Origin of the sequence: Geodermatophilus pulveris (assembly GCF_900188375.1) — a bacterium.
Taxonomy (GTDB): Bacteria; Actinomycetota; Actinomycetes; order Mycobacteriales; family Geodermatophilaceae; genus Geodermatophilus; species Geodermatophilus pulveris.
This window is the reverse complement of record NZ_FZOO01000004.1, coordinates 111,580-224,812: the sequence shown is the minus strand read 5'-3', so window position 1 is coordinate 224,812 and position 113,233 is coordinate 111,580. Positions and strand designations below refer to the sequence as shown.

Here is a 113,233-nt window from a genome sequence, read left to right as displayed (position 1 = left end):
CAGGCGGCGCTGCGCTGCCGTGGGCCGGTAGCCGCGGGTCGGCGGCGGGGGCCGCAGGCCTGGTCCCTCGTCGGACCGGTCGGCCTCCGACCCGGGGGCGGAGCGGACGCCGGCACCCGGCCGACCCCGGCGGCGGATGCGGCGGCCACGGCCGGCGGCGCGGCGGAGTTCGGCCCGGGTGGCCACGGCGACGGTCGCCCCGCCGGCCGGGTCGTCGATGGCGACGCGGACCGACCCACCTGCCGGAACCGACCCGAGGTCGAGCACGTCCAGCGAGGCCAGCAGCTCGCGGCACTGGGCAGCGGAGATCCACTGCCCGGCCAGCTGCGCCGGGGGCGCGCCCGCGGGCGCGTCGCGGCGCAGTGCGGGCAGTGCGGCGTGGACGTGCAGCTGCGCGGTCACCAGTGGGCGGCGGGTGTCCCAGGGCCGCAGGACGAGATCCAGGGCCGCCGCGGAGCGCAGCACCCCCAGGGGGCGCTCGTCGCCGTCGGCGCGCATCCACCGCGCGTACTGGTCGATCGCGTCGCGGGCGGCGTGCACGGTGGGCAACGGGCCCTCGACGACCAGCCGGCCGAGGTCGTCGGCGGTGCGCTCCACGTGCACGTCGGCCCGGCGCTCGGCCTCCCTGCGGCGACGGTCCCTGGCCTCGGCGTCCAGCCGGTACAGGTGGTAGCGGACCCGGTCGCCGAGCCGGCCCGGCGGGCACTGCCCGGCACCAGGCAGCACCCGCGCCTGCACCGCGGCCGCGACGGCGTCGTCGGCGTCGCCGAGCAGGTCGAGCAGGACCCGGGCCTCACGCACGGTCAGCCGGCCCGCGTACAGCTCCGACCAGGTGGCGGCGAGCTTGGTGGTGAGCAGCGACTCGGCCGCCAGCCGCGATGCCTCCGCCTCCGAGCAGTGCCGGATGAGCGCGAGCTCGGAGACGAAGTCGTCGGACACGTCGGCCAGCGCCGCCGGGCGCACCGCCCGCGCGTCCGGCCCCGGCCCGCCCCGGGCTCCGAAGGCGGTGTCGCGCTCGACCGAGCGGCGGCGTGCCAGCTCCGCGACCACCGCCGCCTGGCGGGCGTGCTCGCGGGCCACGTGCGCGTCGGCCGACCAGATGTCGCAGACCAGCTCCAGCTCACCGCACTCGGGCAAGACCACCTCCGACGGCAGGACGGGGACCGGCACGCCCTCCTCCGGCGGCCGCGGCACCCCTCCGTCCCACATGCCCGCACCGCAGCGACGGACACTGACAGTTCCCGCGGGTCAGCGGCTCGCGAGGGCCTCCCCCGCCGGTCGCGCCGCCTCCCGCAGGCCGCGGAAGAAGGTGCGCACGTCCGCCACGACCAGCTCGGGCACCTCCCACTCCAGGAAGTGCCCGCCGCCGGGCAGCTCGGTCCAGGAGGTCACCGCGTACGAGCGCTCGACCCACTCCCGCGGGGTGGGGAACATGTCGGCCCGGGCGGCGCTCGTGCTGCGCGCGGTCTCGGCGTACAGCCGGATGGACGAGCCGATCGTGCCGGTCACCCAGTGGACGGTGAGGTCGGTCAGCAGGTCGTCGAGCGCGTAGACCTGCTCCAGGTCGCCGTCGGTCCAGCGGTGGGACTTCTCCAGCACCCAGGCGGCCATGCCGGCTCCCGGCCGGGGTCATCGAGCAGCCGCGGGCCCGCCGCACGACCAGCAGGGCGCCGAGCCGGCGCTCCAGCGCGGCGACCGACCGGGACAGCGCCTGCTGGGACACCCAGCAGCGGGCCGCGGCCCGGGTGGAAGAGCCCTCGTCGGCGAGCGCGACCAGGTACTCCGGCTCACGCAGCTGCACCGCACCTCCGCCCGCCGGTGTACCGCCCGCCCGCCGTAGGGTCCCCGCCCCGCCGCCGCGGTACCAGGGGGTGCCGCCCGGGCGGGGGCGGCCGAGTGCCGCACGGAGTGGGAGGATGCCGTCGTGGACGCCCCGCAGCACCCCCGGGTCGCCGCCATCTCCGCGCTCCTGGCCGAGGCCGGCGCCGCGGGGCGGGTGCGCGAGCTCCCCGGCAGCGCCCGCACCGCCGCCGAGGCGGCCCAGGGGCTCGGCGTGCCGCGCGGGGCCATCGCCAACAGCCTGGTGTTCGACGTCGACGGCGCGCCGCTGCTGGTCCTCACCAGCGGCGCCCACCGGGTCGACGTCGGCCGGGTCACCGCGCTGCTCGGCGTCCGCGAGGTGCGCCGGGCGTCCGCCGACTTCGTGCGCCGGCACACCGGCCAGCCGATCGGCGGGGTGGCTCCCGTGGGGCACCCCGCGCCGATCGGCACGCTGGTCGACGTCGAGCTGGCCCGGTACGACCGGGTGTGGGCCGCCGCCGGCCACCCGCACGCGGTGTTCCCCACCACGTACGACGAGCTGCTGCGGCTGACCGCCGGCACCGCGGCCGAGGTCGGGGACGGCGCCGAGTCGGACCAGGCTGTGGTCCGGTCCGAGACGCTGGAGGCCCGATGACGGGGACGACGCCGGCCGCGCGGATCGCCGAGCTGCCCGCCGGGTGGCTGCGCGACCACATGCACGAGGCGCTGGCCATCTACGGCGAGGCGATGGGCTACAGCCCCTCGGTGGTCGCCGGCCGCTACGGCTACGCCGTCCAGCACACCGAGCGCCCCGGCTTCCGCGCGGTCGGCGCCTTCACGCAGACCCGCGACGGCGAGGTCCTCGTCGGGTTCGGCTACGGCTACGTGATCGCCCCCGGCCAGTGGTGGCACGACCAGGTGCGCGCGGCCCTGGACCGGCGGACGGCCAAGCGCTGGCTGCCCGGCGCCTTCGAGGTGTGCGAGCTGCACGTGCACCCCGACCACCAGAGCCGGGGGCTGGGCCGCCGGCTGCTGCACGCCCTGGTGGCCGACCTGCCGCACCCGACGGCGCTGCTGTCCACCCCGGACAACGACACCAAGGCCTTCCGGCTCTACCACGCCGACGGCTTCGTCGACCTCGCCCGCAACCACCGCTTCCCCGGCGACTCGCGCCCGTTCGCCATCCTCGGCGCCCGCCTGCCGCTGCCGACGCCGGCGCCGTCCCCCCGGTGACGGCGCCGGACGCCACCGCCGACGCCGTCGTCGTCGGCGCCGGGCACAACGGGCTGGTCGCCGCCTGCTACCTGGCCCGCGCCGGGCTGCGGGTGGAGGTCGTGGAACGCGACGAGGTGCTCGGCGGCGCGGTCTCCACCGTGGAGCGCTGGCCCGGCGTCCGCGTCGACCGGGGGTCCAGCGCGCACGTCATCGTCCGGTCGAGCGGCATCGTCGAGGAGCTCGACCTCGCCGCCCACGGCCTGCGCTACGTCGACTGCGACCCGTGGGGCTTCGCGCCCGCCCCCTCCCCCGGCGACGCCGGCCCGGACGGGCGGCCGCTGGTCTTCTCCGTCGACCTGGACGCCACCTGCGCCTCGATCGCGGCCGCCTGCGGGCAGGCCGACGCCGCGGCCTACCGGGAGTTCGTCGCGGTGTGGGGCCCGCGCAGCCGGGCGGTCGTCGACTCCTTCGGCCGCCGTCCCACGGTGGGCGGGCTGGCCCGCTCCTTCTGGCCGATCGGCGCGCCGGTCGACGGCCGGCCGCGCACCCCCGGCGGCGACATCGCCGTCGACTTCCTCGGCTCCGGCGACGCGCTGCTGGACCGCTGGTTCACCAGCGAGCGGCTCAAGGCGGCGCTGGCCTGGTTCGGCGCGCAGTCCGGCCCGCCGATGTCCGAGCCCGGCACCGCGGCGATGGTCGCCTGGGTCACCCTGCTGCACGAGACCCCCCCGGGCCACCCGGTGGGCGGCTCCGGCGGGCTCACCGAGGCGCTGCGCCGCCGGCTGGAGGCCGACGGCGGCCGGGTCACCCTGGGGGACGGCGCGGCCCGGCTGCTGGTCGACGGCGGCCGGGTGACCGGCGTGCAGGCGGTGTCCGGACGGCGGGTCGAGGCCCCCGTGGTCGTCGCCGCCTGCCACGTGCTGGCCACCCGCGACCTCGCCGGGGAGCACGCGCCGCCGGCGCTGGCCGACGCCGCGCCCCCGGTGGGCAACGGCTTCGGCCTCGTCGTCCGCGCCCTCACCGACGCCCCGCCGGCCTACCCCGGCGTGGACCCCGCGCTGGCACTCGGCGGCCTGCAGCTGCTGTGCACCGACCGGGCGGTGCTGGCCGCCGCGCACGGCGACTGGCTGGGCGGGCGGCTGCCGCGCGAGCCGGTGCCGCTGGCGATGTGCTTCTCCGCCACCGACGACACGCTCGCCCCGCCCGGGCAGCACGTGGTGACCGTCTGGGGTCAGTGGTACCCGTACGCGCTGGCCGACGGCGGGGACTGGGACGCGCTCGCCCAGCGCGAGGCCGACCGGCTGGTCGCCGCCGTCGACCGGTTCGCGCCCGGGTTCGCCGCCTCGGTGCTGCGCACGTACGTGCAGACCCCACTGCTGCTGGAGCGGGAGCTGGCCCTGCTGCGGGGCAACGTCATGCACGTGGAGATGGGCCTGGCCAGCATGTTCGGCTTCCGGCCGACGCCGGCGCTGTCCGGCATGCGGGTGCCCGGCCTGGCCGGGCTGTACCTGGCCGGCGCCTCCACCCACCCCGGCGGCGGGGTGTCGGGCAACTCCGGGCGGACGGCGGCGCGCACCGTGCTCGCCGACCGGGGGCTGCCCGCCCGTGCCCGGGAGACGCTGGCCCGCGGGCTGGCCCGGGTGCGCCGGTGAGCGGTCTGCTCGAGGCGCGGGCGGTCCGCCGGCCGGCCGCCGCGCCGTGGGTGCCGGCGGTGCTGCTCGTGCTCACCGCGATCGCCTACCCGCTGCTGGACCCCGGCCCGGCCCGCGACGCGGTCAGCTGGGCCATCGTGCTGCTCGGCTCGGCGGTGTCGGTGGCGCACGCCGCGGTCAGCCGGGGAGCCCGCGCCGGGGCCGGCGTGCTGCTGGCCACCGCGGCCACCGCGGTGGTCTTCGAGTCCGTCGGGCTGGCCACCGGCTTCCCCTACGGGCAGTACTCCTACAGCGACGACCTCGGGCCCACGCTGCTCGGCGTCCCGTTCCTCGTGCCGCTGGCCTGGCTGATGATGGCCTGGCCCAGCTGGCTGCTGGCCCGCCGGCTCACCGCCGGCGCCCGGCCCGCCCGGCAGCGGCCGGCCCGGGTCGCGGTGGCCGCCGCGGTGTTCGCCGGGTGGGACGTCGTCCTCGACCCGCAGATGGTGCAGGCCGGCTACTGGACGTGGGCGCACCCGCAGCCGTCGCTGCCGGGCATCGACACGGTGCCGCTGACCAACCTGGCCGGCTGGCTGCTGGCCGGCGCCGTGCTCATGACGCTGCTGGACCTGCTCGCCGCCGGGGCGGTCCCGCGCACCGGCGACGGCGCCCCGCTGCTGGTCCTCGGCTGGATGACCCTCGGCGGCGCGCTCGCCCACGCCGCGTGGCTGGGGCTGCCCGGGTCGGCGGCGTGGGGCGTGCTGCTCGCCGTCCCGGTGCTGGCCGCCCTGGCCGTGCAGGCCCGCAGGTCGTGAGGGGGCGGCTGCTGCGCGGGCTGTCCGGCGTGGCGGTGGCCGGTGCGCTGCACGCGGCGGTGAACGTGGCGCTGCTGCGCCGTCCCCCGGCGGGCCCGGCGCCGGTGCGCCGGGCGGTCACCGTCGTGCTGCCGGTGCGCGACGAGGAGGCGCAGGCCGGCGGCTGCCTGGCCGCGGTGCTGGCCCAGCAGGGCGTGCCCGACCTGCGGGTCGTCGTGGTGGACGACGGCTCGACCGACGGCACGGCCGACGTGGTGCGCGCGGTCGCCGACCCGCGGGTGCGGCTGGTCCGTGCCGCCGAGCCGCCCGCCGGGTGGCTGGGCAAGCCGCACGCCTGCGCGACCGGCGCCGAGGCGGGCGACCCGGGCGAGGACGGGGTGCTGGTGTTCCTGGACGCCGACGTCCGGCTGTTCCCCGACGCGGTCGTCGGCGCGGTCGCCGTGCTGGACGCGCACGGCCTGGACCTGGTCTCCCCCTGGCCGCGGCCGGTGACCGCCACCGCGGCCGAGCGGCTGGTGCAGCCGCTGGGCCCGTGGCTGTGGGTGACCACGCTGCCGGTGCGGCTGGCCGAGCGGTCGGCGCGGCCGTCGCTGACCGCGGCCAACGGCCAGTTCCTCGTGCTGCGGCGCTCGGCGTACGCGCGGGCCGGCGGGCACGCCGCGGTGCGCGGCGAGGTGATCGAGGACGTCGCGCTGGCGCGGGCGGTGAAGCGCGCCGGCGGCCGGGCGGTGCCGGTGGACGGGTCGCGGCTGGCCGCCTGCCGGATGTACGACGGCTGGCCGGCGCTGCGGGCCGGCTACGCCAAGTCGCTGTGGGCCTCGGTCGGCGGGTCGCCGGCCGCGAGCGTCGCGGTGGCCGCCGGGCTGACCGCCGTCTGGGTGCTGCCGGCCGTGGCCGCGCTGCGCGGGTCCCGGGCGGGGCTGGCCGGCTACGCGGCCGGGGTCGCCGGGCGGGCGGTGTCGGCCGCGGCGACCGGCAGCCGGGTGTGGCCGGACTCGCTGGCGCACCCGCTGTCGGTGCTGCTGTTCGACGTCCTGCTGGCCGGGTCGGTGGCCGGGCGGCGGCGGGGCACGCTGTCCTGGCGCGGCCGCCCGGTCGGCGGGGTGCCGGCGTTCCGGGAGACGATGGCCCGGTGAGCAGCCCCAGCGCGCGCGTGCACTTCGACCCGGCGGCCATGGACGGCGGCGCCTTCTACCGGGTGCTCAACTCCGTCGTGGTGCCCCGCCCGATCGCCTGGGTGGCCACCCGCTCCGCGCAGGGCGTGGTGAACCTGGCGCCGCACTCCTTCTACACCGTGGCCTGCGTGTCGCCGCCGGTCGTGCAGTTCACCTCGGTCGGCCGCAAGGACACCCTGGACAACGTGGAGGCCACCGGCGAGTTCACCGTGAGCCTCACCCCCGAGTCGCTCTTCGAGCAGGTCAACGCCACCGGCACCGACTTCCCGCACGGCGTCAGCGAGGCCGAGGAGTGCGGCGTCGTCCTGGAGCCGGCCGAGCGGGTCGGCGTCCCCCGGGTCGCGGAGTCACCGGTGTCGATCGAGTGCACGCTGCACTCGACGGTGCGGCTGGGCGACAGCACCGTGGTGTTCGGCCGGGTCGAGCTGGTCAGCGTGTCCGAGGCCGCCGTCGAGGACGGCCGGCCGCGCATCGAGCGGCTGCGGCCGCTGGCGCGCCTGGGCGGCAACGAGTGGACGGCGCTCGGCGAGATCCGGGAGATCCGGCGCATCCCCTACCGGAAGTGGGCCGAGGACCCCTCCATCGGCGAGCAGCTGCGCCAGCAGTAGCACCCCCGGCACGGTGGGGGGACCGCGATGTCACGGCAGGTGGGCGGCGACCTCGCCGGCGGCGTCCGTGCCGAAGGCGTCGGCGAAGCGGGCGAGGAAGGGCTCGCGGTGCAGCTCGTACTCCTGGGTGCCGATGACCTCGACGGCCTCGGTGGCCACCGCGGACCCCAGCTGGGTGGCCCGCTCCAGGCCCAGGCCCCACATCCGCCCGGCGATGAACCCGGCGCGCAGGGCGTCGCCCCCGCCGGTGGGCTCGACCGGCTTGGTCTCCGGGACGGCGATCACCTCGATCGGCGCGGCGCCGGCCTGGCGGACCAGCACGCCGTCGGCCGCGCGCGTGGTCACCCAGGTGCCGACCCGGTCGAGCACCTCGGCCTCGCTCCAGCCGGTCTTCTGCAGCAGCAGGGCGGCCTCGTACTCGTTGGTGAACAGCAGCTCGGCGCCGTCGACCAGCTCGCGGATCATCCCGCCGTCGGCCCAGGCCAGCTGCTGGCTGGGGTCGGCGACGAAGGCGTAGCCGCGGGTCCGGCACTCCTGGGTGTGCCGCACCATCGCCCGCGGGTCGTTGGGGCCGACGACGACCAGGTCCAGGCCGCCGACCCGCTCGGCGACGGGGGTCAGCTCGATGGACGCCGCCTCGCTCATCGCCCCCGAGTAGAAGGAGGCGATCTGGTTGTTCACCGCGTCGGTGGTGCAGACGAACCGGGCGGTGTGCTTGAGCTGCGACCAGTGCACGCTCGCGGTGTCCACGCCGTGGCGGGTGAGCCAGGAGTCGTAGTCGGCGAAGTCCGACCCCACGGCGCCGATGAGCACCGGGGCCAGGCCGAGCAGGCCCAGCCCGTAGGCCATGTTGGCGCCGGCCCCCCCGCGGTGCTGCACCAGGTCGTCGACGAGGAAGGACAGGGACACGTTCTCCATCTGTCCCTCGACGAACTGCTCGGTGAACTTGCCCGGGAAGGTCATCAGGTGGTCGGTGGCGATGGAGCCGGTGACGGCGACGGGCACGGGGCGCTCCCTGGATGACGTGCGCGGGGACGCCCGGTGGACGCCGGACGACGAGGGTCCCACCTTAGGAGCAGCCGGCACGCCCCGCCTCAGTCGGCCAGCGCCCGGCGCAGCGACGCGCCGAGCTGGGCGACGCCGACCACCCCGAGCAGGCAGCCGACCGCCGTCCCGGTGGTGACGACCGCCCCCGCGAGGTCCAAGCCGGACACCACGCCCGCCCCGCCGAGTGTCAACCCGGTCATCGCCACCCTGGTGGGGCGCTCCCACACCGAGATCTGGCCGGTCTCGGCCACCCCGGCCTGCCCGGCGCGGGCGCGCAGGTAGTCCGGCAGCCAGCACAGCCCGCCGAAGGCCGCGGCCAGCCAGCCGGGGGCGCCGGCCACCCACAGCGCGGCGGCGAAGGCGGCTTCGCTGAGCCGGTCGACGGCCGAGTCGAGGACGAAGCCCCGCCGCGAGGCCCGGCCGGTGGCGATGGCGAGGGCGCCGTCGAGGCCGTCGAGGACCGCGGACAGCCCGACGAGCAGCCCGGCGGGCACCAGCCACAGGCCACCGGCGGCGGCCGGGACGACGGCGGCCGCGGCGACGAGCAGGCCGGCGGCGGTCACCGCGACCGGCGGCAGCCCCCGGGTGGGGCGGGCGAGGGCGTACACCATGGACAGCCAGCCGCGCACCAGCCGGCTGCCGGTCGGGTCGGCGCCGCCGTGCCAGGTCGACCAGGCGGCGAGGTACTCCTCGCGGCTCAGCACGGCGCCCGCTCCACCAGCGCAGTCCACCAGGCGGCGCGCAGCGGGGACAGTGGTGGGGTGCTCGCCGGTCTGTCCCCCGCCCGCCGCCGCCTGGTCGCCGCCCTGCTCGCCCTCGTCGCCGCCGCCGTCCTGGCGGGCGGGGCGGCGTGGCTGCTGGGGCGCCCGGCCGTGGGCGCCGGCGCCCCGGTGGCCCAGGAGCGGCCCGGGCCGGTGCTGCTGGTGCCCGGCTACGGCGGGTCGACCGCGGCGCTGCGGCCGCTGGCCGACCGGCTGGCCGCGCTGGGCCGGGACACCGCGGTCGTCGAGGTCCCGGGCAACGGCACCGGCGACCTGGCGGCCGCGGCCGACGCGCTGGCCGAGGCGGCCGAGGCGGCGCTGGAGCGCACCGGCGCCGGCAGCGTGGACGTCGTCGGCTACTCCGCCGGCGGGGTGGTCGCCCGGCTGTGGGCCGCGGACGGCGGCGCGGACGTCGCCCGGCGGATCGTCACCCTGGGCTCGCCGCACCACGGCACCGCGCTGGCCGACCTGGCCGGCCGGCTGGCCCCCGAGCAGTGCGCGGACGCCTGCCGGCAGCTGGCCACCGGCAGCCCGCTGCTCGCCGAGCTCAACGCCGGCGACGAGACGCCGGAGGGCCCGGCCTGGGTGTCCATCTGGACCGCGCAGGACCAGACGGTGACCCCGCCGGAGTCCGCGCGGCTCGACGGGGCGCTGGAGCTGCCGGTGCAGTCGGTGTGCGCGCAGGCCCGGGTGGGCCACGGCGAGCTCCCCCGCGACCCGCTGGTGCAGGCGATGGTGCTCGAGCAGCTCGGCGCCGCGCCGCCGGCCGCCCTGGGCCCCGACGACTGCGCCCGCCTCAGCAGCGGCTGAAGCGACGTGCTGGAACGGCTCTCCTGCAGGGGCCCGCCGCGAGCCTGCGAGCGGCGGGGGGCAGGAGGGTCCTCTGTCAGCTCGTGACGTCCTTGGTGGTGAAGTTGGCCCACGCCGCGGCGAGCAGCACCCCGACGTAGACGCCCTGCAGGGCCAGCCCGCGGACGACGTCCCGCCACAGCACCGGGTCGCGGAACAGGTCGACGAACGCCAGCCAGTAGCGGGTGGGCAGGTACGGGGCGATCGGCGAGGCGGCGTCCAGGGTGAACAGCAGCGAGGAGGTCACCAGCACCGCGAGCGCGCCGAGCGCGGCGGCCAGCGGGGAGTCGGTGAGGGTGGAGAAGAACAACCCGAACGCCGCGACGCCGAGCATGGACACCGTCACGTAGCCGATCGCCATGGCGCTGCGGCCGGCCAGCTCGGTCTGGGTCAGCGAGGTGCCCGACACCGACGTCGTCCCGCCGGTCGGCTGGGCCTCGAACAGCGTCGTCCCGACGACGTAGCCCACCGCCGCCACCACCAGCACGGTGACCAGGACGAACGCCATGAGCGCCACCAGCTTGGCCAGGAGCAGCCGGGTGCGCCCGGCCGGGCGGGCCAGCAGGTAGCGCAGCGTGCCGGCCTGCGCCTCGCCGGCGACCGCGTCCCCGGCGACGACGGCGACCGCGATCGGCAGGAACAGCGGCAGCACGATGGCCAGCGCGGCCAGCGGGAACAGCGCGCCGTTGGTGAGCACGGCGGACAGGAACGGCGGCCCCTCCCCCGGCCGGGGCGCCAGGTCGGTCAGCTGCAGCAGGACGGCGACCAGCACCGGGAGCGCGTTGAGGACGGCGATGGTCACCCAGGTGCGCGGCCGGCGGAACAGCTTGCGCAGCTCGACACCGATCACCGCGGCCCCTCGACCCGGTCGGCGCTGGTGCCGGCCGCGGCCAGCACCACCTCCTCCAGCGTCGGCCGCTGCAGCGCCAGCCCGGTGACCGGCACCCCGGCGGAGACCAGCCGGGCGTTGACCTCGGCCGGGTCGGCCCCGCGCACCACGACCCGCCCGCCGTCGGCGCCCAGCACCCGACCGTCGAGCACCGCGCGCACCCGCGTCACCTCCGGGGTGTGCACCACGGTCGCGCCGGTGGGCGCGGTCAGCCGGGCCAGCTCGTCCTGCAGCACCAGCCGGCCGCGGCCGAGCACGCCGACGCGGGTGCACAGCTGCTCGACCTCGGCCAGCAGGTGGCTGGAGAGGAACACCGTCGTCCCGCCGCGGTTGAGCTCGAGCAGCAGCTCGCGGATCTCGGTGATGCCCTGCGGGTCCAGGCCGTTGGTGGGCTCGTCGAGCACCAGCAGCTCGGGGCGGCGCAGCAGCGCGGCGGCCAGGCCCAGCCGCTGGCGCATGCCCAGGGAGTAGGCGCGCACCGGGCGCCGGTCGATGCCGCCCAGGCCCACCTGCTCCAGCACCTGCTCGATCCGCGCGCGGCGGGTGCGCCGGGAGCCGCCGGGCCCGGCGGCGTCGATGAGGGACAGGTTGGTGCGGCCGGACAGGTGCCCGTGGTGCGCCGGCCCCTCGACCAGCGCGCCCACCCGGGGCAGCACCCGGCGCCCGGCGCGGGGCATCCGCTCGCCGAGCAGCTCCACCTCGCCGGCGGTGGGCAGCACCAGGCCGAGCAGCATCCGCACCGTGGTGGTCTTGCCCGAGCCGTTGGCGCCGAGGAAGCCGTAGACGTCGCCGGCGCGGACGTCGAGGTCGATGCCGTCGACCGCGCGCAGCCGGCCGTAGCGCTTGACCAGCCCGCGGGTCCGGATGACCGGGGTCACGAGGCGGCCCCGGGCAGCTGCCGGGCGGCCTCCGCGAGCGCGTCCAGGGTGACCGTACCGGTGAGCACGTAGGCCGGCCCGCCGGCGCGCTCCACCAGCATCAGCCCGAGCGGCCCGGCGGCGACCCGCGTGCCGAGGGCGTCGGTGACGGCCTCGGGGCTGGCGGTCAGCGCCTCGCGCAGCCCGCCGGCCAGCCGCTGCGGCACCGGCACGGCCGCCAGCAGGGTCACCCCCCGGCCGTACACGCCGACCGCGCCGGGCACCCCGGTGAACGACCGCCGGGGCAGGCCGGCCAGCTCGGCGGGCAGTGACACGTCCGGTGCGCGCTCGCCGGCCTCGGCGATGAGCCCCTCGGTGTCGGGGGCGGTGAGCACGGTGGCGTCCGGCGGCGGGGTGAAGGCGACCACGTCCGCCGGGGGGACGGCGAGGTCGAGGTCCAGGAAGCGGGTGTCCAGGGCGGGCAGGGCGGCGTCCTCGCCGTACACCTCCACCTGCAGCGGCAGCCCGCTCGCCGGGTCGACCCACACGTCGACCCGAGCCACCGAGGAGGCGGGCTCGGCCGGCGCCACCCGCAGGCCGAGCGCGTCGCGACCGGCGACCCGGCGGGCGCCGGCGCGGGTGACCTCGTCGTCGGTGGCCTCCGACAGCAGCCGCCGGCCGAGGGCCGCGGGCAGCAGGTCCGGCGGGGCGGGCAGCGCCAGGGACGCCGGCAGCCCGCGGGTGGCGGTGCCCGCCTCGAAGTCCCAGGTCCAGGTGCCGCCGGGGTCGCGGTGCACGCCGGTCTCCCCGGCGGCGGCGACGACGTCGACCCGGTGCTCGTCGGGGCCGCGCCACCACACCCGCATGAGCGTGCGGTCGCTGAACAGGTCGGCGGCGGCGGTGAGCCGGTCGGACACCGGCAGGGCCAGCCCGCCGGCCGACACCGCGTACCCGGAGAAGCCGACGTCGGCGCCGTCGAGGACGGCGGCGCGCAGGTCGGCCGCGGGCACGTCCGCGTCGTCGGCGGGCAGCGCGGCGACGACCGAGGGCAGCGCCACCAGCACCGCCACGAGCAGGGCGACCGCCGCCCAGCGCGCGAGCCTCCCCCGTGCGGCCATGCGGTCCACGGTACGTGCGGGGCCCGTGCCCCGACCGGGCTCTAGTGGGAGCCGGCGCGGGACCTGCGCCGGTGGATGGTGAGGGTCACGACGGCGACGATCACGGCGCCGACGGCGAGCCCGACGAGCGCGCTGGCCAGCGTGTCGACGAACCAGGCGAGCACCCCGCCGAGGGCCCCGGTCGCGTCGTGGACGACCTCCTCCAGGTGGTGCAGGGCGTCGTAGAGCAGGTGGAAGCCGAGCTCGTCGGTGCCCACCAGCAGGATGTGGCCGCCGACCCACAGCATCGCGGCCATGCCCAGCACGGTGAGGGTGGCGAGCAGCTTGGGCATCGCCTTGACCAGCCCGCGGCCGAACCGGGCCACGCTCCTGCCGGGCCGCTGGGACAGCTTCAGCCCGACGTCGTCCATCTTCACGATGAGGCCGACGAAGCCGTAGACCAGCACGGTGATGGCGACCGCCACGACCGCGAGGATCGCCGCCCGCGACCAGAAGCCCTCGTCGACCACCTCGTTGAGCGAGATGACCATGATCTCGGCCGACAGGATGAAGTCGGTGCGCACGGCGCCGGTCACGATGGTGTCCTCGTCCGGCGGCGCCTGGTCCTCCGCGGCGGCGTCGTGGTGGCCGCCGCCGACCTTCTCCCAGATCTTCTCCGCCCCCTCGTAGCAGAGGTAGGCCCCGCCGATCATGAGGATCGGGGTGAGCAGCCAGGGCAGGAACTGGCTGAGCAGCAGCACCGCGGGGAGGATGACCAGCAGCTTGTTGCGCAGCGACCCGAGGGCGATCCGCCGCACGATCGGGATCTCCCGCTCGGCGGCCAGGCCACGGACGTACTGCGGCGTGACGGCGGCGTCGTCGACGACGACGCCGGTGGCCTTCATGCTCGCCCGCCCGGCGGCGGCGCCGATGTCGTCGACCGAGGCGGCGGCGGCACGGGCCAGCACCGCCACGTCGTCGAGCAGGGCTGCGAGTCCAGCGGCCACGGCACGTCCTCCCGATCGGTCCGCACGGGTGTGCGGCTCCGGTGATGGTCCCTGGTCCCGCCGCAGCGCGCGCGTCCGGCACCTCCCCGTCCGGACGGCGGTACCCACCCCGGCCGGCTCCCGCACCATGATCCCGGACGCGCGGGCCGCTGACCCCGGCCGGGTGGCGGCCGTCTGCGGGCTCCTCCCCGCTCTGCCGGCGGGATCGCGCCCGCAGTGGCCGGGAGGTGGCGGCAGAGCACCCGGACGGGGCCCCGCGCATGGCCGGCCCGCGAGCGGGGGTAGACCGCCGGCATGGCCCCTCCCATCAGCGACGCGGTCGTCGTCGACGTGCTGCGCCGGGTCGACCGGCTGACCGCCCCGCTGGTCCGCCGGCTCGGCCGCCCGCCGGCGCTGCCGCAGGCCGAGCGGGACCGCTGGTGGGCCCACCGGGTGGGCAGCGTCGCCGCCGGGGCGAGCGCCGTCCCCCGCCTGGCCGGCAAGGTCGCCGACCTGCTGCCGCTGCAGAACACCGTCGGCTCCGCGGTGCAGGCGCTGGTCGTCGGCGGGGTGGCGGCCGAGCACGGCGTCACCGACGAGGCCGAGCGGGTGTCGCTGCTGGCGCGGGTGCTGCTCGGCCGCGACCTGCCCGCCGAGCGGGTGCGGCCGCTGCTGGCGCGGGCCCGCGGCGCGTACGCCGACGAGGTGCTCGGCGAGCGCGAGGACCGCGGCGCCCTGCGCACGCTGTGGCGGGTGGCCCGGCTCCTCGGCCGGATCGACGACACCCTCGACGCCCGCCCCAAGGGCCGGCTGCACCACCGGGCGCTGTCGAACCTGCCGGTGGTGGGCGTGGTGGGCGGCTACGCGGCCGAGCGGGAGGGGCTGCGCCGGGCCGCGGCCGCGACGGCGGCCCTGCTGGCCGGCCGCGACCCCGCCCGCTGAGCCCTGCTCAGTGCGGGGAACCGACCGCGGCCAGGTTGGCGTGGACCTCCCGCGTCGCCGTCGAGCGGTTCATGGTGATGAAGTGGATGCCCGGCACGCCCTCGTCCAGCAGGGTGCGGCACAGCTCGGTGGCCACCTCGACGCCCAGGGCGCGCACCGCGGCCCGCGCCTCCGGGGTGTCGCCGTCCAGCTCGGCGAACCGGGCGGCCAGCTGCTCGGGGAAGGCCTGCCCGGACAGCTGCACGATCCGGCTGATCTGCCGGGCGCTGGTGACCGGCATGACGCCGGCGATGATCGGCACCCCGCAGCCGGTGGCGGCGACGCGGTCGCGCAGCCGCAGGTAGTCCTCGGGGCGGAAGAACATCTGGGTGATCGCGAAGTCCGCGCCGGCCCGGCACTTGCGCACGAACATCTCCACGTCGGTGTCGAAGTCCGGCGAGCGCGGGTGCCGCTCGGGGAAGGCGGCCACGCCGACGCAGAAGTCGCCCATCGAGCGGATCAGCTCCACCAGCTGGGCGGCGTACTGCAACCCCTCGGGGTGGGCCACCCACTCCGCCTGCGGGTCGGCACCCGGCGGGTCGCCGCGCAGGGCCAGCAGGTTGCGCACCCCGGCGGCGGCCAGCCGGCTGACCACGTGCCGCAGCTCGGCGACGCTGTGGTCGACGGCGGTCAGGTGGGCCAGCGGGGTCATCGTGGTCTCGGTCGCGATCCGCTCGGTGACCGAGACGGTGCCCTCGCGGGTCGACCCGCCGGCGCCGTAGGTGACCGAGACGAACGACGGGTGCAGCCGCTCCAGCTCCCGCAGCGCCGTCCACAGCTGGCCGGCGCCCTCGGGGCTCTTGGGTGGGAAGAACTCGAAGGACCACGTCGGCCGGCCCCCGGCGAGCAGCTCGCGCACGGTCGGGGTCATGGACGGCGAGGATACGGACTCCACGCCCCGTGGCGCCGCGGCGCATCCGGACGGCGGCGTTCCGGCGAAGGGCGAGGCACGGCTCCCCACCCGCCCCAGGAGGCTGATCCCATGGCTCTGACCCGGGTACCGGCCGCGCCCGGTCCGATCGCGCGCGATACTCGTCCCGTGATCGCCGGGGCGCAGCAGCGCGAGTCCATCGCCCTCCCCCCGGCCGGCCCGTCGGCCGCGGCCGAGCTCGACCGCGTCCGGGCCGCCGTCTCCGCCGCGCTCTCGGACTTCCTGGCCGTCCAGCGGCAGACCCTCGCGGCGATGGACGAGTCGCTGGTCCCGATCATCGACGAGGTCTGCGCGATCGCCGACGGCGGCAAGCGGCTGCGCCCGCTGTTCGCCTACTGGGGCTGGCGCGGCGTGCGCCGGGAGAGCGCCGGCGAGCGCGACGCGGCCGTGCTGCGGGCGGTCGCCGCGCTGGAGTTCGTGCACGCCAGCGCCCTGGTCCACGACGACGTCATGGACGGCGCGCTGACCCGGCGGGGCCGGCCGTCCACCCACGTCGGCTTCGCCGCCCGGCACGGCGACGGCGCCCTGGCCGGGGACGGCGAGGCGTTCGGCGTCGGCGCGGCCATCCTCGTCGGCGACCTGGCGCTGGTCTGGTCCGACGAGCTGCTGCGCTGCTCGGGCATCTCCTCCGCCGCGCTGTCCCGGGCCCGGGTGGTCTGGGACACCATGCGCACCGAGGTGACCGCCGGGCAGTACCTGGACCTGCTGCGCGCCGCCGGCGGGCTGCCCGGCGTCCAGGGCGCGCTGACCGTGGCCCGCTACAAGAGCGCCGGCTACACCGTGCAGCGGCCGCTGCAGCTGGGCGCGGCCATCGCCGGCGCCGGCGAGGGCGCCGCGGAGGTGTACACCGCGATCGGGCTGCCGCTGGGCGAGGCGTTCCAGCTGCGCGACGACGTCCTCGGGGTGTTCGGCGACCCGGCGGTGACCGGCAAGTCCGCCGACGACGACCTGCGCGAGGGCAAGCAGACCCTGCTGGTCGCCCTGGCGCAGGAGGCCGCCGACGCCGACGGCCGGCGGCTGCTGGCCGCCACGCTGGGCGACCCGGCCGCCGGGCCGGCCGAGCTCGACGCGGTGCGGGCGCTCATGGAGTCCACCGGCGCCCGGGCGCAGGTCGAGCAGCGGATCGCCGAGCGCACCGCGCTGGCCCGCAGCGCCATCGCCGAGGCCCCGCTCGCCGAGGACGCCCGGGCCGCGCTGGACGCGCTGGCCGTCGCCGCGACCACCCGGACCGCGTGATGGTGCGCACCGTCCCCGGCCGCACCGACCGGGTCGTCGTCGTCGGCGCGGGCCTGGCCGGGCTGTCGGCCGCGCTGCGGCTGCGCGGCGCCGGCCGCGAGGTCACCGTCGTCGAGCGCGCCGCCGGGCCGGGCGGGCGCGCCGGGCGGATCGAGGAGCGCGGTTACGCCCTCGACACCGGCCCGTCGGTGTTCACCGCCCCCGAACTGGTCGCCGACACCCTGGCCGCGGTCGGCGAGAAGCTCGAGGACCGGCTGACGATGGTCCCGCTGGAGACCACCTACCGGGCCCAGTTCGCCGACGGGTCGCACCTGGACGTGCACGCCGACCCCGACGCCTTCGCCGCCGAGGTGGCCGCGCTGTGCGGACCGGCCGAGGCCGCGGCCCTGCGCCGGTACCTGGCCGACCTCGCCGAGCTCTACCGGCTGCAGCTCGGCACGTTCATCGACCGCAACCTGGACACCCCGCTGGACCTGCTCGGCCCCGAGCTGGTCCAGCTGGCCCGCCGCGGCGGGTTCGGCCGGCTGTCCCGGCACGTGGAGCGGCACTTCGCCGACGACCGGCTGCGCCGGCTGTTCAGCTTCCAGGCGCTCTACGCGGGCGTCTCGCCCTACCGGGCGATCGCGGCCTACGCGGTCATCGCCCAGCTGGACATCGGCGCCGGCGTCTGGCACCCGGTGGGCGGCATCGGCGCCGTCCCCCGGGCCATGGCCGCCGCGGCGGCCGACGCCGGCGTGACCCTGCGCTACGCCACGGGGGTGCGCGAGCTGGAGTGCACCGGGCGGCGGGTCACCGGCGTGCTGCTGGACGACGGCGAACGGCTGCCCGCCGACGCCGTCGTCGTCACCGTCGACCGGCCGGAGACGCTGGTGCCCGGCTTCCGCCGGCTGCGCCGCCCGGTGTACTCGCCGTCCTGCGTGGCCGTGCACGTCGGCGTGCGCGACGAGCTGGCCGGCCAGGCGCACCACACGATCAGCTTCGGCGCCGCCTGGCGCGAGGTCTTCGACGAGCTCACCCGCGACGGGCGGCCGATGACCGACCCCAGCCTGCTGGTGAGCATGCCCTCGCTGACCGACCGCAGCCTCGCCCCCGCGGGCGGGCAGGTGCTCAGCATCGTGGCCCCGACCCCGAACCTCGACCCGCGCAGCGGCGGCAACCCCGGGCTGGACTGGCCGGCGCTGGGCCCGCGCTACCGCGACGAGGTGCTGGCCACCCTGGAGGCCCGCGGCTGGACCGGGCTGACCGGCGCCATCGAGGTCGAACACGTGGACACGCCGCTCACCTGGGCGCAGCAGGGCATGGCCGCCGGGACGCCGTTCGCGCTGGCGCACACCTTCGGTCAGACCGGCCCGTTCCGGACGCCGACGCTGCCCCGCCGCGGCCCGGAGAACGTCGTCCTGGCCGGCTCGTCGGTGCAGCCGGGGGTGGGCGTGCCGATGGTCGTCATCAGCGGCCGGCTGGCCGCGGAGCGGATCACCGGGGTGCCGGCCCGGTGACCGCCGTGCAGCCGCCGCGCACCCGGGCGGAGCAGCAGGCCCGGCTGGACGCCGCCTACCGGTACTGCGCGGCGGTCAACGCCGAGCACGGCAAGAGCTACCACCTGGCCACCCGGCTGCTCACCCCCGACCGCCGGCCGGCGATCCACGCCCTCTACGCCGCCGCGCGCACCGCCGACGACCTGGTCGACCACCCCGGCGCCGACCCGGCCGGCGACCTCGCCGACTGGTCGCGGGCGCTGCTGGCCGAGCTCTCGGCCGGCTGGTCCGACGACCCGGTGCGCCTGGCCACGGTGCACACCTACCGCCGGTACCGCATCCCGGTGGAGCACCTCGTCGACTTCCTCGCCGCGATGACCAGCGACCTCACCGTCACCGGCTACGCCGACCTGGCCGCCCTGGAGCGCTACACGTGGGGCTCGGCGGCGGTCATCGGGCTGCAGGTGCTGCCGGTGCTGGGCACCGCCCCCGGGGTGGCCCCCGAGGAGGCCGCGCCGCACGCCATCGCGCTCGGCGAGGCGTTCCAGCTGACCAACTTCCTGCGCGACGTCGGGGAGGACGCCGACCGCGGCCGGGTCTACCTGCCGGCGGACCTCATGGCCGCGCACGGGGTGACCCGCGAGCAGCTGGCGGCCAAGCGGTACGACGCGGCGTTCCGCGAGCTGATGCGGGAGATGGTCGCCATCGTCCGGCGGCGCTACGACGACGCAGCCCCCGGGACGGCGATGCTCGCCCCCGAGTCCCGCGACTGCGTGCGCGCGGCCACCGACCTCTACGGCGGCATCCTCACCGAGATCGAGCGCGCCGGGTACCAGGTGCTCGACCGGCGGGTGCGGGTGCCGAAGCCCCGCCGCCTGGCGGTGTTCGCCCGCCGGCTCGCCGCTGCACAGGCGGTACGGCTCGGGACGCGAGTCAGAAGGCGAGCGCCTGCGCCCGCCGGGTGACCTCGGTGTGCCGGTCGTGGCGGAGCGCCTCCACCGGGGTGCCGGGCAGCGTGTCGTCCTCCCGGAACAGCCAGGCGAACACCTCCTCGTCGCTGAACCCGCCGTCCTTGAGGACGGTGATCAGCCCGGGCAGGTGCTTGAGGACGGCGCCGTCGAGCAGGAAGTCGGCCGGGATCCGGCTGTTCCCGCTGCCGGGGACGGCCATGAGCCGGTGCTCGCGCAGCAGCTGGCGGACCCGGTTCGGGGAGACCCCCAGGACGGCGGCGACCTCCGCAGGGGTGAGCGTCTCCATGTCACCCGAGCCTAGGACCCCCTCCGCCCGGATACGATGACGCGGGGCCGTGACTGGCGCTGCACAGGTGGACCACCACCGGGGAGCGGCCCGCACCACCCCGCCGGGCGCCTGGGCACCCACCCGTCGTCCCCTCGCGCTGGAGCCCGCCATGACCGACACCGTCACGACCCACCCCGCGTCGACCGATGCCACCGCCACCTTCGACGCCCCCGCGGCATCGGCCGCCTACCGCAGCGCGCTGCAGGTCATCGGGGCCGTCGAGCCCCGGGTGGCCGAGGCGATCGGCGCCGAGCTCGCCGACCAGCGCGCCTCGCTGAAGCTGATCGCCAGCGAGAACTACGCCAGCCCCGCGGTGCTGCTCACCATGGGCAACTGGCTGTCGGACAAGTACGCCGAGGGCACCGTCGGGCACCGCTTCTACGCCGGCTGCCAGAACGTCGACACGGTCGAGGCGCTGGCCGCCGAGCACGCCCGCGAGCTGTTCGGTGCCTCCCACGCCTACGTGCAGCCGCACTCGGGCATCGACGCCAACCTGGTCGCCTTCTGGGCGGTGCTGGCCACCCGGGTGGAGTCCCCGGCCCTGGAGGAGGCCGGCGTCCGGCACGTCAACGAGCTCACCGACGACGACTGGACGGCGCTGCGCCGCCAGCTCGGCGACCAGCGGATGCTCGGCATGTCCCTGGACGCCGGCGGTCACCTGACCCACGGCTTCCGGCCCAACATCAGCGGCAAGATGTTCGAGCAGTCCTCCTACGGCACCGACCCGCGGACGGGGCTGCTCGACTACGACGCCGTCCGCGAGCGGGCGCGGGAGTTCCGGCCGCTGATCCTCATGGCCGGCTACTCCGCCTACCCGCGCCGGGTGGACTTCGCCCGGATGCGGGAGATCGCCGACGAGGTGGGCGCCACGCTCGTCGTGGACATGGCCCACTTCGCCGGCCTGGTCGCCGGGAAGGTGCTCACCGGCGACTTCGACCCGGTGCCGCACGCGCACGTCGTCACCACCACCACGCACAAGTCGCTGCGCGGCCCGCGCGGCGGCATGGTGCTGGCCCAGCCGGAGTACGCCGACGCGGTCGACCGCGGCTGTCCGATGGTGCTCGGCGGCCCGCTGCCGCACGTCATGGCCGCCAAGGCCGTCGCGTTCGCCGAGGCCCGCCAGCCCGCCTTCGCCGGGTACGCCCAGCGCGTCGTCGACAACGCGGTCACCCTCGCCGAGGGCCTGGCCCGCCGCGGCGCGACGCTGGTCACCGGCGGCACCGACAACCACCTGGTGCTGGTCGACGTCTCCGGCTTCGGTCTCACCGGCCGGCAGGCGGAGTCCGCGCTGCTGGACGCCGGGATCGTCACCAACCGCAACGCCGTCCCGGCCGACCCGAACGGCGCCTGGTACACCTCCGGCGTCCGGCTGGGCACGCCCGCGCTGACCACCCGCGGGTTCGGGGCGGCGGAGTTCGACCGCACCGCCGAGCTCATCGTCGACGTCCTGTCGGGCACGTCCCCGACCGCCACCCGCGACGGGTCGCCGTCCAAGGCCCGCTACGCCACCGCCGACGGCCTGGCCGACCGGACCCGCGACGCGGCCGCCGAGATGCTGGACCGTCACCCGCTCTATCCCGGCCTGGAGCTGTAGGAGGGCACCGCGGCGGGCCGCCCGGTGTCGTTGTGACGGGTGCGCCCGTCACACCCCGCCGCCACCCCGCGTGTACGGCCGGCTCGGGACGGTGGCGCTCCTACACTCGGCCGCGTGGACACCGCCGTGACCGACCCCGTGGTCGGCCTCGTCCTCGAGGGGCGCTACCTCCTCGAGGAGCGGCTGGCCCGCGGCGGGATGTCCACGGTCTACGCCGCCACCGACCTGCGGTTGCACCGCACGGTCGCGGTCAAGGTGATGGCCGAGCACCTGATGCACGACCCCACGTTCGTCGACCGGTTCACCCGCGAGGCGCGGGCCGCGGCGATGCTCAGCCACCCCAACGTCGTCTCGGTCAGCGACCAGGGCAGCGACCAGGGCCTGGTGTTCCTCGTCATGGAGCTGGTCCGCGGCCGCACGCTGCGCGACCTGCTGCAGGCCCGCGGCCGGCTCACCGTCGGTGAGGCCTTCGCGGTGCTGGAGCCGGTGCTGTCCGGGCTGACCGCCGCGCACCGCGCCGGCATCGTGCACCGCGACATCAAGCCGGAGAACGTGCTCATCGGCGCCGACGGCGTGGTGAAGGTCGCCGACTTCGGCCTGGCCCGCGCGCTCACCGGCACCGGCCAGACCAGCCACACCGGCGGCGTGCTCATCGGCACGGTGGCCTACCTGTCCCCGGAGCAGCTCGAGCGCGGCAAGGCCGACGCCCGCAGCGACGTCTACGCCGCCGGCGTCGTGCTGTTCGAGATGCTCACCGGGCACCCGCCCTACGGCGGTGACACGCCCCTGGCGGTGGCCTACCAGCACGTGCACCACGACGTGCCCCGGCCGTCCACCGAGGTCCCCGGCCTCCCCTGGGAGGTCGACGAGCTGGTGACCCGCACCACCCGGCGCGACCCCGCCGTCCGCCCGCTGGACGCCGGCGCCTTCCTCGCCGACCTCGATGAGGTCCGCGAGGACCTGCACATCGAGCGGGTCCCGGTGCCCACCGGCCGCGGCGCGGCCAACCCGGCGACCCTGCGCCCGACCAACCGGCCCGGCCAGCCGCGGCACGCCGGCGACCCGCCCCGGCCGCGCACCGAGGTGCTCGCCTCCGGCGGCACCCGGCCCGGCCGCGGGTCGCGCGCCTCGACCCACCCGGGCACCGGCTCCGGACCGGCGCCCGACCCCGCCGGGCGGCGGCCCGCGGCCGCCCGGGCCGGCGTGCCCCTGCACGTCCGCCGGCGCCGCGCCCGGCTGGCCGTCGCCCTCGTGCTGCTCACCGCGGTCACCATCGGGGCGGTCGGCTGGTGGCTGGGCTCCGGGCGCTGGACGACGGTGCCGCAGCTGGCCGGCCGCGAGCAGGCCGCGGCCATCGACCTGCTGCAGGAGGCCGGGCTGCGCCCCGACTGCTGCGAGGAGCAGTTCAGCGAGGACGTCGCCGAGGGCGTGGTCATCTCCGCCGACCCCACCGGCGGCGAGCTCGTCCGCGGCTCCGACGTCCGCCTGGTGGTCTCGCGCGGCCCGGAGCGGTTCGAGGCCGACCCGGCCTGGGTCGGCCAGCCGGTGGAGACCGTCCGCACGGCGCTGAAGGACCTCCCGGTGGAGGCCCGGGAGGTGCAGGACTACGACGACGACGTGCCGGTCGGGCACGTCACCGGCTTCGACCCCGACCCGGGCACCGAGCTCAAGCGGGGCGAGCAGCTGGTGGTCTACGTCAGCCGCGGCCACTCGCCGGTGACGGTGCCCGCGGTCGTCGGGCTGTCCCCGGAGGAGGCCACGGCCAACCTGGGGGACCTGGAGTTCGTGGTGCAGCGCAGCGAGGGCCGCAGCGCCGCCGTCGCCCCCGGCGAGGTCATGGCGGTCGCCCCCGCGGCCGGCCAGCAGGCGCCGTACGGGAGCACCGTCACCATCCAGGTGTCGGCCGGGCTGCCCCAGGTGCAGGTGCCCGACGTCGTCGGCCGCACCCAGCAGGAGGCGGCGGCGCTGCTGCGCCAGGCCGGCCTGGAGGTGCAGGTGAGCCAGTTCTACGGCGACCGCGTGCTCCGGCAGAGCCCGGCGGCCGGGCAGACGGTGGAGGTCGGCACCCGGGTGACGATCCTGGTGACCTTCGGACAGGACTGAGCCGGCCACGCCGCGGACATCGCCCTGCAGCGAGCGCGACGGCACCGCGCAGGCCCCCGCCGCCTGAGCCGGTGACTGCAGCGACGGTGTGCGGGAACGCGCAGTTCTCCGGTCAGGGGCTGCGCGTCAGCGCACGTCGTCGCCGCGCAGCAGGCGCAGCCGGGCGGCGTGCACGGCCAGGACGTCGCGTCGGCACGCGTTGGGTGAGCCGGTCAACCGGCGGTAGCCGAACCGCAGGGTCTGCCACCCGGCGGTCGCCACCAGGGCGTCGCGCCGGATGTCCGACTCCCGTTGGGCCCTGGAGCCGTGGGAGGCTGCACCGTCCATCTCGACGGCGAGCATCGACTCCTCGCACGCAGCGCCGAGGAGGAAGGTCTCCCCACCGACCGTCACCGGGCGCTGCAGGACGGAGGTCGGCATGCCCGGGCCCCGCAGCACGTGCAGGCACCCCCAGATCTCGAGCTCGCTGCGGCAGCCGTCGGCGAGCAGGCCGCCCTGCTCGGCCGGCTCCGCCCGACCGGGCAGCCGGGTGTCCCGCGCGAGCTCGTACCCCAGCTGGCGGGGCGAGCACAGCTGGCGACGGACGGCAGTGATGGCCGCCGCCCTGGCCTGCGGCCGCGGCAGCAGGTCCGGTCTGGCCCGGGTGTCGACCACCGTTCGCTCGACGGCGCTGACCGCCAACCCGTCGACCCGGCGCCGGTCTTCCCAGGCGCTGGTCGCCCGGTGCACCACCACCCCCGGCGAGCCCCGGCCGCTCCCGCTCGGCCCGGTGGTGAGGTGCACCGGCCCGGGCGGGTGCTCGGCCAGCTCCCACAGGGCCAGGGCCGTCGTGTGGCTCGCGACGGCCTCGCGCCCGTGCGAGGTCGCCGCCACCCGGACCCGCCAGTCCCCGGCCGCAGCGGGCAGCGCGAGGACCCCGGGCCCGAGGCGGGTCAGCCGGCCCGTCGCCACCCAGGTGCGGACGGTGCTCCGGCTGACCTCCCGGAGCAGCTCGGACACGGGGATCCAGCCGGGGTCGCCGACGAGTCGTCGCGGATCGTGCGCCACCACCTCAGCCTGGCCGGGAGCAGCCGCCGGGACCGGAGGAGGCGGGACCTGTGGACAGCCGGCGACCCGCCGACCGGCGGGTCAGCGGTCGAGGAGCTCCGCGAGGACGTCGGCGGCCCGCTCGACGTCGGCGCGGTCGACGCCCAGGTTGGTCACCAGCCGCAGCCGGTGCGCGCTGGTCTGGCTGACCAGCACCCCCCGCGCCTTGGCCGCCTCGGCCACGACGGGCGCCGGGACGCCGTCGAGCCGGACGATGTTGGTGTCCACCGTGGCCGGGTCGACGCCGAGCCGCTTGGCCAGCAGCTGGGCGTGCTCGTGGTCCTCGGCCAGCCGGTCGACGTGGTGGTCCAGGGCGTACAAGCAGGCCGCGGCGAGGACCCCCGCCTGGCGCATGCCCCCGCCGAGCCGCTTGCGCCACAGCCGCCCGGCGGCGATCCGCTCGGCCGAGGCGACGACCACCGAGCCGACCGGCGCACCGAGCCCCTTGGACAGGCACACCGAGGCGGTGTCGGCCAGCCGCCCGTAGGTCGCCATGTCGATCCCGGTGGCCACCGAGGCGTTGAACAGCCGGGCACCGTCCAGGTGCACGTTCACCCCGGCCTGCCGCGACCAGTCCCACAGCGCCTGCAGCTGGTCCAGCGGCTGCACCAGCCCCCCACCGCGGTTGTGGGTGTTCTCCACCGCCACGGCCGCGGTGGCGGTGAGGTGCCAGTTGCCGTGCGGGCGCACCTGCTCGATCAGCTGCGCGGCGTCCAGCCGGCCCCCGTCGGAGACCACGGTGCGGGTCGAGATGCCGAAGAGCACCGCCGCGGCACCCATCTCGTAGGTGACGATGTGCGCCTCGGAGTCGCAGAGCACCTCCTGGCCGGGCTCGCAGACCAGCCGCAGGCCGATCTGGTTGCCCATCGTCCCCGAGGGGACGAACAGGCCGGCCTCGTGGCCGAGCGCCTGGGCCATCCGCTCCTCGAGGGCGCGGATCGACGGGTCCTCGCCGTAGACGTCGTCCCCGACCTCGGCGTCGGCCATCGCCCGGCGCATGCCCGGCGTCGGCTTGGTGACGGTGTCGGAGCGGAGGTCGACCAGCGCGTCAGCCACGGAGCATCTCCGCCACGAGGAAGGCCAGCTCCAGCGACTGGCCGGTGTTCAGCCGCGGGTCGCAGGCGGTCTCGTACCGGCTGTTGAGGTCCTCGTCGCTGATCTCCATCGCCCCTCCCAGGCACTCGGTGACGTCCTCGCCGGTCAGCTCGACGTGGATGCCGCCGGGCCAGGTGCCCAGGCCCCGGTGGACGTCGAAGAAGCCGAGCACCTCGTCCACGACCCGGTCGAAGTGGCGGGTCTTGTAGCCGGTGGAGGACTCGTGGGTGTTGCCGTGCATCGGGTCGCACTGCCACACGACCGTGTGCCCGGAGGCGGTGACCTTCTCCACGATGGGCGGCAGGACGTCGCGGACGCGCCCGTTGCCCATCCGGCTGATCATCGTCAGCCGGCCGGGGACGCCGTCGGGGTCCAGGCGCTCGACGAGCTCCACGGCCTGCTCCGGCGTGGTGGACGGGCCGATCTTCACGCCGATGGGGTTGACGATCCGGGACATGAACTCCACGTGCGCGCCGTCGAGCTGGCGGGTGCGGTCGCCGATCCAGACGAAGTGCGCGGAGGCGGCGAACGGCCGCCCGTCGTGCACCCGCAGCAGCGCCCGCTCGTAGTCCAGCACGAGCGCCTCGTGGCTGTTGTACAGCTCGACGCCGTGCAGCGCGCCGTCGTCCACCCCGCAGGCGCGCATGAAGGCCAGCGCCCGGTCGATCTCCCGGGCGATGACCTCGTAGCGCACGCCCGCCGGGGAGCTGGCGACGAAGTCCTTGTTCCAGTCGTGCACCGCGCGCAAGTCGGCCAGCCCGCCCCGGGCGTAGGCGCGGATCATGTTCATCGCGGCGGCGGAGTTGGCGTAGGCGCGCACCAGCCGGTTCGGGTCCGGGATGCGCTTCTCCAGCACCGGCTCCAGCGAGTTGACCATGTCCCCGCGGTAGGACGGCAGGCCGAGGGCGTCGGTCTCCGAGGAGCGGGGCTTGGCGTACTGCCCGGCGACGCGGCCCACCTTGACCACCGGCACGCTGGCGCCGTAGGTGAGCACGACGGCCATCTGCAGCAGCGTGCGCGTGGTGCTCTGCAGGTGCGCGTCGGTGTTGAGGTCGAAGGTCTCCGCGCAGTCGCCGCCCTGCAGCAGGAACGCCCGGCCCTCGGCGACCTCGGCCAGCCGGGTGCGCAGCTCGTCGACCTCGGTGGGCGCCACGATGGGCGGGACCGAGGACAGGGTGGCCAGCACCGTGTCGAGCGCGGCGCGGTCGGGCCACGCCGGCTGCTGGGCGGCGGGCAGCTCCCGCCAGCGGTCCAGGCCGGGCACGGCCTCGGCGGGGTCGGTGAGGCTCACGCCTCCACAGCCTACGGGCCCCGCCCCGGGCGTCGCCCCGAGCCCGGTGACGTCCTGGGACGGCCTCCCTGCAGGGTCCCGCCGCGAGCGTGCGAGTGGCGGGGGGCAGGGAGGTCCTTGTTCAGCCGAAGAAGACCTCCACCTCCGCGTAGCGCTCCACCGGCACCAGCTTCAGCCGCGCGGTGGCCTCGCCCAGCGGCACCCGGACGATGTCGGTGCCGCGCAGCGCGACCATGACGCCGCTCTCTCCGGCGTGCAGCGCGTCGAGCGCGGCCAGCCCGAAGCGGGTGGCCAGCACCCGGTCGAACGGCGACGGCGTGCCGCCCCGCTGCACGTGCCCGAGCACCACCGCGCGGGACTCCCGCCCGGTGCGCGCCTCGATGAGCGAGGCCAGCGCGGTGCCGATGCCGCCGAGCCGGACGTGGCCGAAGGGGTCCCGCTCGCCGGTTGCGGTCACCAGGTCGCCGTCGCGGGGCCGGGCGCCCTCCGAGACCACCACGATCGGCGAGTAGCCGGAGTCGAAGCGGCGCTGGCAGTGCGCGACGACGGCGTCCACGTCGAAGGGCAGCTCGGGGATCAGGACGACGGTGGCGCCGCCGGCCATCCCGGCGTGCAGCGCGATCCAGCCCGCATGCCGGCCCATGACCTCGACGACCAGCGTGCGGTGGTGGCTGTCGCCGGTGGTGTGCAGCCGGTCGATGGCCTCGGTGGCCACGCCCAGCGCGGTGTCGAAGCCGAAGGTGTAGTCGGTGCCGTCCAGGTCGTTGTCGATGGTCTTGGGCACGCCGACGACCCGCACCCCGGCCTCGGCCAGCTTCGCGGCCACGCCGAGGGTGTCCTCGCCGCCGATCGGGACGAGCGCGTCGATGCCGAACCGCTCCAACGTGGCCAACACCCGGTCCGCGCCGCCCTCGACGGCGTAGGGGTTGGTCCGCGACGTCCCCAGCACCGTGCCGCCGCGGGGCAGGATGCCGCGGACGGCGGCCAGGTCCATGGTCACCGCGTCGCCCTCGAGGACCCCGCGCCAGCCGTCCCGGAAGCCGACCACCTCGTCGCCGGAGGGCTGGCTGCCGCGGACGACCGCGCGGATGACCGCGTTGAGCCCCGGGCAGTCGCCGCCGCCGGTCAGGATGCCGATGCGCATGGGTGCCGTCCTCCGGGAGGGCCGGGCGCCGCCGTCATCGGCGGGAGCGTGCCGTCGCAGGTCAGAGCCGTGATCATAGGGCGCGGGTGACCCCTGCCACAGCGCCCCGCGGCGGCCTCCTCCGTCCGTGGGGGGTGGGACATCAGGACCAACGTGGTGGCGCTCGCGACGGCGTGCGTCGCAGCCACCGGGGTGGCCGTCGGGGGCGTCAGCGCCTGGCAGAGCGGCGGCTTCGCCGCCGGCGTCCACGACGTCGTGTCCACCCAGGGCGCCTCCACCGCGGCCGAGGTCGACTCCGACCTCGCCGTCGCCCAGCACGTGCTCGGCCGGGCCGGCGGCTCCCGGCTCGACGCCGGCCGCTCCTCGATGCTCACCGGCGTCGTCGTCGCCGTCCTGCTCGTGGCCCTCGCCGGCGGCGGCATCGCCTGGCTGGTCGGCCGCCGGCTGACCGCCCCGCTGGAGCGGCTGCGCGCCCGCATGGCCGAGATCACCGACGGCGAGGGCGACCTGACCCAGCGGATGGACGAGTCCGGGCGCGACGAGGTCACCGACCTGTCGCGGGCGTTCAACCGCTTCGTGGACGAGGTGTCCGGCACCGTCCGCGACGTCGGCACGTGCGCCCGCACCCCGGCCGCCTCCGCCGGCGCCGTGGCCACGGTGGCCGACGGCCTGGGCGACCGGGCCGCCCGCAGCCGCGACCAGGCGCGCGCCGCGGAGCTGGCCGCCGGCGAGATCAGCGCGGGCGTCACGTCCGCGGCGGCCGGTGCCGAGCAGATGGGCGCGTCGATCGCGGAGATCGCGCGCAGCGCCAACGAGGCCGCCCGGGTGGGCCGCAGCGCCGCCGACCTCGCCCGCCAGACCGAGGCCACGGTGGCCACGCTGGGCGCCAGCTCGGCGGAGATCGGCGCCGTCGTCAAGGTCATCGCCGCGGTCGCCGAGCGGACCGACCTGCTGGCGATCAACGCGACCATCGAGGCCGCGCGGGCCGGCGAGGCCGGCAAGGGCTTCGCCGTCGCCAACGAGGTCGAGGAGCTGGCCCAGCAGGCCTCCCCGCGCCAGCGAGGAGATCGCCCGGCGGGTGACCGGCATCCAGGGCGACACCACGGCGGCCGTGGCTCCATCGGCCGGATCGCCGAGGTGGTGCGCGACATGAACGACCACCGGACCACGATCGCCAGCGCGGTCGAGGAGCAGACGGCCGTCACCGCCGAGCTCAGCCGCAGCGTCGGGGCCGCCGCCGACGGCGCCACGTCGTTCACCGGCACGCTGACGTCGGTCAGCGAGGACGCCGAGCGCAGCGCGCAGGACGTCGACAGCGCCCGCACCGCGGCCCGCGAGCTGGACCGGCTGTCCGCCGAGCTGACCCGCCTGCTGGGGGTCTCCACCGTGTGAGCCGTGCGCGACGTCCCGGGGAGCCGGGCCCGCCGCCACCCGCTCAGCCGGTCACGTGCCCGCGGACGTGCCGGTCGGGACGGTCGTCCCCGGAGCGCAGCCAGGCCTCGACCCCGGCCGGGTCCCGGCCGGCGAGCTCGTCGATCAGCACGGCGCGCAGGCGGGCGACCCGCGCCAGGTCCCGCGCGGTCGGCCGGCCGCGGAGCACCTCGCCGGTCGACCGCCAGGCGTCGAGGAGACGGCCGGTCGGCAGCGCCGACGCCTGCTCGAGGACCCGTCCCAGGTCGTCGCCCGGCCGGCAGACCCGGTCGGCGACGACGAACGGCGCCAGGGCGAGCACGACGACCGTGAGCCCCAGGCCGGTCGCGCCCAGGAGACCGAGCCCAGCGGTGAACGGGACGAGCAGGACCGCACCCGCGCCGGCGCCGGCCGCCGCCCGACGGGTCCCGGGCACATCGGGCTCGGGGTGGGCCACGGTGAGCACCACGGCGGCGACGAAGAGGCCCAGCACCGGGCCGGTGAGCAGGACCACCCACGCGGGCGTCACCAGCGCGCCGAGCAGCGCGACGGGCAGGACGTAGGCGGGGATGACCACCGCTCCGGCCCCGCCCAGCACCCGGCACCACCGCGGGACCGGGTCGGACAGGGCCGGCGGCGGTCCGGTGGGGTCCGGCGTCCGCGGGCCGGGGTCGTCGAGCAGCACGGTTCCTCCCCTCAGCCGGCCGGTCCCGGTCGACCGCCGGCGACCGGCCGGGCCGCTGCCCCGCGGCCGGGCGCAGCGGCCCGCGGGCCGGGCACCGGCCCGCTGACCACGGGTGCCCCCAGGGCGGTGAGCAGGTGGCGCACCGGCGCGGAGGCCGCGACGACCACCACGCCGGAGTGCCGGACCGGTGCGACGCCGTGCGCGTCGACGGAGAACACACCACCCAGGTCCACCGCCACGGGCGAGCCGGCCGTCGCGGCCACGTACTCGACGAGGGCTGCCAGCAGCGGTCCCCCGCGGGCGCCCAGGTCGCCGGTCACCGCCACGACCGGCTGCGGCCGGCCGGGACGGACCTCCACCCGCAGCGCCGTCACCGGACCCGTCGCAGCCGCGGGCCCGCTGCGCCGCCGGCGGTCGGTGCGCGGCGCCGGACGCCGGGCCGGCCCGCACGCCGGATCGGGGTGAGCGGCCATGGTCCCATCGTGCGTCACCCCACGGCGCCCCGGTCAGGTGCGGACGAGGACGTCTCGGGCCGTCCCTGTCTGCCGGGACCCGGCAGGGGCGTCACATGACCGGCAGCGGACGCCCGGGCCAGTCCAGCAACCGCGCGCCGGTCACCGCGACCAGCAACGGCAGTTCCGCGGCCGGGTCCCCGGGCCGGTGGCCGGTGAGCTCGTGCAGCCTGGCCAGCCGGTAGGTCACCGCCCGGACGCTGAGGTGCAGCCGGCGCGCGGTCTCGGCGGAGTTCCGGCCGGAGGCGAAGTAGCACTCCAGCGTCCGCAGCAGCGGCTCGGCGCCCCCACGGGCTGTGGTGAGCGGGCCGAGCACGGTGCCCACGAGGTCGGCGATCGCCTCCTCGTCGCGCAGCAGGACCCGGTAGACGAGCATGTCCGGCGCGTGCACGACCCGCTGCGGCAGGTCCAGCTGCGCGGCGACCGTCAGCGCGTCCACCGCCTCCCGGTAGGAGCGCAGGACCCCCCGGGGGCCGGTGTGCGGGCGGCCGACCCCGGCGCGCCACGCCGTCCGCCGGGTGAGCCGGGCCGCGGCCGGCCCGGCCACGGCCGCCAGGACCTCCCCCTCCGCGCCCGCCCCGGCACCCGGGGGGCGGCCCGGAGCCGACGACAGCACCAGGACCAGCCGCCCGTCCCGGACGGCCACCAGCAACCCCCTCGGGCCCAGGCGCGTGCGGACGTCGTCCTCGATGCACCCGGTCGTCGGCATGCCGGAGTCGACCGGCCGGTCGGTCACCGCCACGACCACCGTGTGGGCCGCGGCGAGGGACAACCCGAACCGCTCGGCCCGCTCCACCAGCGGCCCGACCTCGGACCGCCCGGTGAGCAGGTCCTCGACGAACTCCCGGCGGAACGCCTCCTCGCGCCGGACCACCTGCCGCTGCGCGTCGACGTGCCCCTCGGCCAGCGCCGCGACGGCCGTGTCGGCGGCCCGCCAGACGGCCTCGCCGACGGCGACCAGGTCGGCCGTCCGCCCTCCCCCACCCGTCGTGATCAGCTCCGGCAGGCACGGCCACAGCAGCCTCGAGGCGGTCATGTACAGGTCGACCAACCGGGGCAGCGCCACCCCGCCGGCCGCCGCCTCCCCGCCCAGCCGGCGGCAGGCGGCCTCCTCCGCGTCCCGGAGCCGGCGGCCGGTCCGTGCCACCGCGACCAGCGCGTCGAGGTACCCGTCGAGGAGCCCGGCAGGCAGGCCGTGCTCGCGCGCGGCCACCGTGGCGAGCTCCGCGGTGACCGCGGGGGCGGGACGCGACGCCGGGTCCACCCGGAGGACTGTCCCGGGCCCCCGCTGCGGGAGCCAGGGGGTCCGGCGTCCGTCACCGGATCGCAACGGTCAGCCGGTGCCCTCCATGGCCCGCCAGCGGGCCAGGTTGTACCGGGCGTCGACCAGCGCGTCGTGGGTGCCGCTGGGCCGCGGCGGCAGCGGCGGCCGGCCGAGGTCGTCCCAGCGCTGGCGCAGCTCGCGGGTGAACCGCGGGATCGGCCGGGGCAGCGCCGGCATCGCCCCCCACAGCTGGCACAGCGCGACGTGGTCGTAGGCGGCGAACCAGGCCCACAGCTCGACCTCCTCGCCCGGGCCGGTGAGGAAGGCGAGCAGGTCGTCGCGGATGCGCTGGCGGCTGCGCCACGCCCGGTCCGCCGGCGGGGGCAGCTGGTCGAGCACGTTGCGCCGCACCCAGGGGATGGCGCGGCTCTCGTCGAACTCGGTGCTGACGGCGTAGAACTCCCGGCCGGCCTCGTCCACGACGCCGATGGAGACGAGGTCGATGGTGGTGCCGTCCTCGATGAACTCGGTGTCGTAGAAGAAGCGCCGCACGCCGCCCACCGTAAGTGGCCCCCTCGCAGGGGCCCGCCGCGAGCCGGCGAGCGGTGGGAGGCGAGGGGGCCCGTCAGCCGGCGAGCGACTCCGGGGCGCGGTCGGCGGCCTCGTCGGCGGGCGGCTGCAGCCGGCTGACCACCTCCGAGGCGCTGGCCCCGGTGGCGTCCATGGACGTCTTGACCCGGGCGCCGTACACGTCGACGTACTCCTGGCCGGACAGCGTCATGATCTCGTACATGATCTCGTCGGTGACCGAGCGCTCGACGAAGCGGTCGCCGGCCAGCCCCTCGTAGCGGGAGAAGTCCAGCGGCTCGCCGATCCGGATGCCCACCGCCGGCAGGTTCCAGCCCAGCACGGGCAGCCGGCGCGGCCGGTAGGTCATCGCCACCGGCAGCACCGGCACCCCGGTCTCCAGCGTCATCCGGGCCACGCCGGTCTTGCCGCGGTAGAGCCGCCCGTCCGGGGAGCGGGTGCCCTCGGGGTAGATGCCCAGCAGCCGGCCGGCGCGCAGCAGGCGCAGCCCGGTGAGGATCGCGTCCTCCGCGGCCGAGGCACTGGACCGGTCGATGGGCACCTGGCCGGCGCCGGTGAAGAAGGCCCGCTGCAGCGTGCCCTTGAGCCCGGTGCCGGTGAAGTACTCGGCCTTGGCGAGGAAGGTGACCCGGCGGCGCACGATCAGCGGCATGAAGACCCAGTCCGCCGCGGACAGGTGGTTGCTCGCCAGGATCGCCGCCCCGGTGCGCGGCACGTTGTGCACGCCCTCCGCCCGCGGCCGGTACACCAGCTTCAGGACCGGGCCGAGCGCCACGAACTTGAGGAACCAGTAGAACAACACGCCTCCTCGGGAGGCTGCCAGACTAGGGAGCCCGGAGGCCGGAGGACAATTCCACCCCGCGAGGGTCCGGATCCGGCCGGCTCCCACGGGCCCCGAGGAGGACACGTGTCCCTGCCCGACCCGACGCCCGGCGGCGTGCCGGCCGTCCCGCCCGGCCGGGGGCGCGCGTGAGCGGCCGCGGCCGGGGCCGCCGGGACAACGGCCTGGACGCCGCCCTGTGGACGCCGCTGCGCGACGTCGACCCGCGGGTCGGCGAGCACCTGCTCGACGTCCTGCGGGAGGCCGGCGTGGCCGCCTACCTGGAGCCCTCCGCCGACGTGGAGCCCTACACCCGCACCGTCTCGCTGCCCAGCCCGCCGTCGGACCGGCTGTTCGTCGACCGCGCCCGCACCGGGGAGGCGCGGGCGCTGGTCGACCAGCACGCCGACGACCACGCGCAGGAGCGGGCCCGCACCCGCCGGCCGGTGCGCCGCGACGTCGACGAGGACGCCGAGTGGGCGCGGATCGTCGCCGCGTTCGAGGCCGAGCACGGGCGCACCGCCGTCGACGGGGACCCCGCCGTCCTCCCGCCGCCGGCGCCGGCCGAGCCGTCGGTGCTCGACCGCCCGGAGGAGCACTACGAGCCGCCGCCCGCCCCGCCGGTGCCCGCACCGGCGCCGGCGTCGCTGTACGCGGTGCTGCTGATCGCCGCGGGCGCGGTCCTGGTGGCCGCGCCGCAGGTGCTCGGCCTGTCCGCCGACCTCGGCCTGGTGCTCGGCGTGGCGGGGGTCGCCGGCGGGGTCGGGGTGCTCCTGTCCCGGATGCGCGAGCGCACCACCGACGACGGCGACGACGGCGCGGTGGTCTAGAGCACGCCGTCGACGACGGCGCGGCGGACGAGGTCGGCGGCGCCGACCAGCCCGGCCTGCGCGCCCAGCCGGGCGGCCACCACCCGCGGCCCCGGCCGGAAGCCGCGGCCGGGCAGGGCCCGCTCCAGCCGCTCGCGCGCCGGGCCGAGCACCATCTCGCCGAGCACGCTGACCCCGCCGCCGATGACGACGACCTCCGGGTCGAGGACGGCGGCCAGGTCGGCGATCCCCTGCCCCAGCCAGGACCCGACCTCCGCCAGCAGCTCCAGGGCCAGCGGGTCGCCGTCGGAGGCGGCGGTGGCCACGTGCTCGCCGGTGAGCCGGTCGGGGTCGCCGTCCACCCGCTCGAGCAGCAGCGCGGCAGCGGCCGGCGAGCTGCGGGCCACCTCCCGCGCGGTCTGGCCGAGGGCGGTGCCGCTGGCGTACTGCTCCCAGCAGCCGCGGTTGCCGCAGGCGCACAGCCGCCCGTCGGGGACCACGCGCATGTGCCCCCACTCCCCGGCGACGCCGTGCGACCCGCGCTGCAGCCGGCCGTCCATGACGATCCCGCCGCCGATGCCGGTGCCCAGGGTGACCATCAGCGCGAGGTCGGCCCCGCGGGCGGCGCCGTAGCGGTACTCCGCCCAGGCGGCGGCGTCGGCGTCGTTGCCCACCCACATCGGCCGCTGCAGCCGGCTCTCCAGGTCCTTGCGCAGCGCGAAGTGCCGCCAGGCCAGGTGCGGGCTGAACAGCACCGTGTCGCCGGTGCGGTCGAACCAGCCGGCCGCGCCCACCCCGACGCCGACCAGCGGGCCGTCGTGCCCGCGGGCGAGCACGTCGACCACCGCGGCGATGGCGTCCTCAGTCTCGGTCACCGAGGAGCCGGGGGTCGCCCGGCGCGCGGTCGCCAGCACCGTGCCGTCCGGGGCGACGACGCCGCCGGCCACCTTGGTGCCGCCGATGTCGATGCCCAGGGCGGGCAGGCCGGCGGCGGGGTGGGCGGGGTCCCGGGAGCCGGCCACTCAGGCGATCTCGATGTGCTGGACCGGCGGCCGCGGCTGCTCGGCCGGGCGGTCGTCCGGGGCGGGCGCGGGTTCCGCCACGCTGCGCAGCGCGGCCGCCGCGGCGGTGAGGACGTCGGCCAGCGCATCGGTCACCTCGGGCCGCTCGCCGCGCACCACGGCCGCGACCTGGCACACCGGGCACCAGCGGCAGTCCGCGTCGTGGGCACCGGCGGCCTCCTCCCGCAGCGCCTGGCCGAGCGTCCGGCCCAGCCCGGTCACCAACAGGCGGGCCTGGTCCACCCAGTCCGGTGCGTCGGTCATGGTCTGCTCCCCTCGGCGGCCAGCAGGTCGGCCGGCCACTGCTGCGGATCGGGTGTGAAGGTGACCTCCAGGCGCGCCCGGCGGGTGCCGGCGTCGGCCAGGGTGCCGCGGGTGACCACGCAGCGGCGCAGCAGGGAGTCCAGCGGCAGCGAGCGGCGCGCGCCGGCCACGGTGACGACCAGGTCGTCCTGCCAGCGGGTCAGGTCCAGGCCGGCCCGCTCGGCGAAGGGCAGGGGCAGCACCAGCCGGCGCACCCCGTCGCCGCGGTGCACCGACGGCGCCAGGGCGGCCACCGGCGCGGCGCCGTCCCCGTCCGGCAGGAGGGCGGCCAGCTCGGCGGCACCGGCCGGCTCGGTGGCGGCCTCCCCGACCCGCTGCAGCGGGGCGAGCTCGGCGAGCGCGGCCAGCGCGCGGTCCTGCTCGGCGGCGCGCCGCGCCCACCACTCCCCCGCGCCGCCGGGCAGCACCCGCGCGAGGACGGCGGCCGGCTGCTGGCCGTGCAGCGCCAGCGCGGTCACCGCCCGCCGCAGCGCCGGGACGGCGGAGGCGCGCGGCTCGGCCACCAGCCGCACCTCGACGGCGGCGGGGTCGTCCAGGGCGAGCCGGCCCAGCGCGGCCTCCAGGGCGGGCAGGGCGTCCAGGACGGTGTCGACCGGGCCGGGCACCGCCGTGCCGGAGCGCACCGCGGCGGTGCGGACCGCGGCCAGCACCCGCAGCCGGGTGGGCAGCGCCTGGTCCAGCCACCAGCGCAGCGTGCCGGGCAGGCCGACCAGCGCGACGCCGTCCTCCAGCGGGCCGGCGTCGACGACCACCGTGTCGGCCTCGTCGCCGGCGGCGGCGCGGGCCAGCCGGGCGAGCAGGGCCAGCGGGGCGACGCCGGGCAGCGGCACGACCGACGACGGCGGGGGCGGCGTCAGGCCGGGGACGGCGGCGAGCGCGTCACCGGCGGACGCCCACAGCGACTCGGCCGCGGCCAGCGGCGGGACGGCGTCGACGGCGAGCCCGGGGACGCCGTCCGGACCGCCCGGCGCGCGACCCGGGCGCTGCAGCAGCAGCGTGCGGGCGCCGCGGGCCGCGGCGCGGACGGCCGTGGCCGCGGCGAGGGTCGAGGTACCGGCCCCGCCGGGGCCGGTCAGCAGCAGCGTGCGCACCGGCCGGCTAGCTCTCCACGCGCTTCTTCAGCTCCTTGAGCGCCGTGTCGAGGATGACCTTCTCCGCCTTCCGCTTGACCATCCCGAGCATCGGGATGCTCAGGTCGATGGCGATCGCGTAGGTGACCTCGGTGGTGCCCTGGGCGGTCCCGGCGAGGGTGTAGGAGCCCTCCTGGCGTTTCTGCATCTGGCCCTGCACCAGGTGCCAGGACACCCGCCGGTCGCCGTCCCACGTGTACTCCAGGACGTAGTCGTCCTTCACCCCGCCCGCGTCGATGACGAAGTGGACGCGGCGGGCCCGGCCGTCCGGCCCGCTGTCCAGCACGTCCACCCGCTTGGCCGCGGCGACCCACTCCGGGTAGGAGGAGAAGTCCGCGATGACCGCCATGACGTCGGCCGGCGGGGCCGCGACCGTGATCGACTGGGTGGACTGGTCGGCCATGCGGAGCAGGCTAGCCGCTGCCCCCACACGGGCGGGTGGCGACGGCGAGCGTCCCTACTCTTGGGTACCGGGCAGTGGTTTGATCCCCGGGAGACGGCCCCGGGACCGGGCGCCGGGCAACGGTGCCCGGTGCGAGGCGGGCAGGAGAGGACCAGGCGTGCGCGAGTTCAGCGTCCCCGCGACCACCGAGGTGGGCTCCGACGAGGCCCTCCCCGACATGCTGGTCGAGAACGTCACCCGGCACGGCGGGGAGACCGGCCTGCGCCGCCGGGTGGACGGCCGCTGGGTCGACGTGACCTGGCGGGAGTTCGGCGAGGAGGTCCGCGGCGTCGCCAAGGGGCTCATCGCCTCCGGTGTCGCGGCCGGCGACCGCGTCGTGCTGCAGGCGCGCACCCGGTACGAGTGGACCGTCCTGGACTTCGCCATCTGGACCGCCGGCGGCGTCGTCGTCCCCGTCTACGAGACCTCCAGCGCCGACCAGGTCGCCTGGATCCTGTCCGACTCCGGCGCCACCGTGGCCGTCGTGGAGCGCGACGAGCACGCCGCGACCGTGGCCTCCGTCCGCGACCACGCCCCCGACCTCGCGGCCGTCTTCGTCATCGAGGACGACGCCGTCGGCACGCTCACCGTCGCGGGGCAGTCCGTGCCGGACAGCGAGCTCGACGCCCGCCGGGCCACGCTGACGGCCGACAGCGCGGCCACGCTGATCTACACCAGCGGGACGACCGGCCGGCCGAAGGGCTGCGAGCTCACGCACCGCAACTTCCTGTTCGAGGTCGGCAACGGCATGAGCCTGCTCAGCCGGTTCATGGACCCCGACGGGTCGCTGCTGCTGTTCATCCCGCTGGCGCACGTGCTGGCGCGGGTCATGCAGGTCGGCGCCGTCAGGACGCGCACCGTCATCGGCCACACCCCGGACGTGAAGAACCTGGTCGAGGAGCTCGGCGAGTTCCGGCCCACCTTCGTGCTGGCCGTGCCGCGGGTGTTCGAGAAGGTCTTCAACGGCGCCAAGGCCAAGGCCGACGCCGACGGCAAGGGCCGCGTCTTCGACCGCGCGGCGCAGGTGGCCATCGACTGGTCCCGCGCGCAGGACACCGGCGGCCCGGGCCTGGCGCTGCGCGTCCAGCACGCGCTGTTCGACCGGCTGGTCTACGGCAAACTGCGCGCCGCGCTCGGCGGCCGCTGCCAGGGCGCCATCTCCGGCGGTGCCGCGCTGGGCGAGCGGCTCGGCCACTTCTTCCGCGGCATCGGCGTCACCGTCTTCGAGGGCTACGGCCTGACCGAGACCACCGCCGCCGCCTCGGTCAACCACGACGGCGCGCTGCGCGTCGGCACCGTCGGCCGGCCCCTGCCCGGCGTCTCCTTCGCCGTCGCCGACGACGGCGAGCTCCTCATCCGCGGCGGCATCGTGATGCGCGGGTACTGGCACAACGAGGCGGCCACGGCGGAGGCGATCGACGCCGACGGCTGGTTCCACAGCGGCGACCTCGGCGAGATCGACGCCGACGGTTTCGTCCGGATCACCGGCCGCAAGAAGGAGATCCTGGTGACCGCGGGCGGCAAGAACGTCGCCCCCTCCGTGCTCGAGGACCGGCTGCGCGCCCACCGTCTGGTCAGCCAGTGCATCGTCGTCGGCGACCAGCGGCCCTTCATCGGCGCCCTGGTCACCCTGGACGAGGAGGCCCTCCCGCTCTGGCTGAAGAGCAAGGGCAAGGACGCCGGCCTGACGGCCGCCCAGCTGGCCGACGACCCCGACGTGCGCGCCGAGCTCGACGCCGCGGTCGCCGAGGCCAACCGGGCGGTGTCGCAGGCGGAGTCGATCAAGCGCTACCGCGTGCTGGGCGCCGACTTCACCGAGGGCAACGGCATGCTGACGCCGAGCCTGAAGCTCAAGCGGGCCGTGGTGCTCAAGGAGTTCGACACCGAGGTCGAGGCGCTCTACCAGCGCGACCCGGCCGCCTCGCACTGAGCGGGGCGGTCAGGGCGTGAGCAGCCCGGCGAAGGCCGCGGCGACCGAGGTCCACGACCAGCGCTGCTCCACCCACGCCCGGCCGGCCGCGCCCATCCGGCGGGCGCGTTCGGGGTCGTCCAGCAGCCCGGTGAGGACGGCGGCCACCTCCTGCGGCGAGCGCGGGTCGGCGACGACGTGCCCGGTGACGCCCTCCCGGACGGTCTCCGGTGCCCCGCCGGAGGTGCCGGCCACCACCGGGCGGCCGCAGGCGGCGGCCTCCAGGTAGACCATCCCCAGGCCCTCGACGTCCAGGCCGCCGCGGCGGGTGCGGCAGGGCATGGCGAACGCGTCGCCGGCGGCGTAGTGCTCCGGCAGCCGCTCCGGCGGCACCGGGCCGGCGAGGACGACGGAGCGCCCCAGCCCGTGCTCGGCGACGGCGCGGCGCAGGCGCCCCTCCAGCGGGCCGCCGCCGACGAGCAGCAGCCGGGCGCCGGGGTGGCGGGCGAGCACTCGCGGCCAGGCTGCTACGAGCACGTCCTGCCCCTTGCGCGGCACCAGCCGGGAGACGCAGACGACGACCGGCCCCCGGCCCAGCCCGTACCGCTCCCGGACGGCCACGCCGTCGGCGGCCGGGGTGAAGCGGTCCACGTCGACCCCGGGGGACAGCTGCGCCATCCGGGTGACCGCGCCCAGCGCCGGGGCCAGCCGGCCGCGGGTGTAGTCGCTGATGTAGGTCAGGACGTCGAGCCCGGAGGCGATCCGGCGCAGCACCTGCCGGGCGCCGGGCAGCGCCACCCAGCCGGTCTCGTGCCCGTGCGTGGCGCCGACCAGCCGTCGCACGCCGGCGTCGCGCAGCACCGGCGCGAGCAGGCCCAGGGGCGCGGCGGCGCCGAAGAAGGCGGTGTCGCAGCCGTGCCGCCGGGCCAGCCCAGCCGCGGCGCGGGCCACGCCGGGGGTGGGCAGCAGCACGCCGGTCGGGTGCCGCACCACCTCGTACGGCAGCGCCGCGTCGTGGGCCTCCCAGCCCGGCGAGCGCGAGGCCAGCACGACGAGGGACTCCGGCGGGCGGCGGGCGAGCAGCGCGGCGACGAAGGTCTGGATGCCGCCCTGGCGCGGGGGGAAGTCGTTGGTGACGACGAGGGTCCTCACCCGGCGTCCTGCAGCCGCTGCCAGTCCGACGCGTTGGCGATCCGCTGCGCGGCGGTCGGGTGCGAGCCGAAGAACCACTGCCAGGCCGCCGGCGGGTCCGGGTCGCTGAGGTTGGTGGCCGACAGCTGCCGCTGCATCTCCACGAAGGCCCGGGCGTCCCCGGTCAGCTCCAGGGCGCGCAGGTCGGCGCGGGCCTCCACCTGCCGCGACACCAGGTTCTGCACCGGGGTGCTCAGCAGCCCGCCCACCGACAGCAGGAGGAGCACCAGCGGGACGACGGCCGGGTCGGCCGGCGAGCGCACACCGGCGCGGCGCAGCAGCGGCGTCCAGGTCAGCAGCCAGCCCGACAGCGCCACCGCGGCGCCGGCGCCCAGCGCCCCGACCAGGGTGCCGGTGAGCACGTCGCGGTGGACGACGTGGCCGAGCTCGTGGGCGACGATCGACGCCACGCCGTCCTCGGGCAGCCGCTCCAGCGCGGTGTCGTAGACGACGATCCGGCGGGTCGAGCCGAAGCCGGACACGTAGGCGTTCAGCGCGGTGGTGCGGCGGGAGGCGTCGGACACCAGCACGTCCTGCACCGGGGTGCCGTTCTCCTCGGCCAGCTCCAGCAGCCGGGTGCGCAGCTCGCCGGCCGGCAGCGGCTGGAAGCGGTTGAACGCCGGCTCGACGACCACGGGGTGGAGGAAGGACCCGAGGACCACCAGGCCCGCCGCCGCCCCCGCGCCCCACGCCCACCAGGAGCGCGGCGCCCGGCGGACCAGCCACAGGGAGCCCAGCAGCGCCAGCGCGGTGACCGCGGCCCCGATCGCGGTGGACACGGCGACGTCGCGCAGCCACAGGCCCCAGCCGCGGGTGGACAGCCCGTACCGGTGGCGGACCACCTCGGCGTACGCCGACACCGGCAGCGTCGCCAGCCGGCCGGCGACGACCACGGCGGCCGTGCCGAGCAGCACCTGCGCGGTCGGCCCGCCGCCCGCGGGCCGGGCCACGGCGCGCACCAGCCGGGCGCCGAGCGGGGTCAGGCCGACGACGGCGGACACGGCCAGGCCGAGCACCAGCGAGGTGAGCGAGGCCGGGCGCAGGGCGGCGGCGAAGGACTCCGCGCGGGCCAGGGCCTCCGGCGCGAGCACCGCCGAGGGGTCCGCCGGGGCGCGGCCGCCGGCCGGCTCGGCCAGCAGCGTCCAGGGCGGGACGAGCGCGAGGACGGCCACGAGGGCGGCGCCGAGCACGACCGCGGCCAGCAGCGCGGCCCGGCGGGGGCTCACCCGCCCGATGGTAGGTCGACCGTGCTGCCGCACTCAGCCGGTCCGCCGGCGCGCCGCCGCGCCACCGGACCGCCGCTCGGGCGCCGGCCGGCGCGCCGGGGACCGGTGCGGCGCGGACTGGTGCGGCGCGGACTGGTGGCGCAGCGGCGGCACCAGCCCGGCGTCGGCCAGCACCCGCACGGCCCGGCGTTCCACCTCGTCGAACTCCACGACCGTGCCGGGGCGGGGCACGACGACGACGTCCTCGGCGGTCAGCCCGCCGTCCCACCGGCCGGCCGCCGGCACCACCACCGGGTCGGACCCCTGCCAGCCCGGTGGTGCCCCCAGGAGCACGGTGAGGACGCAGTCCCCGCAACCGGTGCCACGGGCGGTGCAGGTGTCGCAGTCGATGAACACGGTTGGCGCTCCTCTGCTGTCCGGGCCCCGTCGCGGGCCCCGCGGCCCCCGGTCGATCCGGACGCCACGCTAGGAGCGGGCACCGACACTTCCGGCTCAGCCGCCGGCGTACTCCCAGTGCCAGGGTTCCTCGCGCCCGCTGCCGGGGTCGGCCCAGCCCGGGTGGACGAACCCGAAGCGGCCGGCCTCGGCCACCATCCAGGCGTACTCCGGCGTCCCGAACCGCTCGACGCCGCCGCACAGGTCGACCGCCAGCCCCCAGCCGTGCTCGCTGGTGCCCGGCACCGCGGCGAGCTCCGGCTTCTCCCCGTACAGGCGCACCTGCGCGGCGTAGGTCCGGTAGGAGTCGGTGATGCACAGCGGGCGCCCGAAGGCCCCGGCGAAGGCGGCGGCCAGCTCGCGGTAGGCCGCGGCCGCGTCGCAGCGCAGCAGGTGACCGGCGACCCCCAGCGGGCACATCGAGCCGGGCGGCACCAGGCCGTTGGGGAAGCCGCCCCACGCGCGCCCGCCGGTCGTCGACGGCGGGTGGCGGACCGCACCGCACTCGACCGGCAGCGTCCCCGCGGACGGCCCCGGCGCCGCGGCGGCCGGGCGCCGCCCCAGGCTCGGCCGCCCGACCGCCAGCACCCGGCTCGCCGCGGGCCGCCCGACGACCACGGCCCCGGCACGGGCGTCGGCGGCCAGCACGGTGCGCCCGTCCAGCGCGATGCCCACGTTGCCGAGCCCCGCCGTCCCGTCGCCGAGGAAGACGAGGTCGCCGGGCAGCACGTCGGCCGGGTCGACCGGCGTGGTGACCGCGTAGAGCCCGGCCTGGTCGCGCGGCAGGTCGATGCCGGCCGCCGCGTGCACCGCCTGCACCAGGCCGCCGCAGGACCACGCGCCCGGCCCCGTCGCCCCGGCCGCGTAGGGCCGGTCCAGGGCGTCGACGGCGGCGCTGACCGCGGCGACGGTCTCGGCGGGCAGCACCACGAGCGGGGAGCCGGGCAGCTGCGCCGCGCCGGCCTGCGCGCCGCCGTCGGCCGCGGGCAGCGGTTCGAGCCCCTCCGGGAGGCCCGCCGCCGGGTCGCGCAGCGCCGCCGCGGGCGGCAGGTCGGCGCCCGCGGCGGCCAGCCGGTCCAGCCGGTCGCGCCACGCGGCCGCCGCCTCGCGGCCGGCCGCGCGCTGCTCCGCCCGCTGGCGGCCCAGCTCGCGGTCGGCCGCGGCGACCGCGGCCTCCAGCTGCCGGGTCGCGGCGGCGGCGGCCGCCTCCAGCTCCTCGATCTGGCCGGTGAGCTCCGCGGCGCGGGCCCGCGCGGTCGCCCGCACCGACTCCGCCTCCGACCGGCGGGCGGCGGCCTCCTGGCGCCGGCGCTCGGCGGCGCCCACCACGGCGGCCGCGTGCCGCTCGGCGGCGTCCAGCAGGCCGGCCGCGGCGACGACGTCCCCCGGGCCGCCGCCGCCCAGCAGCACGGTCAGGGCGGTGACCTCCCCCGCGTCCCGGTAGACCGCCGAGGCGTGCCGGGCCACCTCGGCGCGGGCCCGCGCCAGCTCCGCCTCGGCCACGGCGATGTCGGCCTCGGCCTGCGCGGCGGCCGCCCGCGCGGCGTCCAGGGCGGCGCGGGCCTCGAGCACCCGCGCCTGGCGCCGCTGCAAGTCGGCCTGGACGGCCGCGGCGCGCCGCTGCAGCTCGTCGAGCTCGGGGCTGTCCAGCAGGCTGGCCGAGCCGGCCGGGGGGTCGCCGGGCGCCGCCAGCGCCGGGACGGGGGCGAGCAGCAGGGCGGCCACCACCGCCACGGCGAGGGAGCTCCGGCGCATCGGGCACCTCCGTACGTGTCCTGGACCGGGCTCCGACTGCGCCGATGGTGACCGGCGCGGTGCCCGGCGGCCAGCCGCGCGCCGCCGGTCCCGCCCTCCCGGGTGAGACGTACCGGACGCGCGGCCGCCGGCCCGGCGCGCCGTCCCCGGGACTGTCGGCGCCCCGACCTACCGTCCGCCCGTGCGCTCCTCCCCCGCCCGGCCGGTGCCGCTCTCCCCCGCCCGCCTGGCCGGCACGGCGGCGCGCGCCGCCGCCGGGCTGCCCCGCTTCGAGCAGGCCACCATCGACGAGCTGGGCACCCCGCTGGCGGGGGTGACGTTCGTCGTCGTCGACCTGGAGACCACCGGCGGGTCGCCGAAGGACTGCGCCATCACCGAGATCGGCGCGGTCAAGGTGCGCGGCGGGGAGGTCCTCGGCGAGTTCCAGACCCTGGTCGACCCGGGCTGCGAGATCCCGCCCTACATCAGCGTGCTCACCGGCATCACCTCGACGATGGTGGCCGCCGCCCCCCGCATCGACGCGGTGCTCCCGCACTTCCTGGAGTTCGCCCGCGGCGCGGTGCTGGTCGCCCACAACGCGCCGTTCGACCTGGGCTTCCTGCGCGCCGCCTGCGCGCAGACCGGCGTCGCCTGGCCGGCCGCCGCCTCGGTGGACACCGCCGTCCTCGCCCGCCGGCTGCTCAGCCGCGACGAGGTGCCCAACTGCAAGCTGGCCACCCTGGCGCCGTACTTCCGCACCACCACCGAGCCCTGCCACCGCGCGCTGGCCGACGCCCGCGCCACCGTCGACGTGCTGCACGGGCTGTTCGAGCGGCTCGGCCCGCTGGGGATCACCAGCCTGGAGGAGCTGACCGGGCTCACCCGCCAGGTCGACCCCGACCGGCTGCGCAAGCGGCACCTGGCCGACGACGTGCCGCACGGCCCGGGCGTGTACCTGTTCCGCGGCCCCCGCGACGAGCCGCTGTACGTCGGGACGTCGGGGGACCTGCGCACCCGGGTGCGCAGCTACTTCACCGCCGGCGAGCAGCGCAGCCGGATGACCGAGATGGTCGCCCTCGCCCGGCGGGTGGACGCCATCCCGTGCGCGCACGGCCTGGAGGCCGCCGTCCGCGAGCTGCGGCTCATCGCCGAGCACAAGCCGCGCTACAACCGCCGCTCCCGGTTCCCCGAGCGGGCGCTGTGGGTGCGGCTGACCGAGGAGCCGTTCCCGCGGCTGTCCGTCGTCCGCCGGGTGCGCCCCGGCGCCGGGGTCTTCCTCGGGCCCTTCCCCGACCGGCGGGCCGCCGACGCCGCCGTGGCCGCCGTCCACGAGTCGCTGCCGCTGCGCCAGTGCACCGGCCGGCTGTCGGTGCGGGTGCACAGGCCCGCCTGCGCGCTGGCCGGCATGGGCCGCTGCGGCGCCCCGTGCACCGGCGCGCAGTCCGTCGAGGAGTACGGCGCGGTCGCGGCCGTCCTGCGGACCGCGGTGGCCGCCGACCCGCACCTGCTGCTCGCGCCGCTGCTGGCGCGGGTCGACAGGCTGGCCGCCCAGGAGCGCTACGAGGACGCCGCCGTGCTGCGCGACCGGGTCGCCGTGCTGGTCCGCGCGGTGCGGCGGCGGCAGCGGCTGGAGTCCCTCGCCGCGGTGCCCGAGCTGGTCCTGGCCCGACCGGACGGCGAGGGCGGCTGGCAGCTGTCCGTCGTCCGCCGGGGGCGGCTGGTGGCCGCCGGGTGCGCGGCCCGCGGCAGCTCCGTGCGGGCCACCCTCGATGGGTTGCTGGCCACCGCCGAGACCACGACCGGCCCCGACGGCGAGCTGGCCGCCACGGTGGACGAGACCGAGCTGGTGCTGCGCTGGATGGAGAAGCCCGGCACCCGGCTGGTGCAGGTCGACGGGACGCTGGCCTGCCCGGTCCCCGGCACCGGCCGCTACACCGACTTCCTCGACCGGGTGGAGGCCGGCCGGGCCGGCCGGGACCCCTTCGCCGACGGCCGCGCCCTGGGCACCCGCAGCCGCCCCGAACGCGTCTCCGCGGCCCCCGCGGCCCGGATAGCATCGCCGGCGTGATCACCGCCATCGTCATGATCGACGCCGCCACGGACTCGATCCCCGAGGTGGCCGCGGCCGTCGCCGACCTGGACGGGGTCAGCGAGGTCTACTCGACCGCCGGCGAGGTGGACCTGGTCGCCATCGTGCGGGTGCGCGAGTTCGAGCAGGTCGCCGAGGTGATCGCCGGGCGGATCAACAAGGTGCCCGGCGTGCTGGAGACCGAGACGCACATCGCCTTCCGCGCCTACTCCCGGCACGACCTGGAGGCGGCCTTCTCCATCGGCCTCGACTGAAGGGCGGTCAGCTGCGCAGCGAGCGGCTGACCGACACCCACCGCTCCAGCAGCGCCGCGGCCCGGCCGTCGTCGACCGCCTCCGCCGCGCGCGCCGTCCCCGCCGCGAGTGCGTCGTGCAGCCGCCCGGCCCGCTCGTCGAAGGCGGCCAGCGCGGCCGCCGCGTTGAGCAGCACCGCGTCGCGGACCGGCCCCCGCTCCCCGCCCACGACCCGCCGGAAGACGTCCGCGTTGAACGCCGGGTCCCCGCCGCGCAGCGCGTCGGCCGGGGACGGCGCCAGGCCCAGGGCGGCGGGGTCGACGCGTTCGGGCACCACCTCGCCGTCACGGACCACCCAGGCCGACGACGTGGTCGCGGTGGTCAGCTCGTCGAGCCCGTCGTCGCCGCGGAAGACCAGTGCCCGCATGCCGCGGGCGGCGAGCACCTCGGCCATCACCGGGGCCATCCGGGGGTCGGCGCAGCCGATCGCCGAGGCCACCGGCCGGGCCGGGTTGGTCAGCGGCCCCAGGAAGTTGAAGACCGTGGCGATGCCCAGCTCGCGGCGCGGCGCGGCGGCGTGCCGCATGCCCGGGTGGAAGACCGGCGCGAAGAAGAAGCCGATGCCCGCCTCGACGACGCAGCGCGCCACGGCGGGCGCGGGCAGGTCGATGGCCAGGCCGAGCGCCTCGAGCACGTCGGCGGCCCCGGAGGACGACGACGCCGCCCGGCCGCCGTGCTTGGCCACCGGCACGCCGGCCGCGGCGGTGACCACCGCGGCCATCGTGGAGATGTTGACGGTGTGCGCGCCGTCGCCGCCGGTGCCGACGATGTCGACGCAGGCGCGGTCCAGCGCGATCGGGGTGGCCCGGGCGAGCATCTCGTCGGCCAGGCCGGCCACCTCCCCCGCCGAGGGGCCCTTGGCGCGCAGCGCGACGGCGAACGCGGCGATCTGCGCGGGGGTGGCCTCGCCGGCCATGACCTCGCGCATCGCCCAGGCGGTGTCCGCGGCCGTGAGGTCCTCGCGCGCCAGCACGCGGGTGAGCAGGGCCGGCCAGGTCGGTCCGGCGCTCACCGGCGGACCGGGCGCCGCCCCACCCGGTCGCGCAGCAGGTCGGCGACGACGGCGGGGGCGGTCAGCGGGTCGACCGGGAACGGCAGGGTGGCGTCGGCCCGCGACCAGTGCGCCAGCCAGCGGTCGGGCTGGCGGGCGATGAGGACGCACAGCGCCGGGCGGTCGGCGACCTCGACGGTGATCTGGCGGGCCAGCGCCAGGCCGCCGGTCGGCTGCGCCTCGCCGTCGAGGATGCACAGGTCCACGCCGCCGCCGTCGACCGTGCGGACGACCTCGTCCCCGGTGGCGCACTCGACCCAGGTCAGGGGGCCCACGTCGGCGGCCGGGCGGCGGCCCACCGCGGTGCGCACCGCGGTCCGCACGTCGGACCGGGAGCTGTAGACCAGGACGGTGGCCGGGGCGGCGTCGCTCACGGCGGCGAGCGTAGTGGCAGCGCGCCCACCGACCGGTCAGGACGCCGACTCGGTATCGGGGAGGTCACGGCCGCGCCCCGACTCCGACCCGCGGTCGTGGCCTCCGCAGAACCGGTGCCATGATGGGCGTCGTGACAACGGCTCCCCTGGCGGGCGGCACCTTCGACACCTCCCGGGTGCACTCGCTGACCCGACCGAACCTGGTGAGCGTCGGCACCATCATCTGGCTCTCCAGCGAGCTGATGTTCTTCGCCGGCCTGTTCGCCATGTACTTCACGGCGCGCGCCCGGGCCACCGAGGGGTGGCCGCCGGAGCCGACCGAGCTGAACCTCCCCTACGCGGCGTTCTTCACGATCATCCTGGTGGCCTCCTCGGTCACCTGCCAGCTCGGGGTGTTCGCGGCGGAGAACGGCAACGTGTACGGCCTGCGGCGCTGGTTCACCATCACCTTCGTGATGGGCCTGGTCTTCGTCCTCGCCCAGGCCAACGAGTACCGCGTGCTCGTCACCGAGCACGGCACCAGCATCTCCAGCTCCACCTACGGATCGGTCTTCTACCTGACGACCGGCTTCCACGCGCTGCACGTCATCGGGGGCCTGGTCGCCTTCGTGTACCTGCTCATCCGGTCCACCATGGGCCGCTTCACGCCGGCGCAGGCGACCTCGGCGATCGTGGTCTCCTACTACTGGCACTTCGTCGACGTCGTGTGGGTCGGGCTCTTCGCCACGATCTACCTGATCCGCTAGGGAAACGGTGTCCACTCCGAACCCGCAGTCCGTCGCCCCCTCCGACGCGGGCGCCCCCCGCGGCCCGCGCCGCTGGTCCCGCCGTCCCGCCGACGGCTCCCCCGCCGCCGCGGCCCGTGCCCGGCGGCGGTCGAGACAGCGTCGGCGGATCACCAACGTGGCCGGCCTGATGGCGGCCCTCGTGCTCACCGGCACGCTGTACTCGGCGCTGTCCCCGGCGCACGCGACCGAGGAGGCCATCCAGAGCGAGTCCTCGGCCGAGGCCGCCGGCCGCGAGCTGTACGAGCGCAGCTGCATCACCTGCCATGGCGAGAACCTCGAGGGCGTGCCGACCCGCGGGCCGTCCCTGATCGGCGCGGGCGAGGCCGCCGTGTACTTCCAGGTGCACACCGGCCGCATGCCGCTGGTGCGCCAGGAGGCGCAGGCCCCCGACAAGCCGGCGATCTTCAACGACGAGGAGATCGACCAGCTGATGGCCTACATCCAGGCCAACGGCGGCGGGCCCACCCTCCCCTCGGGCGACCTGCGCGACGGCGACCTGGCCGAGGGCGGTGAGCTGTTCCGGCTCAACTGCGCGCAGTGCCACAACTTCGTCGGCGAGGGCGGCGCGCTGTCCTCCGGGAAGCGGGCGCCCAGCCTCGAGGACGCCAACGACCTGGAGATCTACAGCGCGATGCTCAGCGGTCCGGAGAACATGCCGATCTTCGGGGACAACCAGCTGACCCCCGAGGAGAAGCGCTCCATCATCAACTACATCCAGACCGTGAAGGAGCAGGCCGACCCGGGCGGTGCGGGCATCGGTCGCATCGGCCCGGTCGCCGAGGGCGTCGTCATCTGGGTCGTCGGCGTGGCCGCGCTGCTGTTCGGCATCTTCTGGATGGGGAGCAAGGCGTGAGCGCGCCGCACACGACCCCCGGGTCGACCGGCGGCTCGGAGACGCCCGGCCCGCTGCACGGCGGGCCGGACGAGGAGTACACCCCCGAGCGCCTGGCCACCATGACGCGCGAGGAGCTGGACCTCCTCGGCGCCCGCTACGACGGCGTGCAGGTGCTGCACGTCGACCCGGCCCCGGAGCCCGGCTCCCGGGTGGAGAAGGCCGCCGTCCGGCAGGTCGCGATGACCTTCGCCCTCGCCGGCCTGTCGGCGTTCGCGGCCTTCGTCGTCTACGCCGGCTCCGGGTGGTTCCTGCCCGACTGGCAGTGGGACATCACCGAGGGCGGGTGGAGTGCGCTGTTCACCCCGCTGATCGGCGGGCTGGGCGGGCTGGCGCTCACCCTGGTCGGGGTCGGGATGGTGCTGTTCACCAAGAAGCTCCTCCCCCACGAGACCGCGGTGCAGGACAAGCACGACGGGTCGCACTTCGACCGGGTCACCACCGGCGCCTCGCTCATGGGCGGCCTGAACACCTACGGCCTGGCCCGCCGCAAGCTCATCACCCGCTCGCTCGTGTTCATGGGTGGCGGCGTCGGCCTGATGCTGCTCATGCCGCTGGGCGGCCTGATCCGCAACCCGAACGTGGGCAACCCGCTGGGCACCACCAGCTGGACCGAGGGCATGCGGCTGCTCCGCGGCGACGGCAGCCCGATCCGCCCCGGCGACCAGCAGCCGGGGTCGCTGGAGACGGTCTTCCCGGCCGTCCCCGGGGGCAACCTGGAGTCCGACGCGGCCACGATGCTGATCCGGCTGCGCCCCGAGCAGGTGTCGCTGGAGCGGCCCCGCGAGGGCCAGGACGACTTCGGCTACGGCGACTACGTGGCCTACTCCAAGATCTGCACGCACGCCGGCTGCCCGGTGTCGCTGTACGAGCAGGAGACCAGCCGCATCCTGTGCCCGTGCCACCAGTCGCAGTTCGACGTGACGCAGGGCGCCAAGCCGGTCTTCGGCCCGGCGACCCGCCCGCTGCCCCAGTTGCCGATCACGGTCGACGACGAGGGCTTCTTCGTTGCGCGTAGTGACTACATTGAAGCTGTTGGCCCCACCTACTGGAACCGGGAGCGCATCTGATGGCTCGTACCGCCACAGCGCCGGGTGTCCCGACCACGCCCCTGGGCAAGGCGGCTCTGGAGATCGACGACCGCCTCATCGTCGCCGGCCCGCTCCGCCGCACCCTGAACAAGGTCTTCCCCGACCACTGGTCGTTCCTGCTCGGTGAGATCGCGCTCTACTCGTTCGTCATCCTGCTGCTGTCGGGCACCTACCTGACCTTCTACTACGACGCGGCGATGACCGAGGTCGTCTACGAGGGCACGTACGCGCCGATGCGCGGCCTGGAGATGACCGCCGCCTACGAGTCGACGCTCAAGCTCTCCTTCGACGTCCGCGGCGGCCTGTTCATCCGTCAGCTGCACCACTGGGCCGCGCTGCTGTTCGTGGCCGCCATCGTCGTCCACCTGCTGCGCATCTTCTTCACCGGCGCCTTCCGCCGGCCGCGGGAGACCAACTGGCTGATCGGCGTCGCCCTGCTGGTGCTGTCCTTCGCGATGGGCTTCACCGGCTACTCGCTGCCCGACGACCTGCTGTCCGGCACCGGGCTGCGCATCGTCAGCGCGATCATCCTGTCGATCCCGGTCGTCGGGACCTGGGTGCACTGGGCGGTGTTCGACGGCGACTACGTCGGCGAGGAGATCCTCGGCCGGATGTACATCGTGCACGTGCTGATCGTCCCGGCCATCCTGCTGGGCCTGATCGCGGTGCACCTGCTGATGCTGGTCAAGCAGAAGCACACCCAGTTCCCCGGCCCGGGGCGGACCGAGCACAACGTGGTCGGCAACCGGCTCTTCCCGGCGTTCGCCGTCAAGGCCGGCGGGCTGTTCTTCATCGTGTTCGGCGTCTGCGCCGCGCTCGGTGGTCTGGTGCAGATCAACCCGGTGTGGCTCTGGGGCCCGTACAACCCGGCGCAGGTGTCCGCGGCGTCGCAGCCGGACTGGTACGTCATGTTCCTCGACGGCTCGACCCGGCTCTTCCCGGCCTGGGACATCAACCTCCCGGGCAACTACACGATCCCGGCGCTGTTCTGGCCCACGGTCGTGCTGCCGGGCATCATCTTCACGCTCCTGGCGGCCTACCCCGTCATCGAGCGGAAGCTGACCCGCGACGAGGCGTCGCACCACCTGCTGCAGCGTCCCCGCGACGTGCCGGTGCGCACCTCGCTGGGCATGATGGCCCTCGCCTTCTACATCGTCCTGATGTTCTCCGGCGGGAACGACGTCATCGCCGAGAAGTTCGACATCAGCCTCAACGCGATGACCTGGGCCGGCCGGATCGGCCTGGTCATCGTCCCGCCGATCGTCTACCTGCTCACCTACCGGATCTGCCTGGGCCTGCAGAAGCACGACCGGGAGGTCCTCGAGCACGGCCTGGAGACCGGTGTCATCCGGCGGCTCCCGCACGGCGAGTTCATCGAGGTGCACCAGCCGCTCGGCCCGGTCGACGAGCACGGCCACGGCCAGCTGGCCTACGGCGGGGCTCCGGTGCCCAAGCGGATGAACCAGGTGGGCGGCGCCCGCCGCGCCATCCGCGGGTTCTTCTCGCCGATCGAGGAGCCGGCGCGGGTCGAGCTCGAGCAGCGTCGCGACGAGCACGGCCTCTCGGCCGCCGAGTCCCGCGAGCTGACCACCTCCGGGCGCCCGTCCGACGGCGGCCGGCCGCAGGAGCCGCGCGACTAGCAGGACCCGCACGGAAGAGGGCCCCGACGGACACCCCGTCGGGGCCCTCTGTGCGTTCCGGGGCGGGGACCGTGCCCGGGGTGGCGGGGGCCACCGGGACGGGTTCCTCCACCGCCCCCGTGGCCGGCCGTGACCGCCGGCCGTGGGGGCCCCGGGACCCACGAGCGGGCGGTCCGCCGGCGGGGGCACCGGGGCACCGCTGAGGGGCCGCGCACACCGCTCCCCCACCACCGGAGCTGACGGCTCGCGGACACAGGGTGGCCGAGGCCCCCAGCGCCCCGCTGGGCGCCTCCGACCGGGGACGAGGGCCCCGGCGCGGGGGGTGGAGCCGCCGACGGAGGGCCGGGCGCCCCGGGTCGGGGGGCGCGCGACCCGCCCAGCGGCGCCGCACGGCGGGCGCCCGCGCCCCCCGACCCCGGTTCACCCGCCGTCGGGCGGCGCGGCGGCCTGCGGGCGCCAGGGGGCACGGACGGGCCACGGACGACGAGGGCCCCTCCCCGCCGTGGCGGGGAGGGGCCCTCGGACCGGGCGGGTGCGGGTCAGCCCTGCGCGTTCTGCCCGACGTAGTACTCGAACAGCAGGCCGCCGACGGTGACCAGGATGGCCACGCCGGCCAGGACGATCAGCCAGGCGTAGAAGAACGCCAGCGCGAGGCCCATCAGGCCGGCCGACAGCGCGATGCCCAGCGGCCAGTAGCTACCCGGGCTGAAGAAGCCGAGCTCGCCGGCGCCGTCGGCGATGTCGGCGTCCTTGCGGTCCTCCGGGCGGGCGTCGATGCGCCGGGAGACGAACCAGAAGAAGCCGCCGACGAGGAAAGTCAGCCCACCGGAGAGGACCAGGGCCGTCGTGCCGATCGGCTCCCGGGACCAGACCCCGTAGACGGCGGCCACGACGATGCAGAAGACACCGAGGGCGTTGAAGATGAGCGCTTCGACCTTCACGGCCGTCCCTCCTGCGTGGTGTGCGGTGCCCGGGTACCGGTCACGTCAGCCGTCCGCGCGCTGCGCGTCGTCGATGAGGTCGAACGGCGTGGTGCTGGTCGCCGCCCCCGGCTGGCCGATGCTCTCCAGCGCGTCGAAGTTGCCCAGGCCCGACTGGCGCGCGGCCAGGTAGGCGTCGTAGTCGGCTGCGGAGACCGCGCGCACCTCGAAGTTCATGTAGGCGTGGTACGTGCCGCACAGCTCGGCGCAGCGGCCCACGAAGGCGCCCTCCTCGCGGACGGTCACCTCGAAGACGTTGTCCCGGCCGTTCTCGTTGCCCGGGATGATGTCCAGCTTGAACAGGAACTCCGGCACCCAGAACGAGTGGATGACGTCGGCGGAGGCCAGCTCGAAGCGAATGTCCTGGTCGGTGGGCACCACCAGGATCGGGACCTCGTCGCTGGTGCCCACGGTGTTGACCGGCTCGCCGTCGTCCCCGGTGGTCTCCGGGTAGACGAACTGCCAGTTCCACTTGAAGGCGTTGACCGCGATGGTCACGTCGGGTTCGGCGCTGCGCTCCTGCACCCGGTTCTGCACGACGACGGTGAAGAAGAACAGCCCGGCGATGATGAGGAACGGGATGATCGTGTAGACGATCTCCAGCGGCAGGTTGTACGCCGTCTGCTTGGGCAGCTCGTCGCCGCGCTTGCGGTGCCGGACGACCGACCAGCCGATGAGGCCCCACACCGCGAAGCCCACGATCAGCGCCGCGATGACCGACCAGATCCACAGGGTGCGCATCTCGTAGGCCTCGTCGGTCACCCCGTCGGGCCAGCCCCAGCGCCAGAACTCGTTGTTCGGGGTGCAGCCGGCGAGGGCCGGCACCCCCAGGAGACCGAGCGCGGCCACCCGCGCGAGCCTGCTGCCTCGAGCCACTGCTCGCTGCCTCCTCGTCTCGTCCGGAGCACCGGACGGTCTCCCCAGGGGGCCCCCGGCCCGATACCCGGCGAACTGGCGCCTGTGCCGACCACAGTCTGCGGCGAGGGTATCCGACCCCGCACGGCGGCCGGCCACCGGAGATCCGGCGGCGGCGGGTCGGGCGCCCGGGCGCCGGACGGCGGCCTCACCGGCGCCGTGGCCTCGCTCACGGGCGTGCCTGGGACCGGCCCCCCGGCGGTTACATTGGGGGCGTGCTGTCCCGGCTGCTGACCCCCCGGTGGGTGCTCGCGCACCTGGTGGTGGCCGCCCTGTTCGTGGCCACCTTCTACCTGGGCCACTGGCAGCTCACCAAGGCCGAGGCCGGCGGCGGCGCGGTCAACTGGAGCTACGCGCTGCAGTGGCCGCTCTACGGCTTCATGGGCCTGTGGTTCTACGTGCGCATGTGCCGCGAGGAGGTCCACCGGGACCCCGACGAGGACGAGCCGGGCAACGCCGTCGTCCTCTACCAGAAGCCGCGCATCGACACCTCCGGCGACCCGGAGCTGGCCGCCTACAACGCCTACCTCGCCGAGCTCAACGAGCGCGCGCTGCGCCAGCGCGCCGACCGTGGCTGAACCGGCGGCGGCGTCCCGGCTGCCCCGCGCGCTGGCCCGCCGGGTGGGGCGCGACGTCCCCGCGGCGCTGACCCGCTACCGGGTGATGGCCTGGGTGGTCGGCGTCCTGCTCGTGGCCCTGGTGCTCGTCGCCGTCCCGGTGAAGTACCTCGCGGGGGTGGAGGGCCCGGCGTCGGTCCTGGGGACCCTGCACGGCTGGCTGTACTTCGTGTTCTTCCTGACTGCGTGCGACCTCGCCCTGCGCGCCTCCTGGACGTTGCGCGGCACGGTTCTCACCCTGGTGGCCGGAACCGTCCCGATCCTGTCCTTCGTCGCCGAGCGCCACGCGACCCGCACCACCCGCGCCGGCCAGCGCGTCTGACCCTGCCGCGGCACCGACCGCCGGCACACGATCGACCCCCCGGAGACCCCTCGCCATGTGCGGCCTTCTCGCGTACCTGTCCACCGACGTCGACCGCGTCGACGACACCCGGGTCAAGGAGGTGCACGAGGCCCTGCACTGCCTGCGCCACCGCGGGCCCGACGAGACCCAGGTCTGGAGCGACGCGCGGGTCGCCTTCGGCTTCAACCGGCTGGCGTTCATCGACATCGAGCACAGCCACCAGCCGATGCCCTACGCCGACGGCCGCTACCGGATCGTCTTCAACGGCGAGATCTACAACTACGTCGAGCTGCGCCGGGAGCTCGCCGCCCTCGGCGCGCGCTTCGCCACCGAGGGCGACACCGAGGCGATCGTCGCCGGCTACCACTACTGGGGCCAGGACGTCGTCCGGCGGCTGCGCGGCATGTTCGCCTTCGTCATCTGGGACACCCGCACGGGGACGGCGTTCGGCGCCCGGGACCCGTTCGGCATCAAGCCGCTGTTCACCGCCCGGCTGGCCGACGGCGCGCTGGTCGTCAGCTCGGAGAAGAAGGCGGTCCTGGAGCTGCTCGGCGGCAGCGAGGCCGCCGGCGGGGTGGACTCCGCCTCCCTGCAGCACTACCTGACGCTGCAGTACGTGCCCGAGCCGGCGACGCTGCACCGCGGCATCCGGCGGATCGAGAGCGGCACCAGCTTCACCGTGGTGGACGGCGAGCTGCACACCTCCCGCTACTTCCACCCGTCCTTCCCCGTCCGGCCGGTCGCGCCGGAGGACCAGCAGGGCCTGTACGACCGGATCGCGGCGGCGCTCGACGACTCGGTGCGGGTGCACATGCGCGCCGACGTCACCGTCGGGTCGTTCCTGTCCGGCGGCATCGACTCCACCGCGATCGCGGCGCTGGCCAAGCGGTACAACCCGGACCTGATGACCTTCACGGTCGGCTTCGAGCGGCAGGGCTTCTCCGAGATCGACGTCGCCGCGGAGTCGGCGGCCGCCATCGGCGTCGAGCACGTCACCAAGGTGGTGACCCCCGAGGAGTTCGCCGGGTCGATCCCCCTGGTCGTCTGGTACCTGGACGACCCGGTGGCCGACCCGGCGCTCGTGCCGCTGTACTTCGTGGCCCGCGAGGCGCGCGAGCACGTCAAGGTGGTGCTCTCCGGGGAGGGCGCCGACGAGCTGTTCGGCGGCTACAACATCTACCGCGAGCCGCTGTCGCTGGCCGCGTTCGACCGGCTGCCCGGCGGGGTCCGCCGGGCGCTGGGCGCGCTGTCCGCGCGGCTGCCCGAGGGCATGCGCGGCAAGGACCTGCTGCGCCGCGGGTCCATCCCGCTCGAGCAGCGCTACTACGGCAACGCCCGCCTCTTCCGCGACGACGAGCTCGGCTTCCTCGAGCGGCGCGACCCCGACCTGTCGCACGTCGCCGTCACCCGGGAGCTCTACGAGCGCACCCGCGCGGCCGGCTACGACGACGTGACCGCCATGCAGTACGTGGACCTGTTCACCTGGCTGCGCGGGGACATCCTGGTCAAGGCCGACAAGATGACCATGGCCAACTCCCTCGAGCTGCGGGTGCCCTTCCTCGACCCGGAGGTGTTCGCCGTGGCCGGCACGCTGCCGGTCGGGCAGCGGGTGACGAAGCAGGCGACGAAGTACGCGCTGCGCCGCGCGCTGGAGCAGATCGTGCCGCCGCACGTGCTCAACCGGCGCAAGCTCGGCTTCCCGGTGCCCACCCGCCACTGGCTGGCCGAGGACCTGCACGACTGGGCGCGGCAGGTGGTCGAGGAGAGCCAGACCGACGAGTGGCTGGACCGCCGGCAGGTGCTGTGGATGCTCGACGAGCACCGCGACAACCACCGGGCCGGCTCGCCGGTGGACCTCTCGCGCAAGCTGTGGACGCTGCTGGTCTTCATGGTCTGGCACGGCGTCTTCGTCGAGCAGCGCATCCGGCCCGAGGTCCCCGAGACCGTCTACCCGGTCCGCCTGTAGCCGGCGACGACGGAGGCCCGGCCCCCCGCGGGGGACCGGGCCTCCGTCAGGCCTGGAGCTGGTCGGCTAGCTGAAGCTGTCGCCGCAGGCGCAGGAGCCCCCTGCGTTCGGGTTGTCGATCGTGAAGCCCTGCTTCTCGATCGAGTCGACGAAGTCGATCACCGCGCCGCCCAGGTAGGGGCCGCTCATCCGGTCGACGATGACCTCGACGCCACCGAAGTCGTAGGTCTGGTCGCCGTCGAGGTACCGCTCGTCGAAGAAGAGCTGGTAGCGCAGGCCGGAGCAGCCGCCGGGCTGGACGGCGATGCGCAGGCGGAGGTCGTCGCGACCCTCCTGGTCCAGGAGCGCCTTGACCTTGGCGGCCGCCGGGTCGCTGAGGATGACGCCGGTGGCCGTGCTGTCCTGCACCGTCATGTTGGAAGTCCTCCCACGTTCGAGGTGCCTGCTGCGGCACGTCCTTCACAGGCCAACACCGCCGCAGCGGAGCCTCTTCCCACTGTACGTCGTCGGCCCCGGCGCGGACCCCGACCGGGCGGGCCCACCCGTAGACTCGGCCGGGTGAAGCTCCGCCTCCCCGGGCGCCGCGACCGCACCGAGGCCGCGCCCGACCCCTCCGCCGACCTGACCTCGCAGCTGGTGAGGACGGGCGGCAAGGGGCGGCCCACCCCCAAGCGCCACGAGGCCCAGGGGCGCCGTCCCGGCCCGCCCCCGCCGCCGCCGCGGACGCGCAAGGAGGCGTGGAAGCGGATGCGGGAGCAGCAGGCCACCACCGGGCGGGGGGCCACCCGCGCCGGTACCGCCCGCAGCGACGAGGCCGCGCTGCCGGCCCGCGACCGCGGCCCGGTCCGCAAGCTGGTGCGCGACGTCGTCGACGCCCGCCGCAACGCCGGCAGCTTCTTCCTGCTCGTGGCCGCGCTGGTGCTGCTCGGCAACTTCCTGCCCGAGCCGGTGCGCTCCTACTCGGTGTCGCTCTGGCTGGTCTTCTTCGCCGTGATGATCCTCGACTCGGTCGTCCTCGGCCGGCGGATCAAGACGACGGTGCTCGAGCGCTTCCCGGGCCAGGACCACAGGATGAAGAGCCTGGTCTGGTACGGGATCACCCGGGCCACGATGGTGCGCCGCTGGCGCTTCCCGAAGGCGACCGTCCCGCTCGGCGCGAAGCCGTAGCCGGACGGCCGTAGCGTCGGGCGTCGTGGAATCCCGACGACTGGGCCGCTCTGGCCTGAACATCTCCGCCATCGCCTACGGCAACTGGCTCACCCACGGTGGGCAGGTCGAGGAGGACGCGGCGCAGGCCTGCGTCCGCGCCGCCCTCGACGCCGGCATCACGACCTTCGACACCGCCGACGTCTACGCCGGCACCCGGGCCGAGTCGGTCCTCGGCCGCGCCCTGGCCGGCCAGCGCCGCGAGGGGCTGGAGGTGTTCACCAAGGTCTACTGGCCCACCGGCCCCGGGCACAACGACCGCGGGCTGTCCCGCAAGCACGTCGTCGAGAGCTGCCACGCCTCGTTGCAGCGGCTGCAGACCGACTACGTCGACCTCTACCAGGCGCACCGCTACGACCCGACGGTGCCGCTCGAGGAGACGATGACCGCGTTCGCCGACCTGGTCCGGGCCGGCAAGGTGCTCTACGTCGGCGTCTCGGAGTGGAACGCCGAGGAGATCGCCGCCGGCGCCGCGCTGGCCCGCGAGCTCGGCGTCCAGCTGATCAGCAACCAGCCGCAGTACTCCATGCTCTGGCGGGTCATCGAGGCCGAGGTCGTGCCCGCCTCCGAGCGGGAGGGCCTGTCGCAGATCGTCTGGTCGCCGCTGGCGCAGGGCGTGCTGACCGGCAAGTACCTGCCGGGCGAGCAGCCCCCGCCCGGGAGCCGGGCGAGCGACCCCGAGGCCGGCCGGTTCATCCAGCGGTTCATGACCGACGACGTCCTCGGCCGGGTGCAGCAGCTGCGGCCGGTCGCCGAGGACCTCGGGCTGTCCATGGCCCAGCTGGCCATCGCCTGGGTGCTGCAGAACCGCAACGTCGCGGCCGCGATCATCGGGGCCACCCGGCCCGAGCAGGTGCACGACAACGTGCAGGCGGCCGGGGTCACCCTCGACGCCGACGTGCTCGCCCGCATCGACGACGTCCTCGGCGACACCGTGGAGCGCGACCCCGCCAAGACCTCCCGCGGCTGAGGAAGGACCCCCTCGCCCCCCACGCCTCGCTCCGCTCGGCGCGGCCTCCCTGCGGGGACCCGCCACGAGCCTGCGAGTGGTGGGGGGCAGGGAGGTCCTTCGTCAGGCGGGGGCGAGGCCCATCGGGCCGTACACCCTGCGGTCGCCCTCGAACAGGGTCACCGTGGCGACCCCGCGCTCCAGCAGCGCGCGCCAGTTCTCCCCCAGCCAGGACTCCGCGTCGCCCTGGTTGTCCGCCCGCGGGACCTCCACCCCGACCGCGGCGGGGTCCAGCTCCGCCCCCGTGGGGTCCTCCAACCGCCAGTACCAGCTCATGGCCGCAGGCTATGTGCCACCGGGCCCGCGCCGTGCCCCGGAGTGTGACCGGGGACGGGTTACCGGGCGATCATCGGGGGCATGGGAGCACATCGACACCGCTCCCCGGTACGGAGGACCGATGACCGACCCCACGGCGGGCGCCAGCCGCGCGTCCGTCCCACCCCCCGCTCCCGAGGACGCCTCGACCGGTCAGCTCATCGGCCAGCTCACCGAGCAGATCAGCCGGCTGGTGCGCGACGAGGCCCGGCTCGCCCAGGCGGAGGTCACCCAGAAGGCCAAGCGCCTGGGCATCGGGGCGGGCCTGTTCGGCGGCGCCGGGCTGTTCGCGTTCCTCGGCCTGGCGGTGCTGGTGGCCGCCGCCGTCCTCGCCCTGGACCTGGTGCTGCCCGCCTGGCTGGCGGCCCTCGTCGTGGCCGTCGTGCTGTTCGCCGTCGCCGGTGTCCTCGCGCTGGTCGGCAAGAAGGACGTCGAGAAGGGCGCACCGCCGGTGCCGACCCAGGCCATCGCCAGCACCAAGGCCGACATCGCGACCGTGAAGGAGAGTGCACGCCGGTGAGCACCCCAGCCAACCGCGCCCCCGACGGGCGGGACGGGACGACGGCCCGCGGTGGCGCGCCCAACGACCCGGACGCCATCAAGGCCGACATCGAGGCCACCCGCGCGCAGCTCGGCCGCACGGTCGACGAGCTGTCGCAGCGCCTCGACGTCTCCGAACGGGCCAAGGAGGGCGCCTTCCGGGCCCGGGACACCGCGGTCGAGACCTACCGGGAGAACCCCCCGGCGGTCATCGGCGCCGGCGCCGGAGCGGCGACGCTGCTCGGCCTGCTGGTGTGGCGCCGCCTCACCAAGGACCGCCGCCGGGCCAGGCGCCGCGCGCGGCGCCAGGTGAAGGTCGAGGCCAAGGTCGCCGCCGCCCGGCGCGCGGCGGCGGAGAAGGCCGCCCGGAAGGCCGCGCGGCGGAGGGCGAAGGCGACGCAGCGGACCGCCAGGGCCGCCCGGAAGGCCGCCGCGGCGCGGCGCGCGGCAGCGGCGAAGCGGGCCCGCCGGACCGTGCGGAGGGCGAGGTGAGCAGCAAGGGGGCCAAGCTCGTCTACCGGCCGATCGGCCTGCTCGGCGGCGTCCTGGCCGGCATGATCTCCGGCGCGGTGTTCAAGCAGGTGTGGAAGCGGGTGGCCGACGAGGACGACGCCCCCGATGCCCTGCAGAGCGAGTACCGGATGCGCGAGGTGGTCCTCGCCGCGGCGCTGCAGGGCGCCATCTTCGCCGCCACCAAGGCCGCCATCGACCGCCTCGGCGCCCGCGGCTACACCAAGCTGACCGGCAACTGGCCGGGCGACTGACGTGAGCAGCACCAGGCCCCGGGAGAGCTCGGTCGACCGGATCCGGCAGCGGGTCGAGGAGAAGGCGGCGCGGCGGGCCGCCGCCCGGGCCGCCGAGGCGGACGCACCGCACCCGCAGGCCGACCGGCTCCCGCCGGGCGCCCCCGGTGAGGACCGGCTGCCCGGGGTGACGGCGGACAAGCCGACCGAGATCCCCTGGCGCGGCTGGCGGCAGGTCCTCAAGCGGTCGTGGGCCGAGCACAACGCCGACAACATGCCGATCATCGCCGGCGGCGTGGCCTTCTGGGGCTTCCTGTCCGTCTTCCCGGCGCTGATCGCGACCATCTCGCTCTACGGGCTGGTCGCCTCGCCGGAGACCGTCACCCGCCAGATCGAGGACCTCTCCGCGCAGCTGCCCGAGAGCGCCGCCGACCTCATCGGCACCCAGCTGCGCGACATCGCCACGGGCGACGGGGGCGCGCTGAGCCTGAGCCTGGCCGTCTCGGTGGCCGGCGCGCTGTGGAGCGTCTCGGGCGGGATGGGCAACCTGGTCACCGCGGTGAACCTGGCCTACGACGAGGTGGAGACCCGCAACTTCGTCAAGCTGCGGGCCACCTCGCTGCTGCTCACCCTCGGGGCGATCGTCTTCGTGCTGGTGGCCTTCAGCCTGGTGGCCGTCGTCCCGATCGTGCTGGACACCCTGCCGCTGGGGCCGTTCGCCACGGTCCTCACCCAGGTTGCCCGGTGGGTGCTGTTGCTCGGGGTGTTCGCCGGGTCGCTCGCCGTCCTGTACCGCGTGGCACCCGACCGGGACGCCCCCAAGATGCGCTGGGTCAGCCTCGGCGCGGTGGTGGTGACGATCGCCTGGGCACTGGTCAGCGTGGCGTTCAGCTTCTACGTCGACAACTTCGGCTCCTACAACGAGACCTACGGGACGATCGCCGGCGTCATCGTGCTGATGCTGTGGCTGTACATCACCTGCTACCTGCTGCTGCTGGGCGCGGAGATCAACTCCGAGGCCGAGCACCAGACCGCGCAGGACACCACCGAGGGCCCGCCGGTGCCGATGGGCGAGCGGGACGCCGTCGTCGCCGACAGCCTCCCGGACGAGCCCGAACCCTCGAAGGAGGACAAGGACCCCACCCGGAAGAACGCCTGAGGCCGCTCAGCGCACGCGGGAGGGCACGAAGGGCGGCCGGACGACGTGCACCGGCTGCGGCCGGCCGCGCACGTCGACGGCCAGCTCGCTGCCCTCCCCCGCGCCGGACGCGGTGTCCAGCAGCGCCAGCGCGATGCCGGTGCGCAGGGACGGCGAGAACGTCCCGCTGGTCACCTCGCCGACCCGGGCGCCGTCGGCGTCGAGGACCGCCATCCCCGGCCGCGGGATCCCCCGCCCGGGCGCCCGCAGGCCCCACAGCAGCCGCGCCGGGCCGGCCTCCTTCTCGGCCAACAGCGCCGCCCGGCCCCAGAAGGCCGGCTTGCGCCAGCCCACCGCCCAGCCGGCGCGGGCCTGCACGGGGGTGATGCCGGGCGAGAGCTCGTGGCCGTGCAGCGGGTAGCCCATCTCGGTGCGCAGCGTGTCGCGCGCGCCCAGCCCGCACAGCCGCAGGCCCTCGTCGCGGCCCTGCTCGACCAGCACGTCCCACAGCTCGCCGGCGTGCTCGGCCCCCACCAGCAGCTCGTAGCCGTGCTCGCCGGTGTAGCCCGTGCGGCACACGGTGACCTCGGCCGAGCCGCCGCCCAGGCCGGTCACGAAGGACATGTAGGGCAGCTCGCCGGGCAGGCCCAGCAGGGACAGCAGCTGCGGCGAGCGGGGACCCTGCACGGCGAGGACGGCGACCTCGGTGTGCCGGTCGGTGACCGTCACCCCGGCCGGCGCGGCGTCGGCGAGCCGGGCCACGACCTCGGCGGCGTTGGCGGCGTTGGGCACCAGCAGGACGTCGTCGGGACCGTGCAGGTAGAGGATCAGGTCGTCGACGACACCGCCGGCCCGCGGGTCGCCGTCGGGCAGGCAGCACATCGTGTACTGCGCCTGGCCCGGGCCGATCCGGGAGAGGTCGTTGGACAGGCAGCTGTCGACGAACGCCGCGGCACCCGGCCCGCGGACCGTCGCCGTGCCCAGGTGGGAGACGTCGAACAGGCCGACCCCGGTGCGGACCGCCTCGTGCTCGGCCAGCACGCCGCCCCCGGCGTACTCGATCGGCATCGACCAGCCGCCGAAGTCGGCCAGCTTGGCGCCGGCGGCCAGGTGCCGGTCGTGCAGGGGCGAGGTCAGCGCGGTCACGGGGGCACGCTAACGCGGCCCCGCTGCACGGTCCGGCGGCCGGCCTCCGAGGCGTGGGGGGCCGGCGGGACCTGTGACTACCATCGTCCGGTGCCGCCGACGATCTCCGTGACCGACCGCCCCCTCGAGAAGACCCGCGCCGACGCCGTCGTCGTCGGCGTCGGCAAGGGCCCCGGCGGCCTGCTGCCGACGCCGGGCGCGGAGGCCGTCGACCGGCTGCTCGGTGGCCGCCTGATGGGCGCGCTGGCCGACCTGGGCGCCAAGGGTGCCGAGGACGAGGTCACCCGCGTCGCCTCGCTGGGCCAGGGCCCCTTCCCGGTCGTGGCCGTGGCCGGCCTGGGCGCGCCCCGGCCCGGGGGCGGGTACACCGCCGAGGCGGTCCGCCGGGCGGCCGGTGCCGCCAGCCGGGCGCTGTCCGGCCGGGCCTCGGTGGTCACCCTGCTGGCCGCGGTCGGCGGGACCCCGGACGACCAGCGGCTGCACGCCGTCGGCGAGGGCAGCCTGCTCGGCTCCTACGAGTTCACCGCCTACAAGTCCGACCTCGACGGCCGGTCCGCCCCGCCGCGGGAGTTCACCGTCGTCGTGCCCGACGCCGGCGCCGCCAAGGCGGCGCTGGAGCGCGCCCGCGCGGTCGCCGACGCGGTGTCCCTGGTGCGCGACCTGGTCAACACCCCGCCCAACGACCTCTACCCGGCCGAGCTGGCCGCCCGCGGCGCGGCCGCCGGCAAGCAGGCCGGGCTGGCCGTGGAGGTGCTCGACGAGGCCGCGCTGGCCGCCGGCGGCTACGGCGGGGTGCTCGCCGTCGGCGGCGGCTCCGCGCGCGGGCCGCGCCTGCTCCGGATGGCCTACAGCGGCAAGCGGCCCCGCACCCGGGTCGCCCTGGTCGGCAAGGGCATCACCTTCGACAGCGGCGGCCTGTCCATCAAGCCGGCCGCGAACATGCACCACATGACCAGCGACATGGCCGGCGCCGCCGCCGTGATCGCCACCGCCTGCCTGGTCGCCCGGCTCGGCCTGCCGGTCGAGCTCACCGCGACCGTGCCGATCGCGGAGAACCTGCCCAGCGGCACCGCCTACCGCCCCGCCGACGTGGTCACGTTCCGCAACGGCAAGAAGGCCGAGATCACCAACACCGACGCCGAGGGCCGCGTCGTCCTGGCCGACGCCCTGGCCCGCGCGGCCGAGGACTCCCCCGACGTCATCCTGGAGACCTCCACCCTCACCGGCGCCCAGCTGGTCGCGCTGGGCTCGCGCACCGCGGGCGTGATGGGCAGCGACGACATGCGCGACGCCGTCGTCGCCGCCTCGGCCCGCAGCGGCGAGGCGATGTGGGCGATGCCGATGCCCGCCGAGCTGCGCCGGGGCATCGACTCCCCGATCGCGGACTTCGTCAACGCCAACGCCGACCGGATGGGCGGCATGCTGGTCGGGGCGCACTTCCTCGCCGAGTTCGTGCCGGCCGGCCTGCCCTGGGCGCACATCGACATCGCCGGCCCGGCGTACAACACCGGTGCGCCGTGGGGCTACACGCCCAAGGGCGGCACCGGCGTGCCGGTGCGGACCCTGCTGGCCACCATCGAGGACCTCGCCGCCGCCTCGTGAGGCCTGGGACGGCCGCCGTCAGGGGCGGTCGCGCCGCTGGCGCGCGGACCAGTCGCGCATGCGCTGGGGGTAGCCGGTGACCTGGGCGTCGTACACCGGGATGCCCAGCTCCCGGGACAGCCGGCGCGCGGTCTCGGGTCCGTCGATGCGGCGCCGGGTCCACTCGCCGTCCGCGGCCACCAGCACGATCGTGGTCTCGGTGACCGCCGTCCGGGGCTCGACGTACCCCTCCACGCCGCGGCGGCCGGCGACGAACTGCTCCAGGTGGGCGACGTCGCCCCGCCCGGCACCGCGGTCCAGCGTGCCGCGGCCCGGCGACCCGCGGCCCGGCGTCCGCCGCCGCAGACGGCCCCACAGCCCCATGCCCGCTCCCGTCCCTCCCGGGTCGCGCTCGGGTCGCGACGTCCGCGCTGGCAACGGTGCGATCCGCCGACGCGTTCCCGGGGTGGCAGGATGGGCGAGGATCATCCCCCGCGCGTGTGAACGGGCGGGTCCCCGGCACCCGAGGAGAGACTCGTGAGCGCACCCACCTCGCCCGCCGACCTGGTCATCCTCGGTGGTGGCTCGGGTGGCTACGCCGCGGCGCTGCGCGCCGCCGAGCTGGGCATGTCCGTCGTCCTGATCGAGAAGGACAAGGTCGGCGGCACCTGCCTGCACCGTGGCTGCATCCCCACCAAGGCGCTCCTGCACAGCGGCGAGATCGCCGACAGCGCGCGCGAGGGCGAGCAGTTCGGCGTCAAGACGTCGCTGGCCGGCATCGACATGGACGGCGTCAACGCCTACAAGGACGGCGTCGTCTCGCGGCTGTACAAGGGCCTGCAGGGGCTGATCAAGAGCCGCGGCATCCAGTACGTCGAGGGCGAGGGCCGGCTGGTCTCCCCCACCGCGGTCGAGGTGGGCGGGCAGCGCTACGAGGGCAAGCACGTGCTGCTCGCCACCGGCTCCTACGCGCGCACCCTGCCCGGCATCGACATCGACGGCACCAAGGTCATCACCAGCGACCACGCGATGAGCCTGGACCACGTACCCACCTCGGCGGTCATCCTCGGCGGCGGGGTCATCGGCTGCGAGTTCGCGAGTGCCTGGAGGTCCTTCGGCGTCGACGTGACGATCGTCGAGGCCCTGCCGCACCTGGTGCCGCTGGAGGACGAGTCGTCCTCCAAGCTGCTGGAGCGCGCCTTCCGCCGCCGGAAGATCAACTTCGAGCTGGGCAGCAAGGTCTCGGGCGTGCAGACCACCGAGAACGGCGTGACCGTCTCGCTGGAGAACGGCAAGGAGATCGAGGCCGAGCTCCTGCTCGTCGCCGTCGGCCGGGGCCCGGTCAGCCAGGGGCTGGGCTACGAGGAGGCCGGCGTCGCGATGGAGCGCGGGTACGTGCTCGTCGACCAGCACATGCGCACGAACGTGGAGACCATCTCCGCCGTGGGCGACCTCGTCCCCAGCCTGCAGCTGGCGCACGTCGGCTTCGGCGAGGGCATCCTCGTCGCCGAGCGGCTGGCCGGGCTGGAGCCGGCGCCGATCGACTACGCCGGCGTCCCCCGGGTCACCTACTCCGAGCCCGAGGTCGCCTCGGTCGGCCTCACCGAGGCCCAGGCCAAGGAGCGCTACGGCGACGTCAAGGTGCTCACCTACGACCTCGGCGGCAACGGCCGCAGCCAGATCCTCAAGACCCAGGGCGCGGTCAAGCTGGTGCAGGCCCCGGACGGCCCCGTGGTCGGCGTGCACATGGTCGGCAGCCGGGTCGGCGAGCTCATCGCCGAGGCGCAGCTGATCTACAACTGGGAGGCCGAGGCCGACGACGTGGCCAGCCTGATCCACGCGCACCCGACGCAGAGCGAGGCCCTGGGCGAGGCGCACCTCGCGCTGGCCGGCAAGCCCCTGCACGCGCACAGCTGACCCACCCCCACCCTCCCCCGGAGCCGAAGGAGCACCGCGTCGATGCCGACGTCCGTCACCATGCCCGCCCTGGGCGAGAGCGTCACCGAGGGCACGGTCACCCGATGGCTCAAGCAGGAGGGTGAGCAGGTCGAGGTCGACGAGCCCCTCCTCGAGGTGTCGACCGACAAGGTCGACACCGAGATCCCCTCGCCGGCCGCCGGCGTGCTCACCAAGATCCTGGTCTCGGAGGACGAGACCGTGGACGTCGGCGCGGAGCTGGCGGTCATCGGTGGGGACGGCGACGGCGGCGCACCGGCCGCCGACCCGGACACCGCCGAGGCCCCGGCCCAGCAGGAGCAGGCCCCGGCGCAGGAGGCCCAGCCGGAGACCGAGCCCGAGCCGGCCCAGGCGTCCTCGGGCGGCGGCGACGGCGCCGACGCGGGCGGCGGCGAGGGCACGAAGGTGACCATGCCGGCGCTCGGCGAGAGCGTCACCGAGGGCACCGTCACCCGCTGGCTGAAGTCGGTGGGCGACGAGGTCACCGCCGACGAGCCGCTGCTGGAGGTCTCCACCGACAAGGTGGACACCGAGATCCCCGCTCCGGTGTCGGGCACCCTGCTGTCCATCTCGGTCGGCGAGGACGAGACCGTGGAGGTCGGCGCGGAGCTGGCCGTCATCGGGTCCGGGTCGGCCGGCGGCAGCGCGCCGTCCGAGCCCGCTCCGGCCCAGCAGGAGACCCCGGCCCCGCAGGAGCCGCAGTCCCAGCAGGAGCAGCGGGACCCCACGCCGCCGGCCCAGGCGACCGAGCCCACCCCGCAGGCCGACCCCACCCCGCAGCAGGCCCAGCCGAAGTCGGAGGCTCCGGGCGCGGACTACGGCACCGGCGGGGTGCTGCCGAGCACCTCGCCCACCGACGCGCCGTCCCCGGCGCAGGCGGTGGCCCCCCAGGCCCCCGCGGCGCCGAAGACCCCGTCCCCCGCGCCCGCCGGGGACGGCGGCGGCCAGTACGTCACCCCGCTGGTGCGCCGGATGGCCGCCGAGCGCGGCGTCGACCTGTCCTCGGTCACCGGGACCGGCGTCGGCGGGCGGATCCGCAAGCAGGACGTCATCGCCGCCGCCGAGAAGGCCGCCGCCCCCGCCGAGGCACCGGCGGAGGCCCCGGCGGAGGCACCGGCCGAGGCGCCGGCCGCAGCCTCGGGCCGGCCGGCACCCAGCCCGTCGCCGGCCGCCAAGCCGGACACCACGCTGCGCGGGCGCACCGAGAAGCTGTCCCGGCTGCGCACCGTCATCGCCCGGCGGATGGTGGAGTCGCTGCAGGTCAGCGCCCAGCTGACCACGGTGGTGGAGGCCGACGTCACCGCCATCGCGCGGCTGCGCGACCGGGCCAAGCGGGACTTCGAGTCCCGCGAGGGCGTCAAGCTGTCCTTCCTGCCGTTCTTCGCCAAGGCGGCGGTGGAGGCGCTCAAGGCGCACCCGGCGGTCAACTCCTCGATCGACCTCGAGGCCGGCACGGTGACCTACCACGACGCGGAGAACCTCGGCGTGGCCGTGGACACCGAGCGCGGGCTGCTGGTGCCGGTGATCCGGGACGCCGGCGACCTCAGCATCGGCGGTCTGGCCCGCAAGATCGCCGACCTGGCCGAGCGGACCCGCGCCAACAAGGTCACCCCCGACGAGCTCGGGGGCGGCACGTTCACGCTGACCAACACCGGCAGCCGCGGGGCGCTGTTCGACACGCCGATCATCAACCAGCCGCAAGTGGCCATCCTCGGCGTCGGCACCGTGGTCAAGCGGCCGGTCGTCGTCCAGGACCCCGGCCTCGGCGAGGTGATCGCGGTCCGGTCGATGGTCTACCTGGCGCTGACCTACGACCACCGCATCGTCGACGGCGCGGACGCCGCCCGCTTCCTCACCACGGTGAAGCAGCGGCTGGAGGCGGCCCAGTTCCACGGCGAGCTCGGCCTCTCCTGACCCAGAGCGCACCACTCGGGGCCCCGGCACCAGCCGGGGCCCCGAGTGCGGCCCGCCCCTCCGAGGAGACACATGAAGGTCGCGGTCACCGGCTCCTCCGGGCTGATCGGGTCACGGCTGGTCCCGGCACTGCGCACCGACGGGCACGAGGTGCTGCGGCTGGTCCGCCGCACCCCGCGCACGGCCGACGAGCACCGGTGGGACCCGCAGCACCGGCGGGTCGGCCCGGCCGTGCTGGCCGACGTGGACGCCGTGGTCAACCTGGCCGGCACGCCGATCCGGCCGCGGCCGTTCACCACCGGCTACAAGGAGCAACTGCGCTCCAGCCGGCTGGACAGCACCGCCACCGTGAGCGGGGCGCTGGCCGCCGCGGCCGCCGCCGACCCGGCCCGCCCGCGGGTGCTGCTGTCGGCCTCCGCCGTCGGCTACTACGGCGACACCGGGGACCGGCCGGTGGAGGAGGACGCGCCGCCCGGCTCGGACTTCCTGGCCCGGCTGTGCGTCGAGTGGGAGGCCGCGACCCGGCCGGCCGAGGACGCCGGCGTCCGCGTCGCCCACCTGCGCACCGGCCTGGTCGTGGGCCGCGACGCGATGCTCGTGCGCATCCTCGGGCTGGTCTTCCGCGCCGGCCTGGGCGGCCGGATGGGGTCGGGGTGGCAGTACTGGCCCTGGATCAGCCTGGACGACGAGGTGGGCGCCATCCGCTTCCTGCTGGGCAGCGACGTCTCCGGCCCGGTCAACCTCACCGGGCCGGCCCCCGTCACCAACGCCGAGTTCGTCCGGCGGCTGGCCGCCGCGGTGCACCGGCCGGCCGTGCTGCCGGTGCCCGGGCCGGTGATCGCCCTTGCGCTCGGTGAGTTCGGCCGGTCCAGCGTCCTGGCCGGCCAGCGCGCGCTGCCGGCGGCCCTGGAGCGGGCCGGCTACCGCTGGACGCACCGTGACCTGGACGCCGCCCTCCGGGCGGCCCTGCAGCGCGCCTGACGGCGGCTCACCCCACCCGCTCGGCCGACGCGATCCGCCACCCGGCCGCGGTGGCCTCCAGCGTCATCAGCACCTCCGCCTCGCCCCGCCCGGCCACCGGGCGCGGCGCCGGCCCCGCCCGGTCGGCCGCCGGCACCACCGCGTAGTCCGGCCAGCGGTCGACCACCCGCAGCACCACCCGCCTGCCGCCGGGCGCCTCCTCCAGGACGGACGCGTCGACCACCTGCGGGGCGAAGCCGCGCACCGCCTCCCCGGCGGCCGCCAGCGCGGCCAGGGTGTCCCGGTCGGCGTCCAGCACGGCGCTGCCGGGGGCGTACACCTCCGCCAGCCGCGCCGCGGAGCCCGCCGACAGCGCCTCCGCACGGCGCCGGTACAGCTCGGTGAGCCGGGCCGCCCAGTCCTCCTCGAGCACGTCGGCCGGCTCCGCCGGCGGGGGGACGGCCACCGGGGCCGGCGGCGCGGCCGGGCCCGGCGGGACCGGTCCGGAGGGCGCCGGTGCGGCCGGTGCGCCGGCGGCCCGGTCGGCGAGGGCGGGCCCCGCGGCCCCGGGCGCCGCCGCCCCGCTCCCCCACGAGACGCCCAGCCACACCAGCCCACCGAGGACCGCCACCGCGGCGAGCGGCAGGGCGGCCCGCCGCAGCAGCGGCGCCGCGGCAGTGGCCCACGAGCGCAGCCCGGTGCGCGTGGAGGGCTCGGACGGCGCCTGGCGGTGCCGGCCGGGGACCTGGTGGGTGAGCTCGGTGCGCGGGCCGCGGCCGGTGCGGGCCAGCTCCTCGTCGGGCACGCCGGCCCGCGGCAGCCGCACCGGCTCCGGCCGGCAGGCGTGCCGCAGGTCGAGCGCGAAGGCGGCCGCCGAGCCCCGGTCGTGCGGGTCGGCGGACAGCCCCCGGGCCACGACGGCGAGCAGCTCCGGCGGGGCTTCGGGGGCGAGCGCGGCGAGGTCGGGCAGCTCGCCGTCCGCGGCGACCCGCAGGGTGTCCGCGGGCGTCGCGGCGTTCCACGGCGCCACCCCGGTCAGCGCGTGGAAGGCCGCCGCGGCCACCCCGAAGACGTCCGAGGCCGGGCCGCACGCGCCGCCGCGGGCGACGGACGGGTCGACGTAGGCCGGCGTCACCTCGCCGGCGGACTCCTCGCCGAGCACGTGCGCCACCCCGAGGTCGGTGAGCACCGGGCGGCCCTCGGCTGTGAACACGACGTTGCCCGGGGACAGGTCGCCGTGCACCACCCCGCGCTCGTGGGCGTGCGCCAGCGCGGCGGCCACCGGGGCCAGCGCGGTGACCACCTCACCCGGCCGCAGCCGCCCGCGGCGGGCGAGCAGGGCGGCCAGGCTGCCGCCGGCGAGCAGGTCGAGCACCAGTGCCACCCGCGGCTGCCCGCCGCGGCGCGGCTCGTGGACGACCTCGTGCAGCCGCACCAGGTGGGGGTGGTCCAGCTCGCCCAGCAGGGCCGCCTCGCGCGCCTGGCGCTCGGCGTCGCCGGCGACCAGCAGCTTCACCGCCACCGGAGCACCACCGGACCGGGGCACCGCCCGCCACACCTCGCCGGACCCGCCGCGGCCCAGCAGCTCCTCCAGCCGGTAGCCGGGGACGACGGGCGCGGGCGGGGACGTCGGCATGGCGGGCACCGTAGGCGGCCGGCCGGGCACCCCGCGGGCGCTGTCCACAGGCGTTGGCGCCGTCCACGGACCCGGCCCGGCCGCGTGCGCCGGCGCCCGGCGGCCTAGGTTCGGGGCATGCCGCTGCCCGCCCGTGCCGAGGTCGTGGTCGTCGGGGCCGGGCTGGCCGGCCTGTCCGCCGCCTGGCGGCTGGCCGCCGCCGGCTGCGACGTGCACGTGCTGGACGCCGCGCGGCACGCCGGGGGCCGGGTGGCCACCGAGGTCGTCGACGGCTTCGTCGTCGACCGCGGCTTCCAGGTGCTCAACGTGGGCTACCCGCGGGTCGCCGACCTGGACCTGGCCGCCCTCGACCTGGGCTGGTTCTGGGCCGGCGCGGTGGTGCGGGTCGACGGCCGGGCGCACCGGGTGGTCGACCCGCGCCGCCGGCCGGCGGAGGTCCTCGGCACGCTGCGCGCCCCGATCGGGTCCCCGGCCCGCAAGGCGGCCATCGCGGGGTTCTCCGCGCGGGCGGCCCTCACCCCGGTCGAGCGGCTGCTGCGGGCGCCGGAGACGACCGCGGAGCAGCGGCTGCGGGCGGCCGGGGTCGGTGACGCGGCGATCGACCGGTTCTTCCGGCCGTTCCTCGCCGGCGTGCTGCTGGAGGACCGGCTGGAGACCTCCAGCCGCTACCTGGACCTGCTCTGGCGCAGCTTCGCCCGCGGGCCCATCGGGCTGCCGGCCCGGGGCATGCAGCGCATCGGGGAGCAGCTGGCCGACCGGGTGGGTGCCGGCCGGGTGCACCTGGGGGTGCGGGTCACCGCGGTGAGCGGCACCGGGGTCACCTCCGACGACGGCCCGGTGCGGGCCGACGCGGTCGTCGTCGCCACCGACCCGGGCACCGCCGCCGCGCTGGTGCCGGCGGTGACCGGCTCGGCGCCCCGGCAGGTCACCACCCACCTGCACGTGCTGCCCGCCTCACCGACCGGGGACCCGCTGGTCGTGCTCGGGACGCCGGGCGGGCGGCTGGTCAACAGCGTCGTGCTCACCGACGCCCAGCCCGCCTACAGCCCCGACGGCCGGGCGCTGGTCGCCAGCTCCAGCCTGGCCCCGACCCGCGAGGCCGAGGTGCGCGGCGAGGTGGCCGCGCTGCACGGCGTCGGCCCCGGCGACCTCGAGCACCTCACCTCGGTCACCGTCACGGGCGCGCAGCCGGCCGCCCTCCCGCCGCTGCAGCTGCGCCGCGCGGTCGACCTCGGCGGCGGCCTGTACGTCTGCGGCGACCACCGCGACACCCCGTCCATCCAGGGCGCCATGGCCAGCGGGGCGCGCACCGCGCGGGCCGTCCTCGCCGCCCTGCGCCCGGCCCGGCGAGGAGCCGCCTGATGCCCGCCACCGCACCGACCATCCTGGCCACGAGCATCGGCTTCGACTCCCGCCGGCGCGGCCCGTACGACTGGGCCCCGGGCCCGGTGTTCGACCTGGCCGCCGAGCTCGCCGGGGCACCCGAGCGCCCCCGGCTGTGCTACCTGGGCACCGCCACCGGCGACGACCCGGTGCGGCTGGCCGGCGTCTACGGCGCGTTCGCCGGCAGCCGGGTGCAGGTCAGCCACCTGAGCCTGTTCCCGATGCCGACGGTGCCCGACGTGCGCGCGCACCTGCTGGCGCAGGACGTGGTCTGGGTCGGCGGGGGCAGCGTGGCCAACCTGCTGGCGGTGTGGCGGGTGCACGGCCTCGACGAGGTGTTCCGGGAGGTGTGGGAGGCCGGCGTCGTGCTCGGCGGGGTGTCGGCGGGGTCGCTGTGCTGGCACGTCGGCGGCACCACCGACTCCCACGGCCCCGAGCTGCGCCCGGTGACGGACGGGCTGGGTCTGATCCCCACGTCCAACGGCGTCCACCACGACGCCGAGGCACAGCGCCGCCCGCTGTACCACCGGCTGGTCGCCGACGGCACGCTGCCCGGCGGGCACGCCACGGACGACGGCGTGGGGCTGGTCTACCGCGGCACCGCGCTGGTCGAGGCGGTCGCGGACCGGCCGGGCGCGGCCGCCCACCGCGTCGAGCGCGGTCCGGACGGAACGGCGGTCGAGACCCGGGTCGAGCCGCGCAGGCTGCGCTGAGCGCAGGCATAGGCTGGGAGCCGTGACTGAGCTGGAGGTCGTCCGGGCGGGCACGGTCCCCTACGAGGAGGCCTGGGAGCGCCAGCGGGCCCTGCACGCGGCCCGGGTCGCCGGCGAGGGCCCCGACACGCTGCTGCTGCTGGAGCACCCGTCGGTCTACACGGCCGGCAAGCGAACCGCGGCCCACGAGCGGCCGCAGGACGGCACGCCCGTGGTCGACGTCGACCGCGGCGGGAAGATCACCTGGCACGGGCCCGGCCAGCTGGTCGGCTACCCCATCGTGGCGCTGCCGGACCCGGTCGACGTCGTCGCCTACGTCCGCCGGCTGGAGGGCGCGCTCATCGAGGTGTGCGCCGGCTTCGGGGTCGAGGCCGGGCGGGTGGACGGGCGCAGCGGCGTCTGGCTGCCCGCCGACGAGCCGGGGCCGGGCAGCCGGTACCGCCCCGAGCGCAAGGTCGCCGCGATCGGCATCCGGGTCGCCCGCGGCGTGACCATGCACGGCTTCGCCCTCAACTGCGACCCCGACCTCGGCGCGTTCGGCGCGATCGTCCCCTGCGGCATCCCCGACGCCGGCGTGACGTCGCTGTCGGCCGAGCTGGGTCGCGACGTGCCGGTCGCCGAGGCGATCGACCCGGTCGAGAAGGCGGTCCGCGCCGCGCTGGCGTCCTGAGCGGGGGCCGGGCGCGCCCGGCCCCCGCTCAGCCCACGACGAAGTTGACCAGCCGGCCCGGGACGGCGACGACCCGGCGGACCGTCCGTCCCGCCAGGTGGGCGGCGACCTTCTCGTCGGCGCGGGCGGCGGCCTCCAGGGCGGCGGCGTCGGCGTCCGCCGGGACGCTGACCTGAGCGCGCACCTTGCCGTTCAGCTGGACGGCGACCTGCACGGTGTCCTCGACCAGCCAGCGGGGGTCGGCGTCCGGGAACGGGTGCCAGGCCAGCGAGGCGTCGTGGCCCAGGCGCGACCACAGCTCCTCGGCGACGTGCGGGGCCAGCGGCGCGACCAGCAGCACCAGCGGCTCGGCCACCGACCGCGGCACCGGCGAGTCGGCGCCGTACACCTGGGTCAGGTGGTTGGTCAGCTCGGTGACCCGGGCGATGGCGATGTTGAACCGCAGGGTGGCGAAGCCGTCACGGACCCCGGCGATCGTCCGGTGCAGGGCGCGCAGGGTGTCCTCGCCGGGCTCGACGTCGGCGGCGCGGGGCGCACCGGTCCCCTCGTCGACGACGACCCGCCAGATCCGCTGCAGCAGCCGCTGCGAGCCGACGACGGCCTTGGTCTCCCACGGGCGGGACTGGTCCAGCGGGCCGGTGGACATCTCGTAGACCCGGAAGGTGTCCGCGCCGTAGGCGGCGATCATCTCGTCGGGCGTCACCATGTTCTTCAGGCTCTTGCCGATCTTCCCGTACTCCCGGTCGACCGGCCGGCCCTCGTACAGGAACTGCCCGTCGCGCTCCTCGACGTCGGCGGCGGGCACGTAGAAGCCGCGCTCGTCGGTGTAGGCGTAGGCGGAGATGTAGCCCTGGTTGACCAGCCGGCGGAACGGCTCCTCGCTGGAGACGTACCCCAGGTCGAACAGCACCTTGTGCCAGAACCGGGCGTACAGCAGGTGCAGCACCGCGTGCTCGACCCCACCGACGTACAGGTCGACCCCGCCGACGTCGCCCGGACCGCGCGGGCCCAGCCAGTAGCGCTCCAGCTCCGGGTCCACCATGCGCTCGTCGTCGCCCGGGTCCAGGTAGCGCAGGTGGTACCAGCACGACCCGGCCCAGTTGGGCATCGTGTTGGTCTCCCGCCGGTACTTGCGCGGGCCGTCGCCCAGGTCCAGCTCGACGGTGGTCCAGTCGGCGGCCCGCGACAGCGGCGGCTCCGGCGCGGAGTCGGCGTCGTCGTCGGCGAAGGTCTTCGGCGAGTAGTCGTCGACCTCCGGCAGCAGCACCGGCAGCATCGCGTCCGGGACGGCGACGGGCAGGTCGGCGTCCTCGCCGTCGATGGCGTACACGATGGGGAACGGCTCGCCCCAGTAGCGCTGCCGGCTGAACAGCCAGTCGCGCAGCTTGTAGGTGGTCGTGGCCTCGCCGGCGCCGCGCGCGGCCAGCCAGTCGACGATCGCGGCCTTGGCGGCGTCGACGTCCAGGCCGTCCAGCGACAGCTCGCCGTTGGCCGAGTTGACCGCCGGGCCGGGCCCGGTCCAGGCCTTCCCGTCGAAGTCCGCGGGCGGCTGCACGGTGCGCACGATGGGCAGCCCGAAGACCTCGGCGAACTCCCAGTCCCGCGCGTCCTGCCCGGGCACGGCCATGATCGCGCCGGTGCCGTAGCCGGTCAGCACGTAGTCGGCGATGAAGACGGGCAGCTCCCGGCCGTCGGCCGGGTTGGTCGCCGTCACGCCCAGCCAGACGCCGGTCTTCTCCCGGCCGGCGTCCTGCCGGTCCAGCTCCGACCGCCGCGAGGCCTGCCGCTGGTACTCCCGCACCGCCTCGGCGGGGGTCGCGGCGCCGGCGGTCCAGCGCGGGTCGGCGCCGTCCGGCCACGCCTGCGCGGTCAGCGCGCCCACCAGCGGGTGCTCGGGGGCCAGCACCACGTAGGTGGCGCCGAACAGCGTGTCCGGCCGGGTGGTGAAGACCTCGATCGTCTCGGGCGCTGCGTCATCCGCCCGCCCCGCCACCCCGACGGGGAACCCGATCCGCGCGCCGGTGGAGCGGCCGATCCAGTTGCGCTGCATCTGCTTGAGCGAGTCCGACCAGTCCAGCCGGTCCAGGTCGGTCAGCAGCCGCTCGGCGTAGGCGGTGATCCGCATCATCCACTGGGTCAGCGGGCGCCGGAACACCGGGAAGTTGCCGCGCTCGGAGCGCCCGTCGGGGGTGACCTCCTCGTTGGACAGCACCGTGCCCAGCCCCGGGCACCAGTTGACCGGCGCCTCGTGCAGGTAGGCCAGCCGGTGCGCGTCGACGACCCGGCGCCGCTCGACGTCGTCCAGCTCCGCCCACGGCCGGCCGGTGGGGTCCGTGCCCGGGTCCGGCTCGCGGGTGCCGGCGTCCAGCTCGGCGACCAGCTCCCCGATCGGCCGCGCCCGGCCGGCGGACCGGTCGAACCACGAGCCGAACACCCGCAGGAAGATCCACTGGGTCCACCGGTAGTAGCCCGGGTCGATGGTGGCGAAGCTGCGGCGGTCGTCGTGGTCGACGCCCAGCCGGCGCAGCTGCGCGCGGATCGCGGCGATGTTGGCCTCGGTGGTGACCCGCGGGTGCTGCCCGGTCTGGACGGCGTACTGCTCGGCGGGCAGGCCGAAGGCGTCGTAGCCCATCGGGTGCAGCACGTTGTCGCCGTCCATCCGGCGGAACCGGCTGGTGACGTCGGTGCCCAGGTAGCCCAGCGGGTGGCCGACGTGCAGCCCGGCGCCCGACGGGTACGGGAACATGTCCATCACGAAGAACTTGGGCCGGCCGGCGACCCGCTCGAAGCCCTCGGCCAGCCGACCGACGGGGTTGGGCGTGTGGAAGGTGCCCTCGGACTCCCAGCGGTCCTGCCAGGCCAGCTCGATGCGCTGCGCCAGGGCGGGCGTGTACCGGTGCGGCGGGACCCCGTCGTCCGGGCCGCCCGCCGGCTGCTGCTCGGCACTCGGCTGCTGGGCCGTCTGGCTCATCGTCGGCGCTCCTGGGTCCTCGGGGTGCTCGTACCGGCGGCGGACACGAAAAGACCCCTCACACAGGAGGGGTCGCCGTGCTGACTGCTGGGTCTGGAGTCAGCACGGCCGCGGGAGGAGGAGCCGCCTGGTCACGCCCTCGATGCTACCGCGCACCGGCGCCCACCCCCGCCACACCCGTGCGGGGCAGGCCACCCCGGGCTCGGATGGAGACGGGGACCGTCCCGGCCGAAGGGGCTGGTGTGCCGTCGACCGCCCGGGCCACCGCCCCGTCCCGCCACGCCCTCGCGCTGACGCTGGCGGCCCTCGCGGTCTTCGCCACCGGTGCGTGGGGCCGGCCGGACGGCGAGGGCTGGGCGGTCGCCTACGACCTCGTCCTCTACAACGCCGTCTACGTCGGCGCCGCGCTCGTGTGCGCCCTCGCGGCGCTCCGCGCGGAGGGCGACCGGCTGGCCTGGTGGTCGATGACGGTCGCGCTCCTCCTGGGTGTCGCGGGCAACCTCGTCTACTCGCTGGTGGTCGCGCGGATGGCGGAGGAGCCGTTCCCGTCGATCGCCGATGCCTTCTACCTCGGCTTCTACGTGCCGCTCTACGTCACCCTCGTCGGGCTGATCCGGGCCCGGGTCGCCCGCTTCCACGCCAGCATGTGGCTCGACGGTGTCGTCGGGGCCCTGGGCGCGGGCGCCGTCGCGGTCGCCGTCCTGCTCGGGCCCGCCCTGGAGGTCACCGAGGGTCACCTGGCTGCGGTGCTGACGAGCCTGGCCTACCCCATCGCCGACGTCGTCCTGCTGGCCCTGCTGGTCGGCGTGGGGGCGATCCTGGGCGTTCGCCGCGACCGGACCCTGCTGCTGCTCGGTGCCGGCATCGTGGCCCAGCTGGTCGGTGACATCGTCTTCCTCGACCTGGCCACCGCCGGGGTGTACGTCGAAGGCGGCCCACTGGACCTCACCTGGCTGGTCGCGATGGCCTCCTTCGCACTCGCCGCGCACCACAGCGACCCCGGTGCCGTCCAGGCGTCCGCGGACGCCGGCGCTCGGGCCGCCACCCGGGTCGGGTGGCGCGTCCTGGCCCTGCCGCTGACCTGCAACCTGGCCAGCCTGGTGATCCTCGCCGCCGGCTACGGGGACCGGTTCTCCGCCGCGGCCGCCTGGCTCGCCGTGGGCTGCGTCGTCGCGGCGCTGGCGCGCACCGCGATCACCTTCCGGGAGGTCCGCGCCTTCAACGAGGTCCGCGAGCAGGCCCGGACCGACGAGCTGACCGGCCTGCCCAACCGGCGGGCGCTGATCGACGAGGCCCGGCGGATGCTGGCCACCGCCACCGCCCGCCATCCCGCGGCGCTCCTGCTGCTCGACCTCGACGGCTTCAAGGAGGTCAACGACAGCCTGGGGCACCACGCCGGCGACAGCCTGCTGGGCCAGGTCGGACCCCGGCTGCGCGGTGCGCTGCGCACCTCGGACACGCTCGCCCGGCTCGGCGGTGACGAGTTCGCCGTCCTGCTGCCCGACGCCGCCCTCGACGTGGCGCAGGCGCGGGCCGAGCAGATCCGGGAGCTGCTGCTGCAGCCGTTCACCGTGGAGGGCACCCGCCTGCACGTGGGCGTGAGCATCGGCGTCGCCACCGCCCCGGTCCCCGCGGCGACGGTGCAGGAGCTGCTCCGCTGTGCGGACGTCGCCATGTACGCCGCCAAGGCCAGCCGGGAGGGCGTGCGGGTCTACGTGCCCGACCCGCACGGCGGCACGGGCGACCGCCTGCACACCATGGAGGAGTTGCGGACGGCGCTGGACGAGGGCGGTCAACTGCTCGTCCACCTGCAACCGCAGGTGGACCTCGAGGACGGGCGCGTCGTCGGCGCCGAGGCCCTCGTCCGCTGGCAGCACCCGACCCGCGGGCTGCTGTCCCCCGCCGACCTGCTGCCCGCCGCGGAGCAGGCCGGGCTGCTGCGCCCGCTCGCCGACACCGTCCTCGAGCTCTCCCTGACCGCAGCGGCCCGGTGGTGGCCCGAGCGCCGCGTGCCGGTCTCGGTCAACCTCTCGGCGGCCGACGTCACCGACCTCGACCTGCCCACCAAGGTCGCCCGGGCCCTGGACCGCCACGGACTCCCGGCCGCCGCGCTGACCCTCGAGCTGGTCGAGGACACCCTGATGGCCGACCCCGAGCGCGGTCGCGCCGTGCTGGGCCAGCTGCGCCGACTGGGTGTCCGGACGTCGATCGACGACTACGGCACCGGCTACAGCTCGCTGGCCTACCTCCGGCACCTGCCGGCCGACGAGCTCAAGCTCGACCGGAGCCTCACCCTCGACGTCGGCCGCGACCCGCGGGCCGCGGCGATCGTGCGGCACACCGTGGCCCTCGCGCACGACCTCGGCCTGACGCTCGTCGCCGAGGGGGTCGAGGACGTCGACACCGCCGCGGTCCTGGCCCGGCTCGGCTGCGACACCGCTCAGGGCCACGCCATCGCCCGACCGATGCCGGTGGAGGCGTTCGTCGACTGGCTGCAGACCCCGGCGCCGCTGTCGAACCCGTAGCGACCGGCCGGTCGACCCGGGGTGTGCCGTCCGCGGGGAGCGGGCAGGATGACCGCCGACACGATTACCGGAGGTGCATCCCGTGTTCCGCAAGAAGACATCCGGCCAGATCATCGGCGAGGAGCTCCAGGAGGGCCTCGCCCACATCGGGACGGCGGTGGCGGAGGCCCGGAGGGCGGCGGCGGAGCAGCTCGGACCGCGCGTGGAGGCCGCCCGCGAGGCGACCGGCCCGGCGCTGGACGCCGCGCGGGGCGCGGTGGTGCCCCGCGTGGCCGCCGCGGCGGCCGTGGCCGCGCCCGCCGTCGAGGCCGCCCGCGACGCGGTCGGCCCCCGGGTGGACGCCGCCCTGGAGGCCATCGCCCCGCGCGTCACCGCCACCCGCGACGCGCTCGGCCCCCGGGTCGAGGCCGCACGGGAGGCCGCCGCGCCGCACCTGGCCGCCGCGGTGACCGCCGCCCAGGCCGCGGCCGGCCGGGCCGCCACCGACCTCGCCCCCCGCGTCGAGGCCGCGCGCGACGCCGCGCAGAAGGCGCTGACCGAGGACGTCGTCCCGCGGCTGACCGCCGCCCAGGCGGCCACGCTGGCGTACGCGGCCCCGCGGGTGCTGGCCGCCCGCGAGGCGGTGACCCCGGTGCTGGAGAACACCCGGGAGTCCCTCGCCTCCGGGCTGACCAGCGCGCGGGACGAGCTCGACCAGCGCCGCCTCGAGCTCACCGCCACCACCGCCGCGGCCCGCAAGCAGGCCGCGAAGAAGCGCGCCGAGCTGGAGAAGGCCGCGGCGAAGAAGCGCCGCGCGGCGGGTGCGAAGGCCGCCCGGGCGGGTAGGGACCTCTCGCGGGGGGCCGGCACCGAGTCCGGGTCGCGGCGGTGGCCGTGGCTGCTCGCCGTCCTCGGCACCGTCGCCGTCGTGGTGGTGGTGCTCCGTCGCCGCAGCGGGGCCGACGACCTGTGGACGCCCGCACCCACCGGCGACGGGCCCGTGCCCAGCTACCGAGAGGACCCCGTGCCCAGTTCACCGAGCAACTCCGGCAAGACCGTGTCCAGCGCCCAGACGATGCCGGGAGACGCCACCCCCGCGGACAGCACCATCGGCGAGCAGCCGCAGCAGCTGGCCTACGGGGAGGCGGAGAACGCCGGCGCCCCCGGGACCGCGACCACCGTGTCGCCGGACCCGGCCATGGACACCGCCACGGCCTCGCCGAACGACCAGCCGCAGACCGGTACCGGCGGCGTGGGCTCCGACGCGGACGACGAGCGCAACCCGACGTCCTGACACCGCGGCACCCCTGAGCAGCAGCGCCCGCCTCGACCGAGGCGGGCGCTGCCGTCTGCGGGGGTACCGTGGTCGATCATGAGCGAGACGGTGGCCCCGACCCCAACCGCCGCGGAGCCGCAGGGCCGCAAGCTGCTCCGCCTCGAGGTCCGCAACAGCCAGGTCCCGATCGAGCGCAAGCCGGAGTGGATCAAGACGCGGCTGAAGACCGGCCCGGAGTACACCGAGCTGAAGTCGCTGGTCCGCCGCGAGGGGCTGCACACGGTCTGCGAGGAGGCCGGCTGCCCCAACATCTACGAGTGCTGGGAGGACCGCGAGGCCACCTTCCTCATCGGCGGCGACCAGTGCACGCGGCGGTGCGACTTCTGCCAGATCGACACCGGCAAGCCCGCCGACTTCGACGCCGACGAGCCCCGCCGGGTCGCCGAGAGCGTCGCCACCATGGGACTGAGGTACGCCACGGTCACCGGCGTCGCCCGCGACGACCTGCCCGACGGCGGCGCCTGGCTGTACGCCGAGACGGTCCGGCAGATCCACGCCCAGCTCCCCGGCTGCGGCGTGGAGCTGCTCATCCCCGACTTCAACGCCGACCCCGCGCAGCTGGCCGAGGTCTTCTCCTCCCGGCCGGAGGTGCTCGCGCACAACGTCGAGACCGTGCCGCGCATCTTCAAGCGCATCCGCCCCGGCTTCCGCTTCGACCGGTCCCTCGCGGTCATCACCGCGGCCCGCGAGGCGGGGCTGGTCACCAAGTCCAACCTCATCCTGGGCATGGGCGAGGAGCCGGACGAGGTGGTGGAGACGATGCGCGCCCTGCACGACGCCGGCTGTGACCTGCTGACCATCACCCAGTACCTGCGGCCCTCGCCGCGGCACCACCCGGTCGTCCGCTGGGTCAAGCCCGACGAGTTCGTCGGCTTCCAGCAGGCCGCCGAGGAGATCGGCTTCCCGGGCGTGCTCGCCGGGCCGCTGGTGCGCAGCTCCTACCGGGCCGGGCGGCTCTACCAGCAGGCCGTCGAGGCCCGCGGTCTCACTCACCAGGTCTGACGGCCGTCCCGCAGGGGCCCGCGCCGAGCGGAGCGAGGCGTGGGGGGAGGGGCGGTCCTACAACTATCCTGGGGACATGGCACGCAGCAGGCCCTCCGACCCCCCCGCGCCCGCCGGCACCGGCAAGGCCGGCACCGGACCCGGTTCCCGCTTCCGCGGCCGGCGCGGGTCGGCGGGGGCCACGGCCTCCGGCCGGGGTGCGGCGAAGGCCGGCAAGGACGGCGGGCCGAAGGTCGGCCGGCTGAAGAAGGTCGCCAACCAGGCCCGCATGATCAAGCAGGCCTACTCCCTCACCCGCCGCAACGACCCCAAGCTGCCCTGGGTGATGCTCATCGCCTTCGTGGCGGTCGCGGCGGTCGTCGAGCTGGTCGGCATCCTGCTGAGCTCGCCGTTCCTCTTCCTGCCGCTGGCGATCGTGCTGGGCCTGCTGGCCGCGCTGATCGTCTTCGGCCGCCGCGCGCAGGGCTCGGCCTACCGCCAGGTGGAGGGCCAGCCGGGTGCCGCGGCGTGGGTGCTCGAGGGCATGCGCGGCGACTGGAAGGTCTCCGCCGGCGTCGCCGGCACCACCCAGCTGGACGCCGTCCACCGGGTGACCGGCCGGCCCGGGGTCATCCTGGTCGCCGAGGGCGTGCCCTCACGGGTGCGCCCGCTGCTGGCCCAGGAGAAGAAGCGGCTCGCCCGGATCGCCGGCGACGCGCCCATCTACGACCTGTTCGTGGGCGACGAGGACGGTCAGGTCCCGCTGCGCAAGCTCAGCGCCCACGTGATGAAGCTGCCCCGCAACCTCTCCGGCGGGGAGCTCAACGCCCTGCGCAAGCGGCTGGCGGCCATGGGCGGCTCCCGGATGCCGGTGCCCGGCGGCCCGCTGCCCGGCGGCCGGCAGATGTCGGTCAGCCAGCGCCAGGTCCGCCGCCGCTAGTCCTGGTGGCCTGCCCGCAGGGCCCCGCCGCGAGCTCCCGGGTGGTGGGGGCGGGGAGGTCCTGTCTCAGTCGCGGACGACGGCGGTGTCGGTGAGCCGGTCGTGCAGCCCGCGGCCGTCGGCGTCCACCACCAGGGCGGGCACGAGGAGCACCAGCAGGGCCGTGCGGACGACGGCCCGCCACAGGGCCACCCGCTCCCCCGCCCGCGGGTGCGCCAGCCGCAGCCCGACCAGCCGCATCCCCGGCGTCTGCCCGAACAGGACCAGGGTGCCCACGGTGATCAGCGCGAAGGACAGCAGGCTCCAGTTGCCGGGCAGCGAGGGGGCAGTGACCAGGCCCGCGACCAGCGCGGCAGCGACCGCGTCGACGGCGAAGGCGCCGACCCGGCTGCTGAAGGACGCCAGCGAGCCCGGGCCCTCGGCGGGCAGGCCCAGGGCTGCACCCCGGCGCCGCTCCTGAGAGGCTGACTGCTCGTCCCCGACCACGGGCCCAGCGTAAGGCGCGCCCGCAGCACCCCCGGCCGGCCGGCAGGCACCCGGCCTGCGACACGCCGGGAGCCGTTGTTACCGGCCCGAAACACCCGAGACACCGCGGAGCAACCGCCCCGCCGTACGTTCGCCACCGGCTGTCCGCCCCAATCCGGAGGATCGATGTTCACCAGTCCCGACGAGGTCGCCGCCTACATCCGCGACAACGACGTCGAGTTCGTCGACGTGCGCTTCTGCGACCTGCCCGGCGTCATGCAGCACTTCACGATCCCCGCGTCGACCTTCGGCGAGGACACGTTCTCCGAGGGCCTCGGCTTCGACGGCTCCTCGATCCGCGGGTTCCAGGCGATCAACGAGTCCGACATGCTGCTGCTGCCGGACGCCAACAGCGCGTTCGTGGACCCGTTCCGCCGGCACAAGACGCTCAACGTCAACTTCTTCATCCACGACCCGATCACCCACGAGGCCTACAGCCGCGACCCGCGGAACGTGGCGAAGAAGGCCGAGGCCTACCTGGCCAGCAGCGGGATCGCCGACACCGCGTACTTCGGCCCGGAGGCGGAGTTCTACATCTTCGACTCCGTCCGGCACTCGACCGGCATCAACGAGGGCTACTACCACATCGACTCCGTCGAGGGCTCGTGGAACTCCGGTGCGCTGACCGGCGAGAACGGCGGCCCCAACCTGGGCTACAAGACCCGGCCCAAGGGCGGCTACTTCCCGGTCGAGCCCTACGACCACTACAGCGACCTGCGCTCGACCATGATGGCCAACCTCACCCGGGCGGGGCTGGAGCTCGAGCGGGGCCACCACGAGGTCGGCACCGGCGGCCAGGCCGAGATCAACTACAAGTTCGACACGCTGCTGCGCTCGGCCGACAGCCTGATGCTGTTCAAGTACATCGTGAAGAACACCGCCTGGGCGCACGGCAAGACCGCCACCTTCATGCCCAAGCCGCTGTTCGGCGACAACGGCTCGGGGATGCACTGCCACCAGAGCCTGTGGAAGGACGGCGAGCCGCTCTTCCACGCCGAGACCGGCTACGCGGGCCTGTCCGACACCGCCCGGCACTACATCGGCGGCCTGCTCGCCCACGCCCCGTCGCTGCTGGCCTTCACCAACCCGACGGTGAACAGCTACCACCGCCTGGTGCCCGGCTACGAGGCGCCGATCAACCTGGTCTACTCCGCGCGCAACCGCTCGGCCTGCTGCCGCATCCCGATCTCCGGCGACAGCCCCAAGGCCAAGCGCATCGAGTTCCGCGTGCCCGACCCGTCGGCCAACCCCTACCTCGCCTTCTCGGCGATGCTCATGGCCGGCCTCGACGGCATCAAGAACAAGATCGAGCCGCCGGCGCCGGTCGACAAGGACCTCTACGAGCTGCCGCCCGAGGAGGCCCTGGGCATCGAGAAGGTGCCGGCCTCGCTGGACGCCGTCCTCGACCGGCTCGAGGTCGACCACGAGTACCTCGTCGACGGCGGGGTGTTCACCCCCGACCTCATCGAGACGTGGATCGAGTACAAGCGGGAGAACGAGATCGACCCGATCCGGCTGCGCCCGCACCCGCACGAGTTCGCCATGTACTACGACATCTGACCGGACACCCGTCGTCGCGGCCCCCGTCCTCTGCGTGAGGACGGGGGTCGCGGTGCGTCATTGGCGCGCAGGCGCCGTGGCCGCCCCCAGGCGGCCCACGTACCGTGCAGGTCGACGTGTCCTTCCCATGGGACGGGGTCCGGACCGGCCGGAGTCGTCCAGGCCGCCTCGTCGTGGTGGGTCCAGCAACGAGAGAGCGAGAGTCCATGACCCCCGACGGCAACCGCACCAGTGTGGCCGTGATCGGTGCCGGCCCCGCCGGCCTGACCGCTGCCTACGAGTTGGTCCGCCGCCAGGTACCGGTCACCGTCCTCGAGGGTGACGCCATGGTGGGCGGCATCAGCCGCACCGCCGAGCGGGAGGGGTGGCGCTTCGACATCGGCGGCCACCGGTTCTTCACCAAGGTGCCCGAGGTGGAGGCGCTCTGGCACGAGATCCTCCCCGACGAGGACTTCCTGCTCCGGCCGCGGATGAGCCGCATCTTCTACGACGGCAAGCTGTACGACTACCCGCTCAAGGCCGGCAACGCCCTGGGCAACCTGGGGCCGGTCGAGGCGGTGCGCTGCGTGGCGTCCTACCTGTGGGCGCGGGTCCGCCCGCCGAAGAACCAGGACACCCTCGAGGGCTGGATCGTCGCGCGGTTCGGCAAGCGGCTCTACGAGCACTTCTTCAAGACCTACAACGAGAAGCTCTGGGGCGTGCCGGTCGACCAGCTGCCCGCGGACTTCGCCGCCCAGCGGATCAAGAACCTGTCGCTGACCGGCGCGGTGCTCAACGCGCTGAAGCCCAAGCGGAACCAGAAGGAGATCACCTCCCTCATCGAGGAGTTCCAGTACCCCAAGTACGGCCCGGGGATGATGTGGGAGGCCGCCGCCCGCCAGGTGCAGGAGCGCGGCGGCACGGTGGTGCTGGAGGAGAAGGTCCGCACCGTGCACTGGGAGCCCGGCCGCGGCGTCACCGGGCTGACCACGGTGGTCACCGGCGGCTACGGGTCCGGCGCGGGCGCCCCGGAGGCGACGCGGACCGACGTCGGCACCGAGAAGCACTACGAGGCCGACCAGGTCATCAGCTCCATGCCGTTCTCCTCGCTGGTGCACGCCCTGGACCCCAAGCCCCCGGCGGAGGTGCTGTCCGCGGCGGACGGGCTGAAGTACCGCGACTTCCTCACCGTCGCCCTGGTGCTGCCGGTCGAGGCCGGCTTCCCCGACAACTGGATCTACATCCACTCCCCCGACGTGCAGGTCGGCCGGATCCAGAACTTCGGCTCCTGGTCGCCGTACCTGGTCAAGGACGGGCGCACCTGCCTGGGCCTGGAGTTCTTCGTCAACGTCGGCGACGACACCTGGAACCGCTCCGACGCCGAGCTCATCGCCCAGGGCGGCCGCGAGCTGGAGCACCTGGGGCTGGCCAAGGCCGCCGACGTGGAGCGCGGCTTCGTCGTCCGGATGCCGAAGGCCTACCCGTTCTACGACGCCGGCTACAAGGAGAACGTCGAGGTCATCCGCCGCTGGATGGAGGCCACCACGCCCAACCTGCACCCGGTCGGCCGCAACGGCATGTTCCGCTACAACAACCAGGACCACTCGATGATGACGGCGATGCTCACCGTGCAGAACATCGCCGACGGGGCCACGCACGACATCTGGGACGTCAACGTGGAGGAGGACTACCACGAGGAGGTCTCCGCGCAGCGCACGGACGCAACGGCGGACGACGTCGGGAGTCCCCGCCCGTCGGCGGCGTGAGTGAGGTGACCGGCGCCCGCCGCGGGCCGGGGTCCCCGCAGGACCCCGCGCCGGCGGCGGGCGCCACCGCGTCGGGGGCCGACCCCGGCGCGCGCCCGGGCCCGGGGGCGCGGGCGCTGCGACTGGCGCGGCGGCACTGGCTGTTCCTCCTGGTCCTGGCGCTGGCCGCGGTCGCCCGCGGCTACGTCACCGCGGCGTACTCGACCGCGCTGTGGTTCCCCGACTCCGGCACCTACGCCGACCGCGCGGCCTCGATGCAGCCCGCCGTCGACCGGCCGTGGGGCTACTCGGCCTTCCTCGCCCTGCTCAACCCGGTGACCACCTACCGCGAGGTGGCCGTCGTCCAGCACGTGCTGGGCCTGGCCATGGTGGCGCTGGTCTACCTGCTGCTGCAGCGCCGCGGCGTCGCCCCCTGGATCGGCGTGCTCGCCGTCCTGCCGCTGGCCTTCGACGCCTACCTGCTGGACATCGAGCACTTCATCCTGGCCGAGACGCTGTTCATGTTCCTGATGACCGGCGCGGTGGTGCTGCTGCTGGTGCGGGAGCGGCCCGGCGCGCTGGTGGCCGGCACGGTCGGCGTGCTGATGGGCCTGCTCACGCTCACCCGCACCGTCGGGCTGTTCCTCATCGGCGTCGTGGCCGTCTACCTCCTGGTGCGGCTGCTGGTCCGGACGCTGCGCTGGACGGCGGTGGTGGCCTTCCTCGTGGGCGTGGCCGCGGTGCTGCTGCCCTACGCGGGCTGGTTCTCCACCGTGCACGGCTCCGTCGCGCTCACCGACTACACCGGCCACTTCCTCTACGGCCGGGTCGCCACCTTCGTGCAGTGCGAGGAGCTCGACGTCCCCGAGCGGCTGCAGCCGCTGTGCCCGGAGGACCCGCCGGAGGAGCGGCGCCCCGGCGACCAGTTCGTCTGGTTCCCCGACAGCCCGGCCAACGCGGTGGAGGACGGCGTCCCGGTGTGGTCGGAGGAGGAGCTCGCGGAGTTCGCCACGATCGCCATCCGGGGGCAGCCGGGGGACTACCTGCGCCAGCTCCTGTCCGAGACGGTGCACTACGTCGAGCCCGGCCGGGTCTCCGGGCCCCAGGACACCTGCCCGGGGTGGTGGGCGTTCCCCTACCCCGACCTGATCGAGCAGTACGACTGCCGGCCGCTGCTCGCGCCGGGCCCGTTCGGCTACGACGCCGGCATGGTCGGCGACCTGCGCTCCTACCAGCGGTACTTCTACACGCCGGGTCCGCTGCTGGGCCTGTGCCTGCTCGTGGGCCTCGGTGCCCTGCTGGCCCGCCGGCGCGGCCGGCGGGACCGGCTGGACCCGGCGCTGCTCGCGCTGCTGGGGCTCACCCTGATGGCCGGTCCGGCGGCCACCGCCTCGTTCGACTTCCGCTACGTGCTGCCCACCCTGGCCGTGCTCCCGCCGGCCGCGGCGCTCGCGCTGCGCGGCGTCGCCCTCGCGGCCGGGCGCGGGCAGCGGGGGCGGCAGCCCGAGGTCACCCCGCCGGAGCCCCGGCCCGAGCCGGCGCCGACCGCCGGACGCTAGGCGGCGTCGCCGGCCAGGTCGATGTCCTCGAGGCCGGCGATGACCTCGTTGGTCTGCAGGGTCACCAGCCAGGCGAGCGCGTGCTCCTCGACCGGCTGGTCGGACACCTGCGCGATGGCGTCCAGCTGGGCGGCGACCAGACCCCGCGCGGCCTGGAACACGTCGGCCGCGGTCACCGCCGTCGCCAGCTCGGCGAGCCACAGCCGGCCGTCGCGCAGCACCCGGACCTCCGGCGCCTCCCCCACCCCCAGGTCGGCGGCGGCACTGGCCAGCAGGGACATCCCGGTGCGCAGCTCGGTGAGCTGCACGCGCCGGTCGGGCGACGAGGGCACGGACACGGGTGCCACCTCTCGGACGGGCCCGCGGAGCCGGGGCGACGTGCCTCCCCACTCGGCAGGGCGAGCCGCGAGGTGCACCGTCGCCGCGCACGGGTGGGACGCCGCGGGTCTCGTGGGACGGGCGGGTCGGACCCCGCTCGGCGACGCGGCCCCGGCCCCCTCGCGGGGACCGGGGCCGCGGTCGGCTCCGACGCTCAGCAGCAGCGGCTGATCGGGTTGCGCTCCGCCTCGTCGGCGCGGCGCCGCTCGAACTCCCGCCGGCTCACCGGCTCGTGCCCGTGCCGTGCGCAGTGCTGCAGGTAGTCGTCCCAGCGGGCCTCGCCGCTGAGCTCCCGCAGGTACCAGCACACGCCGCGCCAGGCCCGACGGGCGGCCGTCCCGACGGCCTGCGGGCTCATCGCGCCGGCCCCTCCTCGGTGAAGGTGCCGTGACCGCGGGCCCCGGCGCCGACCAGCCGCTCCTGCTCGGCCATGGCCCGCTTCTCCTCCGGGGTGGCGAACAGACCCGACGGCTCGACGATCGTCGAGGGCACCGCCGGCTCCTCCGTCGTCGGCACCGGGCCGCGGGCCTGGATGGCCCGGACGATGACGACGACCGCGTTGGCGACCACGACGAGGGTGAGCAGCGCGAAGAACGACTGGAGCACGCCGTTGATCGTCGAGTTGGTGACGATCTGCTGCATCTGCTCCGGGGTCTGCGCGGGTGCCAGCAGCTCGCCGGCCTCCAACGCGGTGGCGTAGCGGTCCCGCTGGGCGAAGTAGCCGATGGCCGGGATGTCGGAGAACACCTTCTGGTAGCTCGCCGTCATGGTGACGATGAGGTCCCAGGCCAGCGGGACGGCGGTGATCCAGGCGTACTTGAGCTTGCCGTGCTTGATGAGCAGCACCGTGCACAGGGTCAGCGCGATCGCCGCCAGCAGCTGGTTGGAGATGCCGAACAGCGGGAAGAGCTGGTTGACCCCGCCCAGCGGGTCGGTGACGCCGATGTAGAGCATCCCGCCCCACAGGCCCACGACGACGGCGCTGGCGATGATGTTGCCCGGCCGCCAGGACAGGTCGCCGAACTTCTTCCACACGTTGCCGACCGTGTCCTGCAGCATGAACCGGCCCACGCGGGTGCCGGCGTCGACGGCGGTGAGGATGAACAGCGCCTCGAACATGATCGCGAAGTGGTACCAGAAGGCCTGCAGGCCGCCACCGAAGGCGGTGCTGAAGATCTCCGAGATGCCGACGGCCAGCGTCGGGGCACCGCCGGTGCGCGAGATGAGGCTCGGCTCCTGCACCGCGGCCGAGGCCGCGGCGAGGTCCTGGGCGGTGGTGTCGAAGCCGAGGCCGCCCAGCCAGGCCGCCGCGGTCTCCGGCGTCCCGCCGGTGACGCCGGCCGGGGCGTTCATCGCGTAGTAGAGGCCCTGGTCGATGACGACCGCGGCGATGAGCGCGCTGACGGCGACGAAGGACTCCATGAGCATGCCGCCGTAGCCGATCAGGCGGACCTGGCTCTCCTTGGCCACCATCTTCGGCGTCGTCCCGGAGGAGATGAGGGCGTGGAAGCCCGACAGCGCCCCGCAGGCGATGGTGATGAAGACGAACGGGAAGAGGTTGCCGGCGAAGACCGGGCCGGTGCCCTCGCGGGCGAAGTCGGTGATCGCGTCGGCCTGGATCACCGGGCGGGCGATGAGCAGCGCCCCCGCGAGCAGCACGATGACGCCGATCTTCATGAACGTCGACAGGTAGTCCCGCGGAGTGAGCAGCAGCCACACCGGCAGCACCGAGGCGACGAAGCCGTAGACGACCAGCGCCAGGACCAGCCACTCCCGGGACAGCGTGAGCGCCTCCGCCAGCGGGGAGTTGTCGATCCACCCACCGGCGACGATGGCCAGCAGCAGCAGCGCGACCCCGATGCCGGTGGCCTCGAGCACCCTGCCCGGCCGCAGCACCCGGAGGTACACGCCCATGAACAGCGCGATCGGGATGGTGAGGCCGATGGAGAACACGCCCCAGGGCGACTCGGCCAGCGCGTTGACCACGATGAGCGCCAGCACGGCGAGGATCAGGATCATGATCGCGAAGACGGCGATCAGCGCGGCGACGCCGCCGACGATGCCGATCTCCTCGCGGACCATCTGGCCCAGGCTCTTCCCGTTGCGCCGCATCGAGAAGAACATGACGACCATGTCCTGGACGGCGCCGGCGAAGATGACGCCGACGACGATCCAGATGGTGCCCGGCAGGTAGCCCATCTGGGCAGCGAGCACGGGGCCGACCAGGGGCCCGGCGCCGGCGATCGCGGCGAAGTGGTGGCCGAAGAGCACCCGCCGGTCGGTGACGTCGTAGTCGCGGCCGTTGCCCAGCCGCTCGGCCGGGGTGGCGCGCCGGTCGTCGACCTGCAGGGCGCGGTAGGCGATGAAGCGGGCGTAGAAGCGGTAGGCGATGGCGTAGGAGCACAGCGCCGCGAACAGCATCCACAGCGCGGAGACCGACTCGCCGCGGGACAGCGCGAGCACGGTCCAGGCGACGGCGCCGACGGCGGCCACCGCCGACCAGACGAGGATGCTCTTCATCGACGGACGGCGCCGGCCGGTGCCCTCGGGTGGGCGCCCCCCGGCCTCGGGCCTGCTGACGGTGGTGGACACGGGCGCCCTCCCTGGGTGCGGGACAGCACCGGCGCTGCCCTGTGGACGCAGGGAGCATGCCAAGCGGCCGGCCCGTTCCACCAGCAGGGGTCCGGACCGGGACCCAGTCGTGACCGCGCCGTGACCGGCCGCGCACTCTCCGGTCGGCCGGCGGCGGTCAGCGGTACAGCGGGACCAGCACCGGGACGGCGGCCTCCCGGAACTCCGCCGTCACCTGCCCGTCCCGGCGCACCAGCTCCAGCAGCGCGGCCACCTCCTCCCCCTGCGGGTGGACCGGCAGCTCGGCGATCGCCCGCAGCGACGCCAGCACCTCGTCGGCGGCCGGCCCGACGGCGTCCGGGTCCGCCTCGGCGGTGGCGCGCAGGTCCTGCAGGGCCCGGTACGGGGCGGGGTCGGCCAGCTGCTCCAGGGTGGGGACGGCGGCGTCGCCGAAGACCGGGCTCAGCTCGCCCCGCCCGGCCGCCGCGCGCACGTCGGCCAGCAGAGCCGCGGCGCGGTCGGCCGTCCGGTCCGCCGGGACGTCGTGGTCCAGGGCCAGGAGGTCGTCGACCAGGTCCGGCCCGGCCGGGCCGACGGCGGGCGGGTCCACGTCGACGGTCCACACCAGGTCGATCAGGCGCTGCGGTCGTACGACGGCGGCCAGGACCTCCTGCACCCGCCGGGCGACGGGCTCGGCGACCACCCCCTCCTCGACCGCTGCCGCCACGGCGTCGTGGGCCTCGACCGCGGCCGAGCGCTGGTCACCACCGCTGAGCAGCTCCACCCGCCGGAGGCTGTCGAGCACCTCGCCCGCACCCGGCCCGACGGCGCGGGGGTCCTCGCGCACCAGGGCCTCGAGGTCGCTGATCGTGACCCGCAGCTGCTCGTCGGGCATGCGGGCCACGGCCGGCAGCGGCGGGAGGGCGACCGTCTCCACCGGCACGGCGGAGGGGGCAGCGGCCGGGTCGGCCGCCCCGCCGCCGGTCGCGGGGTCGCCGACGAGGGCCGTGACCAGCCACGCCCCGAGCCCGAGGACCGCGGCGGCCAGCACGGCCAGGCCCAGCAGCCGGGTCCGGCGGCGGGCGGCGGGGTCGGGCCGCCGGTGGGCGGGGTGCCCCGGGCGGGCGGGACGGCCGTCGGGGTGCTGGGTGTCGGGGTGCTGGGTGTCGGGCACGGCCTGCTCCCCCGGTCGACCGCGGCGCCCGCCGCTCGGCGGGCCCAGCTCATCCTGCCCCGGCGCGCGCGTCGCCACACCGGGAGCGCTCAGATGCCGGTGACGTGCTCCGGGCGGATGGGCACCCGGCGCAGCGGCCGGCCGCAGGCGGCGCGCACCGCGGCGGCGACCGCCGGGCCGGAGGAGATGGTGGGCGGCTCGCCCACCCCGCGGACGCCGTAGGGGGCGTGCGGGTCGGCGTACTCCAGCACCTCCACCTGCATCGGCGGCACGTCCAGGATGGTCGGCAGCAGGTAGTCGGTGAACGACGGGTTGCGCACGTGGCCGTCGGTCACCACCACCTCCTCCATCAGCGCCAGCCCCATCCCCTGGGCCGACCCGCCGTGGATCTGGCCGACGACGGCATCGGGGTTGATCGCCTTCCCGACGTCCTGGGCGGTGTCCAGCGCGACCACCTTGACCAGGCCGAGCTCGGTGTCGACGTCGACCACCGCGCGGTGCGCGGAGAAGGCGAACTGCACGTGCGCGTCGCCCTGGCCGGTCTCCGGGTCGATGGCGTGGGTGGGCCGGTGCCGCCACTCCACGGTCTCCTCCACCGCGTCCTCGCCGAGGACGTCGGCCAGCCCGGCCAGCACCTCGCCACCGGGACCGACGACCTTGTCGCCGTCCAGCGCGAGGCCGGCGACGGGGCGCCCGACGGCGACCGCGGCCCGCTGCAGCACCGCCGTCCGCACCGCCTCGCAGGCGGCCTTGACCGCACCGCCGGTGACGTGGGTCTGCCGGGACGCCGACGTCGACCCCGCCGAGCCGACCGTGGTGTCGGCCGGGACGACGACCACCTGCTGCACGCCGAGCTCGGTGCGGGCGATCTGCTGCTGCACGGTGACCAGGCCCTGGCCGACCTCCGCCGCCGCGGTGTGCACGGTGGCCACGGCCTCGCCGCCGGTGACCTGCAGGCGCACCCGCGCGGTGGAGTAGTCGTCGAAGCCCTCGGAGAACCCGACGTTCTTGTAGGTGACCGAGTAGCCGACGCCGCGGCGCACGCCCTCGCCGTGGGTGGTGTTGCCGACCGCGCCGGGCAGGTCGCGCAGGTCCGGCCGCTCGGCCGGCGGGGGCGGCAGGGGCAGCGCGGCCACCCGCTCGAGCAGCTCGGCGACCGGTGCGGCGGAGTCGATGACCTGGCCGGTGATGTTGCGGTCGCCCTCCTGCACGCCGTTGCGCCGGCGGATCTCCACCGGGTCGACCCCGACGGCGGCGGCGAGCTCGTCCATCAGCGCCTCGTGCGCGTAGGCGGCCTGCACGCAGCCGAAGCCGCGCATCGCCCCGCACGGCGGGTTGTTCGTGAACACCCCGTAGGCGTCGACGGACACCGACGGGAAGCGGTAGGGGCCCAGGCCCAGCGTGCCGGCGTTGCCGACGACGGCGGCGGTCGAGGAGGCGTAGGCGCCGCCGTCCAGCAGGGTGTGGACCTTGCCGTAGACGAGGGTGCCGTCGGGCTCGGCGCCGAACTCGTAGGTCATCCACGCCGGGTGGCGGTGCACGTGGCCGTAGAAGGACTCCTCCCGGCCGTAGCTCATCTTCACCGGCCGCCCGGTGCGCAGGGCCAGCAGGCAGGCGTGCACGTGCACGGAGAGGTCCTCGCGGCCGCCGAACGCGCCGCCGACGCCGGCCAGGGTGAGCCGCACCTTGTCGGGCGGCATGCCCAGCGCCAGGCAGATCTGCCGCTGGTCGACGTGCAGCCACTGGGTGGCCACGTACAGGTCGACGCCGCCGTCCTCCGCCGGGACGGCCAGCCCGGACTCCGGCCCGAGGAAGGCCTGGTCCTGCATGCCGACCTCGAAGTCCAGGCTGACCACGACCGGCGCGGTGGGCGCGGGGTCGCCGCGGCGCAGCCGCAGGTGGCGGACCAGGTTGCCGCCGGGGTGCACCTGCGGCGCGTCGTCGTCCAGGGCGCGGCGGGGGTCGGTGAGGGCGGGCAGCACCTCGTAGTCGACGCGGATGCGGGCCGCCGCCCGCCGCGCGGTCTCCGGGTGGTCGGCGGCGACCAGGGCCACCGGCTCCCCCTCGTAGCGGACGAACTCCCCGGCCAGCACCGGCTGGTCGGCGTGCTCCAGGCCGTAGGCGTTCTCGCCGGGGACGTCGTCGGCGGTGAGGACGGCGCTGACGCCGGGCACGGTGAGCGCCTCGGAGACGTCGACGCGCCGGATGCGGGCCGACGGGTGCGGGCTGCGCAGCGTCACGCCCCACACCATGTCGTCGTGCCACAGGTCGCTGGAGTAGGCGAACTCGCCGGTGACCTTGAGGGTGCCGTCGGGGCGCTGCGCGTCCTCCCCGATCCGGCCGCCGGTGCGCGCCCCGGTCCGGGTCGGCTCGGTGGTGGTCGGCTCGGTGGTGGTCGGCTCGGTGGTGGTCATTGTGCCGCCTGCCGCCGGGCGGCCAGCCGGACCGCGTCGAGGATCTTCTCGTAGCCGGTGCAGCGGCACAGGTTGCCGGCCAGCGCCTCGCGGATCTCCGGGTCCGAGGGCTCGGGCACCCGGGCCAGCAGGTCGTGCGCGGCGACGACCAGGCCCGGCGTGCAGAAGCCGCACTGGACGGCGCCGGCGTCCACGAAGGCCTCCTGCACCGGGTGCAGCGCCGTCCCGTCGGCCAGCCCCTCCACGGTGGTGACCTCCCGGCCGGTGGCCTGCCCGGCGGCGACCAGGCAGGCGCACACCGGCTCGCCGTCGAGGTAGACGGTGCAGGAGCCGCACTCCCCCTGCTCGCAGGCGTTCTTGGCCCCGGGCAGGCCGAGGCGCTCGCGCAGCAGGTACAGCAGGCTCTCCCCCGGCCAGACGTCGTCGGCGGTGCGCTCGGTGCCGTTGACGGTGGTGGTGACGCGCATCAGGCGGCCCTCCTCAGGTCGTCCCAGGCCCAGGTGGCGGCGCGGCGGGCCAGCACCGCGAGCGAGTGCCGGCGGTAGGCCGCCGTCCCGCGGACGTCGTCGATGGGCGAGGCCGCGGCGGCGACCCGCTCGCCGAAGGCCCGCGCCAGCCCCTCGGGCAGGGCCGGCCGCCGGTCCCAGTCCAGCTCGCCGGCGAGGAATTCCTCGGCGTCCGGCGCCCGCCGGGGGGTGGGGGCGGCCGACCCGATGCCGGTGCCCACGGCCCGCCGGTCGGGGTGCAGCGCGAGCGCGAACGCGGACACCGAGATGACCATCGCGTTGCGGGTGCCCACCTTGCAGAACTGCTGCGGCCCGGCCGCGGTGGGGACGTGCACGGCGGCGATCAGCTCGTCGGGGGCCAGGGCGTTGCGCTTCACGCCGGTGAAGAACTCGGCGACCGGCACCCGCCGGGTGCCGCGGGCGGCCGACGCCACCTCGACCTCCGCGCGCGCGGCCAGCAGCGGCGGGTGCGCGTCGCCGGCGGGGGACGCCGAGCCGAGGTTGCCGCCGACGGTGCCGCGCACCCGGATCTGCGGCGAGCCGACGGTCCGCGCGGCCATCGCCAGGCCGGGCAGCCGGTCGCCCAGCTCGGCGATCACCCGGCCGTAGCTGACGCCGGCGCCCAGGCGCACCGTGCCATCCGGGGCCACCGACCACTCGCTGAGCTCCGGGACACGGGTGAGGTCCAGCAGCGCAGCGGGCCGGCGCCGGTCGAAGTTCAGCTCGACCATGACGTCGGTGCCGCCCGCGATCGGCAGCGCGTCATGCCGCTCGGCCCGGGCCGCGAGCGCGTCGTCCCACGACGACGGCTGCAGGAAGTCCATGCCCGTCTCCTCGTCCACGCCCGGTGTCCGGAGAACTGTGCCCGAGAGATGTGACGAGCGGGCAACGGCGCGTCGTGCGTGCCGCCCCCTCACGCGGTGGTGGTGCCCAGGTCCTCCACCATCGCGTCGAGCACGGCGACCGCGCGGGCGTGGTCCCCGCCGGGCAGCTCCACGGCGTCGGCGAGCAGGGTGCGGCCGCCCAGGTCCACGGCCCACGTCGTAATGCGGGTGCCCGCCGGGTACAGGCCGACCGTGGTCACCTGCTCGGTGCGCACGGCCGGGCGGCCGCCGACCTCCGTCGCGGTGCGGGCGACCTCGTCGGGGTAGGCCGGGGCCGCCTCGGCCAGGGGCCCGTCGACGACGCGCAGGGTGACCGGGGCGGTGCGCACGTCGGAGGCCTCGGGGACGACGATCTCCTCGCCGGGGCCGAACCAGCTGCACGCGGGCAGCACGCCGGCGGCGTTGGTCGCCCAGTCGGCCGGGAAGGACACGGTGTAGCCGGCGTCGGCGGTGCACGAGTCGCCGGCCGCGGCCGCGGCCGGGCCGGTCGCGGCCGGCGCGACCACCGCGACGGTCCCGTCGCCCGCGGCCGCCTGCGGCACCGGCCCCACGGCCGGGGAGGCGCACGCGGTCAGCGCGAGGAGCGGGGCGGCAGCGGCGAGGGTCCGGGCACGCACGGGTGGGGTCCTCCGGGTCGGGGTCGACGGGCTCGGACTGCCCTGCCCAGGACCGCGCCGGACCGAACACGTCCGCGGACATCGACGCAGGATCGCAACGTTCCGGCCGGTGGACCCCCTCCACGGCCGGGTGCACACCACACCGCCGACGTGCATCGACGGCCCCGGACCTGGGCATGGGTGGGTCCATGCGCCTGCCTGAGCCCAGGGGCCCGCTGACCCGCGCCCTGTGCACCGACCTCGCCACCGGCACCCTGTCCCCCGCCACCGCCGACCTCGCGGAGCGGGCGGCGACGGCCGCGGCCGACCCGCTGCTCGACGAGGACCTCCAGCTCGCCCTCGCGATCTGCTACGAGCTGCACTACCGCGGCTTCGACGGCGTCGACGAGGCCTGGGAGTGGGACCCGGAGCTGCTCCGCCTCCGCGCCTCCCTGGAGCGCGCGCACACCGCGGGGCTGCGCGCGCTGGTCGGCGACCCGGAGGTGACCGGCGAGCCGGTCGACCAGCAGCTCACCGCCCTCGTCGCGGCCGACGACGGGCCCTCCCTGTCGCGCTACATGGCCCGCAGCGGCTCGCTGGAGCAGTGGCGGGAGTACCTGACCCTGCGGTCGGTGTACCACCTCAAGGAGGCCGACCCGCACACCTTCGCCCTCCCCCGGCTGTCGGGGCGGACCAAGGCGGCGATGGTGGAGATCCAGGCCGACGAGTACGGCGGCGGCTCCGCGGAGCGCATGCACAGCGAGCTGTTCGCCGGCATGATGCGCGACCTCGGGCTGGACGCCGGCTACGGCGCCCTGTGGGACGACGCCCCCGCCGTGGCGTTCGCCTCGGTCAACACCATGTCGCTGTTCGGGCTGCACCGGCGGTGGCGCGGCGCGGCGCTCGGGCACCTGACCTGCGTGGAGATGACCTCCTCCGAGCCCTCCCGGCGCTACGCGGCGGGCCTGCGCCGGCTGGGCTTCGGCGGGCCGACGACGGTGTTCTACGACGAGCACGTGGAGGCCGACGCCGTCCACGAGCAGATCGCCTCGGTGGACATGTGCGGCTCGCTGGTCGCCGGTGAGCCCGAGCTGGCCGCCGACGTCCTGTTCGGGGCCGCCTGCTCGCTGGCCATGGACGACCTGGCCGCCCGGCACCTGCTCGGCGCCTGGGAGGCCGGCCGGTCGGCTCTGCACGGCGAGCGCCCCCTCGCGGCCTGATGGAGGACCCCCTGCCCCACCGCTCGTGAGCTCGCGACGCGACCCTGCAGGGGCCGTCCCGGCACGTCACCAGCGGACCGGTCCGGCTGGACTCTCCCGTCCGGCTGCCGATGAGAGGAGGGCCGGAACACCAGGGGGACACCGATGAGGATCCGCAGCAGCCGCACACCGGCGGTCGCCCGACCGACGGGCCCGCCGCCGCGGGACAGCGAGGCCCTCGAGCACGTGCTCGAGGCGCTCGACGCCGGTGTCACCGGCGAGGCTGACGCGCACCGGTGCGTCGTCCGGGCCCTCGGCGAGGCGCTGGAGCTGCCGTACGCCGCGGTCTGGCTCGTCGAGCCCTCCGGCGGGTTCCGCCTCGACGGCGAGTTCGGCCGGCTGGCCGGCAGGCTGGCACGGGACCCGCGCAGCGTCGCCCCGCTGCCCGCGACGTCGACCCTGGTGCAGCGGGCGACCGCGACACGGGTGGCCGTCGCCAGCGGCGAGGGCGGGCCCGACGCAGCCCGGCGCCGAGATGCCGCCGCGGCCGTCGGCGCCCCGGAGGGAGCGTGGCTGCCCGTCTCCACGGGCGACCGGCTCGTCGCGCTGCAGGAGTTCTACGCCGACTTCCCGCTGCCGTTCCTGGGCGCCCGCGGCCAGAAGTGGACGTCGCTGAGCCGGGTGGCCGCCCACGCTCGGCAGGGCGCGGTGGCCACGGTCGCGCTGCGCGAGGCCGTCGACGACCGCGTGGCCGTCGCCGAGGTGGCCAAGCGCCTCGGGGAGGCCTCGACCACTGGCGCGGCGGTGCGGACGGCCCTCGACACAGTCCGCGCCGCGTTCGGGTGGGCCTACGGCTCCTACTGGGAGCTCGACGAGCAGGAACGCGTGCTGCGCTTCGGCGTCGAGTCCGGGACGGCGGGCGAGGAGTTCCGGCGGGTCACCCTCGCCGCGAGCGTCGCCGAGGGCGTCGGGCTCTCCGGCCGCGCCTGGCGGGCGCGTGACCTCGTCTCCGTCCGCGATCTCGCCGACGTCACCGACTGCGTCCGGGCACCCGCCGCCCAGCGGGCCGGCGTCCGCTCGGGCGTGTGCTTCCCCGTCGAGGTGGACGGCCGCGTCACGGGGACCATGGACTTCTTCGCCACCGAGACCGTTGAGCTGTCCGAGTCGCGGGCCTCGGCGCTGCGCAACGTCCAGCAGCTGGTCTCCCAGCGCATCGAGGTGCTGCAGCGCACCGAGCAGGACGCCGAGAACGCGCGGGCCCTGCTCGACACGGTCGCCCAGCTCCGGGCGGCCGCCGCGGATGCCGGCCGGGTGGCCGAGGACGCCGTCGCCCGGGCCTCGGCGATGACCGGCGAGGTGGGTGCGCTGAGCCAGGCGTCCGCCTCCGTCAGCGACGTCATCCGGATCATCTCCTCGATCGCCGAACAGACGAACCTGCTGGCGCTGAACGCGACCATCGAGGCCGCCCGTGCCGGCGAGCTGGGCCGCGGTTTCGCCGTCGTCGCCGGTGAGGTCAAGGACCTCGCCCGGGAGACGGCCGCGGCCACCCAGCGGGTCGCCGCCCAGATCACCGGCATCCAGACCAGCACCGGGTCGGTGGCAGCCGGCATCCATGCGACCAGCGAGGTGATCGGTCAGCTCGACGCCGTCCAGGCCCGGATGGACGCGGCGCTCGAGGCCCAGGAGCGGATGGCCCGGAGGTTCGAGGGACGCTAGGGGGTGTCGGCGCCCGGGGCGCCCTCCCGCCGGACCTCCCGCACGATGCGGGCGGCCGGGCGGGGGCGGCTCGGGGCGCTGGGGGCGGCGAACCCTGCGCGCTTGTGCGAGCCGTCGCAGAACGGCTTGATGCCGGACTTGCCGCACCGGCACAGCGCCACGGTCTCCCGGCCGGGGTCGATCTCGCCGCCGTCCTGGTCGACCAGCCGGAAGTCGCCGCGGACGATCAGCGGGCCGTCCCGGTAGGGCGTGATGGTGGCCCCGCCGGGGCGCAGCGCGGCCTCGTCGGGGTCGCTGGCAGCGTCGTGGGCGGGGTCGTCGGCGGGCGCGGGCTGGGACACCCTCTCCCCCTGCCCCGCCGGGGCGGTCGGCACACCCACCGGGGTCAGGCGCCGGCCGGCGGCTGGCCGTAGAAGACCTGCTCGACGACGCCGCGCGCCTGGCGGGTGGCCCGCCGGTAGTCGTCGAGGAACTGCCCGGGCTCGGCGTCGGGGCCGTAGCCGCTGGCCCGTGCGACGCCGGCCAGCTCCACGCCGGGGCGGGGCAGCTGGTCGCTGGGCCGCCCGCGCACCAGGAAGACCGCGTTGCGGGCGCGGCCGGCCAGCTCCCACGCCCGCTGCAGGGTCTCCGCCTGGTCCCCGTCGAGCAGCCCCGCCTCGCGCAGCTCCTGCAGGGCGGCGACGGTGGACGTCACCTGCAGCCCGGGGCGCCCGGCGGCGTGCTGCAGCTGCAGCAGCTGCACGGTCCACTCGACGTCGGAGAGCCCCCCGCGGCCGAGCTTGGTGTGCGTGGTCGGGTCCGCGCCGCGGGGCAACCGCTCGCGCTCCACCCGGGCCTTGATCCGGCGGATCTCGGCGACCTGCTCGGGGGTGAGCCCGGCGGCCGGGTAGCGGATCGGGTCGGCCAGCTCGGTGAACGCCGTCCCGAGGGCCTCGTCGCCGGCGACCGGGACGGCGCGCAGCAGCGCCTGCACCTCCCACACCGACATCCAGCGCTCGTAGTACTCCCGGTAGGAGTCCAGGCTGCGCACCAGCGGACCCTGCCGGCCCTCCGGCCGCAGGTCGGCGTCGACGGCGAAGGCCGGGTCGGGGGCCGGCTCGCCGAGCAGCCGGCGCAGCGTGTGCGCCACCGCGTTGGCCGCCGCGGTCGCCCGCGCGTCGTCCGCACCCGGCCGAGGCCGGTGCACGAACAGCACGTCGGCGTCCGAGCCGTAGGCCATCTCCCCGCCGCCGAGGCGGCCCATGCCGATGACGGCGACGTCGGTGGGCAGGTCACCGGGAGCGGTGCCCGCCTCGGCGGCGTGCGCGCGCACGGCGACGTCCAGGCCGACCTGCAGCACCGCGACGGCGATGTCGGTGAGCGCCCGGCCGACCTGCGCGACGTCGAGCATGCCGAGCAGGTCGGCGGCGGCCACCCGCAGCAACTCGTGCCGGCGCAGCCCGCGCAGCACGCGCACGCCGGCGGCGGGGTCCGGGGCCCGCCCGGCGGCCTGACCCCACGCCCGGGTCAGCGCCTCGGCGGTGCGCGGGCGCAGCTGCTCGTCGTCGGCGAGGATCCGCAGCGCCTCGGGGGTGCGGGTGAGCAGCGCGGCGACGTACTGGCTGGAGCCCAGCAGCTGGGCCAGCCGCTCGGCGACCTGCCCCTCGTCGCGCAGCAGCCGCAGGTACCACTGGTTGCCGCCGAGGGCCTCGCTCACCCGGCGGTAGGCCAGCAGGCCGGCGTCGGGGTCGGCGCAGTCGGCGAGGGTCTGCAGCACCACCGGCAGCAGGTACTTCTGCATCGACGCCGACCGGGACACCCCGCCGGTGAGCGCGGCCATGTGCCGCAGCGCCCCGTCGGGGTCGGCGAAGCCGAGCGCGCGCAGCCAGTCGCCGGCGGCCTTCGAGCCCAGCTGCGCGGCCTCCGGCGGCACCTTGGCCACCGCCGACAGCAGCGGCCGGTAGAAGAGCTTCTCGTGCAGCCGGCGCACCTCGCGGGTGTGCAGGGACAGCTCCGCGTCCAGGACGGCGACCGCGTCGCCCCGGTGGTCGGGCTTGTAGCCCAGCGAGCGGGCCAGCCAGCGCAGCTGGGCGTCGTCGGTGGGCAGCAGGTGGGTGCGGCGCAGCCGGAGCAGCTGCAGCCGGTGCTCCACGGTGCGCAGGAAGCGGTAGGAGGCGATCAGCGTGTCGGCGTCGGCGCGGCCGACGTACCCGCCGGCGCGCAGCGCGTGCAGCCCGGGGAGGGTCCCCCCGACCCTGAGCCGCACGTCCACCCGGCCGTGCACCAGCTGCAGCAGCTGGACGGCGAACTCCACGTCGCGCAGCCCGCCGCGGCCCAGCTTGAGCTCGCGCTCGGCCTGCGCGGGCGGGATGTTGTCCAGGACCCGGCGGCGCATCGCCTGCACCTCGGCGACGAAGCCCGGCCGCTCGCCGGCCTGCCACACCAGGGGGAACAGCTCCTCGACGTAGGCGCGGCCGAGGTCGGGGTCGCCGGCGACCGGGCGCATCTTCAGCAGCGCCTGGAACTCCCAGGTGCTGGCCCACTGCCGGTAGTAGGCGGCGTGCCCGTGCAGGGTCCGGACCAGCGCGCCGGCCTTCCCCTCGGGGCGCAGCGCCGCGTCGACCTCCCAGGCCGCCTCGCGGCAGACGCGCATGAGCGCCGCGGCGACCCGGGTGGCGCTGCGCAGCGCGGGCGCGGGGTCGGCGTCCGCGGGGTCGACCGGCTCGGCGACGAAGACCACGTCGACGTCGCTGACGTAGTTGAGCTCCCGGCCGCCGCACTTGCCCAGCCCGATGACGGCCAGCCGGCAGGCGGCGGCGTCGGCGGGTTGCTCGGCGACCGCGACGGCCAGGCCGGCGGTCAGCACGGCGGCGGCGACGTCGGCGAGCTCGGCGGCGACGTCCTCGGCGGGCAGGCCCTCGCCGAGGTCGCGGCCGGCCAGGGACAGCACCGCGCGGCGGTAGGCCTCCCGCAGGCCGGCGACCCGCTGGGGGGAGGCGTCCGGCGCGCCGCGGCCCAGCCGCACGCCCCACGGCGGGTCGTCGGGGTCGGCGCCGACGGCGGCGAGCATCTGCCGCTGCAGCGCCTGCGGGGTGGGCCGGGCGGGGCCGCGGCCGTCGTCGTCGTCGAGGACGGCCCAGTCGGCGGGGTGGGCGGCCAGGTGGTCGGCGAGGCCGGAGCTGGCGCCGAGGACGGCGAGCAGCCGGGAGCGCAGCAGCGCCGATCCGCGCAGCCGGGCGAGCAGGGCGGCGGCCGAGCCGCCGGTGGGGTCGGCGGCGTCCAGCGCCTCCACCAGCCGGCGCAGCGACCGGACGGCGAGGTCGGGGTCGCCGGTGCGGGCGACGGCCGCCACGACCGGGCCGGCCTCGGGGTCGGCCGGCTCGTTGCGCTCGAGGTCCCACAGTCCCATCGCGGGCTCGGACAGCAGCCGGGCGGCCCGCTCGCCGTCGACGAAGCCGAAGCGCACCAGCCGGACGACGGCCCGTCGGGGGACCTCCGGTGCGCCGGCGGTCACGGCGTGGCCGCCCCTGAGCGGGCACGGCTGCGGACGAGGTCGGCGAAGCGAGCGGCGAACGGCGCCCACACCTCCTCGAGGTCGGGGTGCACCGCCGTGGAGCGGGCGATGACCGTCTCCTGGTCGAGGCGGCTGGCGGCCACGCCGACGGTGTCGCGGGTGGCCCACTCCTCGACGACCTCCGGCGTCGTCTCGATGTGGAACTGCACGCCGTACACGTGCCGGCCCACGCGGTAGGCCTGGTGGGCGTACACGGGGCTGCTGGCCAGCAGGGTGGCCCCGCGCGGCAGCTCGGCGATCTCGTCGTGGTGGAACTGGATGACGTCGGGGGTCATCGGCAGCGGGCCGAACAGCGGGTCGGCGTCCGCGGCGTCCCGCTTGGCGACCAGGGTGGCGCCCACCTCCGGCCCCTCGACGCCCTCCCGGACCCGGCCACCGCCGACCTCGGCCAGCAGCTGGGCGCCCAGGCAGACGGCCAGGGTCGGCAGGTCGGCCCGCAGCGCCTCGGCGAGCAGCCGGCGGACGCCGGTCAGCTCGGGGCTGGTCGCCTCGTCGTCCAGCGCCGACTGCGGGCCGCCAAGGACCAGCAGCCCGTCGGCGCCGTCCAGGGTCGCCGGGAGCGGGTCGCCGGTGCCCAGGTGCCGCTCGTCGAGCTCCAGCCCGGCCCGCGCCAGCCAGCCGCCCAGCCGCGCGGGCGGGTCGGTCTCGGAGGGGACGACGACGAGCAGGCGGGCGGGGGCGCCGGGCATGGCGCCGAGCGTAGTTCCCGGCCCGGGCCGGTCCCGGCCGCTACAGGCCGGGCAGGTAGCGGGTGAGCTCCCAGGGGGTCACGTTCTGCCGATAGGCGTTCCACTCGGCCCACTTGTTGCGCAGGAAGAACTCGAACACGTGCTCGCCGAGGGTCTCCGCGACCAGCTCGCTGCCCTGCATCGCGGTGAGCGCCTCGCCGAGGGACACCGGCAGGTCCTCGTAGCCGGCCGCGCGGCGCTCGGTGTCGGTGAGCGACCAGACGTCGTCCTCGGCCTCGGCGGTGAGCTCGTAGCCCTTCTCGATGCCCCGCAGCCCGGCGGCGAGCAGGACCGCGAAGGTCAGGTAGGGGTTGCACGCGGAGTCCGGCGAGCGCACCTCCACCCGCGCCGACTGCCCCTTGTTCGGCTTGTAGGAGGGCAGCCGCACCAGCGCCGAGCGGTTGGCCCGCCCCCAGGTCGCCGCCGTCGGCGCCTCGGTGCCGGCCAGCAGCCGCCGGTAGGAGTTCACCGTCTGGTTGGTGACGGCGGTGTACTCCTTGGCGTGGGTGAGCAGCCCGGCGATGAACTGCTTGCCGGTGGCCGACAGGCGCATCGGGTCGGCCGGGTCGTGGAAGGCGTTGCCGTCGCCCTCGAACAGCGACAGGTGGGTGTGCATCGCCGAGCCGGCCAGGTCGGTGAACGGCTTGGGCATGAAGGTGGCGTGCACGCCCTGGGCCAGTGCCACCTCCCGGACGACGTGCCGCAGCGTCATGATGTTGTCGGCCATCGACAGCGCGTCGGCGTAGCGCAGGTCGATCTCCTGCTGGCCGGGCGCCACCTCGTGGTGGCTGAACTCCACCGAGATGCCCATCGCCTCCAGCGCGAAGACCGCCTCCCGGCGGAAGTCGTGGGCGACGTTGTGGGTGGACAGGTCGAAGTAGCCGCCGTTGTCGGCCGGCTCGGGCGGGTGGCCGTCGGTGGGGAGGTCCTTGAGCAGGAAGAACTCGACCTCGGGGTGGGTGTAGAAGGTGAACCCCATGTCCGCGGCCTTGGACAGCGCCCGGCGCAGCACGTGCCGGGGGTCGGCCCAGGACGGCGACCCGTCGGGCAGGGTGAGGTCGCAGAACATGCGGGCGGTGTCGCTGGGCTGCCCCTTGGCCGAGGGCATCACCTGGAACGTGCCCGGGTCGGGCTTGGCCAGCATGTCGGACTCGTAGACGCGGGCGAAGCCCTCGATCGCCGAGCCGTCGAAGCCGATGCCCTCCGCGAAGGCCGCCTCGATCTCCGCCGGCGCCACGGCCACGGCCTTGAGGTAGCCGGAGACGTCGGTGAACCACAGCCGCACGAAGCGGATGTCGCGTTCCTCGAGGGTGCGCAGGACGAACTCCTGCTGTCGGTCCATGCTCGCCATGATCGTGTCCACTCGTTTCGGTCAGGTGACGTCCGCCCCCAGCCTGCCCGGTCCGCGCCGTGGACACACCGGTGACCGCGCCGCGGCCCCGCCTGGCCGCTCGCCGCCGACGCGGACGAGGATGGACGCGTGACCGGACCCGTGCAGCTCCGAGTGGCCCTGGCCCAGGTCGACACCCGCGTGGGCGACGTCGAGGGCAACGCCGCCCTGGTGACCCGCTGGGCGGCCGACGCCGCGGGCGCCGGCGCGCACGTCGTCGTGTTCCCCGAGATGACGCTGACCGGCTACCCGGCCGAGGACCTCGTGCTGCGCGAGTCCTTCGCGCGCGCCAGCGAGACCGCGCTGGTCGACCTGGCGGCCGACCTGGACGCCCGGGGCCTGGGCGGGGTCGCGGTCGTCGTCGGCTACCTCGCGCACACCGAGGGGCCGGGCCCGGCACCGGCGGAGTCGATGCCCGGGGACGACGACCGCCCGGCCGACGCCAACCCGCGCCGCGGCGCCCCGCGCAACGCCGCGGCCCTGCTGCACGGCGGCGAGGTCGTCGTGCGCTACTACAAGCGGCACCTGCCCAACTACGGCGTCTTCGACGAGGCCCGCTACTTCGTGCCCGGCACCGAGCTGCCCGTGGTGCGGCTGCACGGCGTGGACCTGGCGCTGACCGTCTGCGAGGACCTGTGGGTCGAGGGCGGGCCGTGCGCGGTCGCCGGGCAGGCCGGCGTCGACGTCGTCCTGTCCCCCAACGCCTCGCCCTACGAGCGGGCCAAGGACGACCTGCGCCTGCCGCTGGTCCGCCGCCGCGCGGCCGAGGCGGGCGCGACGGTCGTCTACTGCAACCAGGTGGGCGGCCAGGACGAGCTGGTCTTCGACGGCGACTCGCTGGCCGTGGCGGCGGACGGCGAGCTGCTGGGCCGCGCGCCGCAGTTCGTCGAGCACCTGATGTGCGTCGACCTGTCGATCGACCCGTCGGCCGTCCCCGAGCGGCGCGCGGGCCGGATCGGGCCGATGACGGTGACCCGGCACGTGCTGTCCGAGGACCCGGTGCCGGCGTTCGACCCCCGGCCGGCGGTGCTGACCGGGCCGCTGCCGGACCACGAGGAGGTCTGGCGGGCGCTGGTCGTGGGGCTGCGGGACTTCATCGACAAGAACGGCATGCCGTCGGTGGTGCTCGGGCTGTCCGGCGGCATCGACTCCGCGGTCTGCGCGGCGCTGGCAGTCGACGCGCTGGGCGCCGACCGGGTGCACGGCGTCGGCCTGCCGTCCCGGTACTCCAGCGAGCACTCCCTCGCCGACGCCGAGGACCTGGCGCGGCGCACCGGGCTGCACTGGTCGGTCGTCCCGATCGCGCCGATGGTCGACGCCTACCACTCCTCGGTGGAGCTGTCCGGGGTGGCGGCGGAGAACCTGCAGGCGCGGGTGCGCGGCACGCTGCTCATGGGGCTGTCCAACCAGCACGGCCACCTGCTGCTGACCACCGGCAACAAGAGCGAGATCGCCGTCGGCTACTCGACGCTCTACGGCGACTCGGCCGGCGGGTTCGCCCCCATCAAGGACGTCCCCAAGACGCTGGTGTGGGACCTCGCCCGCTGGCGCAACGCGCACGCCCGGGAGCGCGGGGAGACCGAGCCGATCCCGCAGGACTCCATCGACAAGCCGCCGTCGGCCGAGCTCGCGCCCGGGCAGGTGGACAGCGACTCGCTGCCCTCCTACGAGGAGCTCGACGCGGTCGTCGCCGACTACGTCGACCGCGACCTCGGGATGGCGCAGCTGCTGGAACGGGGCCACGACCCGGAGGTGGTCGCCCGGGTGCTGCGGCTGGTGGACGCCGCGGAGTTCAAGCGCCGGCAGTCCGCGCCCGGCACCAAGATCTCGCTCAAGGCGTTCGGCCGCGACCGCCGGCTGCCCGTCACCAACCGGTGGCGGGAGAGCCTGCCCACCGTCCGCGAAGGAGCCAGGGCATGACCGAGTCGGTGCTCTACGGGGGCGGGTCCACCGCCCGGGTGCGGGTGCACCACCTGCAGCAGGCCAAGGAACGCGGCGAACGGTGGGCGATGCTCACCGCCTACGACACCTCCAGCGCGACGGTCTTCGAGGAGGCCGGCATCCCGGTGATGCTGGTCGGCGACTCCTCGGGCAACGTCGTCCTCGGGCACGCCTCGACCGTGCCGGTCACCGTCGAGGACCTGCTGCTGATGACCCGGGCGGTCACCCGCTCGACGACGCGCTCGCTGATCGTCGCCGACCTGCCGTTCGGCAGCTACGAGGCCTCGCCGGAGCAGGCCTTCGGCACCGCCGTCCGGATGATGAAGGAGGGCGGCGCGCAGGCGGTCAAGCTCGAGGGCGGGGAGCGGGTGGCCCCGCAGATCCGGCTGCTGCACGACTCCGGCATCCCGGTGATGGCGCACATCGGCTTCACCCCGCAGAGCGAGCACGCCCTCGGCGGCTTCCGGGTGCAGGGCCGCGGCGCGGGCGCCGACCGGCTGCTGGCCGACGCGCACGCGGTGCAGGACGCCGGCGCGTTCGCCGTCGTCCTGGAGATGGTGCCCGCCGAGCTGGCCGCCAAGGTGACCGCGGAGCTGGCCATCCCGACCATCGGCATCGGCGCCGGCCCGCACTGCGACGCCCAGGTGCTGGTCTGGCCGGACATGGCCGGGCTGACCGGCGGGCGGGTGCCCCGGTTCGTGAAGAAGTACGCGGACCTCCGCGGCGAGCTGCTGCGGGCGGCCCGCGAGTACGCCGACGAGGTGCGCAACGGGACCTTCCCCGGCCCCGAGCACTCCTTCGAGTAGCCGCCCGCGGCGTCGGCTGTCCTGCTCTGCGGGCGGACGCTCCCGCTGCGCCCGTCGGCGAACCGCACCGAGGGGCCGCGGACCGGCACCCCGGCGTCCCGGCGATCCCCCGCAGCGCCTGCACCAGCGGGTCGTGGTCGAGCAGCCGGGCGTGCAGCGCCGCATCGAGGGCGGCGACGGCCGGCTCGGCCGGGAGGGTCCGCGCCAGGTCGAGCGCGGTGCGGGTGGGGCTGGTGACGGGTACGCCGTCCACGGTGACCACCTCGTCGTCGGCCAGCGCGGCGACGTGGCAGCGCAGGTACCGGCCGACCTCGCTGGACGCCGGTGGCCGCCGGGTCACGTGCACCCGCCCCAGCGGCACCCCCCAGCGGCATGCCGAGCAGCACCGCCGCGGACTGGTGGCTGACCACGGCCGGCCGGCGCAGGGCGTCGAGCGTCGCGGCGACCAGCAGCCGGTGCCGCCGCGCGGCGTCCACGGAGGACGCGTCGGGCAGGTGGGCGCCGGGGCGGAGCCGGGTGAGGGCGCCGGTCCTCAGGTCGCGGGCGATCTCCTCGTCCGACCAGCCCCTGCGCAGTGCGGCGCGGCGGAGCAGCAGGTCGGGGGGCAGCCACGGGTCCATGGCGCCACGGTGGTCCACCGGTGCCGCGGGGGGCGGGCCGCGCGGTGACCGGTGGACGGCGGACCCGGCTGTGGACACCGGGCGGTCCGCGCTGCGCCCGGGTTCCGGGGCCTGCGGGCCTGATCCCGCCCGCAGGGCCCGGATCCCGCCCGCAGAGGGCGCCGGGGCTCAGACGTCGGTGACGCGGATGCCGGCGTGGGCCTTGTAGCGGCGGTTCACCGACACCAGGTTGATGGTGAGCGCCTCCACCTGGCGGGCGTTGCGCAACCGGCCGGCGTAGATGCCCCGCATGCCGGGCAGCCGGCCGGCCAGCGCCTGCACGGTGTCGGTGGCCTCGCGGACGTCGCCGACGACCATCACGTCGCCGTCCAGGGTGGGCGTGGAGAGGTCCTCGAGCAGCCGCGCGGACAGGTGGTGGAAGGCGCCGACCACGTGCGAGTCGGGCAGCAGCGCCGCGGCCTGCTGGGCCGCCGAGCCCTCGGGCACGTCGAGCACGTAGGCGCCGAGCTCGTCGAAGGCCATCGGGACGACGCAGTCGACGACGACCTTCCCGGCCAGCGGCGTGGCCATCCCGGCCAGGGTGTCGGCGTGCCCGGAGTAGGGGACGGCGACGATCACCAGGTCGGCCGCGCCGGCGACGTCGAGGTTGACGCCGCCGGTGACGGAGACCTCACCGCCCCCGGACGCCGCGGCCGCCCGCTCGGCGACCTGGGCGGCCACCTCACCGGCCCGGCCGGCCTCGCGGGAGCCCAGCAGCACCCGCTGCCCGGCCGCGGCCAGCCGGACGGCGAGCCCCCGGCCCTGCGGACCGGTGCCGCCGAGCACCCCGACGACCAGGTCCTCCACCGAGCGTGCGTCCGACACGTGCCACCTCCCGCCGCCGGACCGCCCGGCGTCCCGCCGATCATGCCCCCTGGTGACGGACTGGAACGGCCCCGCGTCAGGGTCCCGTCCCGGGCCCGCGCGGGATCGGGGCGGGGCCCGTCGTCACTCGTCCCGCCAGCGGCGGTCCTCCGCGGTCAGCCGCTCCTCGCGCTCGGCCACCGACTGCAGCGCGTGCTCGGCCTCCTCGCGGGTCTCGTACGGACCGAGACGGTGCCGCTCGGCGCAACCGTCCCGGTCCTCGACGGTGTGGTGCTTGAGGCAGTAGAACCACGGTCCCTGCGCCACGTGCGCCTCCTCCTCGGTCGTCCCCGGGCCCCGCCCAGGTCCACGACCCTGCCGGGTCCGGGGTGGGACACGGCCGTCACCCTGGCACCGGCCGGGCGCGCCGTCGAGCGTCCCGGTGGCCGGGACCGCTCGTCCCGGTGATGGTCGGGGACTCCCTGACAACCACCTGTGTACGGCATGCTGCACCTCGTGACCGGGGGGCGACGCAAGGGCACCGACACACGGCGGCGGGCGACCGACCTCGATGCCGGTCGCGGGGTCGAGCGCCAGGTCGCCGCGCTCACCCTCGCCGGGCTGCTGTTCCTGGGCGCGACCATGGGGCTGCTCAACCTGCTCGTCGACGGGGTGCTGCGCGAGGGCACCTCCCGCTGGGTGTACGGCGGCACGATGCTGCTGCTGATGGCCCTGGCGGCGTGGCTGGGCGTCTTCCGGCGGGTGGGCCGGTGGGAGACCTTCGGGCTGGTGCTGCTCGGCGACCTGGTCTACGTCGTCATCGCGCTGTGCATCGAGGACCCGGTCCGCTACGCCACCCCGCTGATGCTGCTGTTCCCGGCGTTCGTCGCGGCCTGGTTCCTGGGCCCGGGGATGCTCGGGGTCAACATGGCGGCCATCGTGCTGGCCTGCCTGCTGGGGATGTGGGGCAGCTACGACGACCCGCTGGCCCTCGCCGTCCAGGTGGCCGTGAACTCCGGGATCCTCAACGCGGCGGCCGCCGGCGTCCACGTGCTGCGCCGCCGGGTGCAGCGGCTGCTGGAGGCCACCCGGGCGCTGTCCCACCAGGACCCGCTCACCGGGCTGGCCAACCGGCGGGTGCTCGTCGAGCAGGCGCCGCGGGTGTGGCGGCAGGCGCGCCGGGAGGGGTCCCAGGTGGTCGCGATGGTCCTGGACCTCGACCACTTCAAGCAGCTCAACGACGCCCACGGGCACGCCGCCGGCGACGCCGTGCTGCAGGCGGTGGCGGCCTCCCTGGCGGCCAGCGTGCGCCCGAACGACGTGCTGGCGCGCACGGGCGGCGAGGAGATGATCGTGCTCGGACTGGTCGGCGACCCGGTCGAGGCACGCCGGCTGGCCGAGCGGCTCCGGGGGGCGGTGGCCGCCAGCCGCTCGGGTGGCGGGCACACGGTGACCGCCTCGATCGGGGTCGCGCTGACCCGGCCGGTGGACGGCGAGGACGCCGCGGCGGCGATGTGGCGGCTGGTCGACCGGGCCGACGGCGCCATGTACGAGGCCAAGCAGGCCGGGCGTGACCGGGTGGCCGCCGTCCTGCCGCGGCAGCGCACCGCGCGGCGGCACGACAGCGTCCCGCCGCCCAGCCGGGCGGCCGGCTGACTCCGGCTCGCCCGGTGGGGACGGCGGTTGTCTGCTCCACTCTTCCCATGCCGCTCGTCGCGCCGGACCCGACCCGGACGGTGCCCCTGCCGCTCCGCGAGCAGGCCGACGTCCGCGACCGGTGGCTCACCCAGCGCCTGCTGGACCTGCTGCCCGACCTGATGGACCGGGCCGGCATCGACCTGTGGCTGGTGGTCGGCCGCGAGTACAACGAGGACCCTGTGCTGGCCACGCTGCTGCCGGCGACCTGGCTGTCGGCCCGCCGGCGCACGATCCTGGTGCTGCACCGCAGCGACGACGGCGTCACCGCGGCCGCGGTCTCCCGGTACCCGGTGGGGCAGTTCCTCCCGGCCTGGTCACCGGAGGACGACGGGCGGGGACGGACCGAGGACTCCCAGTGGGCCGAGGTGCGGCGCTTCGTGGAGCAGGCGGCGCCGCGGCGGATCGGCGTCGACGTGTCGGCGGACTCCGCGCTCGCCGACGGCCTGTCGCACACCGAGCACCAGCAGGTCACCGAGGCGCTGGGCCCCTGGGCCGACCGGCTGGTGTCCGCGGAGGACCTCGCCGTCGGGTGGCTGGAGACGCGGCTGCCCGAGGAGATCGCCACGATGGACGGCCTCAACCGTCGGGTGGTGGAGGTGGTCGAGGAGGCCTTCTCCCCCGCCGTCCTGACCGCCGGCGTCTCCACCGCCACCGACCTCGCCTGGTGGCTGCGCCAGCGGCTGGCCGACCTCGGCTGCGAGCCGTGGTTCCACCCCGTGGTCGACCTGCAGCGCGCCGGGGTGCCGCCGCTGCGCCGCCAGGGGACGCTCCTGCCCGCCGTCGGCTACGACGAGCCGGTGCAGCCGGGCGACCTGGTGCACTGCGACGTCGGGCTGGGCAGCCTGGGGCTGAAGACCGACAGCCAGCGCAACGGGTACGTGCTGCGGCCCGGGGAGACCGACGCGCCGGCGGGGCTGCGGCGGGCGCTGGCCGTCGGCAACCGGCTGCAGGACCTCACGACCGCGGAGCTGGTCGCCGGCCGCACCGGGAACGAGGTGCTGGCCGCGGCCCGGCGCGCCGCCGCGGCCGAGGGGATCGACGGCGACATCTACTCCCACCCGGTGGGCGTGCACGGGCACGGGGCCGGGCCGGCGATCGGCCGCTGGGACGACCAGCGCGGTGTCCCCGGCGCCGGTGACCGCGTGCTGTGCCCGGACACCGTCTACGCCCTGGAGCTGTGCGTGCGGGTGCCGGTGCCCGAGTGGGGCGGGCAACCGGTGCGCATGGCGCTGGAGGAAGGCGTGGCCCTGACCGGGGAGGGCGTGCGCTACCTCGGCGAGCGGCAGATCGAGCTGCTGCTCATCCCCGCCACCTGAGCGGCCCTCAGCTCTCCCGCGCCCTGCGGGTCTCCCTGTCGCTGGCCTTCTTGACGGCGTCGACCAGCTCCTCCTTGCTCATCGTCGACCGGCCGCTGACGTCCAGCCGCCGGGCGAGCTCCATCAGGTGCTCCTTGGTGGCGTTCGCGTCGACGCCGCCCTTGGTCTCCCGGTCGGTGTCCCGGCCGCCGGCGGCCTGGTCGTCCGACGGGCCCTTGTGGTCCTTCGGCTCCCAGTGGTCGCCGACCTTCTCGTGGGTGTGCTTGACCGCGGCCCAGGCCACCTGGTTGGCGCGCCGCTCGTCGTCGTAGGAGTCCGCCGCCGAGTCGTGCGCCTTGGCGAAGGTGCGCTGGGCCTTCTCGTCGGACCGCTGCAGCGTGCTGGGGAGTTCGTCCTGCTTGGCGTCCCCGCTCTTCGTCGTCTTCGGCATGCTCCCTGCCGTACCCGGGATCACCCGGCGAGGAACGGGACGAGCGCGGCGACCACCTGTCCGGGGGCCTCCTCGGCCATGTGGTGACCGCTGTCGACCCGCCCGCCACCGCGCAGGTCGTCCGCCCAGCCCGCCCAGATGTGCAGTGGGTCGCCGTGCAACTGCTCGAGGTCGTCGTGCGCCGACCACAGCACCAGCGTCGGACAGGCGACCCGCCGTCCAGCGGCCCGGTCGGCCTCGTCGGCGGCCCGGTCGACGGTGACCCCGGCCCGGTAGTCCTCGAGCATGGCCCGCACCACGGCCGGGTCGCGCACCGCGGCCCGGAAGTCGGCGTGGTTCTGCACCCCCATCGCCGCGGGGTCTCCCCCGTACCAGGCGTCGGGGTCGGCGAGGATGGCGCGCTCGGGCTTGTCGGGCTGGGCGAAGAAGAACCAGTGCCACCACGCTGCGGCGAACCGTGCGTCGGCGCGGTCCAGGTGCTCCACGATCGGGATGCAGTCGAGGACGGCCAGGTGCGTGACCGCGTCCGGGTGGTCCAGTGCGGTCCGGAGCGCGACGTAGCTGCCCCGGTCGTGCCCGACGACGGCGAAGCGCCCGAGGCCCAGGCCACGCGCCATCGCCACCACGTCACCGGCCATCGCCCGCTTGGAGTAGGGAGCGTGGTCGTCGGTGGTCGGCGGCTTCGACGACCGGCCGTACCCGCGCAGGTCCGGGCACACGACGGTGTGCCCCGCCGCGGCCAGCAACGGGGCGACGCGGTGCCAGGTGGTGTGGGTCCGCGGGTGCCCGTGCAGCAGCACCACCGGCGGACCGGAACCACCGACACGCACCCGCAGCCGGACGCCGTCCGCCCCGTCGACCCGGAGTTCCTCGAACCCGGGGAAGAACGTCACCTCAGGTCTCGGCGTAGCGGGAC

At 76.0% G+C, this 113,233-nt stretch carries 106 protein-coding genes, 1 pseudogene and 1 riboswitch (2 of these 108 running past the window's edge); of the genes and pseudogenes, 51 read left to right on the top strand and 56 right to left on the bottom strand.

The features are described from left to right. The 3 genes and pseudogenes from CHB98_RS10280 to CHB98_RS23030 all read right to left on the bottom strand — a co-directional run. Positions 1 to 1,170: the 5' portion of an HNH endonuclease signature motif containing protein gene (locus CHB98_RS10280; protein ID WP_089305500.1), read on the bottom strand. 318 nt of this gene lie to the left of the window's left edge; only the first 1,170 of its 1,488 coding nucleotides appear in the window; its start codon is at positions 1,168 to 1,170; its stop codon lies off the left edge, out of view. Between the two features lie 78 nt (positions 1,171 to 1,248). After that, on the bottom strand, positions 1,249 to 1,611 hold the full coding sequence (locus CHB98_RS22330; protein ID WP_089305499.1) for a hypothetical protein: 363 nt from the start codon (positions 1,609 to 1,611) through the stop codon (positions 1,249 to 1,251). Positions 1,612 to 1,630: 19 nt separating this feature from the next. Continuing rightward, positions 1,631 to 1,801, bottom strand: a pseudogene (locus tag CHB98_RS23030) (LysR family transcriptional regulator); the annotation flags it as partial. Positions 1,802 to 1,924: 123 nt separating this feature from the next. Between CHB98_RS23030 and CHB98_RS10265 the strand changes: the two are divergent. Genes CHB98_RS10265 through CHB98_RS10240 form a run of 6 tightly spaced genes read left to right on the top strand, consistent with a single transcriptional unit; the run spans position 1,925 to position 7,244 of the window. Further along, on the top strand, positions 1,925 to 2,455 hold the full coding sequence (locus CHB98_RS10265; RefSeq protein WP_089305498.1) for a YbaK/EbsC family protein: 531 nt from the start codon (positions 1,925 to 1,927) through the stop codon (positions 2,453 to 2,455). Continuing rightward, positions 2,452 to 3,033 carry a GNAT family N-acetyltransferase gene (locus CHB98_RS10260; RefSeq protein ID WP_089305497.1) on the top strand — a complete coding sequence of 194 codons (582 nt, stop codon included), beginning with the start codon at positions 2,452 to 2,454 and terminating at the stop codon, positions 3,031 to 3,033. Before CHB98_RS10265 ends, CHB98_RS10260 begins: the two co-directional genes overlap by 4 nt. Continuing rightward, on the top strand, positions 3,030 to 4,667 hold the full coding sequence (locus CHB98_RS10255; RefSeq protein ID WP_089305496.1) for a phytoene desaturase family protein: 1,638 nt from the start codon (positions 3,030 to 3,032) through the stop codon (positions 4,665 to 4,667). The genes CHB98_RS10260 and CHB98_RS10255 overlap by 4 nt, the downstream gene beginning before the upstream one ends. After that, on the top strand, positions 4,664 to 5,461 hold the full coding sequence (locus tag CHB98_RS10250; protein ID WP_089305495.1) for a carotenoid biosynthesis protein: 798 nt from the start codon (positions 4,664 to 4,666) through the stop codon (positions 5,459 to 5,461). Before CHB98_RS10255 ends, CHB98_RS10250 begins: the two co-directional genes overlap by 4 nt. Then, on the top strand, positions 5,458 to 6,597 hold the full coding sequence (locus tag CHB98_RS10245; protein ID WP_089305494.1) for a glycosyltransferase family 2 protein: 1,140 nt from the start codon (positions 5,458 to 5,460) through the stop codon (positions 6,595 to 6,597). The genes CHB98_RS10250 and CHB98_RS10245 overlap by 4 nt, the downstream gene beginning before the upstream one ends. Beyond that, on the top strand, positions 6,594 to 7,244 hold the full coding sequence (locus CHB98_RS10240) for a flavin reductase family protein (RefSeq protein ID WP_245821056.1): 651 nt from the start codon (positions 6,594 to 6,596) through the stop codon (positions 7,242 to 7,244). The genes CHB98_RS10245 and CHB98_RS10240 overlap by 4 nt, the downstream gene beginning before the upstream one ends. A gap of 30 nt (positions 7,245 to 7,274) precedes the next feature. On the opposite strand, the gene CHB98_RS10235 is transcribed toward CHB98_RS10240, so the two are convergent. Further along, the gene (locus tag CHB98_RS10235) at positions 7,275 to 8,249 is read right to left on the bottom strand and encodes a carbohydrate kinase family protein (protein WP_089305493.1); all 975 of its coding nucleotides are present in this window, start codon (positions 8,247 to 8,249) and stop codon (positions 7,275 to 7,277) included. Positions 8,250 to 8,338: 89 nt separating this feature from the next. Continuing rightward, positions 8,339 to 8,995: a CDP-alcohol phosphatidyltransferase family protein gene (locus tag CHB98_RS10230; protein ID WP_089305492.1), complete on the bottom strand. Its 657-nt coding sequence runs from the start codon at positions 8,993 to 8,995 to the stop codon at positions 8,339 to 8,341. 57 nt (positions 8,996 to 9,052) lie between these two features. On the opposite strand from CHB98_RS10230, the gene CHB98_RS10225 reads away from it, so the two are divergent. Then, positions 9,053 to 9,862 (top strand): lipase family alpha/beta hydrolase, encoded by an 810-nt coding sequence (locus CHB98_RS10225; protein ID WP_089305491.1) that lies wholly within the window; start codon positions 9,053 to 9,055, stop codon positions 9,860 to 9,862. Between the two features lie 76 nt (positions 9,863 to 9,938). Here CHB98_RS10225 and CHB98_RS10220 read toward each other — a convergent pair whose 3' ends face one another. From CHB98_RS10220 to CHB98_RS10205, 4 genes are read right to left on the bottom strand one after another with little or no spacing between them, the layout of a single operon-like run. Then, positions 9,939 to 10,751 (bottom strand): ABC transporter permease, encoded by an 813-nt coding sequence (locus CHB98_RS10220; protein ID WP_089305490.1) that lies wholly within the window; start codon positions 10,749 to 10,751, stop codon positions 9,939 to 9,941. After that, entirely contained in the window at positions 10,748 to 11,668 is a 921-nt protein-coding gene (locus CHB98_RS10215) for an ABC transporter ATP-binding protein (RefSeq protein ID WP_089305489.1), read from the bottom strand. Before CHB98_RS10215 ends, CHB98_RS10220 begins: the two co-directional genes overlap by 4 nt. Beyond that, a complete protein-coding gene (locus CHB98_RS10210; RefSeq protein ID WP_089305488.1) occupies positions 11,665 to 12,765 on the bottom strand; it encodes a LolA-like protein in 1,101 nt (366 codons plus the stop codon). Before CHB98_RS10210 ends, CHB98_RS10215 begins: the two co-directional genes overlap by 4 nt. 41 nt (positions 12,766 to 12,806) lie before the next feature. Further along, positions 12,807 to 13,751: a DUF808 domain-containing protein gene (locus tag CHB98_RS10205; RefSeq protein ID WP_089305487.1), complete on the bottom strand. Its 945-nt coding sequence runs from the start codon at positions 13,749 to 13,751 to the stop codon at positions 12,807 to 12,809. A 294-nt stretch (positions 13,752 to 14,045) separates the two neighbouring features. Between CHB98_RS10205 and CHB98_RS10200 the strand changes: the two genes are divergently transcribed. Next, positions 14,046 to 14,672: a hypothetical protein gene (locus CHB98_RS10200; RefSeq protein ID WP_089305486.1), complete on the top strand. Its 627-nt coding sequence runs from the start codon at positions 14,046 to 14,048 to the stop codon at positions 14,670 to 14,672. A 7-nt stretch (positions 14,673 to 14,679) separates the two neighbouring features. On the opposite strand, the gene metF is transcribed toward CHB98_RS10200, so the two are convergent. Then, positions 14,680 to 15,582, bottom strand: a complete 903-nt coding sequence (gene metF, locus CHB98_RS10195) for a methylenetetrahydrofolate reductase [NAD(P)H] (RefSeq protein WP_089305485.1) — start codon at positions 15,580 to 15,582, stop codon at positions 14,680 to 14,682. Between the two features lie 168 nt (positions 15,583 to 15,750). Between metF and CHB98_RS10190 the strand changes: the two genes are divergently transcribed. Genes CHB98_RS10190 through CHB98_RS10180 form a run of 3 tightly spaced genes read left to right on the top strand, consistent with a single transcriptional unit; the run spans position 15,751 to position 19,318 of the window. After that, positions 15,751 to 16,878 carry a polyprenyl synthetase family protein gene (locus CHB98_RS10190; RefSeq protein WP_089305484.1) on the top strand — a complete coding sequence of 376 codons (1,128 nt, stop codon included), beginning with the start codon at positions 15,751 to 15,753 and terminating at the stop codon, positions 16,876 to 16,878. After that, positions 16,878 to 18,374 (top strand): phytoene desaturase family protein, encoded by a 1,497-nt coding sequence (gene crtI / locus CHB98_RS10185; protein WP_089305483.1) that lies wholly within the window; start codon positions 16,878 to 16,880, stop codon positions 18,372 to 18,374. Before CHB98_RS10190 ends, crtI begins: the two co-directional genes overlap by 1 nt. Further along, positions 18,371 to 19,318: a phytoene/squalene synthase family protein gene (locus CHB98_RS10180; protein ID WP_089305482.1), complete on the top strand. Its 948-nt coding sequence runs from the start codon at positions 18,371 to 18,373 to the stop codon at positions 19,316 to 19,318. Before crtI ends, CHB98_RS10180 begins: the two co-directional genes overlap by 4 nt. Here CHB98_RS10180 and CHB98_RS10175 read toward each other — a convergent pair. Beyond that, on the bottom strand, positions 19,287 to 19,610 hold the full coding sequence (locus tag CHB98_RS10175; RefSeq protein WP_089305481.1) for an Rv2175c family DNA-binding protein: 324 nt from the start codon (positions 19,608 to 19,610) through the stop codon (positions 19,287 to 19,289). The two genes, CHB98_RS10180 and CHB98_RS10175, sit on opposite strands and share 32 nt — an antisense overlap. Before the next feature lie 39 nt (positions 19,611 to 19,649). Beyond that, a riboswitch (ZMP/ZTP riboswitch) is annotated at positions 19,650 to 19,734 on the top strand. Positions 19,735 to 19,761: 27 nt separating this feature from the next. Between CHB98_RS10175 and CHB98_RS10170 the strand changes: the two genes are divergently transcribed. Together CHB98_RS10170 and pknB are read left to right on the top strand one after the other, a co-directional pair. Continuing rightward, the gene (locus tag CHB98_RS10170) at positions 19,762 to 21,246 is read left to right on the top strand and encodes a glycine hydroxymethyltransferase (protein WP_089305480.1); all 1,485 of its coding nucleotides are present in this window, start codon (positions 19,762 to 19,764) and stop codon (positions 21,244 to 21,246) included. 114 nt (positions 21,247 to 21,360) lie between these two features. Further along, complete coding sequence (gene pknB, locus CHB98_RS10165; RefSeq protein ID WP_179224389.1) at positions 21,361 to 23,349, top strand: Stk1 family PASTA domain-containing Ser/Thr kinase; 1,989 nt, start codon at positions 21,361 to 21,363, stop codon at positions 23,347 to 23,349. Between the two features lie 126 nt (positions 23,350 to 23,475). Here the strand turns inward: pknB and CHB98_RS10160 are convergent, their stop codons facing one another. From CHB98_RS10160 to CHB98_RS10145, 4 genes are all read right to left on the bottom strand, one after another. Beyond that, positions 23,476 to 24,348, bottom strand: a complete 873-nt coding sequence (locus tag CHB98_RS10160; protein ID WP_245821055.1) for a DUF559 domain-containing protein — start codon at positions 24,346 to 24,348, stop codon at positions 23,476 to 23,478. Between the two features lie 129 nt (positions 24,349 to 24,477). Beyond that, a complete protein-coding gene (locus CHB98_RS10155; protein ID WP_218822320.1) occupies positions 24,478 to 25,491 on the bottom strand; it encodes a threonine aldolase family protein in 1,014 nt (337 codons plus the stop codon). Beyond that, the gene (locus CHB98_RS10150) at positions 25,484 to 26,821 is read right to left on the bottom strand and encodes a class II 3-deoxy-7-phosphoheptulonate synthase (RefSeq protein WP_089305478.1); all 1,338 of its coding nucleotides are present in this window, start codon (positions 26,819 to 26,821) and stop codon (positions 25,484 to 25,486) included. The genes CHB98_RS10155 and CHB98_RS10150 overlap by 8 nt, the downstream gene beginning before the upstream one ends. A gap of 121 nt (positions 26,822 to 26,942) precedes the next feature. Beyond that, positions 26,943 to 27,965 (bottom strand): ATP-dependent 6-phosphofructokinase, encoded by a 1,023-nt coding sequence (locus CHB98_RS10145; protein ID WP_089305477.1) that lies wholly within the window; start codon positions 27,963 to 27,965, stop codon positions 26,943 to 26,945. Positions 27,966 to 28,121: 156 nt separating this feature from the next. Here CHB98_RS10145 and CHB98_RS10140 point away from each other — a divergent pair, with 156 nt between their 5' ends. Continuing rightward, the gene (locus CHB98_RS10140; protein ID WP_245821054.1) at positions 28,122 to 29,357 is read left to right on the top strand and encodes a methyl-accepting chemotaxis protein; all 1,236 of its coding nucleotides are present in this window, start codon (positions 28,122 to 28,124) and stop codon (positions 29,355 to 29,357) included. Between the two features lie 43 nt (positions 29,358 to 29,400). Here the strand turns inward: CHB98_RS10140 and CHB98_RS10135 are convergent, their stop codons facing one another. The 5 genes from CHB98_RS10135 to CHB98_RS10115 form a co-directional block, all read right to left on the bottom strand. Beyond that, entirely contained in the window at positions 29,401 to 30,060 is a 660-nt protein-coding gene (locus CHB98_RS10135) for a hypothetical protein (protein ID WP_089305476.1), read from the bottom strand. 11 nt (positions 30,061 to 30,071) lie between these two features. After that, on the bottom strand, positions 30,072 to 30,533 hold the full coding sequence (locus CHB98_RS10130) for a hypothetical protein (RefSeq protein ID WP_143425051.1): 462 nt from the start codon (positions 30,531 to 30,533) through the stop codon (positions 30,072 to 30,074). Between the two features lie 91 nt (positions 30,534 to 30,624). Continuing rightward, a complete protein-coding gene (locus CHB98_RS10125; protein WP_218822319.1) occupies positions 30,625 to 31,836 on the bottom strand; it encodes a PucR family transcriptional regulator in 1,212 nt (403 codons plus the stop codon). Between the two features lie 69 nt (positions 31,837 to 31,905). Beyond that, positions 31,906 to 32,388: a polyadenylate-specific 3'-exoribonuclease AS gene (locus tag CHB98_RS10120; protein WP_089305474.1), complete on the bottom strand. Its 483-nt coding sequence runs from the start codon at positions 32,386 to 32,388 to the stop codon at positions 31,906 to 31,908. 73 nt (positions 32,389 to 32,461) lie between these two features. Next, positions 32,462 to 33,226, bottom strand: coding sequence for a lysophospholipid acyltransferase family protein (locus tag CHB98_RS10115; RefSeq protein WP_245821053.1), 765 nt, complete (start codon positions 33,224 to 33,226; stop codon positions 32,462 to 32,464). Positions 33,227 to 33,393: 167 nt separating this feature from the next. Between CHB98_RS10115 and CHB98_RS10110 the strand changes: the two genes are divergently transcribed. Continuing rightward, positions 33,394 to 34,074 carry a hypothetical protein gene (locus tag CHB98_RS10110; protein ID WP_089305473.1) on the top strand — a complete coding sequence of 227 codons (681 nt, stop codon included), beginning with the start codon at positions 33,394 to 33,396 and terminating at the stop codon, positions 34,072 to 34,074. On the opposite strand, the gene CHB98_RS10105 is transcribed toward CHB98_RS10110, so the two are convergent. Genes CHB98_RS10105 through CHB98_RS10090 form a run of 4 tightly spaced genes read right to left on the bottom strand, consistent with a single transcriptional unit; the run spans position 34,071 to position 36,971 of the window. Further along, positions 34,071 to 35,075, bottom strand: coding sequence for an ROK family glucokinase (locus CHB98_RS10105; RefSeq protein WP_089305472.1), 1,005 nt, complete (start codon positions 35,073 to 35,075; stop codon positions 34,071 to 34,073). The two genes, CHB98_RS10110 and CHB98_RS10105, sit on opposite strands and share 4 nt — an antisense overlap. After that, entirely contained in the window at positions 35,076 to 35,378 is a 303-nt protein-coding gene (locus CHB98_RS10100) for a hypothetical protein (RefSeq protein WP_089305471.1), read from the bottom strand. After that, positions 35,375 to 36,529, bottom strand: a complete 1,155-nt coding sequence (locus CHB98_RS10095; RefSeq protein WP_089305470.1) for an ArsA family ATPase — start codon at positions 36,527 to 36,529, stop codon at positions 35,375 to 35,377. Before CHB98_RS10095 ends, CHB98_RS10100 begins: the two co-directional genes overlap by 4 nt. 7 nt (positions 36,530 to 36,536) lie before the next feature. After that, entirely contained in the window at positions 36,537 to 36,971 is a 435-nt protein-coding gene (locus tag CHB98_RS10090; protein WP_089305469.1) for an SRPBCC family protein, read from the bottom strand. Positions 36,972 to 37,128: 157 nt separating this feature from the next. Here CHB98_RS10090 and CHB98_RS10085 point away from each other — a divergent pair, with 157 nt between their 5' ends. Beyond that, positions 37,129 to 38,940, top strand: a complete 1,812-nt coding sequence (locus CHB98_RS10085; protein WP_089305468.1) for an AMP-dependent synthetase/ligase — start codon at positions 37,129 to 37,131, stop codon at positions 38,938 to 38,940. A gap of 9 nt (positions 38,941 to 38,949) precedes the next feature. Here the strand turns inward: CHB98_RS10085 and CHB98_RS10080 are convergent, their stop codons facing one another. The 4 genes from CHB98_RS10080 to CHB98_RS10065 all read right to left on the bottom strand — a co-directional run bounded on the left by CHB98_RS10080 (position 38,950) and on the right by CHB98_RS10065 (position 43,526). Then, complete coding sequence (locus CHB98_RS10080) at positions 38,950 to 40,071, bottom strand: glycosyltransferase family 4 protein (protein ID WP_089305467.1); 1,122 nt, start codon at positions 40,069 to 40,071, stop codon at positions 38,950 to 38,952. Then, a complete protein-coding gene (locus tag CHB98_RS10075) occupies positions 40,068 to 41,336 on the bottom strand; it encodes a M48 family metallopeptidase (RefSeq protein WP_089305466.1) in 1,269 nt (422 codons plus the stop codon). Before CHB98_RS10075 ends, CHB98_RS10080 begins: the two co-directional genes overlap by 4 nt. Positions 41,337 to 41,369: 33 nt before the next feature. Then, the gene (locus CHB98_RS10070; protein ID WP_089305465.1) at positions 41,370 to 41,732 is read right to left on the bottom strand and encodes a hypothetical protein; all 363 of its coding nucleotides are present in this window, start codon (positions 41,730 to 41,732) and stop codon (positions 41,370 to 41,372) included. 96 nt (positions 41,733 to 41,828) lie between these two features. Then, positions 41,829 to 43,526, bottom strand: a complete 1,698-nt coding sequence (locus tag CHB98_RS10065; protein WP_089305464.1) for a M15 family metallopeptidase — start codon at positions 43,524 to 43,526, stop codon at positions 41,829 to 41,831. 181 nt (positions 43,527 to 43,707) lie between these two features. Between CHB98_RS10065 and CHB98_RS10060 the strand changes: the two genes are divergently transcribed. Beyond that, complete coding sequence (locus tag CHB98_RS10060; RefSeq protein WP_281251852.1) at positions 43,708 to 45,573, top strand: DEDD exonuclease domain-containing protein; 1,866 nt, start codon at positions 43,708 to 43,710, stop codon at positions 45,571 to 45,573. Continuing rightward, entirely contained in the window at positions 45,570 to 45,848 is a 279-nt protein-coding gene (locus CHB98_RS10055) for an Lrp/AsnC family transcriptional regulator (protein ID WP_089305463.1), read from the top strand. Before CHB98_RS10060 ends, CHB98_RS10055 begins: the two co-directional genes overlap by 4 nt. Before the next feature lie 7 nt (positions 45,849 to 45,855). On the opposite strand, the gene trpD is transcribed toward CHB98_RS10055, so the two are convergent. Both trpD and CHB98_RS10045 read right to left on the bottom strand, forming a co-directional pair. After that, positions 45,856 to 46,899: an anthranilate phosphoribosyltransferase gene (trpD, locus tag CHB98_RS10050; protein WP_089305462.1), complete on the bottom strand. Its 1,044-nt coding sequence runs from the start codon at positions 46,897 to 46,899 to the stop codon at positions 45,856 to 45,858. Then, complete coding sequence (locus tag CHB98_RS10045) at positions 46,896 to 47,312, bottom strand: response regulator (RefSeq protein WP_089305461.1); 417 nt, start codon at positions 47,310 to 47,312, stop codon at positions 46,896 to 46,898. The genes trpD and CHB98_RS10045 overlap by 4 nt, the downstream gene beginning before the upstream one ends. Before the next feature lie 131 nt (positions 47,313 to 47,443). On the opposite strand from CHB98_RS10045, the gene ctaE reads away from it, so the two are divergent. The 4 genes from ctaE to qcrB are packed head-to-tail and all read left to right on the top strand — an operon-like array spanning position 47,444 to position 51,723. Then, positions 47,444 to 48,058: an aa3-type cytochrome oxidase subunit III gene (gene ctaE / locus CHB98_RS10040; RefSeq protein ID WP_281251851.1), complete on the top strand. Its 615-nt coding sequence runs from the start codon at positions 47,444 to 47,446 to the stop codon at positions 48,056 to 48,058. 7 nt (positions 48,059 to 48,065) lie between these two features. Further along, positions 48,066 to 48,953, top strand: a complete 888-nt coding sequence (gene qcrC / locus CHB98_RS10035) for a cytochrome bc1 complex diheme cytochrome c subunit (RefSeq protein WP_089305459.1) — start codon at positions 48,066 to 48,068, stop codon at positions 48,951 to 48,953. Further along, positions 48,950 to 50,062: a cytochrome bc1 complex Rieske iron-sulfur subunit gene (qcrA, locus tag CHB98_RS10030; protein ID WP_218822318.1), complete on the top strand. Its 1,113-nt coding sequence runs from the start codon at positions 48,950 to 48,952 to the stop codon at positions 50,060 to 50,062. The genes qcrC and qcrA overlap by 4 nt, the downstream gene beginning before the upstream one ends. Continuing rightward, complete coding sequence (gene qcrB / locus CHB98_RS10025) at positions 50,062 to 51,723, top strand: cytochrome bc1 complex cytochrome b subunit (protein ID WP_089305458.1); 1,662 nt, start codon at positions 50,062 to 50,064, stop codon at positions 51,721 to 51,723. The genes qcrA and qcrB overlap by 1 nt, the downstream gene beginning before the upstream one ends. 539 nt (positions 51,724 to 52,262) lie before the next feature. Here the strand turns inward: qcrB and CHB98_RS10020 are convergent. Both CHB98_RS10020 and ctaC read right to left on the bottom strand, forming a co-directional pair. Beyond that, on the bottom strand, positions 52,263 to 52,664 hold the full coding sequence (locus tag CHB98_RS10020) for a cytochrome c oxidase subunit 4 (RefSeq protein ID WP_089305457.1): 402 nt from the start codon (positions 52,662 to 52,664) through the stop codon (positions 52,263 to 52,265). A 45-nt stretch (positions 52,665 to 52,709) separates the two neighbouring features. Further along, entirely contained in the window at positions 52,710 to 53,552 is an 843-nt protein-coding gene (gene ctaC / locus CHB98_RS10015; RefSeq protein WP_245821051.1) for an aa3-type cytochrome oxidase subunit II, read from the bottom strand. Between the two features lie 281 nt (positions 53,553 to 53,833). On the opposite strand from ctaC, the gene CHB98_RS10010 reads away from it, so the two are divergent. From CHB98_RS10010 to asnB, 3 genes are read left to right on the top strand one after another with little or no spacing between them, the layout of a single operon-like run. Continuing rightward, positions 53,834 to 54,196, top strand: coding sequence for a metalloprotease (locus tag CHB98_RS10010; protein ID WP_089305455.1), 363 nt, complete (start codon positions 53,834 to 53,836; stop codon positions 54,194 to 54,196). Next, positions 54,189 to 54,557 carry a DUF3817 domain-containing protein gene (locus tag CHB98_RS10005; RefSeq protein ID WP_089305454.1) on the top strand — a complete coding sequence of 123 codons (369 nt, stop codon included), beginning with the start codon at positions 54,189 to 54,191 and terminating at the stop codon, positions 54,555 to 54,557. The genes CHB98_RS10010 and CHB98_RS10005 overlap by 8 nt, the downstream gene beginning before the upstream one ends. A 55-nt stretch (positions 54,558 to 54,612) precedes the next feature. After that, a complete protein-coding gene (gene asnB / locus CHB98_RS10000; protein WP_089305453.1) occupies positions 54,613 to 56,544 on the top strand; it encodes an asparagine synthase (glutamine-hydrolyzing) in 1,932 nt (643 codons plus the stop codon). Positions 56,545 to 56,610: 66 nt separating this feature from the next. Here the strand turns inward: asnB and CHB98_RS09995 are convergent, their stop codons facing one another. Then, positions 56,611 to 56,958, bottom strand: coding sequence for a HesB/IscA family protein (locus tag CHB98_RS09995; RefSeq protein WP_089305452.1), 348 nt, complete (start codon positions 56,956 to 56,958; stop codon positions 56,611 to 56,613). 144 nt (positions 56,959 to 57,102) lie between these two features. On the opposite strand from CHB98_RS09995, the gene CHB98_RS09990 reads away from it, so the two are divergent. Further along, positions 57,103 to 57,711, top strand: a complete 609-nt coding sequence (locus CHB98_RS09990) for a DUF3043 domain-containing protein (RefSeq protein WP_089305451.1) — start codon at positions 57,103 to 57,105, stop codon at positions 57,709 to 57,711. A 25-nt stretch (positions 57,712 to 57,736) separates the two neighbouring features. Further along, entirely contained in the window at positions 57,737 to 58,720 is a 984-nt protein-coding gene (locus CHB98_RS09985; protein WP_089305450.1) for an aldo/keto reductase family protein, read from the top strand. A 102-nt stretch (positions 58,721 to 58,822) separates the two neighbouring features. Here the strand turns inward: CHB98_RS09985 and CHB98_RS09980 are convergent, their stop codons facing one another. Next, positions 58,823 to 59,035, bottom strand: a complete 213-nt coding sequence (locus CHB98_RS09980) for a hypothetical protein (protein WP_089305449.1) — start codon at positions 59,033 to 59,035, stop codon at positions 58,823 to 58,825. A gap of 121 nt (positions 59,036 to 59,156) precedes the next feature. Here CHB98_RS09980 and CHB98_RS09975 point away from each other — a divergent pair, with 121 nt between their 5' ends. The 4 genes from CHB98_RS09975 to CHB98_RS09960 are packed head-to-tail and all read left to right on the top strand — an operon-like array spanning position 59,157 to position 61,516. After that, on the top strand, positions 59,157 to 59,594 hold the full coding sequence (locus CHB98_RS09975; RefSeq protein WP_089305448.1) for a phage holin family protein: 438 nt from the start codon (positions 59,157 to 59,159) through the stop codon (positions 59,592 to 59,594). Then, positions 59,591 to 60,106, top strand: coding sequence for a DUF3618 domain-containing protein (locus CHB98_RS09970; RefSeq protein ID WP_089305447.1), 516 nt, complete (start codon positions 59,591 to 59,593; stop codon positions 60,104 to 60,106). The genes CHB98_RS09975 and CHB98_RS09970 overlap by 4 nt, the downstream gene beginning before the upstream one ends. Then, on the top strand, positions 60,103 to 60,378 hold the full coding sequence (locus CHB98_RS09965; protein ID WP_089305446.1) for a DUF4235 domain-containing protein: 276 nt from the start codon (positions 60,103 to 60,105) through the stop codon (positions 60,376 to 60,378). Before CHB98_RS09970 ends, CHB98_RS09965 begins: the two co-directional genes overlap by 4 nt. Position 60,379: 1 nt before the next feature. Next, the gene (locus tag CHB98_RS09960; RefSeq protein ID WP_089305445.1) at positions 60,380 to 61,516 is read left to right on the top strand and encodes a YihY/virulence factor BrkB family protein; all 1,137 of its coding nucleotides are present in this window, start codon (positions 60,380 to 60,382) and stop codon (positions 61,514 to 61,516) included. A 6-nt stretch (positions 61,517 to 61,522) separates the two neighbouring features. On the opposite strand, the gene gcvT is transcribed toward CHB98_RS09960, so the two are convergent. Next, the gene (gene gcvT / locus CHB98_RS09955) at positions 61,523 to 62,641 is read right to left on the bottom strand and encodes a glycine cleavage system aminomethyltransferase GcvT (RefSeq protein WP_089305444.1); all 1,119 of its coding nucleotides are present in this window, start codon (positions 62,639 to 62,641) and stop codon (positions 61,523 to 61,525) included. A gap of 108 nt (positions 62,642 to 62,749) precedes the next feature. Here gcvT and CHB98_RS09950 point away from each other — a divergent pair, with 108 nt between their 5' ends. Continuing rightward, entirely contained in the window at positions 62,750 to 64,243 is a 1,494-nt protein-coding gene (locus CHB98_RS09950) for a leucyl aminopeptidase (protein ID WP_245821050.1), read from the top strand. Between the two features lie 18 nt (positions 64,244 to 64,261). On the opposite strand, the gene CHB98_RS09945 is transcribed toward CHB98_RS09950, so the two are convergent. Further along, positions 64,262 to 64,606: an oxidoreductase gene (locus tag CHB98_RS09945; RefSeq protein WP_089305442.1), complete on the bottom strand. Its 345-nt coding sequence runs from the start codon at positions 64,604 to 64,606 to the stop codon at positions 64,262 to 64,264. Positions 64,607 to 64,759: 153 nt separating this feature from the next. Between CHB98_RS09945 and lpdA the strand changes: the two genes are divergently transcribed. The 3 genes from lpdA to CHB98_RS09930 all read left to right on the top strand — a co-directional run bounded on the left by lpdA (position 64,760) and on the right by CHB98_RS09930 (position 69,073). Next, entirely contained in the window at positions 64,760 to 66,139 is a 1,380-nt protein-coding gene (lpdA, locus tag CHB98_RS09940) for a dihydrolipoyl dehydrogenase (RefSeq protein WP_089305441.1), read from the top strand. 42 nt (positions 66,140 to 66,181) lie between these two features. Beyond that, on the top strand, positions 66,182 to 68,092 hold the full coding sequence (gene sucB, locus CHB98_RS09935) for a 2-oxoglutarate dehydrogenase, E2 component, dihydrolipoamide succinyltransferase (protein WP_089305440.1): 1,911 nt from the start codon (positions 66,182 to 66,184) through the stop codon (positions 68,090 to 68,092). 72 nt (positions 68,093 to 68,164) lie between these two features. Next, positions 68,165 to 69,073: a TIGR01777 family oxidoreductase gene (locus tag CHB98_RS09930; RefSeq protein ID WP_089305439.1), complete on the top strand. Its 909-nt coding sequence runs from the start codon at positions 68,165 to 68,167 to the stop codon at positions 69,071 to 69,073. Positions 69,074 to 69,080: 7 nt separating this feature from the next. On the opposite strand, the gene CHB98_RS09925 is transcribed toward CHB98_RS09930, so the two are convergent. Next, the gene (locus tag CHB98_RS09925) at positions 69,081 to 70,688 is read right to left on the bottom strand and encodes a serine/threonine-protein kinase (protein WP_179224387.1); all 1,608 of its coding nucleotides are present in this window, start codon (positions 70,686 to 70,688) and stop codon (positions 69,081 to 69,083) included. A 117-nt stretch (positions 70,689 to 70,805) separates the two neighbouring features. Here CHB98_RS09925 and CHB98_RS09920 point away from each other — a divergent pair, with 117 nt between their 5' ends. Genes CHB98_RS09920 through lipB form a run of 3 tightly spaced genes read left to right on the top strand, consistent with a single transcriptional unit; the run spans position 70,806 to position 73,454 of the window. Beyond that, entirely contained in the window at positions 70,806 to 72,050 is a 1,245-nt protein-coding gene (locus CHB98_RS09920; RefSeq protein ID WP_089305437.1) for an NAD(P)/FAD-dependent oxidoreductase, read from the top strand. Next, positions 72,050 to 72,784, top strand: a complete 735-nt coding sequence (locus CHB98_RS09915; protein ID WP_089305436.1) for a Type 1 glutamine amidotransferase-like domain-containing protein — start codon at positions 72,050 to 72,052, stop codon at positions 72,782 to 72,784. Before CHB98_RS09920 ends, CHB98_RS09915 begins: the two co-directional genes overlap by 1 nt. Positions 72,785 to 72,806: 22 nt before the next feature. Further along, complete coding sequence (lipB, locus tag CHB98_RS09910; RefSeq protein WP_089305435.1) at positions 72,807 to 73,454, top strand: lipoyl(octanoyl) transferase LipB; 648 nt, start codon at positions 72,807 to 72,809, stop codon at positions 73,452 to 73,454. Between the two features lie 28 nt (positions 73,455 to 73,482). Here the strand turns inward: lipB and leuS are convergent, their stop codons facing one another. Then, positions 73,483 to 76,425, bottom strand: a complete 2,943-nt coding sequence (gene leuS, locus CHB98_RS09905) for a leucine--tRNA ligase (protein WP_089305434.1) — start codon at positions 76,423 to 76,425, stop codon at positions 73,483 to 73,485. A gap of 242 nt (positions 76,426 to 76,667) precedes the next feature. Between leuS and CHB98_RS09900 the strand changes: the two genes are divergently transcribed. The 4 genes from CHB98_RS09900 to CHB98_RS09885 all read left to right on the top strand — a co-directional run bounded on the left by CHB98_RS09900 (position 76,668) and on the right by CHB98_RS09885 (position 82,186). Then, positions 76,668 to 78,950 (top strand): putative bifunctional diguanylate cyclase/phosphodiesterase, encoded by a 2,283-nt coding sequence (locus CHB98_RS09900; RefSeq protein WP_245821049.1) that lies wholly within the window; start codon positions 76,668 to 76,670, stop codon positions 78,948 to 78,950. 82 nt (positions 78,951 to 79,032) lie between these two features. Further along, positions 79,033 to 80,223 (top strand): hypothetical protein, encoded by a 1,191-nt coding sequence (locus CHB98_RS09895; protein WP_089305432.1) that lies wholly within the window; start codon positions 79,033 to 79,035, stop codon positions 80,221 to 80,223. Between the two features lie 78 nt (positions 80,224 to 80,301). Further along, a complete protein-coding gene (gene lipA, locus CHB98_RS09890; RefSeq protein ID WP_089305431.1) occupies positions 80,302 to 81,267 on the top strand; it encodes a lipoyl synthase in 966 nt (321 codons plus the stop codon). A gap of 76 nt (positions 81,268 to 81,343) precedes the next feature. Continuing rightward, the gene (locus CHB98_RS09885; protein ID WP_089305430.1) at positions 81,344 to 82,186 is read left to right on the top strand and encodes a DUF4191 domain-containing protein; all 843 of its coding nucleotides are present in this window, start codon (positions 81,344 to 81,346) and stop codon (positions 82,184 to 82,186) included. 66 nt (positions 82,187 to 82,252) lie between these two features. On the opposite strand, the gene CHB98_RS09880 is transcribed toward CHB98_RS09885, so the two are convergent. Next, complete coding sequence (locus tag CHB98_RS09880) at positions 82,253 to 82,672, bottom strand: RDD family protein (protein ID WP_089305429.1); 420 nt, start codon at positions 82,670 to 82,672, stop codon at positions 82,253 to 82,255. A gap of 165 nt (positions 82,673 to 82,837) precedes the next feature. On the opposite strand from CHB98_RS09880, the gene glnA (CHB98_RS09875) reads away from it, so the two are divergent. The 3 genes from glnA (CHB98_RS09875) to CHB98_RS09865 all read left to right on the top strand — a co-directional run bounded on the left by glnA (CHB98_RS09875) (position 82,838) and on the right by CHB98_RS09865 (position 87,554). After that, positions 82,838 to 84,271, top strand: a complete 1,434-nt coding sequence (gene glnA / locus CHB98_RS09875; protein ID WP_089305428.1) for a type I glutamate--ammonia ligase — start codon at positions 82,838 to 82,840, stop codon at positions 84,269 to 84,271. 206 nt (positions 84,272 to 84,477) lie between these two features. Continuing rightward, a complete protein-coding gene (locus CHB98_RS09870; RefSeq protein WP_089305427.1) occupies positions 84,478 to 86,016 on the top strand; it encodes an NAD(P)/FAD-dependent oxidoreductase in 1,539 nt (512 codons plus the stop codon). Continuing rightward, positions 86,013 to 87,554, top strand: a complete 1,542-nt coding sequence (locus CHB98_RS09865) for a phospholipid carrier-dependent glycosyltransferase (RefSeq protein ID WP_089305426.1) — start codon at positions 86,013 to 86,015, stop codon at positions 87,552 to 87,554. The genes CHB98_RS09870 and CHB98_RS09865 overlap by 4 nt, the downstream gene beginning before the upstream one ends. Here the strand turns inward: CHB98_RS09865 and CHB98_RS09860 are convergent. From CHB98_RS09860 to CHB98_RS09825, 8 genes are all read right to left on the bottom strand, one after another. Continuing rightward, positions 87,551 to 87,892, bottom strand: coding sequence for a hypothetical protein (locus CHB98_RS09860; RefSeq protein WP_089305425.1), 342 nt, complete (start codon positions 87,890 to 87,892; stop codon positions 87,551 to 87,553). The two genes, CHB98_RS09865 and CHB98_RS09860, sit on opposite strands and share 4 nt — an antisense overlap. Positions 87,893 to 88,086: 194 nt before the next feature. After that, positions 88,087 to 88,290: a YbdD/YjiX family protein gene (locus CHB98_RS09855; protein ID WP_089305424.1), complete on the bottom strand. Its 204-nt coding sequence runs from the start codon at positions 88,288 to 88,290 to the stop codon at positions 88,087 to 88,089. After that, positions 88,287 to 90,524, bottom strand: coding sequence for a carbon starvation CstA family protein (locus CHB98_RS09850; RefSeq protein ID WP_245821048.1), 2,238 nt, complete (start codon positions 90,522 to 90,524; stop codon positions 88,287 to 88,289). The genes CHB98_RS09855 and CHB98_RS09850 overlap by 4 nt, the downstream gene beginning before the upstream one ends. Positions 90,525 to 90,681: 157 nt before the next feature. Further along, positions 90,682 to 91,677 (bottom strand): hypothetical protein, encoded by a 996-nt coding sequence (locus tag CHB98_RS09845; RefSeq protein WP_089305423.1) that lies wholly within the window; start codon positions 91,675 to 91,677, stop codon positions 90,682 to 90,684. An 89-nt stretch (positions 91,678 to 91,766) separates the two neighbouring features. Then, on the bottom strand, positions 91,767 to 94,091 hold the full coding sequence (pucD, locus tag CHB98_RS09840) for a xanthine dehydrogenase subunit D (protein ID WP_218822317.1): 2,325 nt from the start codon (positions 94,089 to 94,091) through the stop codon (positions 91,767 to 91,769). Beyond that, the gene (locus tag CHB98_RS09835) at positions 94,088 to 94,558 is read right to left on the bottom strand and encodes a (2Fe-2S)-binding protein (RefSeq protein WP_089305422.1); all 471 of its coding nucleotides are present in this window, start codon (positions 94,556 to 94,558) and stop codon (positions 94,088 to 94,090) included. The genes pucD and CHB98_RS09835 overlap by 4 nt, the downstream gene beginning before the upstream one ends. Further along, the gene (locus CHB98_RS09830) at positions 94,558 to 95,421 is read right to left on the bottom strand and encodes an FAD binding domain-containing protein (RefSeq protein WP_089305695.1); all 864 of its coding nucleotides are present in this window, start codon (positions 95,419 to 95,421) and stop codon (positions 94,558 to 94,560) included. Before CHB98_RS09830 ends, CHB98_RS09835 begins: the two co-directional genes overlap by 1 nt. 89 nt (positions 95,422 to 95,510) lie before the next feature. Beyond that, positions 95,511 to 96,098, bottom strand: coding sequence for a hypothetical protein (locus CHB98_RS09825; RefSeq protein WP_089305421.1), 588 nt, complete (start codon positions 96,096 to 96,098; stop codon positions 95,511 to 95,513). 188 nt (positions 96,099 to 96,286) lie between these two features. On the opposite strand from CHB98_RS09825, the gene CHB98_RS09820 reads away from it, so the two are divergent. Both CHB98_RS09820 and CHB98_RS09815 read left to right on the top strand, forming a co-directional pair. Next, positions 96,287 to 97,297, top strand: a complete 1,011-nt coding sequence (locus CHB98_RS09820; RefSeq protein WP_089305420.1) for an iron-containing redox enzyme family protein — start codon at positions 96,287 to 96,289, stop codon at positions 97,295 to 97,297. Between the two features lie 144 nt (positions 97,298 to 97,441). After that, complete coding sequence (locus CHB98_RS09815; RefSeq protein WP_089305419.1) at positions 97,442 to 98,992, top strand: methyl-accepting chemotaxis protein; 1,551 nt, start codon at positions 97,442 to 97,444, stop codon at positions 98,990 to 98,992. On the opposite strand, the gene CHB98_RS09810 is transcribed toward CHB98_RS09815, so the two are convergent. The 4 genes from CHB98_RS09810 to glnA (CHB98_RS09795) are packed head-to-tail and all read right to left on the bottom strand — an operon-like array spanning position 98,989 to position 104,615. Beyond that, entirely contained in the window at positions 98,989 to 99,333 is a 345-nt protein-coding gene (locus tag CHB98_RS09810) for a CDGSH iron-sulfur domain-containing protein (RefSeq protein ID WP_245821047.1), read from the bottom strand. The two genes, CHB98_RS09815 and CHB98_RS09810, sit on opposite strands and share 4 nt — an antisense overlap. 44 nt (positions 99,334 to 99,377) lie before the next feature. After that, a complete protein-coding gene (locus tag CHB98_RS09805) occupies positions 99,378 to 102,485 on the bottom strand; it encodes a bifunctional [glutamine synthetase] adenylyltransferase/[glutamine synthetase]-adenylyl-L-tyrosine phosphorylase (RefSeq protein ID WP_089305418.1) in 3,108 nt (1,035 codons plus the stop codon). Beyond that, on the bottom strand, positions 102,482 to 103,234 hold the full coding sequence (locus CHB98_RS09800; protein ID WP_089305417.1) for a type 1 glutamine amidotransferase: 753 nt from the start codon (positions 103,232 to 103,234) through the stop codon (positions 102,482 to 102,484). The genes CHB98_RS09805 and CHB98_RS09800 overlap by 4 nt, the downstream gene beginning before the upstream one ends. Before the next feature lie 40 nt (positions 103,235 to 103,274). Continuing rightward, complete coding sequence (gene glnA, locus CHB98_RS09795; RefSeq protein WP_089305693.1) at positions 103,275 to 104,615, bottom strand: type I glutamate--ammonia ligase; 1,341 nt, start codon at positions 104,613 to 104,615, stop codon at positions 103,275 to 103,277. A 138-nt stretch (positions 104,616 to 104,753) separates the two neighbouring features. Between glnA (CHB98_RS09795) and CHB98_RS09790 the strand changes: the two genes are divergently transcribed. Further along, positions 104,754 to 106,583 (top strand): NAD+ synthase, encoded by a 1,830-nt coding sequence (locus tag CHB98_RS09790; protein ID WP_089305416.1) that lies wholly within the window; start codon positions 104,754 to 104,756, stop codon positions 106,581 to 106,583. Continuing rightward, positions 106,580 to 107,410 (top strand): 3-methyl-2-oxobutanoate hydroxymethyltransferase, encoded by an 831-nt coding sequence (gene panB / locus CHB98_RS09785; protein ID WP_089305415.1) that lies wholly within the window; start codon positions 106,580 to 106,582, stop codon positions 107,408 to 107,410. The genes CHB98_RS09790 and panB overlap by 4 nt, the downstream gene beginning before the upstream one ends. Positions 107,411 to 108,198: 788 nt before the next feature. On the opposite strand, the gene npdG is transcribed toward panB, so the two are convergent. Both npdG and CHB98_RS09770 read right to left on the bottom strand, forming a co-directional pair. Then, positions 108,199 to 108,894 carry an NADPH-dependent F420 reductase gene (npdG, locus tag CHB98_RS09775; protein ID WP_089305413.1) on the bottom strand — a complete coding sequence of 232 codons (696 nt, stop codon included), beginning with the start codon at positions 108,892 to 108,894 and terminating at the stop codon, positions 108,199 to 108,201. Positions 108,895 to 109,017: 123 nt separating this feature from the next. Beyond that, positions 109,018 to 109,200 carry a hypothetical protein gene (locus CHB98_RS09770; protein WP_089305412.1) on the bottom strand — a complete coding sequence of 61 codons (183 nt, stop codon included), beginning with the start codon at positions 109,198 to 109,200 and terminating at the stop codon, positions 109,018 to 109,020. A gap of 189 nt (positions 109,201 to 109,389) precedes the next feature. On the opposite strand from CHB98_RS09770, the gene CHB98_RS09765 reads away from it, so the two are divergent. Together CHB98_RS09765 and CHB98_RS09760 are read left to right on the top strand one after the other, a co-directional pair. Next, the gene (locus CHB98_RS09765; protein WP_245821046.1) at positions 109,390 to 110,529 is read left to right on the top strand and encodes a GGDEF domain-containing protein; all 1,140 of its coding nucleotides are present in this window, start codon (positions 109,390 to 109,392) and stop codon (positions 110,527 to 110,529) included. Positions 110,530 to 110,576: 47 nt separating this feature from the next. Further along, a complete protein-coding gene (locus CHB98_RS09760) occupies positions 110,577 to 111,887 on the top strand; it encodes a M24 family metallopeptidase (protein WP_089305411.1) in 1,311 nt (436 codons plus the stop codon). Between the two features lie 7 nt (positions 111,888 to 111,894). On the opposite strand, the gene CHB98_RS09755 is transcribed toward CHB98_RS09760, so the two are convergent. The 3 genes in view from CHB98_RS09755 to CHB98_RS09745 are tightly spaced (at most 20 nt apart) and all read right to left on the bottom strand, a layout consistent with a single transcriptional unit that may run on beyond the window. Continuing rightward, positions 111,895 to 112,317: a ChaB family protein gene (locus CHB98_RS09755; RefSeq protein WP_089305410.1), complete on the bottom strand. Its 423-nt coding sequence runs from the start codon at positions 112,315 to 112,317 to the stop codon at positions 111,895 to 111,897. A 20-nt stretch (positions 112,318 to 112,337) separates the two neighbouring features. Continuing rightward, entirely contained in the window at positions 112,338 to 113,210 is an 873-nt protein-coding gene (locus tag CHB98_RS09750) for an alpha/beta fold hydrolase (protein ID WP_089305409.1), read from the bottom strand. Position 113,211: 1 nt separating this feature from the next. Continuing rightward, positions 113,212 to 113,233, bottom strand: the 3' end of a protein-coding gene (locus tag CHB98_RS09745) for an acyl-CoA thioesterase (protein ID WP_281251858.1). Its footprint extends 332 nt past the window's final position; 22 of the gene's 354 nt are visible here — the last part of the coding sequence; its start codon lies beyond the right edge, outside the window; its stop codon occupies positions 113,212 to 113,214.

Excerpts from the sequence above, each read along its gene's own strand:
- CHB98_RS09975 (WP_089305448.1), top strand. The coding sequence starts at position 59,157 with ATGACCGACCCCACGGCGGGCGCCAGCCGCGCGTCCGTCCCACCCCCC.
- sucB (WP_089305440.1), top strand. The coding sequence starts at position 66,182 with ATGCCGACGTCCGTCACCATGCCCGCCCTGGGCGAGAGCGTCACCGAG.
- CHB98_RS10260 (WP_089305497.1), top strand. The coding sequence starts at position 2,452 with ATGACGGGGACGACGCCGGCCGCGCGGATCGCCGAGCTGCCCGCCGGG.
- CHB98_RS10100 (WP_089305471.1), bottom strand. The coding sequence starts at position 35,378 with ATGACCGACGCACCGGACTGGGTGGACCAGGCCCGCCTGTTGGTGACC.
- CHB98_RS09815 (WP_089305419.1), top strand. The coding sequence starts at position 97,442 with ATGAGGATCCGCAGCAGCCGCACACCGGCGGTCGCCCGACCGACGGGC.
- CHB98_RS09930 (WP_089305439.1), top strand. The coding sequence starts at position 68,165 with ATGAAGGTCGCGGTCACCGGCTCCTCCGGGCTGATCGGGTCACGGCTG.
- CHB98_RS09820 (WP_089305420.1), top strand. The coding sequence starts at position 96,287 with ATGCGCCTGCCTGAGCCCAGGGGCCCGCTGACCCGCGCCCTGTGCACC.
- pucD (WP_218822317.1), bottom strand. The coding sequence starts at position 94,091 with ATGACCACCACCGAGCCGACCACCACCGAGCCGACCACCACCGAGCCG.
- CHB98_RS09755 (WP_089305410.1), bottom strand. The coding sequence starts at position 112,317 with ATGCCGAAGACGACGAAGAGCGGGGACGCCAAGCAGGACGAACTCCCC.
- metF (WP_089305485.1), bottom strand. The coding sequence starts at position 15,582 with ATGACCCCGACCGTGCGCGAGCTGCTCGCCGGGGGCCGGCCGACGTGG.
- CHB98_RS10065 (WP_089305464.1), bottom strand. The coding sequence starts at position 43,526 with ATGCGCCGGAGCTCCCTCGCCGTGGCGGTGGTGGCCGCCCTGCTGCTC.
- CHB98_RS09835 (WP_089305422.1), bottom strand. The coding sequence starts at position 94,558 with ATGCGCGTCACCACCACCGTCAACGGCACCGAGCGCACCGCCGACGAC.
- CHB98_RS09760 (WP_089305411.1), top strand. The coding sequence starts at position 110,577 with ATGCCGCTCGTCGCGCCGGACCCGACCCGGACGGTGCCCCTGCCGCTC.
- CHB98_RS09980 (WP_089305449.1), bottom strand. The coding sequence starts at position 59,035 with ATGAGCTGGTACTGGCGGTTGGAGGACCCCACGGGGGCGGAGCTGGAC.
- CHB98_RS09855 (WP_089305424.1), bottom strand. The coding sequence starts at position 88,290 with ATGAGCCCGCAGGCCGTCGGGACGGCCGCCCGTCGGGCCTGGCGCGGC.
- CHB98_RS10210 (WP_089305488.1), bottom strand. The coding sequence starts at position 12,765 with ATGGCCGCACGGGGGAGGCTCGCGCGCTGGGCGGCGGTCGCCCTGCTC.
- CHB98_RS10130 (WP_143425051.1), bottom strand. The coding sequence starts at position 30,533 with ATGGCCGCTCACCCCGATCCGGCGTGCGGGCCGGCCCGGCGTCCGGCG.
- CHB98_RS09995 (WP_089305452.1), bottom strand. The coding sequence starts at position 56,958 with ATGACGGTGCAGGACAGCACGGCCACCGGCGTCATCCTCAGCGACCCG.
- glnA (WP_089305693.1), bottom strand. The coding sequence starts at position 104,615 with ATGGACCGACAGCAGGAGTTCGTCCTGCGCACCCTCGAGGAACGCGAC.
- CHB98_RS09925 (WP_179224387.1), bottom strand. The coding sequence starts at position 70,688 with ATGCCGACGTCCCCGCCCGCGCCCGTCGTCCCCGGCTACCGGCTGGAG.
- glnA (WP_089305428.1), top strand. The coding sequence starts at position 82,838 with ATGTTCACCAGTCCCGACGAGGTCGCCGCCTACATCCGCGACAACGAC.
- CHB98_RS10170 (WP_089305480.1), top strand. The coding sequence starts at position 19,762 with ATGACCGACACCGTCACGACCCACCCCGCGTCGACCGATGCCACCGCC.
- CHB98_RS09885 (WP_089305430.1), top strand. The coding sequence starts at position 81,344 with ATGGCACGCAGCAGGCCCTCCGACCCCCCCGCGCCCGCCGGCACCGGC.
- CHB98_RS09870 (WP_089305427.1), top strand. The coding sequence starts at position 84,478 with ATGACCCCCGACGGCAACCGCACCAGTGTGGCCGTGATCGGTGCCGGC.
- CHB98_RS09800 (WP_089305417.1), bottom strand. The coding sequence starts at position 103,234 with ATGCCCGGCGCCCCCGCCCGCCTGCTCGTCGTCGTCCCCTCCGAGACC.
- asnB (WP_089305453.1), top strand. The coding sequence starts at position 54,613 with ATGTGCGGCCTTCTCGCGTACCTGTCCACCGACGTCGACCGCGTCGAC.
- panB (WP_089305415.1), top strand. The coding sequence starts at position 106,580 with ATGACCGAGTCGGTGCTCTACGGGGGCGGGTCCACCGCCCGGGTGCGG.
- CHB98_RS10090 (WP_089305469.1), bottom strand. The coding sequence starts at position 36,971 with ATGGCCGACCAGTCCACCCAGTCGATCACGGTCGCGGCCCCGCCGGCC.
- CHB98_RS09915 (WP_089305436.1), top strand. The coding sequence starts at position 72,050 with ATGCCCGCCACCGCACCGACCATCCTGGCCACGAGCATCGGCTTCGAC.
- leuS (WP_089305434.1), bottom strand. The coding sequence starts at position 76,425 with ATGAGCCAGACGGCCCAGCAGCCGAGTGCCGAGCAGCAGCCGGCGGGC.
- qcrB (WP_089305458.1), top strand. The coding sequence starts at position 50,062 with ATGGCTCGTACCGCCACAGCGCCGGGTGTCCCGACCACGCCCCTGGGC.
- CHB98_RS09920 (WP_089305437.1), top strand. The coding sequence starts at position 70,806 with ATGCCGCTGCCCGCCCGTGCCGAGGTCGTGGTCGTCGGGGCCGGGCTG.
- lipA (WP_089305431.1), top strand. The coding sequence starts at position 80,302 with ATGAGCGAGACGGTGGCCCCGACCCCAACCGCCGCGGAGCCGCAGGGC.
- CHB98_RS10145 (WP_089305477.1), bottom strand. The coding sequence starts at position 27,965 with ATGCGCATCGGCATCCTGACCGGCGGCGGCGACTGCCCGGGGCTCAAC.
- CHB98_RS10200 (WP_089305486.1), top strand. The coding sequence starts at position 14,046 with ATGGCCCCTCCCATCAGCGACGCGGTCGTCGTCGACGTGCTGCGCCGG.
- CHB98_RS09945 (WP_089305442.1), bottom strand. The coding sequence starts at position 64,606 with ATGGGGCTGTGGGGCCGTCTGCGGCGGCGGACGCCGGGCCGCGGGTCG.
- CHB98_RS09830 (WP_089305695.1), bottom strand. The coding sequence starts at position 95,421 with ATGGACTTCCTGCAGCCGTCGTCGTGGGACGACGCGCTCGCGGCCCGG.
- crtI (WP_089305483.1), top strand. The coding sequence starts at position 16,878 with ATGGTGCGCACCGTCCCCGGCCGCACCGACCGGGTCGTCGTCGTCGGC.
- CHB98_RS22330 (WP_089305499.1), bottom strand. The coding sequence starts at position 1,611 with ATGGCCGCCTGGGTGCTGGAGAAGTCCCACCGCTGGACCGACGGCGAC.
- CHB98_RS10175 (WP_089305481.1), bottom strand. The coding sequence starts at position 19,610 with ATGGAGACGCTCACCCCTGCGGAGGTCGCCGCCGTCCTGGGGGTCTCC.